The following is a 96,715-nucleotide window of genomic DNA, read 5'->3' as shown; positions in this document are numbered from 1 at the left end:
GTCCGGGTGATGACCTCCATCCGCCCCATCTCCTGACCTCCTTCTGGACTCCAGAAGGAGACCACCACAGGTCCAGACATCAACGGCTACGCCGGCTTGAACAACACGCGGCTTACCGGACGCTTACGATTCGGTTGCGAATCATCACCGCCTTCAATTAACGGGCGTTTCGCATTTGTTCTATCGGGGGCCGAGTGAAAGAGTTCAGCCTTGCCCTCGTCGGCATCAATTAACTCAACATCGACCAGAGCAACCGCCGCTTCGAGCTGGCCATGTGCGAGCCAGGCGAGCCGGTGCATCTGGTGCCCGAACCGACCAACGAGCACGATCCGGCAGCTGTCGCGGTGTTCAGCGCGCGCGGCATCCAGATCGGCTCTGTCGAGTGAATGATGCCTGTGGATTGGCACCAAAATCCGCGCTGGCCTAGAGCATCAGGCGTGTTTGAGGACTTCGGGCAGCACACCGCGACGTTTCGCGTGCGCTTCGGCGGCGGGCCGCCCACCCTGCCGGCACCGCGCCCCGAGGAAGCGGTACCGAACGAGGATGACTGGCTCAATCAGGATCCAGCCGGCGACGATTGGAACGATGAGCCAATCGAGCGGTGGGCGATGGCCTAAGGTCAGCCTGACCGCTCAGCCGCATCAACGCGGGACTGGCGTCACGACACGGACCGACCGGGTAGCTGGTGACACGAGGTACAGCGTCGTGCCTGTCGCATAGCTTGAGCAGAAAACCCTGGAAGACAGTGCGGCAAGCTCAAGTTGCTGCACGGCACTGGCCTGCGCTGACGACAGCTGCCCCTTCTTGATCCAGTTCCTGCGTGTGTTGCTGAGCAGGTTGATTGCCTCACCCGTCGGCAAGAACATCTCACCTCCAGTTATGCAAAATCCGCCTTCCACCGCAAAACCGGTCGTATTGACATCAGCGATCGACCGAAGGGTTGTCCCGTCTGTTTTATAAACCTTCCCGGCGAAGCCAAAGTAGAGCGCGTCTCCGGACCACATCATGTCAGTCGCAACGCCCCCTGTCGGGAGTGTCCAGCTTCTGATTAGCTTGTCCGGGCCATACAGGAACAGCTTGTTGTCCGAGACAACAAACAGCTCCGGATTACTCGGATGCGAGAAGATCGCGGACCCGTCCCCTGGCAAGGGAGGAGTCGCCGGAGTACTAAAACGGTCAGAAATCGAGTTCGCTTTCGTGTAAGCGCCGTCGTCCTGGTAGATGCTGTGACCGCTGTTCCCGACCGTGCTGGGCTGATACCAGAGTATCCACGGACGCGACGCTACGACCCCATTCCGTGCTCCGGATGCTACGAGTTTGATGCCGTATGATCCGAAGCTTCGCTCTTCCGCGACAGTCGAGACGCCGATCCCGTTGACAGTGTGCAACCCCCACCGCTCGACCCCATCTCCGGTGAAATCTCTGCCCGCCCAATAGAATGTTAGCTCAGAACGGCTCTCCGAATAGACGTTGACCGGTGCGTAATCGCTAACAGACCCGTTTGCGGTGTTGTTGGGTATCGTGCTGTACCACGCGTCGCTGAATGCTGGCGTCCCGCGCAACTTCAGAATGGCGTCAGGCTTCGTTTCGTCATCGTAGTTGACCGCCATATAGAGGCCGCTGTTGGTGACCTTGAAGTTGGTGACTAGGTCATTCGCCCCAACAGGGATGGAACCAAGATCGACTGATGCAACCTGTCCGGTCGCTACAGGTGTCGGAGTTGGAGTTGGCGTAGGTGACGGTGTAGGGGCCGGGGGAGGGGCGGGCACAGTGACAATACCGTCATCCGAACTCCCCTCTTCCCCGCCGCAAGCGGATAGAAGCGCTAGTACAATGCTGCTCGCAGTCAACTTGAGCCCGCGACCATAACGCGGCCCCGTGAATTGCTTGATAGCCCCCGCCATTATCCCCCCTCTAGTAAGCTCATATCAGCAGCAACCGGGCTCAACTTGTTGGGCTCGGCGAAGGGCCTACGTTACCGTCGCTCCTTGTGTTCTTCTCTGTGACTTTGCTCACACGCTTATAGCCCGTCAGGCAAAGTCTTGAGCCGCGTCTGCCGACCTACTTGTTCCGCCGATGAGTAAAGGGCAGTGTGGAAAGGCGCGGCGCTTCCTCGACCTTTCAGGTCTTCGCGCTGCGAAGGAAGGAGCGCTCCCTTGCACCACGCTGCCGGCCGGGAACGCCACGGCGTCCTTGCCGCCAGGCACCCACCAGAACGCCCCCTCCTCCACGCCGCGCCGCGTGTAGCGCGCCATCGAATGCACCAGGCGCAGCGGGTCGCCCAGCCGGTTGCGCCGCACTTCGACGAAGGCGTTCCCGAACACGAGATAATCCTGCACCAGCTTGCGCCCGGCGCGCAGTGGACCGGCGACCAGTTCCAGACCGACCGGCTGATGCAACTGCAGTGGACGTCGATCAAGATGGTCGAGGCGATCCAGGAGACCGGTTACCTCCACCAGCAACGTGTCGTCGGCTATCCCGATCTGATCGAGGCCGGCAAGATCAACCAGGCTGCGGCAGATCGCGCGCTGCGGATCAGCAACGCCATCGCGGCCGAGTGGGCAGCGATCGCCGCGATCGAGCCGGCGCCCGACTGGATCGCCGATCCCGATCGAGGCGGCGCCTTCAAGCGTGAGCGGATCGAGGCGCTCGGCGCCATGGCGATCCGCACCCGTACCGCCGCAGATGAGGATCCCGCCCACGATCGCCTGCGCGCCCTCGCCGACTGCGTCGACGCGCTGCTCTGGTGGGAGGACCGGCACCCGTCCGCCCGCTGGCTCGCGGACATGACGATCGCGCCGCCCGCTCAACTGTCAGCCTCGGAGCTGCAGCATGACCACCGATACCGCCCACATGAGGCGGCTGAAGATCGCCGCTATCATCATCCTGGCGATCCTCTGCCTCCCCGTCACCGTCGCCATGCTGCTCGCCAGCATGAGGGAAAATCGCTGACCGGCGACCGGATCAACGCCTCGGCCCGACCTTCAATTTCCTACTCGAAAGCACGAACAATGATCCTTTGCGGCTCGATTGCGGGTCCGACCCGAGATCCCGCCGAATTACGTCCTCGCCAAATCGGTGCGGTATCGCGGACGCGCGGAACATAACCGGGCTTTCCTACAGAACCCTTCAGAATCTAGCATCCCTTGGCGCGATTCCCGGCGCCTCGAAACCGTCCGGGCGATGACTGTTCGTGGTGATCGATCTCAAGCGATGGTCGACCCGCGTCAATGGGGCGAAGAAGCATCAATGCCGAAGAATATCTACGAGCGGGGCGGAATCCTCTGGGCGCGTTTCGAGGTTAACGGCGGCGAGGACCGAGAAAGCTTACGAACACGCTCTGAGAAAGTGGCGGAAAAACGCCTGAAGGCCCGACGCGAAGAGATCGAGAACCAGGCGCACTACGGCATCGCCGGCCCTATGAACTGGGTGCAGGCCTTCGTCTCCTGGACTGAGGCCATGGAAGCCGACGTGCGGGCAAAAGCGATCAGCCCCAAGACCGTCCTTCGCTATACCGTCAGCCTGAATGAATGCCGACAGTGCCTCGACCCGTTTGAGGTCCATCAGATCGACGCGGAGCTGGTGAAGGGCCGCAAGGCGCAGCACGTTACCAACGCCACCATCCGCCGCGATCTGACGGCGATCTCCAGCGTTCTCGATCACGCGATCGAAGAAGGCTGGGTGGATGAGAACGCAGCCCGCGCCTACCCACGCAAGCGTCTGCAGGAGCGTCGCGACCCGATCGAGCTCCCCACCCAGAGCGACATTGACCTGACGATCGGCCGGCAGCGCACCCGCTTTGGCGACGTGATGTTGCTCGCTCGAGAAACCGGGATGCGTGAGGAAGAAATCGCCGGCCCCGAACACACAATGCTCGATCTGGCCAACCGACACGCGACCGTCATCGGGAAGCGCAACCGCATGCGCACTGTCAACTTATCGGCCGAGGCCGTCGCGATCATTCAGCGCCACCCGCCAGCTTAAATGTCCGTATGTCTTCTACCACCTGGAGGAAGACGCCGACGGTCGTCCCGTTGCGAGCCGCTACCGCAACGTCGCCTCGAACTTCGCGGACTACACGCGCGCGCCGAAAAGCGCGCCGCCAAAGCGTGCATCCCCTACCGCCGCTTCAGCTTCCACCACCTCCGGCACCTGTTCGCAGTGGAATACCTGCGGGAGGGCAAAGGCGGATTCTACGATTTATCGCGGGAGCTGGGGCACAGCAGCGTCAAGACCACCGAGATCTATCTCGCCTACCTGACGCCCGAACAGGCCGCACGCGCCCAGACGGGGGTGGCACAAAAGAGGGCACACAGGCGACGGTTTGGCAACACAGACTAGCAAAAAACCGGCAGAAAAGCTGGGTTTTTGCCGCCTCTTCCCTGCCCCAACGCGGGGTTAGGAAACCGTCGCTCTATCCTACTGAGCTACGGGGGCAATGACCGCCCTGCTACGGCCGCCGTGGAGGCGGGTCAACTAGGCGCTATTACCGATCCCTTCACTTACCCTCGGGCCCTGATTGAACGCGAGCGACGCGGCTCAGTTCGCCTTTTCGGGTGGCACGACCGGCAGCGGCAACGGGGCGATCGGCACCCCTTCGTCGACCAGCGCCTTTGCTTCGGCCAGCGTGGTCTGGCCGTAGATCGCCTCGTCGGGCTGGTCGCCGGCATGCATCGCACGTGCTTCCGTGGCGAAGCGGTCGCCGACCCAGCGCGATCCCTCGAGCGCCTGGCGCTGCGCCTCGGCCAGTGCCTTGAGCGCGGCCTTCACCTTGTCCGGCACGTTCGCCGGGGCTGCCGCCACGGAGCGGCTGTTTCCCTTGGGCGCGACATTGGGCGCCATTACCGCCTTGTCCACACCAGTGTCGCCGCACATCGGACAGGCGATCAGCTTGCGCTCACGCTGCTCGGCATAGGCATCCGATGAATTGAACCACGCTTCGAACACATGCCCTGTGCCGCATCGCAAATCGAAAACGATCATGGCACCACCCGGACCGGCGGAATGTCGCGGCGATGCATGGTGACCGGGATACGTCCGCGCACCTCGGAAACCTTCTCCGCATCGATATCGACCAGCGCCAGGCCAGGCTGCTCGCCCATATCGCACAGCACCTCCCCCCACGGGCCGATCGCCAGCGAATGGCCATAGGTTTCGCGTCCGTCCTCATGCCGCCCGGTCTGGGCGGCGGCGATGACGAAGGCAGCGTTCTCGATAGCGCGGGCCTGCAGCAGCACCTGCCAATGCGCCGCGCCCGTGGGGCGGGTGAAGGCGGCGGGCACCGCGATCAGCGTCGCGCCCGCATCGCTCAGCCGTTGATAGAGGCTAGGGAAGCGTACGTCGTAACAGATCGAAAGACCGAGGTTACCGAGCGGCGTCGCCACCACCACGGCGGCGTCGCCGCCGACATAGGCCGCCGATTCGCGCCAGCTTTCGCCGGTGGGCAGATCCACGTCGAACAGGTGCAGCTTGTCATAGCGCGCCCGGACCGTCCCATTGCCGTCGATCACGAAGGCGCGGTTCACCAGCCGCCCGTCCTCGCGGCGCACCGCCAGACTGCCAAGATGCACCCAAAGCCCCGTGCGGACCGCTGCGTCGCGAACGCTCCCCAATACCCGATCATCGTCTTCCGCCGTAATCACACCGGCGGCACGGTCCCGGTTGCGATCGATCAGCCCCGACATCTCGGGTGTGAAGAGCATTGCCGCCCCGCCTCGGGTTGCCTCATCGATCGCGTCGGTCAGCGTACGGGCATTAGCGGCGGGATCGATCCCGCTCGTCATCTGCAGGATGGCGGCGCGCATCGTCAGGGTGCGAGAAGCGGGTCGAGCTTCCCTGCCCGATCAAGCGCGACAAGATCGTCGGAGCCGCCGATGTGGCGCCCATCGATGAAGATCTGCGGCACGGTCGTCCGGCCTCCGGCGCGATCGATCATCTCGACGCGCTGCTCGCCGCCGAGAGTGATGTCATATTCGGTCGGCTCGACGCCCTTGCTGGCAAGAAGCTGCTTCGCGCGGACACAATAAGGGCACCACGCCTTGGTGTAGATTTCAACACGGGCCATGAGAGTGACGTGTGGATGCGCTGCGCAATTGTCAATCATCGCGATCGCTGAGCACGCGGGCCCAGCATAGCACCGCGACGTGCGCCGCACCGGCGGATCGAAGCGCTGCGATACAGGCGTCGGTCGTTGCGCCGCTGGTATAGACGTCATCGATCAGCACGATCCGCTTGCCCGCCAGCCTTGCCCGCGCGCCGGGCGGTACCGCGAACGCCCCCCGCACGACGCGCCGCCGCTCGGCACCACTGGCGCCACGCAATGCCTGAGTCGCGCGATGGCGGACCAACGCCTGCGCATCGACCCGGACGCCGCTCAGCCGCGCCACGGCAGTCGCGATCAGGCCGGCCTGATTGTATCCGCGCGACCAAAGCCGCCAGCGGTGAAGAGGAACAGGCACCAGCAAGTCGACGTCCGCAGCCAAGTGGCGCGACATCAATCGCGCCGCCGTCTCGGCGAAAGCAGCCCGCCCGCCATATTTGAGGCGCAGCGCCACGCCGCGCGCGACCTCCCCATACGCGACCGCGGCGTCTATCCCGCCATGCCGCGGCGGGGTCTGGAGGCAGGGAGCACACCATGTGCCGGGCGCCGGTTCATAGCTCAGCGGCGCGTGACAGGCCGCGCACCATGGCGGGCCGAGGAAGCGCAGCGATCCCCAGCATGTTGCGCAGAAGCGATGATCGTCATCGGCAATCGCGCCGCATCCCGCGCATCGTGGGGGCAGCGCCAGCGAAATCACTGGCTGAAGCAACTTGGCGAGCATCGTCCCCGCTTGTCGCGCGCCGCCGCCGGGCGCACAAGCCGCGCCATGACGGCTCCTGAGATATTCGACCGCAAGGCCCGCCGCACGCGGCGCGACCGCATCGCCCCGGGTTTTGCCGCACACGATTTCGTCCGCGCCGCCATGCTCGACGGCATCCACGAGCGGCTCGCCAGCGTGAAGCGGTCCTTTCACGACGTCCTCGATCTCGGCAGTTTCGATGGAAGCTTCCAGCCACCCGCTGGCGCCCGGATCGCCCGGCTGGACGCCGGCCATGGCTTTGCCCGTCAGGCGGGCGGCGTGCAGGCCGATGAGGATCGCTTGCCGTTTGCCGATCATTCGTTCGATCTGGTCGTCTCGGCCGGCGTGCTCGATCAGGTCAACGACGTGCCGGGCGCGCTGTCGCTGATCCGGCGAATCCTGCGCCCGGATGGCCTGTTCCTTGGTGCGTTTCTCGGTGCTGGCTCGCTGGCGACGCTTCGTTCGGCGATGCGATCCGCAGAAGCCGAGCGACCAGTCGCCCGCTTTCATCCGCAGATCGACGTGCGGTCCGCGGGCGACCTGCTGATGCGTGCCGGCTTCGCCCTTCCGGTGGCGGATGCCGAGCCGCTGCGCGTGCGCTACGGCAATGTCGGACGGCTGTTCGACGATCTGCGCGGCATGGCGGGCACTAACCTGCTGATCGATCGTCAGCCGCTGGGAGCCGCGACGGTGGCACGCAGCGCAGCTGCCTTTGCCGATCTGGCCGATGCCGACGGACGTACGGCGGAGCGGTTCGAGATCATCTTCCTGACCGGCTGGGCTCCCTCCCCCGATCAGCCGCAGCCGGCACGGCGGGGGAGCGCAACCGCATCACTGGCAGCGACGCTTCGCCCGCCCGGCTGAGCGCCGCCCTGGCGGTCAGGCGTCGGCGCGGCGGTTCAAGTCGTGCCCCAGCGCGAGCAGCGCGACACCGACGATGGTCCAGAATGCCTCACCGGTATGGACCAGCCCGGCGTCATGCGGCAGCGACAACGCGCCGGCCATGATGCCAAGGCCAAGCGAGCCAACGCCGATCGGCCACAGGTTTCCGTGCTGCAACGCGCCGCGACCCAGACCGATGGCACCCAGCATGATCGCCACCATCAATCCGACCTCGTGAAAGATCGGGTCCACCATCATCCCGCCGACGGCAGACAGCATCGCGATCAACACCGCGCTGGCGATGCAGTGAACGACGCATAGCCCCGACACGATGATCGCCAGGCGATCCAGTCGGGCGGTGCTGGCGGGATGAGACATTGTTGCCATCGCCGACGCATGTAGCGCCGCGCCGGACAGGTTACAACATCACATCGTCAATAAACACGCCAGGTCGCGTACTTGGCACCTCCGCCAAGCGACGGGGGATGGGTGCGATGGCGGGTGTACGCCATTGCGGCAACGACGCCGCGCTTCTAGATGGCTGCATGCTCAAGCCCAGCCCTGGCTTTCGCGTTTCGCCGCGGCCACTCGCCTTGGCGCGATGGCTTTATGTCGTCGCCGCCCTCATCGTTGTCATGGTTGCCGTCGGAGGCATCACGCGTCTGACCGAATCGGGGCTGTCGATCACGCAGTGGAAGCCGATCAGCGGGACCATTCCCCCGCTGAACGAGGCGCAGTGGATGGCGGAATTCCGCCATTATCAGCGCATCCCGGAATACCAGGAGATCAACCGCGGCATGACGCTGGACGGGTTCAAGCAGATCTTCTTCTGGGAATATGTCCATCGCCTGCTCGGCCGCGTTATTGGGCTGGTCTTTGCGCTTCCCCTGCTGTGGTTCGCGATCAAGCGGCAGATCCCGCGCGGCTATGGCCCGCGCCTCCTCGCACTGCTCGCGCTGGGTGGCCTGCAGGGGGCAATCGGCTGGTGGATGGTCGCATCGGGCCTGTCGGTGCGAACTGATGTCAGCCACGTCCGCCTCGCAGTTCACCTTTCGGCCGCCCTTGTCATCCTGGGCGGCGTGGTATGGACCGCACTGGACCTGCGCGATCTCGCGCGCGATCCGCTGGCGAGGCCCGCAGGGCTGAAACCGCTCGCCGCGGTCGCGATGCTGCTCCTGGGCATCCAGATCTTCATTGGCGCCTTCACCGCGGGGCTCAACGCCGGCTATGCGTTCAGCACCTGGCCGCTGATGGGCGACAGCTTCTTCCCGGCCGGTACGCCGATGCTGGAGCCGGCGTGGCGCAACCTCGTCGACAATCCGATCGTGGTCCAGTTCGTCCATCGGTGGTTCGCCTTCGCCGCGGCCGCCGCAGTGATCTGGCTCGCCTTTGCGGCACGGCGCCGCGGCGCGGTGAATGCCTGGGGCGCGGTCATCCTGCTGACCGGCCTTCAGATCGTGCTGGGGATTGCCACGCTGCTCACCGGTGTCGACCTCACCATCGCGGTCGCGCATCAGGTGAATGCTGCGATCCTGCTGATCGCCGTGGTCGCCGCCGGGCACACGCTGGGGCGGCGTCGCGCCTGAGCGCGGCGCAGCTCAGCTATAGCGCTCCTCCACCCAGGGATCACCGCGTCGGTGATAACCGTTCACTTCCCAGAAGCCCGGGCGATCGGTACCCAATAGTTCGATCCCGCTGATCCACTTGGCGCTTTTCCAGAAATAGAGATGGGGGATCACCAGCCGCGCTGGTCCCCCATGCTCGCGCGTCAGCGGCTTTCCGTGCCATTCGCGCGCGATCAGCGCGTCCTCCGCGGCGAAATCGGCCAGCGGAACGTTGGTCGTATAGCCGTCATAACCGTGCAGCACGACGAAGGAGGCCTCGTCGCGAGGCTCGACCAGGTCGAGCAGCGTGCGGGTCGCGACGCCCGCCCAGTCATTGTCGTAGCGCGACCAGGTTGTGACGCAGTGGATGTCACTCCGCCGCTCGGTCTGTGGCAAGGCCATGAACGCGGACCAGTCGAGCGATACCGGGCGGGCGACCAGCCCCTTGATCGTCAATCGCCATCGATCGGTCGACACATCGGGCTGGCGTCCCAGGTCCAGCACCGGCCAGTCGCGCACCAGATGCTGGCCGGGCGGCAGGCGCTCATCCGCGCCGTGCGCTGCGCCGGTGATGAACTTGCCCTCGCTGGCCCAGCGCTGCTTGGTTCGGGTCAGCTTGGTGTCGTCAGGCACTGCGTCGTCCGCCACGGCTTCGATCCTCCTGCGCCCCCGCCTGCATATGCCCGCTCCCTGCATATAGTGGCCACGCCGGTGATCCAAACGGCGCCCCTCGCGTTGTCAGCCATGAACGGCTGTCGCGCGAAAGGATCCTGGGTGGCTGACGAAAAGGATACGGTTCACTATTCGGGCGCCGCCGGCGGATGGGGCTCGGTACGCGGCATGACCGAAGTGCTCGCGCGTGAACGGCCCACGCCCGCCGCCCTCGACACCCTGCGGCGGCAGAACAAGCCCGGCGGCTTCATGTGCGTGTCCTGCGCTTGGGGGAAGCCGAAGCACCCCCATCCGTTCGAATTCTGCGAGAATGGCGCGAAGGCGACCTTGTGGGAAATGACCTCCCGCCGCTGCACGCCCGAGTTCTTCGCGCAACATACCGTGACGGAGCTGCGCGACTGGAAGGACTATGATCTGGAGCATCAGGGCCGCCTCACCCATCCGATGCGCTACGATCGCGCGACCGACAAATATGTCCCCTGTTCCTGGGACGAGGCGTTTACCGCGATCGGCACGGAGCTGAAGCGGCTCGACCCGAAAAGCACCGTCTTCTACGCCTCGGGCCGCGCCAGCCTTGAGACAAGCTACCTCTACGCCCTGTTCGCGCGCATGTACGGGCACAACAACCTGCCCGACAGTTCGAACATGTGCCACGAGACCACGTCGGTGGCGCTCAAGAAGGCGATCGGATCACCCGTGGGCACCTGCGTCCTCGAGGATCTCGAGAAATGCGACGCGATCTTCTTCTTCGGCCATAACACGGGATCAAATGCGCCCCGGCTACTCCATCCCCTGCAGGAGGCGGTGAAGCGCGGGGTGCAGATCGTCACCTTCAACCCGATCCGCGAGACGGGGCTGGAACGGTTCAAGAACCCGCAAAGCCCGGTGGAAATGCTGACGGGCAAGGAGACGGAAATCTCCTCGCTCTACCTGCAGGTAAAGGCGGGCGGCGACATTGCGGCGATCATGGGCATGATCAAACACGTCCTCGCCACCGAGGAACGGCGCTGGCACGAGGACAAGCGCCATGTCCTGGACGTCGATTTCCTCGCACAGCACACGACCGGGTTCGAGACGGTGAAGGCCCATGCCGAGCAATTGTCGTGGGAGGAGATCGAACGCGAAAGCGGTCTGGCCCGGGCCGATCTCGAAAAGGCCGCCGACGTCTATATTGCGGCCGAACGCACCATCTTCATGTACGGCATGGGGCTGACGCAGCACGTGCACGGCTCCGACAATCTGACCACGCTCGTCGATCTTGCCTTGCTGAAAGGCAGCATCGGACGCGAAGGCGCCGGCATCTCGCCGATCCGCGGTCACAGCAACGTGCAGGGACAGCGCACAGTCGGCATCTCCGAAAAGCCCGAACTCGTCCCGCTCGACCGCATGGCCGAGCAATTCGCGTTCGACCCGCCCCGCGACACGGGCCTCAACACCGTCGATGCCTGCGAGAAGATCATTTCCGGCGAGGTGAAGGCCTTTATCGGCCTCGGCGGCAATTTCGTACGCGCCATCCCGGAACAGGTGAAGATGGAGCAGGCGTGGCAATCGATGCGCCTCACGGTCCAGATCGCCACCAAGCTCAACCGAAGCCACCTGATCAACGGCGAGGTCGCTTATCTCCTGCCGTGCCTCGGCCGGTCGGAACGCGACATGCAAGTGACCGGCGCGCAGGCAGTGACGATGGAGGATTCGTTGTCGTGCATCCATGGATCGCAGGGCAATGGTCACCCGGCCAGCGACCATCTGAAATCCGAAGTCGCGATCGTCTGCGGCATGGCCAAGGCGACGCTGCCGCCCAATCCGAAGGCGCGGTGGGACGACTGGACAGCCGATTACGGCCTGATCCGCGACCTGATCGAGGAAAGCTATCCGGAGATGTTCGCCGATTTCAACGCGCGCGTCTTCACGCCGGGCGGTTTCTACAAGGGCAATGCGGCGCGCGAACGGATCTGGAAGACGGAAAGCGGCAAGGCGGAATTCACCGTTCCCACCTCGCTCTCCGCGCTCGGCCTTGGCGACAAGGAAGGGCGCTGGCGGTTGATGACGCTGCGCTCGAACGATCAGTTCAACACCACCATCTACGGCTATTCCGACCGCCTTCGCGGGATCGAGGGCACGCGCGATGTCGTGCTGATGCATCCGGACGATATCGCGGCTGCCGGCCTGGCAGAGGGCCAGGTGGTCAGCCTCGCCAGCGATGCCGATGATGGGGAGCATCGTCAGGTCGATGGCCTGACCGTCACGCCCTATCTGCTGCCGCGCGGGTGCATCGGCGCTTATTACCCCGAAACCAATCCGCTGGTGCCGCTGTGGTACCATGACGAGGCATCCAAGACCCCGGCCTCGAAGGGCGTGCCCGTTCGCATCGTGACCTGAGCGGGGCGCGCCCTCTATCCGCTGTCGCGTCGGCGCGTTATGCGCTGCGCGTCCAGCACCGGTTTGTCCCGCAAGCCAACCCGCGTCCAATCGCACGGGTACAATTTGCGACGATTTTCCGGTGCCGCCGCGACATTTCCCCCACAACCCCGCCGTAGGACGTGATCATCCCACGTCGGTTCCGGAGCCTGTCCTTGTCGATCCTGCTGCTGCCCGCTTCTCTCGCCGCAATGACCGTCCCTGCCACTGCCACGCCGGTCCAGGTGGGCGAATTGCCACCGGCCGAATCCCAGACGGCCGAATCCGAGACGGCCATCCCCCTGCAGGGCGAGCCGCAGTCGGTGGAGGAAGCTGAGGCTGAACTCGAGCTTGAGGATGACATCATCGTCACCGGCAGCCGCCAGCCGCGCGGATCGGTGATCGGTGACATCAAGCCCGAAGTGGTGCTGAGCGGCCGCGACATTCGCGCTTATGGTGCCAGCAACATCGGCGAATTGCTGGAGGAGCTTGCCCCGCTCACCGGCAGCATCCAGGGCCGCGGCGCCGGCGCCCCCGTGGTCCTGCTGGGCGGCCGCCGGATCAGCGGCTTCCGCGAGATCCGCGGCCTGCCTCCAGAGGCGATCCAGCGCGTCGACATCCTGCCGGAGGAAGTCGCGCTGAAATACGGCTATCGCCCCGATCAGAAGGTGGTGAACATCGTCCTGCGGCGCCGCTTCAATGCGGTGACGGCGGAGGCGGATACCGGCTTTGCCACCGATGGCGGGCGTCAGGTACATGAGGCGACGCTCAACTACCTTCGCCTGGGCAACGGCAACCGCTTCAGCGTCGATGGCGAATATACCCACAGCAACCCGCTGTTCGAAACGCAGCGCAACGTGGCGGAGGCCGATCCGAACCGCACGTTGCTATCGGCCAGCGACGCAGCGAAGCTGAACGCGACGTACAACCAGACCATTTTCGGCAATGTATCGGCCACGATCAGCGGTGAGCTGGAAGGCGCCGATACCCGCGCCGGCCTTGGTACGTCGTCAGACGGCCAGCGGCTGCTGCGCGAGGGGCGCACCCGCACCGGCGTGCTCAATTACGCCCTGAACGGCGACCTTGATCAATGGCGCTGGTCGCTAAACGGCGGCTATACGCGCGACTGGTCGACAACCCTCACCGATCGCGACGGCGGCCCGGGCAGCGGCACCCGCCGCGACCGGGCGGAGTCGGTAGCGCAAACGATCGAGACCGAAGGGACGCTCAGCGGCAGCCTGTTCGATCTTCCCGCCGGCGCGGTGACGACCACGCTGAAGGCTGGCTTCACCCTGCGCGACATCAGCGGCGAATCGCGCCGGGCCGGCATCGTGACTGCGACCGACCTGTCGCGCGACCAGGGTTCGGCCCAGGCGAACATCGACATTCCGCTATCACGCAATGGCTCGATCGGCGCGCTGTCGGCGACGATCAACGGCGGGGTCGATCAGCTGTCGGATTTTGGCACGCTCGGATCGGTCGGCTATGGCTTCAACTGGCGACCGGTCGAGGCCGTGCGCCTGATCGGCTCGGTCGCGCATGAGCAGGGTGCGCCGACGATCCAGCAGCTCGGCAATCCGTTGATCGTCACGCCCAACGTCCGCGTATTCGACCTGGTGACCGGCCAGACGGTGGATGCGACCACCATCACCGGCGGCAATCCGAACCTTGCGGCCGACCAGCGCCGCGTGCTGAAGCTGGGCCTGACGGTGAAGCCGATCAGCGACACCAACCTGACGCTGCTTGCCAATTACACAGACAGCCGCATCGACAATCCGATCGCAAGCTTTCCGACCGCGACGCCGGAAATCGAGGCGGCCTTCCCCGGCCGGTTCGATCGTGACGCGGCCGGCACGCTGATCAGCATCGACACGCGGCCCGTGAACTTCGATCGCAGCCGCAGCCGGCAGATCCGTTGGGGCTTCAACTGGACCGAGACGCTGGAGGCGCCGCCGCCGACCGGCCCTGACGGCCAGCCGCTGACCGCCGAACAGATTGCGGAACGCCGCGCCGCCTTTCGCGAGCGGGGGCGTTCCGGGGCGGGCGCCAGTCCGGCTGGCGGCGAGGCGAGCCAGACGGGCGTGCGCTCCGCGGGCGATCGCGGACCGGGCGGCTTTGCCGGACGTGGCGGTGGTGGCTTTGGCCGCGGCGGGTTCGGCGGCGCACGCCAGGGCCGCGTGCAGCTCAGCGTGTTCCACACCTGGCGCCTCGAGGACACGATCCTGATCCGGCCCGGTCTGCCCGAACTCGACCTGTTGAGCGGTTCGGCCATCGGTGCGCGCGGCGGCCAGCCGCGGCACCAGGTGGAGTTCAACGCCGGATACAACCGGCACGGCATCGGCGTCCGGCTGAACGGCACGTGGCAGGAGGGCACGACCCTGCTCGCCAACCCCAACGGCGCCCCCTCGCCCGAGGATCTCAGCTTCGGCGCGCTCTTCACCACCAATCTGCGTGTTTTCGCGGATCTCAGCCAGCAGCGCGCGCTGGTGCAGAAGGCGCCGTTCTTCCAAGGCTCGCGCGTCACCCTGTCAGTCAACAATCTCTTCAACCAGCGGCTCGACGTACGTGATGCTGCCGGCGCCGTTCCGATCGGTTACCAGCCGGCGCTGCTCGACCCGCTGGGCCGGTCGGTGAGGCTGAGTTTCCGCAAGCTGTTCTTCTAGGATCAAGCGACAGGTATCATTTTACCCGTCAGGAAAGCCGCTAAATCGTTGACTTTCAGCAGGCCTTTGTCCAATGCGCTCACTGTCACGCCGCCCCTTGACGGGGTGGCGTATCTGTTTCTTGCAAAGGTCCAAGCCCATGAAGGCGCTGATGAAGACCACCAAGGCGGCCAAGCCCGCAGAGGTGGAAAAGAAGTGGCACATCGTCGATGCCACCGACCTGGTGGTCGGTCGTGCAGCGGTCGTGATCGCCAACGTCCTGCGCGGCAAGCACAAGCCGTCGTTCACCCCGCACGTAGATTGCGGTGACAATGTCATCGTGATCAACGCCGACAAGGTGCGCTTCACCGGCAACAAGCTGGCCGACAAGGTCTATTACAAGCACACCGGTTATGCCGGCGGCATCAAGGGCGTCACCGCCGCAAAGGTGCTGGAAGGCCGCTTCCCCGAGCGCGTGCTCGAAAAGGCTGTTGAGCGCATGATCCCGCGCGGCCCGCTGGGCCGTCAGCAGATGCGTAACCTGCGCATCTTCAAGGGCGCTGAGCACCCGCACGAAGCGCAGAACCCCGAGGTCCTCGACATCGCCGGCATGAGCCGCAAGAACAAGGTGGGCGCATAATGTCCGACAATCGCCAGTCCCTCGCCGATCTCGGCGCCGCGCTCAGCGAGCAGCGCGAAACCGCCGTCGCTGCTGCAGAAGAGAAGGCCGAGGCCTATCTCGAAGGCAAGATCGACGAGCCGTCGCAGCGCGCCCCGCTGCGTGCGCAGGAACTCGACAAGTACGGTCGCGCCTATGCCACCGGCCGTCGTAAGGACGCCGTTGCCCGCGTGTGGCTGAAGCCGGGTTCGGGCAAGATCACGATCAACGGTCGTGATCAGGAAGTGTATTTCGCACGTCCGACGCTGCGCCTCGTCATCAATCAGGTGTTCGGTATCACCGAGCGCGAAGGTCAGTATGACGTGATCTGCACCGTCAAGGGCGGCGGCCTTTCGGGTCAGGCCGGCGCAGTGAAGCACGGCATCAGCCAGGCGATCACCAAGTACGAGCCGGCGTTGCGCGCCCCGGTGAAGGCAGCGGGCTTCCTGACCCGCGACAGCCGTACCGTCGAGCGTAAGAAGTACGGCCGCGCCAAGGCACGCCGCAGCTTCCAGTTCTCGAAGCGCTAAGGCTTATTGCAGCGTCGCCGGTCTTGCCGGTCCGCTGCTGGCCACTGGCTGCACAAAGGGGCAGCTCCGCAAGGAGCTGCCCTTTTTTGTCGTGTTTCGGGCTGGGCCATCACGCCGAGGAAAATCGCGCGAGACCTGCATCGCATGCGGGCGCGGTGATCCTATATGGGTGCGATGGACGCACTTGCCGATCTGGCTCCCCATTATCCGCTGGTCCTTGGTCTTTTCGCTCTCGTCGTGATCGCAGGCTTCCTGCGACGCCTGCCGGTGATCGGCCGCCTCGTCAGTCTTGCCATGTGGGTGGCGCTGATCGGCGCGCTGGTATTCGTCCTGGGCGAGCGCGAACGCTTCGATCCCTATCTCGGCCGTGTCGCCGAGGTGCTGGACCTGTCGGGGCAGCAGGTGGAGGGCGCCGAGACGCGCATCCGGATGAGCCCGGACGGGCATTTCTGGGCCAATGTCAGCTTCGGCCGGGTGAAGCGGCGTATGCTGGTGGACAGCGGAGCGACGGTGACCGCGCTCTCGCTGGATACGGCAAATGCCGCGGGCCTCGATGTGCGTGACGCGATGTTCCCGATGCTGCTGCGAACCGCCAATGGCACGATCCGCGCGCAGACCGCGACGATCGGCGAGCTGTCCCTTGGCAACATCGTCGCGCGTGACGTGCCCGTCGTCGTGTCGCCCGCCTTCGGGGAGACGGACGTGCTGGGCATGAACTTCCTGTCGCGGCTGAAATCCTGGCGGGTCGAGGGTCGCACGCTCGTGCTGGTCCCCAACAATCCGCAGCCGGTTACATCCGGATGATGTGCTGACCGAGGCGCTCGGCCTCCTCCGGGTCATGGGTCACGATCAGCATCGGCAGGCGCAGATCATCGCGCAGCCGCTCGATCTCCTGCATCGCCTCCTCGCGCCGCGCACGATCGAGCGAGGCGAGCGGTTCGTCGAGCAGCAGGAAATCCGGGGCACTCAGCAGCGCACGCACGATCGCCACGCGCCGCGCCTCGCCGCCTGACAGGCTGCGCGGCCAGCGCTCCAGCAGCGGCTCGATCTCCAGCGTCGCGGCGATCCGGGGCAGCGCTGACGCGTCGCTCGCCCCATAGAGGAGGTTCCGGCGCACAGAGAGATGCGGAAACAGCCGCGGCTCCTGAAAAACCACGCCGGCGCGGCGGCGATGCGGCGGCACGTCGATCCGCGCGGCCGCATCGTACAAAGTGCGGCCACCGACCCTGACATGGCCGACGCTCGGCACGAGCAGCCCGGCGATCATCATCAGTACGCTGGTCTTTCCCGCGCCCGACGGACCGACGAGGACGGTGCTTCGTGCGTCGGAGCGGAACGCGGTGCCGATCACCCGCTCACCGCGCCGGACGGTCAGGTCGATGTCAAAGGACATGGAGCCGCCGTCCCTGCCGCCGCGCCACCGCCTCCGACACCACCAGCGCCGCCAGGCTGAGGCCGACCGAAATCGCCGCAAGTCGCCACACGATCGCCTCGCCGCCCGGCTGCTGAAGCGCGGCATAGATCGCCAGCGGCAGCGTCTGCGTTTCGCCCGGCACGTTGGAGACGAAGGTGATCGTCGCGCCGAACTCCCCAAGCGACCGCGCAAAGCCGAGCACCACGCCCGCGAGGATCCCGGGCAGCGCGAGCGGCAGCGTGATGGTGGCAAAGGCGCGCCACCGCCCTGCCCCCAGCGTCCGCGCCGCTTGCTCGAGCCGCTGGTCCACTGCCTCTATCGACAGCCGCATCGCGCGCACCATCAGCGGCAGCGCCATAATACCCGCAGCGATCGCCGCCCCGGTCCAGCGGAACATCACGCTGACCCCGAACCATCGCTCCAGCGGCCCGCCGATCGGCCCGCCCGGAGCAAAAACCAGCAGCAGAACCCAGCCAGTGACCACCGGCGGCACCACGAGCGGCAGATGAATGATCCCATCGAGGAGCACCTTGCCCGGAAAGTCGGTGCGGGCGAGAAGCCAGGCGAGCGCAAAGGCGATCGGCAGCATGCCAAGCGTCGCCACCCCGCCAACCAGCAGCGACAGGCGCACGACGGTGGCGATCTCCTCCGTCATGGGCGGGTGAAGCCGTGCCGCACCAGGATCGACTGACCGGCGGGTGACAGCAGGAACCGGCGGAAGCCCTCGGCGTCCGGGTGCCTCGCGCTGACAAGCCGCGCGACCGGGTAATGGACCGGCGGATGACTGCCGGGGGGAAAGCGGCCGACGATGCGCAGCCGCGGCGCGATCCGGGCGTCGGTGGCATAGACGATGCCATAGGGCGCAGCGCCACGCTCCACCAGCGACAGTGCGGCGCGCACGCTTTCCCCGCGAACGACGCGGCGCGCGACCATCGGCCACGCGCCCAGCCGCTCGAGGGCCGTCTTGCCGTAGCGGCCGGCGGGCACTGCGGCTGGATCGCCCATGGCGAATGGGCCCGCCGCCAGCAAGGTGCCGAGAGCGCGCCCCCGCATGCCGCCAAGTTCCTGCCCGCGTCCGGGCGCGGCAACGACGACCAGCCGGTTGCCGGCAAGGACCGCGCGGGTGCCGGGCACCAGCCGCCCCTTTTCGGCGAGCCACTCCATCCAGCGGTCATCCGCGGATACGAACAGATCGGCTGGGGCGCCGGCGCCGATCTGCCGTGCGAGCGCAGAGGATGCAGCGAAGGACAGCACCGGGCGCGGGTGGCCACTGGCAGCCCATCGGTCCGCCGCCTCGCCCAGCGCCTCCTGCATGCTGGCCGCCGCGAGGACCAGCGGCCCACGCGCCTGCGCCGCCGCGGGTCGCCCCAGCAACGCGAACAGCATGAAAAACAATGACCACAGGCGCATCGCATTCCCCCCGGCCGCGCGCTCTTACCACGGAGTTTGCCGCCGACCAGCAGGACTGTCAGGTGGACAAGCGCTGGCCGCTTGTCCTAGCGACATCAGGATAACGGAGAGGAGCGGCCATGCATATGCAGGACCGGCACAGGCGACACGCATGAGCGAGATCGGAACGATGCTCGCCGACACCGCCGAGCGGCTGTTTACCACCCATGCCGAGGCGATCGAGCAAGCGGCAACGAGCGGCGAGTGGCCCGCCGCCGCGTGGGAGACGATCGAGGAAAGCGGCCTGCCGCTCGCCCTCGTGCCCGAGGACCATGGCGGCTTCGGCGTCCCCACGGCGGAAGCACTGGCGCTGGTGCGACTGACCGGCACGCACGCCCTTGCGCTGCCGCTGGCCGAAACGATGATCGCCAATGCCGCGCTCGCCGCGGCGGGCTTGCCGCTCGGCGACGGGGCGATCGGCCTCGCGGCCGATCCGCAAACCCCCGTTCCCTGGGGCCGTTTCGTCCAGACCGTCGTGGCGACCGAAGCGGGCCAGCTTCACCGCGCCTCCTCGCCACGCGTGACACGAGAGGGCAAGAATATCGCTGGCGCACCGCGCGACCTGCTCGATCTGGCCGAGGGACCGTCAGCGCCTTTCCCCGCCGGGACGCTGCTTGCCTGGGCCGCACTCGCACGCGCGCTGCAGATGGCGGGCGCGCTTGATCGCGTCCTCGAGCTGACCGTTGATCACGTGACCACGCGCGTCCAGTTCGGCCGCCCGCTCGCCAAGTTCCAGGCGATCCAGCAGGAACTGGCGAAACTGGCGGGCGAGGTCGCCGCGGCATCTGCCGCCGCCGATCAGGCCGCCGATGCGTATGTGGCTGGCGGCGACATCACCTTCGCGGTCGCGGTAGCCCGCGCGCGCATCGGCGAGGCAGCGAGCAAGGCCAGCGCGATCGCGCATCAGCTGCACGGGGCGATCGGCTTCACCCGCGAACACGTGCTGCACCGCTACACCACCGCGCTTTGGGCGTGGCGGGATGAATATGGGACGCAGCGACAATGGACGCTGGTGCTGGGCAAGCGCGCGCTCGGCGCGGGACGTGACGGATATTGGCCGATGGTGGTGGCGGCATGACGACCCTGCACTTTCCCTCACCCGCCCGCCACGAGGCAGCCGAGGCGCTTCGAGAAGAGGTACGCGCGTTCCTCGCTGACGAGCTCGCCACCCGTACGCCGCTCGCCCGTGCGGACAGCTGGAACGGCTTCGATCGCGATTTCAGCCGCAAGCTGGGCCAGCGCGGCTGGCTCGGCATGACCTGGCCAAAGCAATATGGCGGTCACGAGCGCAGCGCCTTTGAACGCTATGTCGTCGTCGAGGAGACGCTGGCTGCCGGGGCGCCGGTCGCGGCGCACTGGATCGCCGACCGCCAGAGCGGCCCCAGCCTCCTCAAATATGGGACGGAGGAGCAGAAGCAGACCATCCTACCGGGCATCGCGGCGGGCGAGACGGTGTTCTGCATCGGCATGAGCGAGCCCGATTCCGGGTCAGACCTGGCCGCGACCCGTACGCGCGCCGTGCCCGCCGATGGTGGGTGGCGCGTCACCGGCACGAAGCTGTGGACGACCGGGGCGCACGACGCCGATTACATGATCCTGTTCTGCCGGACGAGCGGCACTCCGGCCGATCGTCAGGCTGGCACCAGCCAGCTCCTTGTCGATCTGCGCACCACCGAAGGGATCACGATCCGTCCGATCATCGACCTTGCCGGGCAGCATCATTTCAACGAGGTGCATTTCGAGGATGCCTTCCTTCCCGCCACCGCGCTGATCGGTACCGAAGGCGCCGGCTGGGAACAGGTGATGAGCGAGCTCGCGTTCGAACGCAGCGGGCCCGAGCGGTTCCTGTCTTCGATGCAATTGCTGATCGAACTGGTGGGCGTGCTTCAGGATGCGCCCGGCGAGGCTGCGCAGCTCGCCCTCGGGCGCCTCACCGCGCATCTCATCACCCTGCGCCGCCTGTCGCGCGGCGTCGCCGTGATGCTGGAGGCAGGCGAGAACCCGGGCGCCCATGCAGCGATCGTCAAGGATCTGGGGGCGACGTTCGAACAGGAGCTGCCGGATATCGCGCGCAGCCTCGTCGATGCCGAACCGGACGCTGCATCGACATCAGACTTCGTCGCCGTTCTGGCACATATCACGATGAATTCACCCAGCTTTTCCCTGCGCGGCGGAACACGCGAGATCCTGCGCGGCATCATCGCGCGCGGGCTCGGGCTGCGCTGAGACCAATTCGGAGAACACCATGACCGTCGTTACCACCGAGATCCGCGGCCCGATCGCGATCCTCCGCCTCAACCGGCCAGACGCGATGAACGCGCTTGGCGCCGATGGCGATGGCGAGGCGGTTCGCGCCGCCTGCGACGCGCTGAACGCTGACCTCTCGATCCGTTGCGTGATCCTGACCGGCGAGGGCCGCGCCTTCTCGGCTGGCGGCGATATCAAGAAAATGGCCGATCCGGAGGGCCCCTTCTCCGGCGGCGGACTGCCGATCCGCAGCCATTATCAGCGTAACATCCATCGCATCGCCCGCGCGCTCTTCTCGCTCGACATGCCGGTGATCGCCGCGGTGAATGGCGCCGCGATCGGGCTTGGCTGCGACGTGGCGTGCATGGCGGACATCCGCATCGCGTCGGACAGGGCAAAATTCGGCGTCACCTTCCTGAAGCTCGGACTGGTGCCGGGCGACGGCGGATCATGGCTGCTGCCGCGCGCGATCGGGATGAGCCGGGCGGCCGAGCTGTTCTTCACCGGCGACGTTATCGATGCGTCCACGGCAGCCGACTGGGGCCTCGTCAGCCGGGTCGTGCCCCATGACAGCCTGATGGATGAGGCGCTGGCGCTGGCGGGCCGTATCGCTGCGCTCCCGCCCCATTCGCTGCGCCTGACGAAGTCGCTGCTGCGGCAGGGGCAGACGAGCAGCTACGATCAGGCACTCGACTCGGCATCGACCGCGCAAGCCGTCAGCCATGCGACCGACGACCATCGCGAGGGCGTGGCCGCGCTTCTGGAGAAACGTGACCCGGTGTTCTCGGGCCGCTGACGCCCGGCGGCTGCGCCTTCAGCCTTTTGGTGGCCCGGTGCCGTCGTCGGGCGCCGCGAGATACTCGCGCTCCTCGGCCGTGCTGTCACGGCCGAGCGCAGCGTTGCGCGTCGGAAAGCGGCCAAAACGCTCCACCACCTCGCGATGGCCGATCGCGAATGACACGTTCGGCCCGCCCAGCGCGGTGAATTTCTCCACTGACAGGCGCTGCAGCAGCAGATCCTCGGCATGCATCAGCGGCATGTAGAGAAAGGCGCGCTCTTCCTCGACATAGCGGGCTTCCCAGCCATTAGAGATGGCCAGCAGCGTCAGTTCCACCGCCAGATCATCAGCCTCATAGGCACGCGGCGAATCGCGGTAGATGTTGCGGGAAAACTGGTCGAGAAGGATGATCGCGGCGAGCAACTCATCCGGCCCGTCGCGCCACCCGGCGGCGCCGCTGGCATAGACCTGGTCACGCAGCGCGCCGAACCGCGTTCTGATCTCCTCATCGAGTTCCGGGTCGCGCTTGAACTGGCGTTCCATCGGCAGCGCGAACCAGAAGTCGAGCACCGCGCGCGCCTCATCGTGGACTAACCGCGAATGTATCCCTAGATCGCCAGCCATGCTCGCCTCCCGTTCGCCCGACGTGATTACCCTGGGCTGTCGATTGAACCTTGCCGAGAGCGAAACGATCCGCGCGCTCGCCGGCTCGCGAGATATGGTGGTGATTAATGGCTGCGGCGTGACAAACGAGGCCGTTCGCCAGACCCGCGTCGCGGTGCGCCGCGCGCGTCGCGATCGCCCGGCGGCGGAGATTGTGGTGACGGGCTGTGCATCCGACATGGATACGGCCGCCTTCGCCGCGATGCCGGAGGTGGACCGCGTCGTACCGAACGCGGCCAAGCTCCTCCCCGCGACGTGGGGCGGCTTTCCCAACCACCGACCCACCCGCCGCCATGCCCGCGCCTTTGTCGGGGTGCAGAACGGCTGTGATCATTCCTGCACCTTCTGCGCCATCCCGCTCGGTCGCGGCCCGAGCCGGTCGGAGCCCGTGGGCCAGGTGGTCGCGCGCGTCGCCGCCCTGGTCGAGGATGGCGCGCGCGAGGTGGTGCTGACCGGGGTCGACCTTACCAGCTACGCCGACGGCCTCGGCACGCTGGTGGAGGCGATCCTGACGGGTGTGCCGCGGTTGCCCCGCCTTCGCCTTTCCTCGCTCGACACGATCGAGATCGACGATCACCTCTTCGATCTGGTGACCAGCGAGGAGCGCGTGATGCCGCACCTCCATCTCTCGCTTCAGGCCGGTGACGATCTCGTCCTGAAGCGGATGAAGCGCCGTCATTCACGAGCGCAAGCCGTCGCGATGGTGGCCCGGCTGAAAGCGAAGCGCGCAATCGCGATCGGCGCGGACCTGATCGCCGGTTTCCCGACCGAGAGCGAGGAAGCCGCGGCCAATACGCTGCGCCTGTTGGCCGATTGCGACATCGTTCACGCGCATATCTTCCCTTTCTCACCCCGCGATCGCACCCCGGCAGCCCGCATGCCCCAGGTGGCGCCGGGCGTCGCCCGCGAGCGTGCCGCCCGCCTGCGTGAGGCTGCCGCGACCCGCCGCGCCGGGTGGCTCGCCACGCTGGTCGGCAGCGACCAGCAGATTGTTATCGAGAAACCCGGCGATCGCGGCCACACGCCCGCCTTCGCCGAGGTACGCTTGCCCCACCCGATGGCGACCATCGGTGATATCGCGACCGTGCGGATCACTGCTGCCGCCGACGATCATCTCATCGGAATTCCTGCATGACCGACAACCGATCCTGGCACGACAAGCTCCTGGGCGGATTTCGCCGTACGTCAGACCGGCTGGTCGGCAACCTTGCCGGACTGGGAACGGCCCGGCTGGACGATGCGACGCTGGACGAGATCGAAGAGGCGCTGATCGCCTCGGATCTCGGGCCGGAAACCGCCGCCCGCATCCGCGCTCGGCTGGCCGAAGGCAGCTATGAGCGGAACATGGAGGAACTGGGCATCCGCCTCGTCGTCGCGGAGGAGGTCGAAAAGGTTTTAGAAAAGGTCGCCAAACCACTGGAGATCGACGCTTTTCCGCGGCCGCAGGTGGTGCTGGTGATCGGCGTCAACGGATCGGGAAAGACCACCACCATCGCAAAGCTCGCGCACCTGTTCATGGAGCAGGATTATGGCGTGATGCTCGCGGCGGGCGACACGTTCCGCGCCGCGGCGATCGGCCAGCTCGCGACCTGGGCGGAGCGGATCGGCGTGCCGATCGTGACCGGTCCGGAGGGCGGCGACGCGGCCGGCGTGGTGTGGGACGCAGTGAAGAAGGCCACAGAGACGGGCATCGACGTGCTGATCGTCGACACCGCGGGACGGCTGCAGAACAAGCGCGAGCTGATGGACGAACTGGCCAAAATCCGCCGCGTCCTTGGCCGCATCAACCCGGCCTCTCCGCACGACGTGGTGCTGGTGCTCGACGCCACCACCGGCCAAAATGCGCTGAGCCAGATCGAGGTGTTCAAGGAAGTCGCGGGCGTCACCGGGCTGGTGATGACCAAATTGGACGGCACCGCGCGCGGCGGCGTTCTGGTGGCAGCAGCAGAACGTTATGGCCTGCCGATCCACGCGATTGGCGTCGGCGAGTCGATGAACGACCTGCGACCGTTCGACGCGCATGAAGTAAGCCGGATCATCGCGGGCGTGGATCAAGCACGCTGATCGACCGTTCGCGTCAGACCAATTGTTGAGCCGCGGCCGCTCGTTCACGGGCGGCCCGACCAGCGGAGTAACTGGTGAGTACCGAAACCAAAAACACCTCGGGCCTGCGGCTTGCGCTCGATTACGGGCCGTTGATCGTCTTTTTCGCGGTCAATTTCCTTGCACCCGGGCCCGCGATTGCCCGCATTCTCGCGGCGACCGCCGCGTTCATGATCGCCATGGCGGTGGCGCTCGGCATTTCGTGGTGGAAGACGCGCCACATTCCGCCGATGCTGCTGATCTCCGGCGCGCTGGTGATCGTGTTCGGCGGCCTGACGATCTGGTTCCAGGACGAACGCTTCATCAAGATGAAGCCGACGTTCGTCTATGCGATCTTCGCCGCCGTGCTCGGCTTCGGGCTCGCCACCGGCCGCCCGCTGCTGCAGCTTCTGCTGGAAAGCGCCTATCCGGGGCTGACGGCGGACGGATGGCGCAAGCTGACCCGCAACTGGGTGATCTTCTTCCTGTTCATGGCCGTGCTGAACGAGGCGGTCTGGCGGTCGACCAGCACGGATTTCTGGGTCGGCTTCAAGCTGTGGGGCGCGATCCCGCTGACCATGATCTTTGCCATCGCCAACGTGCCGATGCTGATGCGTCACGGGCTGCAGGCGGGCAACATTCCCGACACGATCCCGCCGCAGGAATGAGGGACGCGGGTGGTGACCAGGCCAGGGCTTGTTGCGGCAGGGTAGGAAGTCGCTGCAGCGCGCCTATCTTGCGCTGATGCCCGCATCTTACCGGCCGGTTGACGGCCCTCCCCCGCACAGCCTGAACGCCGCCGCAGTGTCTTTGCGCGGGACGGCCCGCCAGTGACCGACTCGCTGTTTCAGACGACGGTCCGCAAGCCCCTGGCAGAGGAGCTTCGTCCTGCGCGGCTGTCCGACGTCATCGGCCAGGATCATCTGCTGGCGCCGACCGCGCCGCTCGGGCGCATGGTGCAGGCGAAGCGGTTGTCCTCTTTCGTCCTGTGGGGGCCGCCCGGTGTCGGCAAGACCACCATCGCCCGCCTGATCGCGCGTGAGACGGGCTATGAGTTCATCCAGCTGTCTGCGGTGTCGACAGGGATCGTTGACCTCCGAAAGGCGATCGCGGCCGCCGCTGATCTGCGTGCGATCAGCGGACGGTCGACGGCGGTTTTCATCGATGAGCTTCACCGCTTTTCGCGCCCGGTGCAGGACGCGATGCTGCCGGCGATCGAGGACGGCACCTTCGTCCTGATCGGCGCGACGACCGAGAACCCGAGCTTCAGCCTCGTCTCCGCGCTTCTTTCCCGTGCCAAGGTGCTGACGCTCAATCGCCTCGACACGCCAGCGCTGTCGCAGGTGCTGGCGCGTGCGGAGCGGCTGATCGGACGCGCCCTGCCGCTCGATGCCGCGGCACGCGACGTGCTGGTCGACATGGCCGACGGAGATGCGCGCTACATGCTGGGCATTTGCGAGGATCTTCTCACATTGGATGAGAAGGAGCAGCTGGATCCGGCCGCCCTCGCCGCCTTCGCGCTTCGCCGCGCACCGCTCTACGACAAGGGGCAGGAAGAACATTACAATCTGCTCAGCTGCTTCCACAAAAGCCTGCGCGGCAGCGACGCGGATGCTGCACTCTACTGGGCGGCGCGGATGACCAACGGCGGCGAGGATCCGGCGGTGCTGTTCCGCCGCCTTGCCTGCGCCGCCTCCGAGGATGTCGGCATGGCGGATCCCCAGGCGCTGGTGCAGGTGCTGACGGCGTGGCAGGCGTTTGAAAGGATTGGCTGGCCCGAGGGGCGGCTGTTCCTGGCGCAAGCCATCAATTACGTCGCGACCGCGCCGAAATCGAACGCTTCCTACCTCGCCTTTGGCCGCGCCACCGATCTTGCGCGCCGTACTGGTTCGCTCCCCCCGCCCAAGCACATCCTGAACGCGCCGACCGCGCTGATGAAGGAGCATGGCTATGGCGCGGGCTACCGCTACGATCACGATCAGCCCGATGCCTTTTCGGGCCAAGAGTTCTTCCCGGACGAGATTGCCGCCGGGCCGCGCGAGCCGCTCTATCGCCCCAATGAACGCGGGTTTGAGCGCGACGTACGCAAGCGGCTGGCATTCTGGCAGGCACGTCGCGCCCGGGGCGAGACAGACGATCGTTGATGCGCCTAATAGCGATGCTGAAACAGGTGGAGGAAGTCGCACGTGGGCATCAGGGGTGACGTCGGGAACAGGTTCAGGTCGACTGCGCAAGCACGGCGGCTCACCGCCGGCGCAGCCCGCGGCAAGCGGGCGCGCGCCCACGGCATGGTCGCCGCGCTGATCGGGGCGGCGACGATCGCATCCGCTGCGCCAACTACCGCGGGCGCTCAGGTCATCGGTGCGCAAACCTCTACCGCCTATCAGGAGGCGATTGCGGCGGGCTACAAGGCGCTTGCACTGTGCGAAGGGGTGATCGCCGCCGGCCGGACCGAGGCGCAGGTCGAGGCGCTGGAACTCCGCGGGATCTACCCGGAATATCAGCCGCTGCTCCCGCGCCTGCGCGCCACGATCGACCGTCCCAACCGCAGTGTTCAGGTTGCCTTCGCCACCGATCTGCCCCCGCGCCGCGCGGATTGGTCGCCGCGCACCGGCTGCGTCCTCCAGCCGATCGGCCGCGTCGTTGCGCCGTGGCCGGCAACACCGCCCGCAGCATCGCTGCCACTGCCGGGGGACTCACGGCCGTGGCCGCTCGGCGACTCGGGCATCGCGCCGCGCCCACGCCCCGCACTGGCACAGACCGTCGCGCGTGCCTTCGACCGCAGCACCTACAAGGGCGAGACGGTCGGCGTCGTCGTGCTGCACGACGGGCGGATCGTGGCGGAGCGTTACGCGGACGGCTTTGGCCCGTTCACTTCCAACCGCACCTGGTCGGTGGCGAAGAGCATCGCGGGCACATTGGCCGGCATGGCGGTGCGCGACCTGAAGATCGACCCGCGCAAGCCCGCGCCCATTCCCGAATGGAGCCACCCCGCCGATCCTCGCCGCGCGATCACGCTGGACCAGCTCCTTCGCATGTCGTCAGGTCTCCATTCCGATCATTACGGCAATCGCACCGATGCGATCTATTTCGGCGGCACCACCGTCACCGAGCAGGCGACCGGCTGGCCGCTTGAGGTGAGGCCGGGCACACGCTTCCGCTACGCCAACAACGACATCATGCTGGCGGCGCGCGCCATCCGCGCCGCGATGAACAATGATACGCGCTACGCCGCCTGGCCATCGCAGCTGTTCACCCCGCTCGCTATGAAACACACGACGGCGGGCACCGATTGGCAAGGCAATCTGATCCTCTCCAGCCAGGTTTATACCACCGCTCGCGACCTTGCGCGGTTGGGGCAGTTCTGGCTGCAGGACGGCGTCTGGCAGGGCAAGCGCCTGCTGCCGGACGGCTGGATGCGCTACATGACGACAGCCAGCGGCCCGCAGCCCGCCGATGGCCCCGGCTATGGCGCCACCATGTGGCTGTTCGGACCGGCGCAGGGAATCCCCGCAGGCAGCTATTCGGCGCAGGGCAATCGCGGGCAATATGTGATGGTGGTCCCGTCGGAGAAGCTGGTGATTGTCCGCCGCGGTGAGGACCCCACCAATGCCCGTTTCGACATCGCCCGCTTTACCGCTGACGTGATCCGGAACCTGAAATGATGGGCGTCTGTACCGCTCGGAGGCGGCGGCACTGACCCATTTTCGTCAGTTCGCGGCGATCGACTGGTCTGGGGCGAAGGGGTCTCGCCACAAGGGGATCGCCGTTGCCCTCTGCCACGCCGGCGAGGAGGCGCCGCGTCTCGTCCCCCCGCCTGGCCGCTGGTGGTCGCGGACGGATGTCTGCGCCTGGCTGCGCGATCATGCGCACCAACCGCTGCTGGTCGGGATCGATTGCAGCTTCTCCGCGCCCTTCCTCGCGCGGGGCGCGCATCTGCCGGGCGAAACCCGGACCGAAACCGCGCGCGCGCTATGGGCCTATGTCGACGAACAAAGCAGCGATGAGGATCTGGGCGCGGCCTCCTTCCTGGAGGCCAGGCGGGGCCGACACTTTTATCTCGGCGCGGCGGACGGCCCCAAGGCGCAGTTCCTCCACTGGCGCACGTGCGAGATGGCCGGCGACCGTTCGACCAAGCCGACCACGGTCTATGATGCGATCGGTGCGGCGCAGGTCGCCAAGGCGAGCTTTGCGGGGATGCGGATGCTCCACCATCTGGACGGAGCGCTGGCGATCTGGCCGTTCGACTCGAAACCTGATGAGGGGGCGGTACTGGTGGAGATCTACACCGCCATCGCGGCGCGCGCGGCCGGCCTGCCACGCGGCCGAAGCAAGCTACGCAATGCAGTCTCATTGGACGATGCACTCGGGCACCTTGGCAGCCGCCCGCATGAACCGCTGACGCAGTATGACGATCACTCGACCGACGCGATCCTGGCCGCCGCCTGGCTGCGCACCAATGCCGACCGAGCCGACTTGTGGGCCCCGCCCGGGCTCGACGCGCAGGTTCGACAAACCGAAGGCTGGACCTTCGGCGTCACCTGACGCATGGAGCGCCGACACGCCGGTTTAGCTCAGCTGGTAGAGCAGCGGTTTTGTAAACCGAAGGTCGCGGGTTCGATCCCTGCAACCGGCACCATTTCCCGACGCAACCTCGCTGGTGGAGGGGCGTTCCACAAACGCAATGATCCGCATCGCAAGCTATAACATGCGCAAGGCGATCGGCACCGACCGGCGCCGCAACCCGGAACGCGTGCTGGAGGTCCTGCACGAACTGGATGCGGACGTCATTGCCCTGCAAGAGGCGGACCGGCGGTTTGGCGCGCGGGCAGCGGTGATCACCCCGCATCTTCTGGACGAGCATAGCGACTGGAAGGCGGTCGATTTCGGAGTTCGGGCCGGATCGATGGGCTGGCACGGCAACGCCTTCCTCGTTCGCAAGTCATCGCAGGTGGTCGATTGCGAGGTCATCCACCTCCCCGCACTCGAACCGCGCGGCGCGATCGTGACCGAGGTGCGGCTGGCCAAGGGCGGGGTGTGGCGCTGCGTCGGCATGCACCTCGACCTGTCGGGGCTCTGGCGGCGCAAGCAGGCCGCGGCAATCCTCAGCCATGTGGCAGCCAGCAGCGAGCAATTGCCCACCGTGATGATGGGTGACCTGAACGAATGGACCCGCGCCGGCGGGTGCCTCCGCGATTTCGGGCGCGATTTCGTATTTGCCGAAACCGGCCCCAGCTACCATGCCACGCGTCCGATCGGGCGGCTGGACAGGATCATGGTATCAAGCGACGTGAAGGTGATGGATTGCGGGGTGCACAGCAGCGCCGCCGCCCGCAAGGCCAGCGATCATCTGCCGATCTGGGCTGACGTCGAAGCCGCATGATTCGTGATTCGGAATTACGGCTGGCGCTCGTCTGCTACGGCGGGATCAGCCTTGCCGTGTACATGCACGGCATCACCAAGGAGATCTGGCACGTCGCGCGCGCGAGCCGGGCGAGCCAGTCGGGGGAATCGCTGGATCGTTCCGCCGGCGTCTACCAGGGGCTGCTGGTGGAGATCGCCGGCTCCACCGGCATCCGTCTGCGGATCCTGCCGGATATCATCGCAGGCGCCAGCGCCGGCGGGATCAACGGCATTTTCCTCGCGCAGGCACTCAGCGCCGGGCAATCGCTCGACCCGCTGACGGACCTGTGGCTCGACAATGCCGATGTGGAGGCACTGATCGCGCCGGCCGCTGCGCCGGTCTCGCGCTTCTCCAAGGCTTGGGCGCTGCCGATCGCCTGGATGGCGGCCGGGCGCGGTGTCGACGGACTGGACGATCTCGACGAACAAACACGCGAGGAGGTGCGGGCAAAGCTGTCGCACTTCGTCCGCTCGCGCTGGTTCGAGCCGCCGTTTGATGGCCCCGGCTTCACCGGCATGCTGCTGGATGCCTTTGCGGCGATGGAAACCGGCCCGCGCGGCCCCCGCCTGCTGCCCGAGGGCCAGCCGCTCGACCTGTTCGTGACCGTCACCGACTTCAACGGCCATCCCGAACGGCTGCAGCTCCACTCCCCGCCGGAGGTAGTGGAGACCGAGCATCGCGTGGTGCTGTCGTTCAGCGATCACGGCCATGCGATCGAGACCTTGGCCGCCGCACCCGAGCTTGCCTTCGCCGCGCGGGCCACCTCAAGCTTTCCCGGCGCTTTTCCCGCCTTCACCGTGGCCGAGCTTGATCAGGTGCTCGCCAATCGCAAGGATCGCTGGCCCGGGCGCCGGGCGTTTCTCACGCGGGTGCTGCCGCGTCAGGCCGCCGCCAACGCGCTGGATACCGCGGTGCTGATCGACGGCTCGGTCCTCGCGAATGCCCCGTTCCGTCCGGCGATCGACGCACTCGATGCCCGCCCCGCGCGGCGCGAGGTGGACCGCCGGTTCGTGTATATTGATCCGTCGCCCGGCATGAAGTTCAGGCTCACCGGCCCGGCGGAAGGCCCACCCGGCTTCTTCCAGACGATCCTCGGCGCGATCAGCGAGCTGCCCCGAAAGCAGCCGATCCGGGACAATCTGGAGGCGCTCGCCGCCCGCTCGCGGCGCATCGCCCGGATGCGCACCATCACCGATGCCGTGCGGCCGGAAATCGAGGCAGCGGTCGAGGCCTTGTTCGGGCGCACGTTCTTCCTGGATCGGCCAACCGCAGCGCGTCTCGTCGTATGGCGCCGGCGTGCGCAGATCGCAGCGGCGGAGCGGGCCGGTTTCAGCTATGCCGGCTATGCGCACCTCAAGATCGCCGGCGTGATCGAGACGATGACGGCCTTGCTCTACGCCGCGGGTGACGAGCCTGGGCCACACCGCTGGCAGCGGATCCGCAGCCGGATCGAGGCCGCGCTGCATGCGCGCGGCTATGATGAGGCGGCCCCTTCCGATGCCTCCAGCGCTGCGTCGATCGATTTCCTGCGCACCTTCGACATCGGCTTTCGCATCCGCCGTCTGCGCTTGCTGGCGCGGCGGTTGGTCGAGCTGGAGGCGGAGCATGATGAGGCAGTCCTGGCGCCCGTGCGCACCGCCATTTACGATTCGCTCGGCGCCTATCTCCACCGCAAGGCGCCCGAGGCGCATGGTGCCCTGCGGGGCGCGGTGCGCAGCCTGCGCGGGGACGCATCCCCGCTGCTCGACGATCTCGCCGCCTCTCTCGACCTGACCCGGCTCGATCATGAAACGGACGAACGGGTCGCCGAGGCGCTGGCGCAGCTTCCCCGTCAGCTGCGCCGCACCCTGCTTCTCCACTATCTCGGCTTTCCTTATGTCGACCTCGCCACCCTCCCGCTGCTTCAGGGTGAGGGGCTGGACGAGTTCGATCCGGTCAAGGTCGATCGCATCTCACCCGATGATTGCACCGCGATTCGCCAGGGCGGTGCGGAGGCCACGCTGAAGGGGATTCAGTTCAGCAATTTCGGCGCCTTCTTCAGCCGCAGCTACCGCGAGAATGATTACCTCTGGGGCCGGCTGCACGGCGCGGAGCGGATGATCGACATCATCGTGTCCGCGCTGCCCGCCACCGCCCGCCTCCGCCCGGGCACGGTCGCCGCCGCAAAGCGATCGGCCTTTCTGGCGATCCTTGATGAAGAGGAACCGCGCCTCCTCACGGCCGGCGGCCTCATCGCCGATCTGCGCCGCGAAATAGGCTGAGGCTGGCCAAAACGGCGCCGGCGTAATAGCGTCGCGCCATGCCGGAGCCTTGTACATGCAGTTCCTGAAAATCCTGTTCTGGGCCTTGGTCGCCTTCGCCGCTGCGGTATTCACCTTCGGCAATTGGAAATGGGTGTCGGTGTCGCTGTTCGGTAACCTGATGGCGGAGGTGAACCTTCCCATCCTGTTGCTGGTCACGTTCCTCGCCGGGTTCCTGCCGACCTTCCTGTACCAGCGAGCGCTGCGCTGGCGCCTGCGTCAGCGGCTGTCCGCCGCGGAGCGGACCATTGCCGACCTTCGGGCGCTGCCGCTTGCCGATCCCAGGCCTGCCGCGGCCGCGCCTGCGCCGGCCATGGCTGCGCCCGCCCCATCCTCTTCCACAGATTTCCCGCCGGAGGCCATCTGAACCATGTCCAACCCCATCTTCGTGGCACTGGACACGCCCGATCTTGACCGCGCCAAGGCGCTTGCCGCCAGCGTTCGCCACCATGTCGGCGGGATCAAGCTCGGGCTGGAATTCTTCGCGGGCAACGGCCGACACGGCGTGAAGGAGATGGCGGAACTCGGGCTGCCGATCTTCCTTGATCTCAAGTTTCACGACATCCCCAACACCGTCGCCAAGGCGATCCAGGCGCTGCGCGCCCTCGAACCGGCGATCATCACGGTGCACGCGGCTGGCGGGCAGGCGATGCTGGAGGATGCCAAGGCGGCCGCGCCCGCGGGTACGAAGGTCGTTGCCGTTACCATGCTCACCAGTCTCGACCAGCGCGATCTCGCCGCTACCGGGATCCACGGTTCGGCGCACGATCAGGTCCTGCGCCTGACGGAGCTTGCCCAGCGGTCCGGCGTCGATGGCATCGTATGCTCCGGCGAGGAGGTGAAAGCCGCGCATCAGTCATGGCCGGACGGCTTCTTCGTCGTGCCCGGCGTGCGCCCCGCCGATGCGGTCGTCGGCGATCAGAAGCGCGTAGTGACGCCGCGACAGGCGCTCGACAACGGCGCATCGATTTTGGTGATCGGGCGCCCGATCACCCAGGCTGAGGATCCGGATTCCGCCGCGCGTGCGATCGGCGCGACGCTGTAGGAGGCAATGTCATGGCTTTCGAAGGCAGCTGTCACTGCGGGGCGGTGACGTTCCACGTTGATGCCGATCGGCCGGTCGGTGCGATGAGCTGCAACTGCTCGCATTGCCGGCGAAAGGGCTTCCTTCTCGCGTTCCTGCCCGCTGAGACCTTCACGGTCACGGCCGGCGCTGATCGCCTGACCTCATACTTCTTCAACAAACATGTGATTCGGCACCAATTCTGCGCGGTTTGTGGCTGCGAAACGCATGCCGAGGGGACGGGGCCGGGCGGCGTTCGCACGACGGCGGTCAACCTGCGATGCGTACCGTCAATCGACCTCGATAGCCTCGCCATCGAAGAGATCGACGGCGCACGCTTCTGATCCCTAAGCTTTTCCGTGGCTTGCGGGATGTCATTCCCGCGCCATCTTCCCTTCATCGCGTTCCTGCCGGAGATGCAATGACCACCGCCAAGATATGCGGGCTATCCACGATCCAGGCGCTCGATGCGTCCGTCGCACGGGGCGCAAGCCACCTCGGCTTCGTATTCTATCCCCCGTCGCCGCGTCATCTCGCCTTTGAGCACGCCGGGGCGCTCGCCGCCCGCGTGCCGTCTCACGTGGCGCGTGTCGGCGTGTTCGTCGATCCCGACGATGATCTCGTCGCGGGCGCGGTGACGGCGGCGCGACTAACGATCATCCAGCTTCACAAGACCTCGCCGCAACGCATTGCGCAGCTTCGCACGGCAACCGGGCTGGAGACATGGGCCGCCCTCCCCGTGAAGACCCGGGGCGATCTCGAATCGGCGCGATCGCTGGCGGGTGCTGCCGACCGGATCCTCTACGACGCCAAGACGCCCGAGGGCGCACTGCCCGGCGGCATGGGTGTCCGGTTCGACTGGGCGTTGCTCGACGGCTTTCGTCATCCGACCGCATGGGCGCTTTCGGGCGGGCTCGATGCCAGCAACGTCGCGGAGGCGGCACGCCGCACCGGCGCGGCGCTGGTCGACGCTTCCTCCGGCCTCGAAACCGCCCCGGGCGTGAAGAACGTGGACAAGATAGCCGCGTTCCTGCAAGCGGTCGCCGCATCATGAATGCACCAAACACCTTCCGTGCTCAGCCCGACGATCGCGGTCACTTCGGCGACTATGGCGGCCGTTATGTTGCCGAGACGCTGATGCCGCTGATCCTTGAGCTGGAGCGGGAATATCGCGCCGCAAAGGGAGATCCGGCGTTCCAGGCGCAGTTCGACGACCTGCTGGAGCATTATGTCGGACGCCCCTCCCCGCTTTATTATGCGGAACGCCTGACGGACGCGCTGCGCGAGAATGCGGACCCTGGCATGGGCGCGCAGATCTGGTTCAAGCGCGACGAGCTGAACCATACCGGCGCGCACAAGATTAACAATTGTATTGGTCAGATCCTGCTCGCCATCCGGATGGGCAAGACGCGCATCATTGCGGAGACCGGTGCCGGCCAGCACGGCGTTGCGACCGCCACGGTCTGCGCCCGCTTCGGCCTGCCCTGCGTCATCTACATGGGCGCCAAGGACGTCGAGCGGCAGCAGCCGAACGTGTTCCGGATGAAGCTGCTGGGGGCTGAGGTCCGCGCCGTCACGTCGGGGGCGAACACGCTCAAGGATGCGATGAACGAAGCGATGCGCGACTGGGTCGCGAACATCCACGACACCTTCTACATCATCGGCACCGCGGCCGGCCCGCATCCCTATCCCGAGCTCGTCCGCGACTTCCAGAGCGTCATTGGGCGTGAGGCGCGGGCGCAGATGCTGGCACGCACCAGCCGCCTGCCCGACCTGCTGGTCGCCGCGATCGGCGGAGGGTCCAATGCCATTGGCCTGTTCCACCCGTTCCTCGATGATGCCGAGGTCGGCATGCTCGGGGTCGAGGCAGCTGGCGAGGGGCTGGAAAAGAAGCACGCCGCCAGCCTTGCGGGTGGTTTTCCGGGCATCCTCCACGGCAACAAGACCTATTTGCTCCAGGACGAGGACGGCCAAATTGCCGAGGCCCATTCGATCTCGGCCGGGCTCGACTATCCCGGCATCGGGCCCGAGCACGCCTGGCTGAAGGACATCGGCCGCGTCGACTATACCGCCGTCACCGATGAGGAGGCGCTCGACGCCTTCCAGCTTCTATGCCGGACGGAGGGAATCATCCCCGCGCTGGAGCCATCCCATGCGATTGCAGCAGTAGCGCGCAAGGCACGGGAAATGCGCGACGATCAGATCATCCTCGCCAATCTCTGCGGGCGCGGCGACAAGGACATCTTCACCGTCGCCCATGCATTGGGGGTGGCAATATGAGCGCGCGTCTGACGGCGGCTTTCCCGAACGACCGTGCCGCGCTGGTCACCTTCATCACCGCCGGCGACGGCGATACGCCGGCCGTGCTCGACGCGCTGGTGGCCGGCGGTGCCGACGTCATCGAACTTGGCATGCCCTTCACCGATCCGATGGCGGACGGCCCTGCGATCCAGGCGGCCAACATCCGCAGCCTTGGGAGCGGCACAACAACCGCTTCCATCCTGCAGATTGCAAAGGATTTTCGTGACCGGCACCCGGACGTACCGCTGGTGCTGATGGGTTACGCCAATCCGATGCTCCGCCGCGGCGCTGACTGGTTCGCCGCCGCAGCGCGCGACGCCGGGGTCGACGGCGTGATCTGCGTCGACGTTCCGCCGGAAGAGGACGACGCGCTCGGACCGGCGCTGCGCAGCGCCGGGATCGACCTCGTGCGGCTGGCGACGCCCACCACCGACGATGCGCGGCTCCCCTCCGTTCTGGAAGGCGCCTCGGGCTTCGTCTATTATGTGTCGGTGGCAGGGATCACCGGATTGCAGCAGGCCGCTCAGGCGTCGATCGAGGAATCCGTCGCGCGGCTGAAGCGCGCGACTGATCTGCCGATCGCGGTCGGCTTCGGCGTGCGCACGCCGGATCAGGCGAAGGCCATCGCCCGCGTTGCTGATGGCGTCGTCGTGGGCTCCGCGATCGTGGAACTGGTCGAACGCTTCGACGCTGATGCACCGGCGGCGATCCGCACCTATGTTGAGACTTTGGCGGTGGCGATCCGCGCCGCACGGAAGGAATTTGCATGAGCTGGTTGTCCAGCGTTCGTAACGCTTTGTCCTTCGTTGTTCCGGCAACGAAAGAGACGCCCGACAATCTCTGGCACAAGTGCAAGGGATGCGGGACGATGGTGTTCACCAAGGAGTTCGAGGAGAACCTGTCGGTCTGCCCGAGCTGCGATCACCACGGCCGCATTGGCCCATCGGCACGGTTCAAGCAGCTGCTGGACGAGGGCAGCGCCGACGTGCTCGCCCCGCCGCCGGCGCCGGAGGATCCGCTGAAGTTCCGCGATTCCAAGCGATACGTCGATCGTCTCAAGACGGCGCGGGCCGACACGGGCGAGCAGGACGCCTTCCTCAACGCGCGCGGTACCATCCATGGTCGCCGCGTCGTGATCGGCGTGCAGGATTTCGCCTTCATGGGCGGCTCGATGGGCCAGGCCGTGGGTGAGGCGTTCATCCAGGGCGTCGAGACGGCGATCGCCGACAAGGCGCCCTATGTCGTCTTCACTGCCAGCGGCGGCGCGCGCATGCAGGAAGGCATTCTCAGCCTCATGCAGATGCCGCGCAGCACGGTGGCGATCCAGATGCTCCACGATGCGGGGCTGCCCTATATCGTCGTGCTCACCGATCCGACGTCGGGCGGCGTGATGGCCGCCTATGCGATGCTGGGCGACGTGCACATCGCCGAGCCGCGTGCGACGCTCGCGTTCACCGGCCGCCGCGTGATCGAGAATACCATTCGTGAAAAGCTGCCGGACGATTTCCAGACCAGCGAATATTACCTCGAACATGGGCTGATCGACATGGTCGTGCATCGCAAGGAACTGCGCGATCGCCTCGCCACGATCATCGGCTACCTCTGCGCGGAGCGGCAGGCCGCCTGATCGTTCCGCCATTGCCGCTCGCGCCACTGGCGCGGCGGCCATGCCGGCCCGGCGTCATCGGCCGCTCGGCCCGTGTCGCGCGGTTCATTCAGCGACGCCGAAGGCGGAACGACGATGCCCGATCACGCACATTCCCGCGACTCGGCCGTACAAAAGCAGCTGGATCGGCTGTGGTCGCTGTCGCCCGGGGCGGATGTCCTCGGCCTGTCGCGGATCACGGAGCTTTTGGCGCGGCTCGGCAACCCGCACCTCCGCCTGCCGCCCACGTTCCATGTCGCTGGGACCAACGGCAAGGGGTCGGCCTGCGCCTTTCTTCGCGCCGCGCTGGAGGCCGCGGGAAAGTGCGTCAACGTCTATTCCAGCCCCCATCTGGTCCGCTTCAACGAGCGGATCCGGGTCGCCGGGCGGCTGATCGACGACGCGACATTGGCGCCGCTGCTGGCCGAAGTGCTCGATCGTGCCGGCGATGTCGGCGCCAGCTTCTTCGAGGTGACGACCGCGGCGGCCTTCCTGCAATTCTCCCGTTCGGCGGCCGATGCCTGTATCATCGAGGTGGGCCTCGGCGGCCGGCTCGACGCAACCAACGTCATCCACCCGCTTGTCTGCGGCATCGCCGGCCTCGGGATTGATCACGAGGCGTTCCTGCTCGCCGAAGAAGCGGGCACACCGCCCGAGCCGATGGCCCGCATTGCGTTCGAGAAGGCCGGCATCGCCAAACCCGGCGTGCCTTTGGTGACGCAGCATTACCCACCAATCGCCGCTGAGGCGATCGCAAGTGTTGCTGCCAGCCGCGGCGCACCGTTGGCGGCGCGAGACAACAAATGGCAGGCAACCCACGACGGCTCCGCCATCCTCTATCGGGACGCACAAGGCGTGCTGCAGCTGCCATTGCCGACGCTGGCCGGCCACCATCAGTGTGACAATGCCGCGCTCGCCGTCGCCATGCTGCGCCGCCAATCATTGATCGACATTCCGCAAGCCGCGCTCGCCGCCGGGATCCGCGCAGCGCGCTGGCCGGCGCGGATGCAGCGACTGGAACATGGCCCGTTGCTCGACCTTCTTCCTCGTCAGCCCACCGATGGCGTGTGGCTGGACGGCGCGCACAACGAATCGGCGGCCGCTGCCATCGCTACGGACTGGCCCCATAAAGAGGCGACCACCATCATCCTGGGTGTTCTGGCGAACAAGGATGCTGGCGCGATCCTTCGGCACATGATCGGCATGGCGCGGTCGGTCAGCATCATTGCGCTGCCGGTCCCGGGGCACGCCTGCCACGACCCCGTCGCCCTGGCCGGGCAGGCAACGGCACTGGGGGCCACAAGCGCCCTTGTGGCTAACGATATCCGGCATGCCTTCCGCGTCGCTGCAGATCTGCCCATTGCGGACCGCATGCTGATCGCCGGCTCGCTTTATCTCGCTGGCACCGTCCTGGAGGCAAACGACGAAGCGCCGCAATGACGCCTTGAGTTGCGATTGACTTGCAATAGCGGATTAGAGACAAGTGAGACAGAGGAGTCGCCAGCATGTCCATGTCCGTACCGCCGTCATCAGTCACAGAGCGCCTGTCGGTCCTGCCGCACACGCTGCCCGCATGTGAGAACGCCCGGTTGGTGCTGTTCGCGATCCGCCGCATGGGGGCGAACGGCCTCGCGGATGCCCGCGCCGCGCACGCCATGTTCACCGCCTTCGGCGAACGCTTTCGCCGTCCGCTGATGCTGGTGCGCGCGCTGATGGCGGATTTGGCCACCTCCGCCGCTGGGCCGATCTCCATCACGCATTGCTGCTGCTCGCGCATGACCCATGCCGAGAGCGCGCTGATGCACGTCCTCGCGCGCGTCGAGCTTTACCCGGACAATGCCCGCCTCCTGCTGGCTGACCTGCTCGGCATCCGCCGCGTCGACGGCATCCTCGCCAGCGCAGCGGTGGTCGCCGCTGCCTTCGCTGACGAAGGGCGACCGATCACCTGTTGATGAGCAATGGTCAGCCCGGCTGCGATGCCCCGGCTGCGGCGACCTCCGGCTCTTCGGAAACCTCCTGCCGTGCCGTATCGACCACGAAGCCGCGCTTCCACAGAACCCACAACAGCACCAGTCCCGGCAGCGCGACGATCATCGTCACGATCCAGAACCCGACCCAGCCAAACGCCTCCGCGACATAGCCCGATGGCGTCGACAGCCACGTACGCCCGACCACCGCGAAGGAGGTCAGCAGCGCGAACTGGGTCGCGGTGTAGGCGACGTTGGCCAGACCCGACAGATAGGTAGCAAACACCGTCAGGCCGATGCCGCTCGTCACCTGTTCCGTCGCCACCGCGATGAACAGCCACGTCGGCGAATGTCCCTTGGCGGCAAGGATCGCAAAGGTCGCGTTGGACAGCATCATCAGCACGCCCGATACGAACAGCGCCCGCCCCATGCCCAGCCACGCCAGAAACGGTGCGCCAATCGCCGTGCCGATCAGCAATCCCCACAGCCCGACGACCTTGTTGATCGCCAGGAACTCCTTGTCTGAAAAGCCAAGTTCGACGATCATCGGGTTGAGCATGCCCTGCCCCATCGCATCGCCCAGCTTGTAGACCAGCACGAACATCAGGATTAGCAGCGCACCGCGCCGGCGGAAGAATTCGCGGAAGGGGCTGACCACCGTGTCGTTGAACCAGCCGCGCCCGCCGCGCTGTACCACCTGGTCATGCAACCCGCGGCCGATCCACAGCGCGGCCAGCGCGCCGGGCAGCACGCACAGCGACGTCAGTCCATAGCCGAGCGCCCAGCCAAGCCCCAGGCCCTCGCTGGAGGCGACGGCGATCGTCCCCACGCCGGCGATGAAATTGCCGGTGCGATAACCGAACTGGTTCGCCGCGGTGCCGTGCGCCAGTTCGTCGTCCGGCAGGATCTCGATGCGATAGGCGTCGATGACGATATCCTGCGTCGCCGACAGGAACGCGGTGACGATGGCCCAGAAGGCGAAAGTGCCGATGTGCAGTTCGGGCTGGCTCGCGCCCAGCATCCAGACCGACGCGAAGAGCAATGCCTGAACCACGAACAGCCATGCCCGGCGCTGGCCGAACCATCCGGTCAGGATCGGCAGGCGGACGCGATCGATCAGCGGGGCCCAGAGGAATTTCAGCGTATAGGGGGTGGTCAGCCCGACGGCGAAACCAATCGTCTTCTTGTCGATCCCGACCTTCGCCAGCCAGAACGTCATCGTGCCCAGCAGCAGCGTCAGCGGAAAGCCGCTGGATATGCCCAGCAGGAAGGCAGCGGCCGGACGTGGTCGCAAATAGGGCTTCATTGCCGCGACAAAGCCGCGTCGCGCCACCGTCTCGGTCATCTACGCCTTACCTCCCGCCCCGCATTGCCAGGCGGACTAGCCGATCAGCGCGCGCTCGTCATCCTGCCGGATCGGTGCGCGCGCCAGACGGTGCGTCAGGCGCGAAACGACGTGTCTGGCGGCTCGCGAGAGCTCCATGATCGGTGTTTCAGGAAGATCGAAAACAAAATGCCACCCCGGGATGGGGTGGCGCGAGTGACGGGGCTCGAACCCGCGACCTCCGGCGTGACAGGCCGGCGCTCTAACCAACTGAGCTACACCCGCTCTTATCTGCCCCGATCATCGCCCGATGAGCGATCCCGAGGCACTTACCCCATGGTGCCGAAAAACCGGCACACGAACGACAACGTCGTCGGAGTTCCCACTGATCTGCACCAACTCCGCGAGGGAGTGGCGCGAGTGACGGGGCTCGAACCCGCGACCTCCGGCGTGACAGGCCGGCGCTCTAACCAACTGAGCTACACCCGCTTGGATCAGCGTGGAGGCGCGCCACTATGCCACGGGCGCGGGACTGTCAACGACTGCGGCGTCACTTTTTTCGCTCGTCCGCACTCCGTTCTGCGGCTGGCGCACCAATGTACCATGTTCAAAGAGGAAGCCTGCGATGTCTGGCTTGCCCGCACCCTTGAGTATCGTCTGGATGATGATCAGCAGCGGCACGGCCAGCAGCGCGCCGACGGTGCCCCACACCCATCCCCAGAAGCTCAGCGAGACGAGGATCAGCACCGGGTTGATCGTCAGGCGATGACCGACGACCAGCGGCGTGACGACGTTCGCCTCGATCAGGTGCAGGCCATACATGATCGCCGGCGCCGCCATCGCGGTGCCCACGTCGCGAAAGGTCATCAGGCCGCCAATGGCGACCAACAGGGCCGCGATCACTGGTCCGAAATAAGGGATGTAGTTGAACAGCGCGACGATGCCCCCCCACATCAACGGGAAGGGCATGCCGAGCAGATGAAGCGCGCCTGCCGTGATGAGGCCCAGCACGATGTTGATCGCGGTGATCGTGCCCAGATAGCTCGACACGTCGTCCACCACCTGCTGGATGACGCGCGCGGTCGCCATCGCGCCGCCAAAGCTTTCGCGGTTGGTGATCAGCCGCTGGCGGATTCGCGTCCAGCCCGACAGGAAAAAGAACGTCACCAGGACGGCATACAGCACCTGGATGATGACCGCTGGCGCCGAGGTCGCGGCCAGTTCCAGGATCGAGCTGGGCGGCGCCACCGCTGCCGTGGGCGATTGCCGCACATTGCTCGTCGCCAGCCGCTGCAGCGTCCGGTTCGCATAGCGCTCCAGGTTCGAATACAGGTCCAGCAGCGGCTCCAGATTCTTCTGGATGCGATCGATGCGCGTGGGCAGCAGCTGGAAGAAGTCGATCGCCGGCACCACGATCGCCGCCAGCGCGATGTTCGCCGCCACCAAAAACAGCAGGACGCAGAACAGCGCCGCAATCGGTGGTGGCACGCGCCGCGCCTCGATCCACTCCAGCAGCGGGATGAGCGCGACGGAGACGACCAGCGCCACCGCGGTCGGCATGAAGAACTCGGCCCCCGCCTTCAGCGCAAAGGGCAACCCCACCACCAGCCCGAAACCTGCGGTCAGCGTCAACGCCGCCAGCAAGCGATCGCGCCTGAGGGCGACGCGCGGGTCCTCCGGCGCCGGCGCCGCGGCCGGCGCTGGCTGGTCCTGCACGATCGAGGGCGCCGGGAAACCGGAAACGGGATCAGCCATGACGATCGACTCTGGTAGGAAGCGAGACAATGCGCCGCGCTTGCCGGTGCCTCGCCATAACGGTCACCTGCGGCAATGACCATTGAGCACGATGGGGGTGAGCGCGTCGCCGCAAATTGTCCCGCGACACCCCACTAGTTCACCCAAGGGCCGTCCTCGAGGTAGAGATAATCCGGCTCGAACTCGCCCAGCCGCGCCAGCCGCGTCATGTCGAGTATCTGCACCCGCCCCCGCGCGACGACGGCCAAGCCCTCCTCGCGCAACCGTCGCACCACGCGATTGACGTGGACGCTGGTCAGCCCGACCGCCTCGCCCAGGTCCTGCTGCGTCAATGGAAGGTCGAAGCTCTGGTCCTGGACCCGTCCGACCGCGGCAAGGCGGCAATAGGCCTCGCAGATGAAGTGCGCGAGCCGCCCGGCGGCGTCGAGGCGCCCGATGCGGAAGATCCACTCACGATGCGCCGCGGCGTCCAGCATCGTGCTGAACCACAAGAGGAAGCCGAGATGCGGCCGCTCCGCCATGATCGCGTCGATCCGCTCGTGGGGAACCAGCGCGACGGTCGCCTCGGTGATCGTCGCCACGTCATGGTCGATGCAGCGTGTCGGGTAGCCGTGCAGATCGACGAAATCGCCCGGCACCTGATAGGACAGCAGCTGGCGATACCCGTCGCGTGCATCCATGAAGCGGCACATGTGCCCCTCGATCAGGAGCGTGCTGTACCGCATGCGCTCCCCGCGCCGCGAAACCACCTTGCGCGCCGGATACCGCTCCACGCGCTCCACCGCACTTTCCAGGGCAGCGAGTTCGTCGGCGCTCAATTCGTTGCGGCGCCGGCCACGCAGAAAATCCTTGGTGTGCACTGCATACCCCTTTGTTGCGAGGTCGCAACGCTTCAGGCGGCGACACGATCCTCAAAGTAGCTTTTCAGGTCGCGCTTCAGAATTTTGCCATTGGCGTTTCGCGGCAGCATCTCGTCACAGAAATGGATCGCCACCGGCACCTTGAACGCCGCCAGCCGCTCGCGCACCCATTGCTGCAGCTCCGCCTCGCTCGCCTGCATGCCGGGGGCGAGGTGAACGACGGCGGCCGGCTCTTCTCCGAGCGTACGATGCGGGATACCGATCAGCGCGCAATCGGTGACCGCCGGATGATCGTAAAGGACGTTCTCGACCTCGCTGGAATAGATATTCTCGCCGCCGCGGATCACCATGTCCTTGGCGCGATCGACGATGAAGCAGAACCCTTCCTCGTCCAGCCGCGCCAGGTCGCCGGTCCGGACCCAGCCATCGACGAAGGTCGCCGCCGTCGCTTCCGGCTTGTTCCAATATCCCTTCACGATCATCGGCCCCCGCGCCCACAATTCGCCGACTTCCCCCGGCGGCAGTTCACGCCCGTCCGCATCGGTTACCTTCAGGTCGGCGACCGCCACGGCAGGGCCGCAGCTTTCGGGGCGCTGCAAATAATCCTCACCCGAATGGGTCGTCACCGTCGCGGTCGTTTCGGTCATGCCCCAGCCGTTGCCGGGCGCCGACTTCAGCTCGCCGGCGATCTTGCGCACCAGCTCGGGCGCGGACGGCGCGCCGCCATAGCCGATCGTCTCCAGGCTGGAGAGGTCGTAGCGGTGCCGCTCGGGATGCTCGAGCAACTGCCAGGCGATCGTCGGGACGCCGCCGGTCGAATTCACCTTTTCGCGCTCGATGATCTCCATCGCGCGGATCGGCTCGAACTTGCGCATGTAAATGATCGTATGGCCGGCGGCCACGGCTCCCATCAGTCCGGATGACAGCGCCGTCGCGTGGAACAGCGGGATTACCGTCAACGCCACCTTGGGGGTCGGTTCTGGCAGCGGATCGCCGCGGCGCAGGACCGTGCGCGCCATCGCATAGCCGGTCGACAGGATGTTGGTCATGAAGTTGCGGTGCGTGCCCAAGGCGCCCTTGGGCTTCCCCGTCGTGCCGCTGGTGTAGAGGATGGTCGCCTCATCCTCGGGTACCAAGCCGGCATCGGGTAGATCACCCGCCGGCAGCGCCGCCCAGTCATGCGGCGTACCGATGATGTCTTCCAGCCGCTCGGCCCCCTCCAGCGGCTGGGCCGCTCGGCTGATCAGGATGCGCGTCACGCCAGGATAATCTGCGCGCAGGTCCGCCACACGGTCCCAGCGCTCGTCGTCGGCGATCAGCACCTTGGCGCCCGAGTCCGTCAGGCCATAGACCAGCTCCTCGCCCGTCCACCACGCGTTCAGCGGCACCGCGATGGCACCCAAAACCGTGGTTGCGAAAAAGGCCACGATCCATTCGGGCAGGTTGCGCATTGCGATCGCCACCCGGTCGCCCTTGCGCATCCCGCCCGCCGCCAGATCGGCGGCCAGCGCCGCGATGGCGCGGTGCTGCGCGTCGTAGCTGACGCGCTCATCCTCGTAGATCGTCGCCAGCCGCTCGCCATGCCCGCGCGATACCGCCACCAGCGCGGCCATGTGGGGCGGCGCATTCTTCCACACCCGCGTCGGAATGCCGTGGATCGTGACGGTTTCCATCTCGAACTTCGCGCCCGGCGCGGTCAGCAACGCCTCTGCCTCTTTGATCGAGACGGCGGGCCAGGATGCGGCCAGAGGTTGCGTTGCCACGACAAATTTCTCCCACGGTAAAATTCGCTTCGGTATTGCGCGACGTTAGGATTGATTCCCGCCCTGCTCAAGCGATAGGGAGAGGAGAATTAGAAACAGGGGTATGGAGGGGCCATGAAGATCGCGTCACCCGAGAAGCACGGCTTCGACAGCCAGCGGCTGGGCATGATCGATACCTTCCTGAAGGAACGGTACCTCGATTCGGGTGAGTTCCCGAACACCCAGCTGCTCGTGTCGCGCGATGGCGAAATCGTGCATTTCTCGTCGCAGGGGGCAGCGCGAGAGGGTGGCGCGAAGCAGATCGACGAAGGCAGCCTGTTCCGTATTGCCTCGATGACGAAACCGATCACCTCGGTCGCGTTCATGATGCTGGTGGAGGAGTGCAAGGTCGCACTCGACACGCCGGTCCATCACGTCCTGCCCGAATTCAAGAAGCTGGGCGTCTATGCCGGTGGTGGCGCCGGTGTCCCCTTTATGACCCGCCCCACCGAAGAACCGATGCGGATGGTCGATCTGCTCCGGCACACCTCCGGTCTCACCTACGGCTTCCAGAACCGCTCCAACATCGATGCCGCGCATCGCGAGCTGAAGCTGGAGAATTGGCACGGCAATTACGATCTCGACGGCTTTGTTGCTGAACTCGGCAAGCTGCCGCTCGAATTCTCGCCCGGCACCAGCTGGAACTATTCCGTCTCCACCGACGTGCTCGGCGCGGTGGTGCAGCGCGTGTCGGGCATGTCGCTGCCGCAATTCTTCGAACAGCGCATCTTCAAGCCGCTGGGCATGAACGACACGGGCTTCACCGTTCCTTCGGAGAAACTCGACCGGCTGGTCGATTGCTACACGCTGGCGCCCGGCAAGGGCCGCGTCATGTTCGACCGTGCCGAGGAAAGCATGTGGTCGAAACCGTTCACGCTGGTGTCCGGCGGTGGCGGTCTGGTCTCGACCGCGCTCGATTACCAACGCTTCTGCCAGATGTGCCTCAACGGCGGCACGCTCGACGGGGTGCGCATCCTGGGTCGCAAGACGATCGACCTGATGACGCAGAACCATCTGCCCAATGGCGCGGACCTGTCGTCCATGTCGCGCTCGCTGTTCAGCGAGACGCAGAACGCCGGCACCGGCTTTGGCCTCGGCTTCGCAGTCACGATCGACACCGCGCGCTCGATGATGCCGGGCAGCGTCGGCGAATATTATTGGGGTGGCATGTTCTCCACCGCCTTCTTCATCGATCCGGTAGAGCGGCTGACCATGGTCTTCATGACCCAGCTGTCGCCCAGCATGATCTATCCCATCCGGCGCGAGCTCAAGACGATGATCTACTCGGCGCTCAAGTAACAAACCCTTCCGGCCGGTCCGCCGGCCGAACGACCATCCTGTTTTGGAGACCAACGCACAATGACCTCCCCCGTCCGCTTCGAACGCCACGACGACGTTCTTGTCATCATCTCCGATTCGCCGCCGGTGAACGCGCTAGGCGCGGCCGTGCGCGACGGGCTGAAGGAAGGCGTCAGCCAGGGGATCAACGATCCCGCGGTCAAGGCGATGGTGATCCGCTGCGACGGCAAGACCTTCTTCGCCGGCGCTGACATCACCGAATTCGGCAAGCCGCCCAAGGGCGCGTCGCTTCACGAAGTCATCGACATGATGGATTCGAGCGAGAAGCCGATCGTCGCCGCGATCCACGGCACTGCGCTCGGCGGCGGCTGCGAAGTCGCGCTCGCCTGCCACTATCGCGTGGCCGTCCGCTCGGCGGTGATGGGCCTTCCTGAGGTGAAGCTCGGGCTGCTCCCCGGCGCGGGCGGCACGCAGCGCCTGCCGCGCATCGTCGGCGTGAAGGCCGCGCTTGAAATGGTCGCGATCGGCGATCCGATCCCCGCCAAGAAGGCGGCTGAAGTCGGCCTGGTCGACCGCGTCGTCGGTGAGGACTCGCTGGAAGCGGACGCGATCGCCTTCGCCCGCGAGATCGCCGACAAGAAGCCGATCCCGCGCGTCCGCGACAAGACGCTCGCCCCCGATCCCGAGGCAGTCGAGGAGTTCAAGAAGAAGCACGGCCGCCGCATGCGCGGCTTCGATGCGCCGGCCGCCAACATCGCCTGCGTCGTCGCCGCCAGCGAGCTTCCCTTCGATGAGGGCATGAAGTTCGAGCGCGAACAGTTCATGAAGCTGATGACCGGCACCCAGTCCGCCGCCCAGCGCCACCTGTTCTTCGCCGAGCGTCAGGCCGCCAAGATCGACGACGTCGATCCCAAGACCCCGCTTCGCCCGATCAACAAGGTCGGCGTGATCGGCGCCGGCACGATGGGCGGCGGCATTTCGATGAACTTCCTGTCGGCCGGCATCCCGGTCACGATCGTCGAGATGCAGCAGGAAGCGCTCGACCGTGGTACCGGCGTAATGCGCAAGAATTACGAGGCGTCGGCCGCCAAGGGCCGCATCAAGCCCGACGCGCCGGAGAAGGCGATGGGCCTCCTCACCCCGACGCTGAAGCTCGAGGATCTCGCCGACTGCGATCTCATTATCGAGGCGGTGTATGAGAATATGGACGTCAAGAAGGAGCTGTTCACCAAGCTTGACGCCATCGCGAAGCCGGGCGCGATCCTCGCCACCAACACCAGCTACCTCAACGTCGACGAGATCGCCGCGGTGACGAAGCGTCCGGAAGACGTCGTCGGCATGCACTTCTTCTCGCCGGCCAACGTCATGCGCCTGCTCGAAGTGGTGCGCGGCGAAAAGACGGCGAAGGACGTGCTCGCCACCGTCATGGCGCTGGCCAAGAAAATCAAGAAGGTCGCCGTCGTCGCCGGCGTCTGCCACGGCTTCATCGGCAACCGCATGCTCAGCCCGCGTCAGATCGAGGCGAACAAGCTCCTCATGGAAGGCGCGACGCCGCAGCAGATCGACAAGGTCCATGTCGAATTCGGCATGCCGATGGGCCCGTTCCAGATGGCCGATCTCGCCGGCGTCGACATCGGCTGGCATCGCGATCCGAGCCGGATCGAAAGCATCCGCGACGCGCTCGCCGCCGAGGGTCGCTGGGGCCAGAAGAAGGGCGCCGGCTATTACGATTACGACGAGAAGCGTAACGCCACGCCCAGCCCGCGCGCGCTCGAGATCATCGAGGAGTTCCGCGCCAAGTCGAACCTGCCCAAGCGCGAGATCACCGATCAGGAGATCGTCGAGCGCACGCTCTACACGATGGTCAACGAAGGCGCGCTGATCCTCGAAGAGGGCAAGGCGCAGCGCGCGAGCGACGTGGATGTGGTCTGGATCATGGGCTATGGCTGGCCGGTCTATCGCGGCGGCCCGATGTTCTGGGCGCAGAATGAAGTCGGCCTGAAGAAGATCGTCGAAGGCCTTGAAAAGCATGGCTTCAAGGTCGCCGAGAGCCTCAAGACCGCAGCCGAGACGGGCGCTGCGCTGAAGTGACCGAAACGTGCCCCGCCCTGCCCGTCGCGCCGTGGTGCCGCCGCTCCCCTTCCGGGGCCGGCGTTGCCACGCGCGGCGGGCAGGCGGGCACAGGAGCACGGGCCGATGACTGAACGCACCGCTTTGCAAACCGCCGCCGCGGTCCGCTCTCGCGCCACCACCGCGCTGGCGGAAACCGAGGCGGCGATCGCCCGGATCGAGGAGCGCGACGGCCCGCTCAACGCCGTCGTGGTGCGTGATTTCGATCGCGCCCGCGCCGCGGCGGCCGAGCTCGACGCGCGCATCGCGCAAGGGTTCGACGGCCCGATCCTCGGCGTGCCGATGACGATCAAGGAAAGCTATGACGTCGCCGGCCTGCCGACGACCTTCGGCTTTGCCGAGCATCGCGATTTCACTGCGGCGGAAGACGCCATCACCGTCCGCCGGCTGAAGGCGGCGGGCGCGATCATCCTGGGCAAGACCAACGTTCCCCCCGCCCTGTCGGATCTACAGTCCGACAATCCCGTCTATGGCCGCACCAACAATGCGGTGAACCCTGATCGGGTCGCGGGCGGCTCGTCCGGCGGGTCGGCCGTCGTGCTCGCCGCCGGCATGGTCCCGCTCGAATTCGGCTCCGACATCGGCGGCTCGATCCGCGTGCCCGCCGCCTTCAACGGCGTCTGGGGGCACAAGACCACCTGGGGTGTCATCCCCACGGAGGGCCACTACATGCCCGGCACCGACGGGGCGCGCACCGTCCTGTCGGTGCTCGGTCCGATGGCGCGCGATGCCGACGATCTCGAAACCGCGCTCGACATCGTCGCCGATCACCCGCTCGCCCCTGCCCGCCGCCACGGTGACAAATGGCGCTTCCTGCTCCTCACCAGCCATCCAATGGCAAAGGTGCAGCAATCGATCATCGCCGCACTCGAACGGGTCGCAAACGCGCTGCGGGAAACCGGCGCCACCGTCGACACCAGCAGCGATCTCCTCCCCGATCTCGAACGCCAGCACGCCGGCTATTGGCAGATGCTCAACATCGCCATGTCGCGCCGCGCCCCGCGTCCCGAGGGGCAGGCCGCGCCCGAGCTCGAACCCTGGCTTCACCTCCATGACGAGCAGGCCCGCAACCAGCGCCAGTGGCGCCGTCTGTTCGAACGCTACGATGCGGTGATCGCGCCCACGGTGGGCATGACGGCCTTCCCGCACGATCCGACACCGCTCGCCACCCGCCGCCTCTCGATCGACGGCGAGGACACGCAATTCTTCCACCAGTTCGTCTTCCCCGGCCTCGCCACCTTCCCGATGCTGCCCGCCACCAGCGTGCCGATCGGCAAGGATGCGGACGGGCTGCCGATCGGCGTCCAGGTGATCGCGGACCTCTACGCCGACCGTACCGCCATCGCCGCGGCGCGCGACATCCACGATGCGGCGGGGGCCGCATAATGACCGTCGGCCGCATCCTCTTCACCAAGTTCGTCGTGCAGGATCTGCCGCGCGCGCTCGCCTTCTACGCGCAAGCGTTCGGCTTCACGGAGCGCAATCGCATCGCGCTTCCGGGGATGGAAGAGGTGCTGATCGGCCTCCCGGACGATCCCTTCACCCTCGTCCTCTATCATCACACCGACGGCCGCGCGCTGGTGCGCGGGGACAATCACGGGCCGCTCGGCCTGTCGACCCGCGACATCCAGGCCGCCTGGGATCGCGCGATCGCCGCCGGTGCCACTGCCGTTCGCCCGCCGGAGGATCTCCCCGGCATGCGCATCGCCTTCCTCGATGATCCGGAAGGCCACACCATCGAACTCATCCAATATCTGCGCGAGAAGACCCGCGAAGGAGCAAGCGAATGACCGATCTTGATCAGTTCCGCGCCGAGACGCGCGCGTGGCTCGAGGCGAATTGCCCGCCCGAGATGCGCGAGCCGATCCGCAGCGAGAAAGACAGCGTCTGGGGTGGCCGCGACCAGAGCGCCATGACCCCGGCGCAGAAGCAGTGGATGGACGCCATGGGTGCCAAGGGCTGGACCGTGCCCGATTGGCCCAAGGAATATGGCGGCGGCGGCCTCTCGGCGGCCGAAACCAAGATCCTGCGCGAGGAAATGGCCAGCATCCGTGCGCGCAACCCGCTGTCCTCCTTCGGCATTTCGATGCTCGGGCCGGCGCTGCTGAAATACGGCACCGAGGAGCAGAAGAAGGAGCATCTGCCCAAGATCGCGCGCGGCGAGATCCGCTGGTGCCAGGGCTATTCGGAGCCGAACGCCGGGTCCGACCTCGCCAGCCTCGCCACCTCGGCGGAGGACAAGGGCGATCACTTCCTCATCAACGGCCAGAAGATCTGGACCAGCTACGCGAATTACGCGGACTGGATCTTCTGCCTCGTGCGCACCGACAAGACGAACAAGCACAAGGGCATCAGCTTCGTCCTGTTCGACATGCAGACGCCGGGCGTCTCGACCAAGCCGATCCTCTTGATCAGCGGCTATTCGCCCTTCTGCGAAACCTTCTTCGACAATGTGAAGGTGCCGAAGGAGAACCTCGTCGGAGAGCTCAACAAGGGCTGGGACGTCGCGAAATACCTGCTCGGCCATGAGCGTGAGATGATCTCGAACATGGGCCTCGGCGGCGGTGGCAGGAACCCGCTGATCGAGGGCGCGATCGCCACCATCGGCCTCGATCATGACGGTCGCCTCGCTGATCCGCTGCTGCGCGCCAAGATCGCCGAGTTCGAGGTCCGCTCCAAGGCGTTCGCCGCCCAGTCCGAACGCTTCATTGACGAGCTAAAGGCCGGTCGCGCGCACCCCGCCCAGCCGTCGATGATGAAATATTACGGCACGGAGCTCAACAAGGCGCGCCACGAACTGCTGATGGCCTCGGGCGGCTCGGACAATCTGGAATGGGAAAGCGAGCGGTCGCGCGGCGGTGCGCCGGCACGCGACTGGCTGCGCACCAAGGCGAACTCGATCGAGGGCGGCACCAGCGAGGTGCAGCTCAACATCATCTCGAAGCGCATCCTGGAGCTGCCGGGCGCGTGATCGGGTCGCCCTTCCCCTCGCGGGAAGGGCGCGCTCGCCAGACCATCTACGGGAAGCGGGTGGCGCGGCCACGGGCCTGCCGCCGCTTCCCACCTCCTCCGGCGCTCATGCGCGCCGGGGCGTAAAAGGGACGAACGATGCCTCTTTTCCTGAACGAAGATCAGACCATGCTGCGCGACACCGCGCGCGATTTCGTGGCCGATTCCGCCCCCGTCAGCCACATGCGCAAGCTGCGCGACGACAATGACCAGACCGGCTTCTCGCGCGACTTGTGGAAGCAGTTCGCCGACATGGGCTTCACCGGCATCCTCATCGACGAGGCACAGGGCGGCCTTGGCCTCGGCCATGTCGAGGCGGGCGTCGTGCTCGAAGAAATCGGTCGCAACCTGTCGCCCTCGCCCTTCCTTCAGACCGCCGTCGCCGCGGTCGAGGCGATGAAGGGCACGCCGCACGCCGATCGCTGGTTCCCCGGCATCCTCGCCGGTGAGACCGTTGCCGCACTCGCGATCGACGAAGGCGCCAAGCACCGCTCCTCGGTTGCCATGAAGGCGGAGCGCGCCGGCAACGGCTTCAAGCTCACCGGCGCCAAGCAGTTCGTCCACCACGGCCATGTTGCTGACGTGGTGATCGTCGCCGCGCGCACCGCCGGCTCGGCCGATGATCAGGACGGCGTCACGCTGTTCGCCGTGCCCAAGGATGCCGCCGGCATGACCGCCAAGGCCGAGCGTCTGACCGACGCCAGCCTCGCCGCGCGGATCGAGTTCGACGGTGTCGAGGTCGATGCCGACGCCGTGATCGGCGAGGTTGACGCCGGCCGCACGCCGCTCGATCGCCTGCTGCGCGCGGGCCGTGCGGCTGCCGCTGCCGAAATGCTCGGTGTCGGCGCTGGCGCGATGGACATGACGGTGAACTACCTCAAGGAGCGCAAGCAGTTCGGCGTGCTGATCGGCAGCTTCCAGGCGCTGCAGCACCGCGCATCGCATCTCTACAGCGAGATGGAAGTGGCCCGCGCCGCCGTGCTGAAGGCACAGCAGCTGCTCGACGCCGGTGATGAGAAGGCGGACGCTGCCGTCTCGGTCGCCAAGGCGATGACCGGCCTCGCCACGATGCTCAGCGTGCAGGAGGGCATTCAGATGCACGGCGGCATCGGCATGACCGATGAATATGACATCGGCTTCTACATGAAGCGCCAGCGCGTCCTGGCCGAACTGTTCGGCGACGCGAACTTCCACGCCGATCGCCTCGCGCGCGCGGCCGGCTATTGACGCTTTTCCCCTCCTTCCAGCAGGAGGGAGGGGAACGACATCCGGGGGGCAAGGCAATCGGCGACGCATGGTGGCACTTCCACGTGGCGCGACCGTCCTTGGCCCTGTCGTTTCAGGCCCAGGGATTGGAATAGATGAGCGACACCTCCGACAGCACGCCTCCCCCTACCGATACCCGGCCCACTCCTACGCCTGAATCGCTCGCCGCCGATCTCGTCGACCTGCTCGACGTCGAGGAGATCGATACCGATCTCTACCGTGGCCGCCGGTCCAAGGGCGGCGTGGGCCGCGTCTTCGGTGGTCAGGTAATCGCGCAGGCGCTCCAGGCCGCGCAGCGCTCGACCGATGCGCCCAAGATCGCCCATTCGCTCCACGCCTATTTCATGCGGCCGGGCGACGAAAATTTCCCCATCGTCTACCGCGTCGTGCGCGACTTCGAAGGGCGCAGCTTCGCCACCCGCCGCGTCATCGCGATGCAGCGCGGCGCTCCGATCCTCAACCTTGCCTGCTCGCTGCAGGTGCCGGAGGAAGGCTTCCATCATCAGGATGCGATGCCCGACGTGCCGCCGCCGGAATCGTTGCCGACCGAGGCGGAGCTTCGCGCCCGCGACGCCGTGCACCTCCCCGAAAAGCAGCGGCGCATGGTCACCCGCCCGCGCCCGATCGAGATGCGGCCGGTGTTTCCGCGCAAATGGTTCAATCCCACCCCCAGCGAACCGATCCAGCACAGCTGGTTCCGGGTCATCGCGCCAATCGGGGATGATCCCGCGATGCACCGAGCGGTGCTGTCCTATGCGTCGGATATGGCGCTGCTCGGCACCTGCATGCTGCCGCACGGCGTCAACTGGACGACCCCCGGGTTCCAGAGCGCCAGTCTCGATCACTCGATCTGGCTGCACGAGGATTTTCGCGCCGACGAATGGCTGCTCTACGCCACCGACAGCCCCTGGGCTGGCCACGCACGCGGCATGAACCGCGGGCAGGTCTTCACCCAGGATGGCCGCCTCGTCGCAACGGTGGCGCAGGAAGGGCTGATCCGCCAGCGCACGCCCCGCGCCGAATAGCGGCCAATGGCCGCGTCCTGCTTCTGCCCCCGCCCGCACGCTGGTTGCGCGCCACACCCTCCTGTCCTTCAGGATTCATCCATGACCATCGATCGCCGCGATTTTCTCACCGGCACCGCCGCGCTTGCCGCCAGCACCGCCCTCGTCTCGCCGACGCTCGCGCAGGCCCCGGTGGCGGGCGCTGACGCGGCCGCCCTCGCGCTGCTCGATCAGCAGGCCGACGCACTTCTCACCGCCTATCCCGACGGCGCGGCGTATCTCGGGCTCGACCAGGGCAAGCGGCTGGCGCTGAAGACCAGGCTCACTGATCGCAGCGCCGATGCGGAAGCCGCGCGCCGCAGCGCCGCTGCACAGCGGCTCGCCCGCCTGCAGCGGATCGATCGCACCGCCCTGACGCCGGCCGTCGCAACCCATGTCGAAACCGTGATCGCGGCGCATGAGATCGCGCTCGACGGCTGGCAGCGGATGCCAGTCGGCGACATGGCCTTTCTGTCGAACAACAACTATCGTTCGACTCCCTATGTGGTGACTCAGGGCAATGGCGCGTTCGTCGACACGCCGGATTTGCTCGAGAACAAGCATCAGGTCGCAAGTCGCGCGGATGCCGAGGCATACCTTGCGCGGCTGGAGGCCTATGCCGGTCAGCTCGAGGCCGAAACGCGCCGGATACAGGCCGATGCGGGCCAGAACGTTCTGCTGCCGGCCCCCTTCAACGACATTACGGCCGCGCAATTGCGCGCCGGCGCCGCGCAGCCTGCGGCCGAACAGGGGATGATCCGCACCTTCGCCGACAAGGTCGCCAAGGCGGGCCTGACCGGCGACTGGACCACCCGCGCCACCGCCATCGTCGACCGCCGGATCGCGCCCGCCCTCGTACAGCAGGCCGACACGCTGGCCTCGTTCCGCTCGCGCGCACCGGAGGATGGCGGCATGTGGCGGATGCCCGACGCGGAGAATCGCTACGCATGGCTCGCCGAGGCCGCCACTACGACGAAGCGCACGCCGGACGAGATCCATGCATCCGGCCTCGAGCAGTGCCGCGCCTACGCTGCCGAGCTGGACCCGTTGCTCCGCGCACAGGGGCTAACTCAGGGCACGCCCGGGAAGCGGCTCGCCGCGCTCGGCAAGCGCCCGGACCTCCTGTTCGCGAACAACGACGCGGGCCGTGCCGAGCTTCTCGCCTATCTCAACACTGTGGTCGACCGCCTCCGCCCGGGTCTGCCGCAGGCCTTCGGCAAGCTCGTCCGCGGCAATCTGGTCATCAAGCGGGTGCCCCCGGCGATCGAGAATGGCGCGCCCAACGGCTACGCCGGCCCCGGCGCGCTGGATGGCTCGACGCCCGGCATCTACTACATCAACCTGCGCGATACCGCGAACTGGCCGCGCTTCGAACTTGCTACGCTCACATTCCACGAAGGCATCCCGGGGCACATCTGGCAGGGCGAATATACCTTCGACCTGCCGCTGATCCGAACGCTGCTCGCCTTCAACGCCTATTCCGAAGGCTGGGGCCTGTATGCGGAGCAGATCGGGGCGGAGCTTGGCTATTATGACGACGATCCCCTCGGTCGGATCGGCTATCTGCAGTCGATGAACTTCCGTGCCGCGCGCCTGGTGGTCGACACCGGCCTGCATCACAAACGCTGGTCAGTCGATCAGGCGGTACGCTGGCTGATGGCGGCGACCGGCTATACCGAGAGCCGGGCGCGGTCAGAGATCAACCGTTATTGCGTGTGGCCGGGTCAGGCGCTGGGCTACAAGACCGGCCACAATGAAATCAACCGCCTGCGCGACGCCGCCAGGCAGAAGCTCGGCCCGCGCTTCGACGTACGTGGCTTCAATGATGCGGTGGTTCAGGCCGGCGGGATGCCGCTCGGCGTACTCGGCGAGGTGGTCGACCGCTGGTGTAAGACCGTACCGGCCTGATCGATCAGCAGTTTGCTGGTCCGCAGCGTTTCCGGAGACGTGGTTCAACCGCTTCCGGAGGCGCTGGAACCTGCTCGCTCAGGCGCTGGTGCGCCCATATTCCTGCTTGGTCACCGGATGGCTGGACGACAGCCCGCCATCCACCGCCACCGCCTGCCCGTTGACATAGCTTGCATCATCCGAGGCAAGGAACAGCGCCACCTTGGCCAGTTCCTCCGGCTGCGCGCCGCGTCGCAGCGGATTGAGGCGGCCCACGCGATCGATCTTGCCTGCCTCACGCGCATAATCGAACACCGATTGCGTCATGCCGGTCTCGGTCAGGCCGGGGCAGATCGCGTTGACGCGAACGTTGGATCCCGACAGCTGCTGTGCCGAAACCTGTGCGAGGTTGATGACGCCCGCCTTGGACGCGGAATATGCCGGCGACCCCGCGCCCGAGCGAATACCGGCCACGCTCGCCGTCAGGATAATCGCACCGCCTCCCCGCTCGGCAATGCGGGGGGCGCCATGTTTGATCGCCAGGAACGGTCCGATCAGGTTGACGCGCAGCACCTCGCTAAACAGGCTGACGTCGGTATTGAAGATGTTCGCCATCCCGCCCGAGATGCCGGCATTCGCGAACATGATATCGAGCCCGCCGAAGCTGTCGCAGGCGAGCGCGATGGTGCGCAGCACATCCTCTTCGTTACCGGCATCCATCTCGATCGCCTGGGCCGTACCACCGGCTTCCCGGATTGCGGCAGCCGTCGCCTCAGCCCCCACCTTGTCCGCAACAACGACCTGGCCGCCCTCTGCCGCAAACAGCGTCGCCGCCGCGCGGCCGATGCCCGAACCTGCGCCCGTGACAATGATCGACTTGCCCGTGAACCTCACTTCAACCTCCGCTCAAACCCTGCGCTACGCTGCTCGCGCGATCCTCAGATCGTCACGCCGCCGTCGATGACCATCGTCTGTCCCGTCATGAAGCCGCTCGCCTTGGACGCGAGGTACACAACCGCACCCGCAATCTCCTCGGGCTCCCCGATCCGGCGCAGCGGCGTGGTCCGGTTCCGTTCGGCGACCGCGGCTTCGTCTTCCCACAGCGCCTTGGCGAAGTCGGTCTTGATCAATCCCGGCGCGATGCAATTCACCCGGATGCCGTGCTTGCCATATTCATGGGCAAGGTTGCGGGCGAGCTGCATGTCCGCTGCCTTGGAGATGCAGTACGCGCCAATGACGGTCGACCCGCGTAGGCCCCCGATCGACGAAACGATCACGATCGAACCTTCTCCCCGCTCCTTCATCTCAGGCGCCACCATCGTGATCAGCCAGTGGTTGGAGAGGATGTTGTTGTCGAGGATCTTGCGGAACTGCTCGTCCGCGATCCCTTCCTGCGGACCGTAATAGGGATTGGAGGCTGCGTTGCAGACCAGGCAATCGATGCGGCCAAATGCGCGGCGACTCTCATCGACGAGGGTCTGCAGCGCCGCCTTGTCCGAGATGTTGGCGGCCACTGCGATCGCTGTGCCTTCACCGAAGCGGGCGTTGATCTCGTCCGCGACGGCTTGCGACGCATCCTGCTTGCGGCTGGAGATCACGACCTTCGCGCCCTGCTCAGCGCAGGCGATCGCGCTGGCCTTGCCGATGCCGCGCGACGACCCGGTAATCACGACGACCTTGCCGGTCAGATCGAACAAACTCATAGCTACTTCTCTTCTTGTAGAAGGCGCGGGTTACGCGCCCGCCTTGACGGCGAAGGACCAGGCCGCATCGGCCAGCATCGGCACACGCGCGCTGGTCGCCTCGGCATTGGCGCTGGACGCCGTGCCAATCAGGAAGCGCTTGCGGATGCCCTGGACGATGGAGGCGAGGCGGAACAGGTTGAACGCCAGCAGCCAGTTGAGATCGGGAACGCCATCGCGTCCGGTCTTTTCGCAATAGCGCGCGACGACTTCCTCGACCGTCGGAATCCCGGTCTCCGGCCCGGTCAGCCCCATCACGCCCGAACGGCCCTCCGGCTCGGTCACCCAGCTGATCAGGAAATAGCTGAGGTCAGCAAGCGGATCGCCCGTCGTGCAGAGCTCCCAGTCGAGCACCGCCGCGACGCGCGGTTCGAGACCCGGCGCGAACTTCATGTTGTCGCAGCGATAATCCCCATGGACGATCGTGGTGCGCGTCTGCTCCGGGATGGTGCGTGGCAGCCACTCGATCAGCCGCTCCATCGCCGGCATATGCTCGGTCTCGGCGCCGCGGTACTGCTTCGTCCAGCGGCTCACCTGGCGCTCGAAGTAATTGCCCGCTCGCCCGAAATCCTCGAGCCCCGTCGCCTTCAGGTCGACGTTGTGGAGCGCCGCCAGCGTATCGATCATCGCGTTGTAATGCGCACGCCGCGTATCGGCATCCATGCCCGGGAAGGAGCCGTCCCAGATCGTCCGGCCGTCCACCATCTCCATGACGTAGAAGGCGGAACCGATGACGTTGTCGTCCTCGCACAGGCCATATTGCCGCGGCACCGGAAAGCCCGTCGGGTGAAGCGCAGCCATCACGCGATATTCGCGATCCACCTGGTGCGCAGACGGCAACAGCTCGCCCATTGGCTTGCGGCGAAGCACGTAATTGCGCCCCGGCGTCATCAGCTTGTACGTCGGGTTCGATTGCCCGCCGGCGAACTTCGCATAGGTCAGCGGACCCGCGAAGTCCGGAACATGCGCTTCCATCCAAGTGGTGAGGCGATCGGTGTCGAGCCGATCGCGCTCGCTGATCTCCGCCTGGAGACCGGTATCTTCCGCCACCGCCGTGCTCATTGATCGAACACGATCACGCTGCGGGTCGCATCGCCCTTGCGGAGCTCATCGAACGCGTCGTTGATCCGGTTGAGCGGCAGGCGCTCTGCGATGATCGTGTCGAGGTCGAGCATGCCGCGCATGTAGAAATCGACGAGGCGCGGGATGTCCACCGGGAAGCGGTTCGACCCCATGATGCCGCCCTGCAGCTTCTTGCCCGACAGCAGCTCCATCGCGGAGAGGCCGACCTTCGAATCCAGCGGCATCATGCCCAGGATCGTCGCGGTGCCGCCGCGGCGAAGGACGTCGACGGTCGTCTGCGCTGATTCTCGCCGGCCGACCGCCTCGATCGCGTGGTGAACGCCGCCCTTGGTTAGTTCCACCACTTCGCCGACGACGCCGTCGGCCAACGGGTCGAACGTGTGGGTCGCGCCCAGCTTCTCGGCCACAGCGCGCTTCTCCGGCACCGGATCAAGCGCGATGATCTTGCCCGCACCGGCAATCTTGGCGGCGTTGACCGCGGCAAGGCCAATGCCGCCGCAGCCCACGACGCAGACCGTCTCGCCCGGCGTCACGTCCGTGGTGTTGAACACGGCGCCGGCGCCCGTCGTCACGGCGCAGCCGATCAGCGCGGCACGGTCGAGCGGCATTTCCGGGTCGATCGCGACGCAGGCATGCTCGTGCACCAGCATCTGTTCGGCATAGGCCGACAGGTTCAGCATCTGGTTGACGTTGCCGCCGTTCGCCAGGCGAAGCCGCGGCTCCGCCGTTGGCCCACGGCGCGTCTCGGCGCTGACGCACAGGAACATGCGGCCCGTGATGCAGAACTCGCAATGGCCGCAGAAGGCGCTGAGGCAGGTGACGACCGCATCGCCAACCTTCACCGTGCGCACTTCATCACCCACCGCCTCGACGATGCCGGCGGCCTCGTGCCCCGGGATCGCCGGCAGCGGATGCGGATAGGCACCGTCGACGAAATGAAGATCGGAACGGCAGACGCCGCACGCGACGGTGCGGATCAGCACCTCGTGCGGGCCGGGCTTGGATACGACGACGTCCTCGATCTGGAGCGGCGCCTTGGTTTCAAAGATGACAGCGGCTTTCACGGTCTCTCTCCATTATTCTGACGAATGCTCGTCACCCGGTCCCCAGCCCCGTTGCTGGTCTTGCCGGCAACAGGCTCTGAGGCAGGTCGGGTGACGAAAAGGCTCAGCGCGAAACGCCGATGTCACCACTCGAAATCTCGGCACTGCGCGGCGCGGCGCGGTCATTCGCGATCTCCGCCTTCCAGTCGCCGTATTTGCCGAACTCATTGCGCGCGATGGCGCGGGCGTGAACTTCGTCCGGCCCGTCGGCCAGGCGGAGCGTACGCTGCGAAGCCCAGGCATGGGCAAGGCCGAAGTCTTCGGCGACGCCGCCGCCGCCATGCGCCTGCACCGCATCGTCGAGGATGCGCAGCGCCATGTTGGGCGCAAACACCTTGATCATCGCGATTTCCTGGCTGGCAGCCTTGTTGCCCGCCGCGTCCATCGTCTGCGCCGCCTTCAGGCACAGCAGCCGCGTCATCTCAATCTCGATCCGGGCCTGCGCCACGCGCTGTTCCCATACCGAGTGATCGGAAATCCGCTTGCCGAATGCGACACGGCTGAGCAGCCGCTTCGCCATCTTCTCCAGCGCGACCTCGGCAACGCCGATCGTGCGCATGCAATGATGGATGCGGCCCGGCCCAAGCCGGCCCTGCGCGATCTCGAACCCGCGGCCCTCGCCGAGGATGACGTTCTCGACCGGAACCCGGACGTTGGTGAAGCTCACTTCGCCATGGCCGTGCGGCGCATGGTCATAGCCATAGACCGACAGCATCCGCTCGATCTTGATGCCCGGCGTATCCATCGGCACGAGAATCTGGCTCTGCTGCTGGTGGCGCGATCCTTCGAAGCTCGTTTTGCCCATCAGGATGCCGATCTTGCAGCGTGGATCACCCACGCCCGACGACCACCATTTGACGCCGTTGATCACATAATGATCGCCGTCACGCTCGATCCGCGTCTCGATGTTGGTTGCATCGGACGAGGCGACCGCAGGCTCGGTCATCAGGAAGACGGAGCGGATTTCGCCGTTCATCAGCGGACGCAGCCACTTCTCCTTCTGCTCCAGCGTGCCGTAGCGGTGCAGCACTTCCATGTTGCCCGTGTCCGGCGCGGAGCAGTTGAACACTTCGCTCGCCCAGCCGATCTTGCCCATCTCCTCGGCACACAGCGCATATTCGAGGTTGGTGAGCTGAGTCCCTTCGAACTCGAACGTCTCGTCGACGTGCGTCTGCCCCGAGTGCGGCGGCATGAAGAAGTTCCACAGCCCGGCCGCCTTGGCCTTCGCTTTCACCTCTTCGATGACGGGGATCACCTTCCAGCGATCGCCAGTGTGCGCCTGCTCGTGGTATTCGGCCTGCCGCGGCGCGATCTCGGCGTCGATGAAGGCCTTCACGCGATCCCGGAAATAGGTCTCGCGCTCGGTCAAGGTGAAGTCCATCGCATCCCTCCGCTTCGCTGTTTGATGCGGCTGTAGAGCGTACCGCATCTTCGGTAAAGCGCCTGATTTAGTCCGCGCCACCCATGCGGTCCGTGGAAACGCGAAGGTGATAAAAGGGACTATTTCTTCGAAAAATCGCTGCTACGATCATCCGATGCAAGCTCAGGTGGAACCGAGCGGCGGCGACGGGGAGGAGATCGGCACGCGGCGCTTTCGGGCGAAGCGCGAAGCCATCCTTGCCGCCGCAGCCGACGCAATCAATGAACAAAGCGCGAAGGGCATGACCTTTGCGGACGTGGCCCGGCGTGTCGGCCTCAACACCACCAGCGTCACCTACTATTTCAAACGCAAGGAAGACCTGGCGGCCGCGGCGTTCGAGCATACGCTCGATTACCTGCTGGTGATGCTGGACGCTGCGATGGAGGCCCCGACGCCACAGGCGCGGGTCGAACGCTATCTCGCGCTGAACATGGCACGCCTGTCGCGGGTGCAGCGCGGCGAGGAACGCCAGATTGCCGGCCTCTCCGACCTTCGCGCCATGGAAGATCCCGTGCGCAGCCGGTTACTCAGCGGATGGCGGGAGGTGTTTCGCCGCGCGCGCAACCTGTGGGGACCGGCGGAAACCCGCGCGCAGACCGACCTGAACGGTGCGCGCGCGCACGTTTTGATGGAAAACACCTTCTGGTTGCCGGTCTGGCTGCCGCGCTATGACATGGATCAGCTCGATCGGGTCGAGGCGCGGGTGATGGACGTGTTCCGTCATGGCCTTGCCGGCGCCGGCGCGCGCTGGGCGCCCCGCCCGGTCACCTTGCCGCACGACCCGGCAGAGGGACGCGAGGCCTTTCTCCTCGCCGCCACGCGGCTGATCAACGAACTGGGCTATCGCGGCGCCTCGGTTCAGCGGATCGCTGGCGAGCTCAACGTCACCAAGGGCAGCTTCTACCACCACCTCGACGCGAAGGACGATCTGGTGATCGCCTGCTACAAGCGCAGCTTCGATACGATCTCCGCGACGCAACGTCTGGCCGATGAACAGGGCGGCACCCATTGGGACCGGCTGTCGGCGATGTTCGCGACCCTGCTGGGCGTGCAATTCTCGGAGCCCGGCCCGCTGCTTCGCACCACCGCGCTCAGCGGCCTGCCCGGCAGTGTGCGGCAGGCGATGGTCGAACGATCGAACCGCATTGCACGGCGCTTCGCCGGCACGATCTCGGACGGTATCGCCGAAGGGACGATCCGCGCGGTGGATCCGCTTGTCGCCAGCCAGCTCGTCATGGCCTTCCTCAACGCCGCCTTCGACATGCGCAAATGGGCCTGGTCGATGCCCAGTGAGCGCGCGATCGCCCTCTACGCATCAACGCTCGCCTTCGGCATGTTCGACGACCGCGCGGTGGAGAGTTAAGACACAGGCACCGCGCCGCATTCCATTTGGGCGCCCGAGCGCCTAATCGGCGCCGCATGACATACGATATTCACGTCATCGGCGGCGGCCTCGCCGGATCCGAGGCTGCCTGGCAGCTCGCAGAGGCGGGTTTTTCCGTTCGGCTGTCCGAAATGCGCGGCAGCGGCGACAACACGCCCGCCCATCATACCGATCACCTCGCCGAACTGGTGTGCTCGAACAGCTTCCGGTCGGACGATGCGACCAGCAACGCCGTGGGGCTGATCCATGAGGAGATGCGCACGCTCGGCTCGGTGATCCTGGCTGAGGGCGATCGGCATCGCGTGCCAGCCGGATCCGCACTGGCGGTTGATCGTGACGGATTCTCGGCGGGCGTCACCGAACGGCTGGCGTCACATCCACGGATCGAGATCGTGCGCGCACGCGTCGACACCTTGCCCGACGGCCCGGCAATCATCGCCACCGGCCCGCTCACGGCAGCAAGCCTTTCGGAGTCGATCGCGAGCGAGACAGGCAAGGACGCCCTCGCCTTCTTCGATGCGATCGCCCCGATCGTGCACCGCGACAGCATCAACATGGATGTTGCCTGGTTCCAGTCGCGCTGGAACAAGGGCGATGGCACCGACTACATCAACTGCCCGCTCGACCGCGAGCAATATGACGCCTTCGTCGCCGCCCTGATCGCCGGCGAGAAGACCGAATATCGCGAGTGGGAGAACGTCCCCTATTTCGAAGGCTGCATGCCGATCGAGGTCATGGCGGAGCGCGGCCCCCAGACGCTGCGCTTCGGCCCGATGAAGGGCGTCGGTCTCGACGATCCGCGCACGGGCCGCTGGCCCTATGCCTGCGTCCAGCTCCGGCAGGACAACGCTGCGGGCACGCTGTGGAACATCGTCGGCTTCCAGACGAAGCTGAAGCACGCCGAACAGGTGCGTCTGTTTCGCACCATTCCCGGCCTCGAAAATGCGGAGTTCGCCCGGCTCGGCGGGCTTCACCGCAACACCTTCCTGCGCTCGCCCGAACTCCTCGATTCGGAACTGCGCCTGAAATCGCGTCCCAACATCCGCTTCGCCGGTCAGATCACCGGCTGCGAAGGATATGTCGAAAGCGCGGCGATCGGGCTGCTCGCCGGCCGCTTTGCTGCGGCCGAGCTTGCCGGCAAGAAGATGCTGCAACCCCCGCCTGAAACCGCGCTTGGCGCGCTTCTCGGCCACATCACCGGCGCCGCGGTGGCAGAGACATATCAGCCGATGAACGTCAACTTCGGCCTATTTCCGCCGATTGAAGGGCGGACCAAGAAGGCCGATCGCAAGCGCATGTACACCGACCGCGCGCGCGCGGCTCTTTCGACATGGCTCGCGGCTTAATCGTCCTCATCGGCATTTCGAGCGGGAGGGCAGGAACACCGCGGCTTGCCCTTCCGCTTCACCGCCGTCGTGGCAAATTCAGCCGCGTCGAGCACGCCAGATCGATCCTTGTCGGCCGCGGTGAATTTTGCCGCAGTCCTGGCGCTCCATTCCTCGAACGACAGGCGCCCGTCACCGTTCGTATCGAGTTTCGCGAAAGCCTTGCGACGTAACGCCAGATATTCGGCGTTGGTGATGCCGCCGTCACGATCCTTGTCATAGCGGCCGAAGCGCTTCTCCTCCCGCGTTCGGGGAGTGGCTTCCGGGACATCGGCCCCGCCGGCTTCAACGGCAGGTGGGGGCGCTGGCGCATTTTGCGGCATCGCCGGCAGGACCGGCTCGGTCCCCGCGCGGCTCGAAAACAGCATCCAGCCTGCCGCCACCATCAGCAGCGCCGCGACGCCCCCTGCAAGATATCGCCACATTTTCCGCCCCCCGTTAACCATGATGCTAGCGGAAGAAGCGACGCCTGCAAGCCTATCGTCCGGTCAGCCGGTGCCAGGCAAGGCGCACCACGCGCGATGGCGAACCTGGCTCTCGTTGTCGATCGAGGTCAGCCGCCGCGACATGCACCAGCGCGCCCAGGAAGCGGCCGGCCGGGCTCCATCTTTGTGTCGCAGCCTGCCTTAGCAACGGCATCGCCAACAGCGCGGCACGATCGGCAAGGTCGCGGTCGGCGGTGGTCTGCGCCAGGTCAGCAAGCGACCAGCCGGAGCCGGCGGCTTCAACGTCATCGGCCGCACCGGCCAGCCGCGCCGCCTCGGCGAAGATAACGCTCCGCTCCGCCGCGAACGCCATAAGCTCGTCCTGGTCGAGCGGGCCCAGCAACCGCTCCCATCCATCTTCCGCGACGGCCAGGCGCTCGCCGTCCGCCCTCGCCGCCGCCAGAGTCTGCAGGATCGGTTGCGATGGCACTGGCGGGTTCTCCAACGCACACAGCGCCTCGCGCCACCACGTCAGCCGCAGTTGCGCAACCATCGGGTCCCGCGTGCCAAGCGTCAGGCGTGCAAGCGTCTGATCCAGCGCGAAAACGGCCGCCACTCCAGGCGCAGTGACCGCCGGCGCGTAGCCAAGTGCGAGCGCGCGTTCGGGATGTCCGCCGGTGGGATCAATCCCGAGGTATTCTGCGGCGTTAACCATATCGTTTGAGCCGGGCTTAGCGGGTTCTCGGGCAAGGCGATTTTCCGCGACACTACTCTCTGATGGGAAGAGAATCGAGTGAGAAGCAAGGGTCTCAGAACGTTCCTGCGACGACTGGCCGACGACAGGCATGGGGCGGCCCTTCCGATCCTCGCCGCATTCACGATCCCGGCAATCGGCGCCATCGGCACGGGCATCGATACGGCCCGTATATACATGGTGCGCAGCCAAATGCAGGCCGGGGTCGACGCTGCCGCGCTGGCCGGCGCGCGCGCCTTTGCGGTGACCGATAAATCCGCAAAGGATCGGACGAAGCAGGTCGAGGCATATTTCTACGGGAACTTCCCACAGGGATATATGCACTCGCAGAGCCTGGTTCTCACACCGACGTTCTCGACGAAGAACAACATCCACGTCACGACGGTAGAGGCCGAAGCCGACTTGCCAATGACGTTCATGCGGGTGCTTGGATTCGACAAGCAACGGATACGAACGGTCGCGCGCGCCGAGCTGCAGCCTCGTCCGTTGGAGGTCATGGTTGTCCTCGACAACACCGGCTCAATGAAGGCGAACCTGCCCCGCGACGCCAATGGCGTCGTCAAGACCCGCATGACAGCAACAAAGGATGCGGCCAAAAGCTTTGTCGACATTCTCTACCAGGGCGCTGGCACCCGTCAGGAACTGGCACTCGGTTTCGTCATGTACGACATCACCGTGAACGTCGGGCATTTGCTCACGAAGTGGCGGTCCTCGTCTGTCAGACAGCTGGCTGGGTTCAACGACTCCGCCACGCAGGCGGGCGGTTCTTGGCCAGGCAATCGGCTTGCATGGAAGGGCTGCGTCCTGGCCGACGACACCGTGCGCAACATGAATGCAACCTATTCACAGCCCGAGCCCGGCGCTTGGGATGTCGTGCGGTCATTGCCCGGTGAAGGGGGGCACCCACCAATCACGCCCTATTTCATTCCGCCATTCTGGGTTCCCCAGACATCCGGCAACTCCGCTTCGTCCGCTGTCATGGCAAACCCAAATAGTGGATTTTACAAAATCTCGAACGTCGAGCCAGGCTACAATTTGTACCAGCTGGATCAAACCTTGGCGAACGGCGGCCTGAACCAGGCAAGCATGGCGAGCTCGCCGTACCGCGAAGCTTTTTATCGCTACTATATCGGGCTGAACGACAGCGCATCGAGCGTCTCCAACGATGTCATCACTCGGGTCGATGGAGGTTTCTACAACCCTCAAACCGACAGCTGGAACTTTGCGACGTCGCGCGGAACGCCGTTCAGGATCAATTATGATCGCATTCCCAACTTTGCGGCATGGAAGGCTGCGACCACATATTCGGTAAACCCGAAGGGTGGCAGTACGAGCAGCGGCTCGCAGAACATGACGGACCCGCCCAGTCCCAACTGGCAATGCCCGGAGGAAGCTGAGCCGATCGCCTACGGCAAGCCAAAGTCATATTGGATCGACAACGTCATTGAGCGGAAGAATGGCGCGATCTACCCGGCCAACGGGACGCTGCACCATGCCGGACTTCTCTGGGGCTATCGCCTGCTTGTCAGAGATGACGTGTTTCCACGTAGCAACCCGACGTCGGAAGAAGCGAAGCGCGCCCTAGTATTCATGACCGACGGCGAAACTGCGCTCGGGGAGAGCCAAAATGGCTACACTGATCGCACATTCACATTTTACGGGAATTACGCCGACAATCCGCTGACGACCACCCAGAATGGTGGCGCTTTCAGAACCCAGTCCGAGCGGCGCTTCTCAAAGACGTGCGCCTCGCTACAGGCTGAGAAAAACCCGCCAAAAGTATATATCATCGCACTGACGACCACGGACACCAATACCTTGGCAATGTTCGAGCGCTGCGCGCCGGGCCGGGTCTATCGGACGTCTGACACCGCATCGCTGAAATCGGCGTTTGACGACGTCGCCACCGAACTCGTTGACTTGCATCTCACGAAATGAAGTCCTTTTCTCACCTGATCAGAGACGTCACCGGCGTCACCGTGGTTGAGTTCGCCCTGATATCGCCGGTGATGTTGGCGATGATCTGCGGAACGATTGAAATCGGCCATACGATGTTCGCTCGCGCGGCCCTTGAAGGAGCAGTCGTCGAAGCAGCGCGAGCGGCGACCGCGTCGATGGAAAGTAGCCAGGACCTGAGAGAAGCCGCCATTCGGGCAAGCATCTCTAACGCAATGAGCGACTTCCCGACCGCTCCTGGCAAGAACATCACCATCGTGACGACGGTGTACAAGGACTTCTCAACATCTACGCCAGAAAACTTCACCGATCAAAATGGAAACGGGGTCTACGACAAGGGCGAAGACTTCATCGACCGGAACGGTAACGGTAAATGGGACCCGGCAATCCCGATCCCGGGTAAGCTCGGCGGTCCCGGCGACGTTGTTTCCTATACGGCCGCATTTCCGAAGTTGCGACTGTTTGGAACGATGACCTCATGGTTCGGCGTCTCACCCGAAGCCACGCTCGTCGCCACCACGATTGTGCGCAACGAGGCTGTTGTAAGGAAAACGCTGTGAAACGCCGATCCCGTGCATCGCTGCCCCAGGATGTTCGCGGTGTGGCGCTGCTCGAGTTTGCGCTTTTCGCCCCATTGCTCCTTGCCATGATCCTCAGCGGCTTCGAGCTTGGCAATTACGCCCTCGCCAATAATCGTGTGCAACGTCTCGCATCGATGACGGCGGACCTGGTGGCCCAGAGCGGAACGGGCGTGGTTGGCGCGACCGAAGCGCAGATCTACGACCTCTTCAGCGCGATTGATCTGACCGCGCAGCCATTCAACCTTCGTCGCCACGGCCGGGTCGTCATCACCGCCGTAAAAGGCACAGACTACGACAACAATGGCATCATCGAAAATCGGATCCTGTGGCAACGATTTGATGGAGATTTCACCAGCGCGTCACCGGTTCTCGGCTGCAACTTGGTCAGCAGCCTCGCAACCTTGCCAAACAGCCGCATGCTTCCGCTCGACGAGATCCTGTTCCATGTTCAAGTTACGTACGAGTATCAGCCGATTTTCAGCATTTACCCGATGAACCTCATGAAGCTCGAACCAAGCTTCACGCGCATGGCCATGTTCCGCGCCCGAAACAAGGACTTCCAGACGCCGACCCCTGATCAGCGCTTTCCCGCAAAGAAAAACTGCAACACCCCCACAGGGTTGTAGCAGCTCCCGTCTCGATCAACGCGAGACGGGAGCTTAGCCGTTACTTGCGATACGTGACCTTCTTCACGCCCTCGACGATCTTGTCGGACGAGATCAGCGCCAGCTTCTCGAGGTTCGCCGCATAAGGCAGCGGCACGTCCTCGTCGCAGACGCGGACGATGGGGGCGTCGAGGTCGTCGAAGCCTTCCTCCATGCAGATCGCGATGATCTCGCTGGCGATCGAGCACGTCGGCCAGCCCTCCTCGGCCACGACCATGCGGTTGGTCTTGGCGAGGCTCTTGAGCACCGTTTCCTTGTCGAGCGGGCGCAGCGTACGAAGATCGATCACTTCCGCATCGATCCCCTCACCGGCCAGCTTCTCCGCCGCTTCGAGCGCGAGGCCGACGCCGATCGAATAGCTGACGATCGTCACGTCCTTGCCCTCGCGCATCACGCGGGCCTTGCCGATCGGCAGCACCCAATCGTCGAGCTTCGGCACCTCGAACGTGCGGCCATAAAGCAGCTCGTTCTCGAGGAACACGACCGGATCCTGGCTACGGATCGCCGCCTTCAGCAGGCCCTTCGCATCCGCCGCATCGTATGGCGCAATCACGATCAGGCCCGGCACGCTGGCATACCATGGCCCATAGTTCTGCGAGTGCTGGGCGCCCACACGGCTCGCCGCGCCGTTTGGCCCGCGGAACACGATCGGGCAGCGCATCTGGCCGCCGGACATGTAGTTCGTCTTCGCGGCAGAGTTCACAATATGGTCGATTGCCTGCATCGCAAAGTTGAACGTCATAAACTCGACGATCGGGCGCAGGCCGCCCATCGCCGCGCCCGTGCCGACGCCGGCAAAGCCATATTCGGTGATCGGCGTGTCAATCACCCGGCGGTCGCCGAACTCGTCGAGCAGCCCCTGCGTCACCTTGTAGGCGCCCTGATATTGCGCGACTTCCTCGCCCATCACGAACACACGCTCGTCGGCGCGCATTTCCTCGGCCATCGCATCGCGCAGCGCCTCGCGAACGGTCACCTTCACCATTTCCGTGCCTTCGGGGATCGCCGGATCGATAACGTCGGCCTTGTGCTTCGCCGCCTCGAACATCTGGCGCGTGCCGGTGTCGACCTTCTCCTGTGCCGGATGCGCCGAATCCTCGACCTTGTCGGCCTTCGTCTCGTCCGCCTTCGCTTCGGGCGCGGCCGTGTCTTCCTTGGTCGCAGCGGGGTCGCTGGTGCCCGCGGGGGCTGCCTCGGCGCCCTCGCCTTCCAGCTGCATGATCACCGTGCCGACCTTCACATTGTCGGTGCCCTCGGCGACCAGGATCTTGGCCACGACGCCTTCATCGACCGCCTCGAACTCCATCGTCGCCTTGTCGGTCTCGATCTCGGCCATGATGTCGCCGGATTTCACCGTGTCGCCTTCCTTGACGAGCCACCTGGCGAGCGTGCCCTCCTCCATGGTGGGGGAGAGTGCCGGCATCTTGATGTCGATCGCCATCTCAATACTTCTCCACCAGCACGTCGGTATACAATTCCTTGGGATCGGGTTCGGGGGTGCTCTCGGCAAAATCGGCGGATTCGTTCACCGTCTTGCGGATCTCGCTCTCGATCGCCTTCAGCTCGTCTTCCTTGACGCCCTGCGCCTCGAGCAGCTTCTTCACATGCTCGATCGGATCGGACTTGTCGCGCACCGCCTGCACTTCCTCGCGGCTGCGATACTTGGCCGGGTCCGACATCGAGTGGCCGCGATAGCGATAGGTCTTCATCTCGAGGATGATCGGCCCCTTGCCGGCGCGCACCCAGGCCAGCGCCTCCTCGGCTGCGCCGCGCGCCGCCAGCACGTCCATGCCGTCGACCTGGATGCCCGGGATGCGGAAGCTCTCGCCGCGGCGATACAGCTGGTCCTCGGCCGACGCGCGGTTGACGCTCGTGCCCATGGCGTATTGATTGTTCTCGATGACGAAGATGACGGGCAGCTTCCACAGCTCCGCCATGTTGAAGCTTTCGTACACCTGCCCCTGGTTCGCCGCGCCGTCGCCGAAATAGGCGAGGCACACGCCCCCGTCATTGTTGTACTTGTGCGCAAAGCCGAGGCCGGTGCCCAGCGACACCTGCGCGCCCACGATGCCGTGCCCGCCGTAGAACTTATGGTCGACGCTGAACATGTGCATCGACCCGCCCTTCCCCTTGGAGATGCCGGCATGACGCCCGGTCAGCTCCGCCATCACGTCCTTGGGGGGGATACCGCACAGCAGCATGTGGCCGTGGTCGCGGTAGCCAGTGATGACGCTGTCTTTCTCCGACAGCGCGGATTGCAGGCCGACCGCAACGGCTTCCTGGCCGATGTACAGGTGGCAGAAACCGCCGATCAGGCCCAGGCCATAGAGCTGGCCGGCCTTTTCTTCGAAGCGGCGGATGAGCAGCATGTCCTTGTAGAATTGCAGCAGCTCGTCCTTGGACGCCTCATAGGGCTGCGGCTCGTCGGGACGCTCGCGGTTGGATACGGGGGGTTCGGCGCTCTTCGCGCGGGCTGTTTTTGCCACGGGGCTGGACCTCGAGGTTCCTAGGGGAAAGGGAGAACGGGGCCTATAAGCCTCAACGGGGCGCAGGCGCAACGTCGTGAAATCCCGTTGTGCCGATCGGAGGGCCGACTTAAGTCCATCGCCACATGTCAGCTGCCGCTCACCCGCTCCGCATTCCGAACTATCGCAGCTACTGGCTGGCTCGTTTGGCCAGTACCATCGCACAATCGGCGCTCGCGATCGTTCTCGGCTGGCAGGTATACAGTATTGCCCGCGAAACGATGGATATCCGGGAGGCCGCATTTCTTCTCGGGATGATCGGCCTAGCGCAGTTTGTTCCCCTGTTCCTGCTGACCCCTGTGGTGGGGCTGATCGCGGACAGCATCGATCGGCGCTGGATCGTGCGCGGGACGACAACGTTGCTGGCGGGCAACGTTCTGCTTCTTGGTTTTGCCACATGGGAAGGCTGGATCAGCCTCCCCGTTCTCTTCGGCGCCGCCGTGTTGGTCGGGGTTGCGCGTGCCTTTGCCGGCCCCGCCTATGGCGCGCTGGCGCCCAACCTCGTTCCGCGCGAATCCCTGCCGAGCGCGATCGCGCTGGGATCGATCGCGATGCAGGTCGGCTTCATCGCCGGGCCCAGCGTCGGCGGCTTCCTGTTCGCGATCGGGCCGTTGACCGCTTATGCCGGCATGGCGGCGATGTTCCTCCTGGCGCTCGTCATGCTGCTGACGATCCGCCCCGTGCCGCAGCCGCCGGCGCAGAAGGATCGCCGGCCGTTCGCTAGGATCGTCGACGGCTTCGCCTATGTGAAGCGCAACCGGCTGGTGCAGGCGGCGATCACGCTTGATCTGTTCGCCGTGCTGCTCGCCGGCGCAACTGCGCTGCTGCCCATCTATGCCCACGATATCCTTCATGTCGGGCCGACCGGCCTTGGGCTGCTCGCGGCTGGCATGGGGATCGGCGCGTCGGCGACCGGCATCTTCCTGTCGTTCCGACCGATGAAGAACGATGTCGGACGCAAGATGCTGATCGCGGTCATGATATTCGGTGTCGCGATCGTCACCTTCGGCATCTCGACCAACTTCCTGCTCAGCCTCAGCGCCCTGATCGTCGCCGGCAGCGCGGACATGGTGTCGATGTACGTGCGCGGATCGCTGATCCAGTTGCACACGCCTGACGAGATGCGCGGCCGGGTCAGCGCGGTCAGCCAGCTGACCATTTCGGCCTCCAATGAACTGGGGGAGGCAGAAAGCGGCCTCATGGCGGCGCTGCTCGGCCCCGTTGGGGCAGTGGTCGTCGGCGGGGTTGGCGCGATGGCCGTCACGCTGCTGTGGTCGCGATTGTTTCCGGAACTGAAGCAGGCCAAGACCTTTGATCCGCCCGAGACACCACTTTCGGTAATACCGCCCGAAACACAGCACGGAGTAGCTCAGCCATGAAGGCGAACACGATCCTCGAGACGATCGGCAACACGCCGCACATCCGCGTGCAGCGCCTGTTCCCCGGATCAGAAGTCTGGATCAAGTCGGAACGGTCGAACCCGGGCGGCTCGATCAAGGACCGCATCGCGCTGGCCATGATCGAAGCGGCGGAGGCCAGCGGCGATCTGCAGCCCGGCGGCACGATCATCGAGCCGACCAGCGGCAACACCGGCATTGGCCTTGCCATGGTGGCCGCGGTGAAGGGCTACAAGCTGGTGCTGGTCATGCCGGAGAGCATGTCGCTCGAACGCCGCCGCCTGATGCTTGCCTATGGCGCGACCTTTGACCTGACCCCACGTGAAAAGGGCATGAAGGGCGCCATCGAGCGCGCACTGGAACTGGTGGAAACGACGCCCGGCGCCTGGATGCCGCAGCAGTTCGAAAATCCGGCCAATATCGACATCCACGTTCGCACCACGGCGCAGGAGATCATCAACGATTTTCGTGACACGCCGCTCGATGCGGTCATCACCGGTGTCGGCACCGGTGGCCATATCACCGGCGTCGCCGAAACGCTGAAGAAGGAATGGCCCAACCTGAAGGTGTTCGCGGTCGAGCCGGCCGCCTCCCCGGTCATCGGCGGCGGCCAGCCCGGCCCGCACCCGATCCAGGGTATCGGCGCCGGCTTCATCCCGGCGAACCTGCATACCCAGGCCCTCGACGGCGTGATCGAGGTGGACGCCAATGTCGCCAAGGACATGGCCCGCCGCGCGGCCCGCGAAGAAGGGATGCTGGTCGGTATCTCGTCCGGCGCGACGCTGGCCGCGATCCTGCAGAAGCTGCCCGACCTGCCCGACAATGCGCGGGTTTTGGGCTTCAACTATGACACGGGTGAGCGCTATCTCTCCGTGCCCGACTTCCTGCCGGAAGCCTGATGAGGGGGGCCGTGCCGGGCGTTTCGTCTTGGCACGGCCACCATCGTCCTGATCGCGCGACTGTCCTCGCCCCAATCCGTCGTGACGGCTAGCGATCGACCTGTGTCAGCATTACGCCCCCTGCACCTCATTCTCGCGGTCATCGCGATCGCCGCAATCGCTTTGCCGATCATCGTCGTGCGCCTGGCGCCCCCGATACCCGAACGAGCGTTCGAGGCTCCGCCGACGGCGCGACGGATCGTGACCACGCCCAAGGTGCCGCCACCGCCGGTCGAGCCGGTCGAATATGCCTCGATCGATCCCGATGACGCGCGCGCGGTGAATGCCGCCATCCCCTTTGTGAAGGGCCCGGTCCCGGCCGCCCGCCCGTTCCGCTTCGTCGGCGGCACGGAGGATTTCGCCCGCGCGACCGACTGTCTTGCGGCGGCGGCCTATTACGAGGCCGGCGATGACCCGCCCGGGCAGAAGGCGGTGGCGCAGGTCGTGCTCAACCGGCTGCGCCACCCGGCTTTCCCCAAGACGGTGTGCGGCGTCGTCTTTCAGGGCGCCGAGCGCGCGACCGGCTGCCAGTTCACCTTTACCTGCGACGGCGCCCTCGGCCGGACACCCTCACCCGCCGCGTGGCAGCGCGCGCGCGACGTCGCCACCCGCGCGCTGCGCGGCAGCGTGTACAAGCCGGTTGGCTGGGCAACGCATTACCATACCGACTGGGTGGTACCCTATTGGAGCTCCAGCCTGGACAAGATCGCCGAGCTTCACACGCATCTGTTCTTCCGCTGGACGGGCTGGTGGGGCACCGGCCCCGCCTTCAACCGCGGGCAGCAGCCCGGCGAGGCGCCGATCGCGAAGCTCGCCGCGGTATCGGACATCCACCGCATCGGTGCCAACGGGCCGGCAAGCGCCGCCGCACTCGCCGCGGCTCCCTACAAGGGCACGACACCCGCGCCGCTCGGCAGCGATAACGAGGTGTTCCTGACACGGCTCAATCCCGCGCAGGCAGCCAGCTATCCCGCGATGGCGATGGAGGCGTGCGGCGCGCGCGCGCGGTGCCGCTTCATGGGCTGGACCACCGCCGCTGCCGCCGCGACGAGCCTGCCGCTGACCAACGATCAGATGCATGCCATGTCGTTCAGCTACATCCGCGATCGCGACAGCAATCTCGAACGCTTTCTGTGGAATTGCGACGAATTCAGGAACCGCGGATCCTGCATGAAGCGCATGATGCTCCGCGCCGTGCCGGTTCCGAAAATCGATGTCCCCGCAAAGGGACCGGAGCCGCTCGAGGGCGTCCGCCGGAAATCAAGCGCGGAGCCGGCAGCGCCGACGCTCGGCAACGCGGCCGGCGTGGAATAAGAAACGGCCCCGCCGCGACCTGCGCGACGGGGCCGATCGTCACTTACGCCGCGCGGAACATCTCGGGCGGCAGCGCCATCAGCGCCTCGGCGCCGCCCTCGATCTGGCGACGGTAGGAGCCCGCCTCCGGCAGCACGCGCTCGGCGAAGAAGCGTGCCGTCACCAGCTTCGCGTCGAGGAAGGCGGCGTCGCCCTGGCCGGCTTCCTTCAGCGCCGCAGCAGCCACCGCCATGCGCAGCCACATCAGGCCGACCGACACGACACCCAGCAGGTGCATGTAGGGCACCGCGCCCGCGCCGATGTTGTTCGGGTTGGAGATGTTCCCCATGAACCACATGGTCGCGGCCTGAAGCTCACCAAGCGCCTTTTCGAGCCGGGTGGCGAAATCGGCCGCCGGCCCACCCTTCGCCGCGGCACATTCCTCGGCCACGATCTTGAAGAACAACTGGATCGCACGGCCACCGTTCATCGCCAGCTTGCGACCGACGAGGTCCATCGCCTGAACGCCGTTGGTGCCTTCGTAGATCATCGCGATCCGCGCATCACGGACGTACTGCTCCATCCCCCATTCCTGGATGTAGCCGTGGCCGCCATAGACTTGCTGCGCGTCAGTCGCGATGGCATAGCCCTTGTCGGTGCCGACGCCCTTGATCACCGGGGTCAGCAGCCCGATGAGGTCAGCCGCCTCCTGCCGCGCGGCCTCATCCTCGGCGCTGTGCTCCAGATCGACCTGAAGCGCGCCCCACAGGCACAATGCCCGCAGGCCTTCGAGCCACGCCTTGCCGTTCATCAGCATCCGGCGAACGTCCGGGTGGACGAACAACGTGTCCGCCTTCTCATCAGGCTCGGCCGCGCCGGTCAGCGCGCGACCCTGGCGACGATCCTCGGCATATTGCACCGCATTCTGGTAGGCCGTCTCGCCGACCGCCAGGCCCTGAAGGCCAACGCCCAGCCGCGCTGCGTTCATCATGATGAACATCGCGGCAAGGCCCTTCATCTCCTCGCCGACCAGCCAGCCGGTCGCACCGTCATAGTTCAGCACGCAGGTCGCGTTGCCGTGGATGCCCATCTTGTGCTCGATCGAGCCGCAGGAGACCGCATTGCGCTCACCCAGCGAGCCGTCGTCGTTCACCAGCACCTTGGGCACCACGAACAGGCTGATGCCCTTCGAGCTGTCGGGCGCACCCGGCGTCTTGGCGAGAACGAGGTGGATGATGTTCTCGGTCAGGTCATGCTCGCCGGCCGAGATGAAGATCTTGGTGCCGGTGATCTTGTACGAACCGTCAGCCTGCGGCTCGGCGCGGGTGCGGATGAGGCCGAGATCAGTGCCGCACTGCGGCTCCGTCAGGTTCATGGTGCCTCCCCATTCGCCGGACACCATCTTGGGCAGGTACTTCTCCTGCTGCTCGGGCGAGCCCTTTGCCACCAGCGCCGCAATCGCGCCATGCGCCAGGCCCGGGTACATGGCGAACGCCATGTTGGAGGAGATCATATATTCCTGAAACGCGGTCGAGATGACGTGCGGCATCCCCTGTCCGCCGAACGCCTCTGGCGCGGACAGCGTGCCCCAGCCGGATTCGACGAACTGCTTGTACGCTTCCTTGAAGCCGGCCGGCGTCGTGACCGAACCGTCCTCATGCCGGGTGCAGCCTTCCTGATCGCCCGACTGGTTCAGGGGGAACAGCACTTCCGCGACGAAGCGGCCGCCCTCCTCCAGCACGGCATCCACCGTGTCGGGCGTGGCATTGGCAAAGCCCGGCACATTGGCGTGGCGCGACAGACCCACGACGTGTTCGAGAACGAAGCGGGTGTCGCGCACCGGCGGAGTATATTGCGGCATGAGGATCAGTCCTTCTGATCGGGTGTTTCAAGGAGGGAGACGAACTCGTCGAGCTCGGCAATGGCATCGTCGATGTCGCGCTTCTGCGCCGTCAGCGCCTCGATCCGGGCACGACAACGCTCGATGGTGACGTTGCGCTGCGTGTTGCGGCCGTCGCCGATGTCGTAAAGGTCGATCATCTCGCGGATCTCGGCCAGGCTGAAGCCCACCCGCTTGCCGCGCAGGATCCAGGCGAGCCGCGCCCGGTCACGATGCGAATAAATCCGCGCCGTGCCCCGGCGTTCGGGCGCGATCAGGCCCTCATCCTCGTAGAAGCGCAACGCGCGCGGCGTCACGCCGAACTCGGAGGCGAGATCCGTGATGCTGAGGTGCGTCCGATCCCCGCGGGGCGGGAGCGAACCGAAAAGGCCAGCGACCGACATGCCGCCGATCTATCTTCCGCTTACGTGAACGTCAATCGCATAGAGGGTTTCCGTCCGCGCCACGCATCGCGCGCGCTTCTGCCTCTGCAACGCTCAGCCGCGCAGTGTTGACCGCTGACAGGCTCGCCCGCCCGGTACATGATTGATTGCAGGCCGCCGGCGCCTCTGCTGGAAAGACGATCCGCTCCCCGTCGAACCGCGCATCGAGGCGGCAGCCGCCCCCGAAGTCGACCCGCAGCACCCCGTTCTCGCGGGCCACACCGCGTGCGACGCAATGCTGCCGATCGCCATAATCGACGCTGACGCCAATGCTATATTCACCGTCCCTGGGCACGACGCAGACGCGATCCGTGGCCGAGGCGAATGCCCCGACGGGGTTGAGCGCGGCAGGATCGGACACGATCCCGCGTGCGATCGCCGTCGCCTCCAGCGCGGTTCCGGCGTCGTCAGACCGTTCGCGCGTTCCCGCTTGCTGCCCGCAGCCGGCGACCAGCGCCGCGCCTGCCAGTGCCGCCGCCGCGCGTCGGATCACTCGACCCGTTCCAGCCCGTCCGGCCCGATCCGGCGATAGAAGCACGACCGCGCGCCGGTGTGGCACGCCGGGCCAACCGGCTCGGCGATTATCCAGATCGCATCCTGGTCGCAGTCGATGCGCATCTCGCGAACGTTGAGGAAATTCCCCGACGTCTCGCCCTTCACCCACAAGGCCTGGCGGCTGCGCGACCAGAAGGTGGCCCTGCCGGTCGCGCGCGTGGCGGCGAGCGCATCGGCGTTCATGTGCGCGACCATCAACACCTCTCCCCTGCCCGCGGCAGTCACCACTGCCGTCACCAGCCCGGCGGCGTCATATCGGGGATCAAGCGTCAGGCCATTTTCGCGCGGATCAGTCATGACCGCGGCTGTAGCGCAGCCCGGCCGCCTTCTTCCAGCCCGCCCTTATCCGCCGCGATCCGGGCTATTTGTGGTTCCGCACCGCGTTGACCAGCTCGCTCTTGTTCATCTTGGATCGCCCCTCGATCCCGATCTTCTGCGCTTCGGCGTACAAATCCTCCTTGGAACGATCCTCCAGCCGGTCGCTGCGATGATCGAGCGAGCCGTTGGCGCGCGCATTGGCGATCCGCGCCGCCTTTTCCTTCGATTCGCCTTGCCGACGCAGATCCTCGTACAATTTGTCGTCCTTGATCTGCGATCCGTGGTTCTTGGCCATGGTGATTTCTCCTTGCGTCCGCTCACCGGCAGAAACCGGCGGACGCAATGATCGCTCCACCCCCATGACAAATCCGAGACACTCGCTATATGGACGGCGCACGACGCGAGCCCCCACGCCATGCTGACGACTAATCCTTTCGACGACGACCATCTGCACGAGGAGTGCGGCATCTTCGGAGTGTCCGGCTCCGATGGCGCCGCGGCGCTTGTCGCCCTCGGCCTTCATGCGCTCCAGCACCGTGGACAGGAGGCCGCCGGCATCACGTCCTTCGATGGCGCGCATTTCCACACCAAGAAGGCGATGGGTCACGTCGCCGGCAATTTCGACAGCGAGGCCGTGATCGGCTCGCTGCCCGGCAGCGTCGCGTGCGGCCACGTACGCTACTCGACCACGGGCGAGACCGCGCTACGCAATGTTCAGCCCCTGTATGCCGAGCTGGCGAGCGGTGGCTTCGCCGTCGCGCACAACGGCAACATTTCCAACGCGATGAAGCTGCGCCGCGAGCTGATTCGCCGCGGATCGATCTTCCAGTCGACCAGCGATACCGAAACGATCATTCACCTGGTCGCTACGTCCAACTACCGCACGCTGATGGATCGCTTCATCGACGCGCTGAAGCAGGTCGAGGGTGCCTATGCCCTGATCGTGATGACGCCGGAGGGCATGATCGCCTGCCGCGATCCGCTGGGCATCCGCCCGCTGGTGATGGGCAAGCTCAACGATTCGATCATCTTCGCCAGCGAAACCGTCGCGCTCGACGTGGTCGGCGCCGAATTCGTCCGCTCGGTGGAGCCGGGCGAGCTGGTGATCGTACAGGGTTCGGAAATGCGGTCGATCCGGCCGTTCGGCCCCGTCGCGCCGCGCCCCTGCATCTTCGAATGGGTCTATTTCTCGCGACCGGATTCGATCGTCGACGACCATTCGGTCTATTCGGTGCGCAAGGGCATCGGCCAACAGCTCGCGCTCGAAGCACCGGTCGAGGCTGATCTGGTGATTCCAGTGCCGGATTCGGGCGTGCCCGCGGCGATCGGCTATGCGCAGGAAAGCGGCATCCCGTTCGAACTCGGGATCATCCGTTCGCACTATGTCGGCCGCACCTTCATCCAGCCGGGTGACAAGGTCCGCCATCTTGGCGTGAAGCTGAAGCACAATGCCAACCGCGCGCTGATCCAGGGCAAGCGGGTCGTCCTGATCGACGATTCGATCGTGCGCGGCACGACCAGCCTGAAGATCGTGCAGATGATGCGCGAGGCTGGCGCGGCGGAGGTGCATATGCGCATCGCCAGCCCGCCGACCAAGCACAGCTGCTTCTACGGCGTCGACACGCCCGAGCGCGCCAAGCTGCTCGCCGCGACGCATGACCTGAAGGCGATGACCGACTTCATCCACGCCGACAGTCTGGCGTTCGTGTCGATCGATGGCCTGTACAAGGCACTCGGTCGCAGCGAGCGCGCGCAATTCCGGCCGGGCTATTGCGACGCGTGCTTCACGGGCGACTATCCCACCACGCTGACCGATCACGACGATACGGGCGCGGTGGATCAGTTCGCCATGCTGGAAGAGCGGGTGGCGTAAGGCGCCACCCCGCCGACCTTCGGCTTCACCTGCCGTCAACACGGCACCTATGGAGTTGCGGGAGCGCCAATCCCGGGACTAATCCGGGATGATGAACGTGACCAAGCCTCTCGAGAACAAGCTCGCCCTCGTCACCGGCGCCAGCCGGGGTATCGGAGCCGCCACTGCCATCGCGCTTGCCGAAAAGGGCGCGCATGTCATCCTGACCGCACGGTCCGCCCCGGCGCTGGAAGAGGTCGAGCAGAAGATCTTCGACGCTGGCGGCTCGGCAACGATCGCGCCGCTCGATCTGGCGGCGAACGACGCCATTGCGCGGCTGGCGGTCGCGATCGGCGAACGCTGGTCGGCGCTCGATATCATGGTGCTGAACGCTGGCACGCTGGGAACGCTGGCGGCCGTGCCGTCGATCGATCCCAAGGAATTCGCCAACGTCCTGACGCTCAACGTCTCGGCGCAGGTCGCACTGATCCAGGCGTTCGATCCGATGCTGCGCCGCTCGTCGGGCGCACGCGTGATCGGCATCACCTCCTCAGTGGGTCGCAAGCCGCGCGCTTATTGGGGCGCTTATGGTGCGTCCAAGGCTGCGTTCGAGACACTGTTGGCCGCTTATGGCGACGAACTGGCCGAGATCAGCCGCGTGCGCACCGCCATCATCGATCCCGGCGCCACCCGCACGAAGATGCGCGCCCGCGCGTATCCCGGTGAGGATCCCGCATCGGTGAAGCCGCCCGAAGTGGTGGCCGCGCGTATCGCCGAATTGGCCGTGGATGGCTTTGAGACCGGCCACTGGGAACGCGTCGAAGGCTGATCCCGACCCGTTCCGGCCCCGCACTTCGGGCCGGATCCCCTCGCCTCAGAACGCCATCGCCAGCCGTTGGAACATCTGCCGCGCGGGGCTTTCCTCCGGCACCGTCATCCCCTGCGCCGCATCCAGCCGCGCCACCCGTCGATAAAGATCGATGCTGGTGTCGACCAACCGCTGCGCCTTCTCAGGCAGCGACGTGGCCACCATGGCGGATTCCTCTGCCGGTCCGATCAAGCGGCGTGCCGGATCGAGCGCCGCGCTGGGGCTCAGCTCGCCCGATAGCACCGCACGCTGCGTCAACAGCCAGGCGATGACATGCATCAGCCGCGTCGTGACCTTCAGCGATTCACAGCTGAAGGTCACGCGCGTGATCGGGTCCAGCGCCTCTCGATCGCCGCGCCCGCCATCATCGAAATAGCTGCGTGCATCGTCGGCCAGCACCATGGCTTCTACATACAAGGCGTCGATCAGGCGTCGGTAAACCGCGGAATCGTGGTGGGCTGCGTGCATGGCGGAAACGTTACATCGGAGACGGGAACCGCGCGACAGCGTGATCATACGCGGCGCTGCGACCAGCGTCCCATTGCGACACTCAGGCGATGATGTCCGGGATCAGCTGGTCCTCGATCAACGCGATCTCGTCGCGCAGTCGCAGCTTCCGCTTCTTCAACCGCGCAAGCTGCAACTGGTCGGCCGCGCCGTCCCTGCCCAGCGCGCCAATCGCCGCGTCCAGATCGCGATGTTCGGTGCGCAGCGCGCCGAGTCGCGCAATCAGCTGGCCATCATCCGTCACGTCGCCCTCCCTCCGGCGATGCCGCTGTAGCAGAGCCCGTGCGGGGGTTGGTGGGAAAACTCGTTGCAAAAGCGTGACATCGCACAGGGGGTTCGATCGACCGCAGATCGGGCAATTTCCGATGAGACAATCGCCCGTTCGCGTGTTTTACTTTCTGCCCCCGCAACCAAAGCAAGGAGATTCCTGTATGCAGACCGCGCATCGTTCGGCTCTTGAGGCCAAGCATGCCACGCTGGATCAGCGCATCAGTGAAGAAACCCATCGGCCCATGCCCGATGCAATGCTCATCGCGGATTTGAAGAAAAAGAAGCTGCGCCTGAAGGAGGAAATCGTGCAGGCGCATTGACGCAAATCCATGGTGTGGCGCGCGGGGATGGCCCCGCACGCCGCGCCCTCACCCGCCCATCTGCCGCGCCACCGCCTTGCGCGTGGCATCACCATAAGGCGGCTTCAGACCGGCAATCTTCGCCACATCCAGCTTGGACTGCTGATACACCGCCTTCGCATGGCTGAAGGTGCGGAACCCATCCAGGCCGTGATACGACCCCATCCCTGACGGACCGACCCCGTCGAACGGCAGGTCCTCCATCGACACATGGAAGATGACATCGTCGATCGTCACCCCGCCGGAGATGGTGCGATCCAGCACGCGGCGGCGCTCCGCCTCGTCTTTGCCGAAATAATAGAGGCCCAGTGGTCGATCGCGCCGGTTCACCTCCCCAATCGCCGCGTCAATCCCGTCATAGCGGCGCACGGGCAGGATCGGGCCGAAGATCTCCTCCTGCATCAACGTCATGTCGTCGGTCACGTCGCGCACGATATGGAGCGGCATCTTGCGGCTGTTAGTGCTGCCGAAATCCTCGCCGGCGGGATTCACCACGTCGACCGTCGCGCCCTTCGCCCGTGCGTCCTCAACCCATTGGTTGAGCCGCTCGTAATGGCGATCGTTCACCACGCTGGTGTAATCCGGATTGGACAGGAGCGTCGGGTACATGGCGCTGGCCGCGGTCCGGATCCCGTCGACCACCGCGCTTTCCTGCGCCGACGGCACCAGCAGATAATCCGGCGCGAGGCAGATCTGCCCGGCGTTCAGCATCTTGCCCACGGCGACACGCTCGCTGACCTGCTTCAGATCGGCGCCCTTGCCGACGATCACCGGGGACTTGCCGCCAAGCTCCAGCGTGACCGGCGTCAGATTGTCCGCGGCCGCGTGCAGGATGTGCCGCCCGATGCCGGTCGCGCCGGTGAAGATCAGGTGATCGAACGGAAGCTCGGCAAAGGCCTGGCCCACGTCCGGCCCGCCGGAAACGAAGGCCAGTTCGGTCGGGTCGAAATACCGGCCGACGATCTCCTCGAACAGGGCGGCGGTGACGGGCGTATATTCGCTCGTCTTGACCATCGCACGATTGCCCGCGGCGAACACCCCGGCCAGCGGCGACATCACCAGGTTCACCGGGAAATTCCACGGCGCGATCACGCCGACCACGCCCTTTGGCTGATATTCCACCCAGGCCTTCGCCCCCAGCAGGCCGAGCGGGAACTGAACCGGCCGCTTCTCGGGTCGGGCCCATTTCTCCAGGTTCTTCAGCGCGTGATTGATCGGGCTGATCGATCCGCCGATGTCGGTGATCATCGATTGTTCGCGGCTGCGGTGGCCGAAATCCTCGCTCAGCGCGTCGCAGAAGCGGTCCGCATGGTCGCGGATCATCGCAGCGGCGCGCTTCAACCGGTCCTTCCGGACGGAGATCGGCTCCGGCAGCGCGGCCATGAAGCTGTCGCGTTGGGCGCTGAGTATGTCCTTCATCTATCCTCTCCCCGTTTCTTTTGTCGTGGTCGGTCAGGTGGCGGCGCATCCTATCAGGCCCGCCACCGGAAGGATCACGGTATCGTGACCGGTCCGGTCGATACGCAAGGTACCGCCGTCCACCACTGCTCCTTGTGACAGGTCGCGGCGTGTCTGCACGGCAAGGTCGAGCGTCGCGGTCACGTCCGCGCTCTGATACGTCGTCGTCGTCGCAAAACCGAAGCCGGCGCTCCCGGTCTGGTTCTGCCGCGCATAATCGGCAACGCGGCCGTCCAGCGCCAGCCGCAAGGTGCCAGGCGCCGCACTGGCCATGCCGACCAACGCACGGCCCTGCCCGGCCGTGAAGAGATAGGCAGCACACCCCTGCGTCGGCAGCGACTGGGGCGGCAGCGCCGCCAGCGGCAGCCCGGCGATCGGCACCGGCGTCCTGGGCGGATCGGCCGCGGCGAGGGCAAGAAGCAACGCGATCATGGCCCGAGGTGTACCATGAGCAACAGCGCCGGGTAAGCCGCGAGCGCAAGATACGCGCCGAACGGCAGCGCGTCGTCGCGCGCCACCGCCCGCCCCGTCGTCATCCGCCAGGCGACGACTCCAAGCCCGATCAGTGCGGCGAGCAGCAGCACGGGCGGAAGCATCCGCCAACCGAGCCACAGCCCGATCGCGCCGAACAATTTGGGGTCAGCGCCGCCCAGCCCCTCCACCCCGCGAACCCGATGATACAGGAACCCGGTCAGCCACAGCGACGTGAAGCCGAGGCCCCCCCCGATGATCCGCTCCACCAGCGGCGGCGGCAGGAAAAACGACGCGATCAGCCCCGAAGCGGCGATGACGATCGGCAGCGGATCGGGAATCCAGAATTCGGTCGCATCCAGCGCGACGACGAGCACCAGCAGCCACCCGAACCCCGCGATCAGCAGCGCCGGCGCACCGCTTGCGACCAGTCCGGCGAGGAAGCCTGCCACGGCGCATCCCGCCTCCACCTGCCAATGCAGCGCCGGGATCGTCGCGCCACAGCAACGCGCCCGCCCCCGCAAACGGAGGAAGCTGAGCAGTGGCACCAAATCCACGGCGGAGAGCGACCGGCCGCAGCCATCGCACATCGATCGTCCGGACAAGGCGGATTGCCCCGCGGGCCAGCGCAGGGCGACGGTCGCCAGAAAGCTGCCGAGGATCGCGCCAAGGGTGGCGAGCGCTACCGGCCAGAGAAGATCAGACACCCTTCTTGCGTATCAGATATCGATAGACCCCGAACAGATTGATGCCGAACAGCACGATGTTCTGCGTTCCCAGCGCCCAATCCTCGGTCAGCAGCGCGCCAGTGACCCAGCAGACCGACGATCCGACGAACAGGACAAAGCCCCAGCCAGTCACGCGGCGCCCCAGATCCAGCGAAACCATGAAGGCGGCAATCATTCCGCTGATTGCGGCGGCCCATTTCAATACGTCGATCCAGCTCTCCATCGCCGCCCAACGCGCTGGCTTGCCCTTTGTATTCGCCTGCAACTGACACTAGATCGAACCCAATACGATTTTGTCCCGGAGCTTCATTTCCATGACCACCGATCCCGTCGTCATCCTCTCCTACGCCCGCACGCCGATGGGCGGCATGCAGGGGGCATTGGCCGACGTCTCCGCCACCGATCTGGGCGCGACGGCCGTGAAGGCGGCGGTGGAACGTGCCGGTGTCGATGGCGCGGCGGTGGACCGCATCTACATGGGCTGCGTCCTCCCGGCCGGTCTCGGTCAGGCACCGGCGCGTCAGGCGGCGATCAAGGCGGGCCTGCCCAAATCGGTGCAGGCGACCACCGTCAACAAGGTGTGCGGTTCGGGCATGCAGACGGTGATCATGGGCGCGGAGGCGATCGCAGCCGGATCGGCGGACGTGATCGTCGCCGGCGGCATGGAGAGCATGACCAACGCCCCCTACATCCTTCAGAAGCACCGCTCGGGCTCCCGGATCGGTCACGACACGGCCTACGACCATATGTTCCTGGATGGTCTGGAGGACGCCTATGAGGCCGGCCGCGCGATGGGCACCTTCGCGCAGGATACCGCCAACGAATATCAGCTCACCCGTCAGGCACAGGACGATTATTCGATCGAATCGCTGCGCCGCGCACAGGCCGCCATCCAGTCGGGGGCGTTTGCTGACGAAATCGTGCCGGTGACGGTCTCTACCCGGAAGGGCGACGTCGTGGTGGACACCGACGAGCAGCCCGGCCGCGGCATGCCCGACAAGATCCCGACGCTGCGCCCCGCGTTTGCCAAGGATGGGACGATCACGGCAGCTACCAGCTCCTCGATCTCCGATGGCGCCGCCGCCGTGGTCCTCACCCGCGAAAGCGTCGCCAAGGCCAATGGCCAGACGCCCATCGCGCGCATCGTCGCCCATGCCGCCCACGCGCAGGAGCCTGCAGCCTTCACCACCGCTCCCGTGGGCGCCATCGAGAAGCTGCTGAAGAAGGCTGGCTGGACGATCGATGAGGTCGATCTGTTCGAAATCAACGAGGCATTCGCCTGCGTCGCGATGTTCGCGATGAAGGACCTCGGCATCCCGCATGACAAGATCAACGTGAACGGCGGTGCCACCGCGCTCGGCCACCCGATCGGCGCGTCCGGCGCGCGGATCATCACCACCTTGGTCGCGGCGCTGAAGAACCAGGGCAAGAAGCGCGGCGTGGCCAGCCTGTGCATCGGTGGCGGTGAAGCCACCGCCCTCGCCGTCGAGCTGGTCTGAGGCGATGGGAGCGGACCACGATCAGGAGGATCACGACCTCCAGGTGGCGCTGGTCCGCTACCAGCAATGGACGGCACAATCCGGCGAGCGCGCGCTCGTCATCCTGGAGGGGCGCGACACCGCCGGAAAGGATGGGGCGATCCGCCGGATCACCCGCCATCTGGCGGTGCGCCACACCCGCGTCGTCGCCTTGCCAAAGCCGACGGCGCAGGAACGCTCGCAATGGTATTTCCAGCGCTATGTCGAACATCTGCCCGCCGCCGGCGAGCTCGTGATCTTCAATCGCAGCTGGTACAATCGCGCGGGCGTCGAGGTGGTCAACCATTTCTCCACGCCGGAGGAGCAGGCGCGCTTCTTGGAGGATGTCCCCGCCTTTGAGGCCATGCTGATCGGGTCGGGCATCCGGATGGTGAAGCTCTGGCTCGACATCTCGCGTGATGAGCAGGCCAAGCGCCTGAATTCACGCCGCAGCGATCCGCTGAAGGCGCTCAAGATCTCCGATCTCGACAAAATCGCGGTCAAGGAATGGGACGGCTACACCACCGCCCGCGATACGATGCTGACGCGTACCAGCACCCCGCTCGCCCCCTGGGTGTGCGTGCGCGCCGATCACAAGAAGCCCGCCCGCCGCGCGATCATCCAGCATCTGCTGCACGAACTGGCGCCGCCCTCGATCACCAAGGATGTGAACAAGCCCGATCCCGACACGCTCTTCCCGTTTGAAGCCAGCGCGATCGGCGACGGGCGGCTCGAACGCTGATCGGCTCACAGTCGCAACTTTAGTTTGCTTGCACTCTACACCTCTGCCTCGCACTAAGTCATAATGCGTTCCAAGAAAATGGGACGAGGAGAGGCAGATGACACTCGAGTCGCAGGCGATCCACGCCGCGCCCGATGCCGGGTTTGATTTCGATCCGGCGGCGCTGAAGGCGAAATATTTGGCCGAGCGCGACAAGCGCCTGCGCGCCGACGCGAACGAACAATATGTCGAGATGACCGGCGCCTTCGCCCGCTACCTCGAGGATCCCTATATCGATCAGCCAATCGCGCGCCCGGCGCTTGCCGACGAGAAGGACGTGGTCGTGATCGGCGGCGGCTTCGGTGGCCTGCTGGCCGGCGCGAAGCTGCGCGACGCGGGGATCGAGGATGTGCGCATCATCGAAAAGGGCGGTGAGTTCGGCGGCACCTGGTACTGGAACCGCTACCCCGGCGCGGCCTGCGACATCGAAAGCTACGTCTACCTTCCGCTGCTCGAGGAAACCGGCTTCATCCCTGAGCGCAAATACAGCCAGGGACCGGAAATCCGCGCGTATTCACGCCGCATCGCCGAGCGGTTCGACCTGTATCGCGACGTCCTGTTCCAGACCGAGGTAACCGACCTCAGTTGGAATGAGGAAGCCCGCCGCTGGATCATTTCCACCAATCGCGGCGACGCGATCCGCGCCCGCTTCGTCATCATGGCGAACGGCCCGCTGCACCGCCCCAAGCTGCCCGGCATCCCGGGCATCGAGAAATTTGAGGGGCACACCTTCCACACCAGTCGCTGGGATTATGATTATACCGGCGGCGACCAGAATGGCGGGCTCGACAAGCTGGGCGACAAGGTCGTCGGGATCATCGGCACTGGCGCCACCGCGGTGCAATGCGTCCCGCATCTCGGCGCGACCGCCAAGCAATTGTTCGTGTTCCAGCGCACGCCCTCCTCGATCGACGTCCGCGGCGACCGGCCGACCGACCCACAATGGGCGCAGTCACTGACGACCGGCTGGCACCAGCAGCGCATGGAGAATTTCAACACGCTCGTCTCGGGCGGCTGGGCGGAGGAGGATCTGGTCAACGACGGCTGGACCGACATCATCCGCAATCTAGGCGTCATCGCGCGGATGAAGGCGGCCAGGTCGGGCGCGCAAAACCCGGATGAGCTGGTGCAGCTTGCCGATTTCCAGAAGATGGAATCCATCCGCGCGCGCGTGGACGAGGTCGTTCAGGACGAGGCGACGGCCGAGGCGCTGAAGCCCTGGTACAATCAGTTCTGCAAGCGCCCTTGCTTCCACGACGATTATCTGGCGACCTTCAACCGCCCCAACGTCTCGTTGATCGACACCCAGGGCAAGGGGGTGGAGCGGATTACGAAGAACGGCGTCGTCGTCGCCGGGACGGAATACAAGCTCGACTGCCTGATCTTCGGCACCGGCTTTGAAGTCGGCACCAGCTATGCACGCCGCGCCGGCTATGACGTGCACGGCACCGGCGGGCAGTCGCTCGAACAGAAATGGGCCGACGGCGGCCGCACGCTTCACGGCATGACCGTCAACGGCTTCCCCAACATGTTCATCTTCTCGGTGATCCAGTCGGGCTTCACCGCCAATTACCCGCATGCCCTGCTGGAGCAGGCGGGCCACGCAGCGCACATCATCGGCGAGGCGATGCGCGCACAGAAGTCGCGGGTCGAGGCGACCGCGGAGGCAGAGGAGGCGTGGACCAACGAAATCCTCGCCTCCGTGCTCGACCGACGCAAGTTCCTCGAGGAATGCACACCAGGCTATTACAACGGCGAGGGTCAGCTCAGCCCCAAGGCCGCCAGCTTCTCCAGCTATGGCAAGGGCCCGGTCGCCTTCTTCAACACGATCAAGGCGTGGCGGGACGAGGGCAGCATGAAGGGCCTGACGCTGGCCTGACGGGCAACCCAGCCGCGCGGCACTACCTAACAACTAGCCGGGGAGCGCGGCCGCGCTCTCCCGGCCAGCCCTTCCTTTTCCCGACAACCCTCGACACGCACAGCTTAGTTGCGCACAGCTGTTCGGCAAACGAGAGGAAGTTGGATGACTGATCTGCCTGACACGTATCGCCGGCTGGTTTCGACCGTCACGCCCGAGGGCCAGGTTCGCCTGTCGCTGCAAAGCGTCCCGATGCCGACGCCTGGTGACGATGAAGTGGTCATCCGCGTCGAAGCATCTCCGATCAACCCGTCCGATCTCGGCGTGTTGCTCGCCCTGACCGAGGGCGATGCGTTCAGCCGCGATGGCGACGCGGCGGTCGCCCCGCTCTCCCCGCCGGTGCAGCGTGCGTTGTCGGCCCGCAAGGGCATTGACCTGCCCGTCGGTAACGAGGGCGCCGGCGTCGTCGTCGCGGCCGGCAGCTCGGCCGACGCGCAGGCATTGATCGGCAAGACCGTCGCGCTCGCCGGCGGCGGCTTCTATGCCGAGTACCGCAAGGTGCGCGCTGCCGACTGCATGACCGTGCCGGAAGGGACCACCGCCGAGGAGGCCGCCTCCTCCTACGTCAACCCGCTCACCGCGCTCGGCATGGTCGGCACGATGAAGCGCGAAGGCTATCAGGGCCTCGTCCACACCGCCGCCGCGTCGAACCTAGGTCAGATGCTGGTCAAATTGTGCAAGGCGGATGGCGTTCCGCTGGTGAACATCGTGCGCAGCGAGACGCAGGCCAAGCTGCTGCGCGATCTTGGCGCGGAGCATGTCGTCGACATGACGGCCGACGATTTCATGCCCAAGCTGATCGACGCCATCGCCGCGACCAACGCGTTCCTCGCGTTCGACGCCGTTGGCGGCGGGAAGCTCGCCGGCCAGATCCTCGCCGCGATGGAGCAGGCTGCGCTCCGCACCCAGCGCGCCGACGGCCCTTATGGCTCGCGCCAGATGAAGCAGGTGTACCTCTATGGCGGCCTGTCGTCGGCGCCGACCGAGTTCAACCGCGGCTTCGGCATGCGCTGGCGCATGGGCGGCTGGTTGCTCACCTATTTCCTCGAGGATGTGGGCGCGACCGAGGCAAAGGCACTTCGCGAACGCGTCTCACGCGAGCTGAAGACCACCTTCGCCAGCAAATATACGCAGCGTATCCCGCTTGCCGGTGTGCTCGACCCGGCGAACATCGCTGCCTACGGCAAGCGCGCGACGGGCGAGAAGTATCTCGTCACGCCGCAGGCCTGATCAGGCCCGCCGGCGCTTAGCCGGTGTAATGAACGGCGCGGGCATCACGGTCGATCCGGATGCCCGCCCCTTCCGGCAGCGTCATCACGAACCCTGCCGCATCGTCCCAGTCCGCCGGCGCCATCGCCCCGCCATCCAGTCGCTGCCAGCGCAGATCATGCCGGATTGCGGGATCGGCCAGTTCGGGGTGCGCGGCACGCCATTCGGCTAGCTGCGCGACATAGTCCTCCAGCTCGCCGTCTCGCGCCGACCAGTCGAGCCAGACGATGTGATTATCCTGCGCATAGGCGTTGTTGTTACCGCCCTGCGTCCGCCCGAATTCGTCGCCCGCGGTCAGCATGATCGTCCCGCGCGCCGCAAACAGCGTGGCGAGCAGCGCCTTCGCATCCCGCCGCCGGCCCTCGTCGCTTCCCGCATCCCAGCTCACCTCATCGCGGTGACCGTCCTGATTATCCTCGCCATTGGCGTGATTGTCCCGCTGGACGAAACTCACGGCGTCTCGCAGCGTGAAGCCGTCATGCGCGGCGACAAAATTGACGCTGCGCGTGGCATGGTGGCCAAAGATATCGGTTGATCCCGCAAGCCGCGTGGCGAGCGCGCCGGCACCACCATCGCCGCGCCAGAACCGCCGCACATCGTCGCGAAAGCGGTCGTTCCACTCCAGCCACCGCTCGGGAAACCGGCCCAGCTGATATCCGCCAGGCCCGACATCCCAGGGCTCGGCGATCATGATCCGATCGGCCAGCAGCGGATCGTCGGCGATCGCGGCAAATATCGGCGCGTGGGGGTCAAATTCCGGCGACCTGGCCATCACCGGCGCCAGATCGAAGCGAAATCCGTCGATACCGGCGCCGGCCACGAAATGGCGCAGCGTGTCGAGCGTCAGGTCGCGCACCGGCGGGTATCCAAAATCGAGCGTGTTGCCGGTACCGGCATCGTTGATCAGCGTGCCGTCGGGCGCACGCGCGTAACAACGATCGTCCAGCCCGCGCAGCGACAGGGTCGCTCCCTCAACGTCGCTCTCCCCGGTGTGATTGAACACAAGGTCCAGGATCGTCCCGATCCCATTGGCGCGCAGAACCGCGACCGTGCGGCGCAGCTCCGCCATCCCGCCGGGGCATAGCCGCGGGTCAAGCGCCATCGGCACGACCGGATTATACCCCCAGGCGTTGCTCAGCGCGAGCGGCGGCAGATGCCGTTCGTCAATCCACGCGACGATCGGCATCAGCTCGACTGCCCCGACGCGCAGCTTGCGCAGATGCGCCAGCACCGCCGGATGCGTCAGCGCCCCCACCGTGCCGCGCTGCCCCGCCGGCACGTCCGGATGACGCATGGTGAAGGCGCGGACGTTGATCTCGTAGATCAGCTGCCCGGGACGGAAGACCGGCGGCGCGGGCGCCAGCGGCGGCAGCACCGCCGCGACGATCGCCTTGGGCACGAGCGCCGCCGTATCGACGCCCCGCTCGCCAAGCCGGGGATCATGGACGAACGGTCGGTCAAGCTCGGTCGCGCGCGGGTCGACCAGCAGCTTGGCCGCATCGAACGGCGGCGCCCCGTCGGCACGATAGCCGTAGCGGGTGCCAACCGGCACGGGCAGGTCGAGCACCCATGTCTCCCCGTCCCGCTCCATCGGGTAGCGGGTTTCCGCACCCGCCGCGTCGAACAGGCACAGCCACACGGCCCCGGCGGCCGGCGATCGCACGCGGAAACAGTGCGGCGTCTTCTCCGGCATGGCTTGGCTCACCCGCGCCGCCGGGTCAGGTAATCACATCGGGCAGCGCGCGGCCGGTGTGCCGGGTAATGCCGGCAATCTCATCCGCCGCACGCGCGATATCGGCCAGCATCTCGCCGGTATCCTGATCCAGCCGCCCGCCGACCGGCTCATAGCGTTCCAGATACACGCGGAGCGTGGCGCCGCTGGTTCCGGTCCCCGACAGGCGGAAGACAACGCGGCTGCCGCCCTCGAACAGGACGCGCAGCCCCTGCTGGCGGCTGATCGATCCATCGGTCGGGTCCTCATAGGCGAACTCGTCCGCCGCTTCGATCCGCAGGCCGGCGATCTCCTGCCCCGGCAGGTCCGAGAGGCGGGCACGCAGTCCGTCCACCAGTGCCTCGGCTGCCGCGCTGTCGACGCCTTCATAATCATGCCGCGCGTAATAAGTCCGGCCGAACCGCGCCCAATGCTCCTCGGCGATCTGCTTCACCGACTTGCCGGTGCCCGCCAGGATATTCAGCCACAGCAAAACCGCCCACAGCCCATCCTTCTCGCGCACGTGATCGGACCCGGTGCCGGCGCTTTCCTCACCGCAGATCGTCACCATGCCGGCATCCAGCAGGTTGCCGAAGAACTTCCACCCCGTTGGGGTTTCAAAGAGCGGGATGTTCAGCGCGGCGGCAACGCGATCGGCGGCCGCACTGGTCGGCATGGATCGCGCGATCCCCCTCAGCCCATCCGCATACGCCGGCGCAAGGTGCGCATTGGCCGCCAGCATGGCGAGGCTGTCCGACGGCGTGATGAAGATGCCGCGGCCAAAGATGAGATTGCGATCACCATCGCCATCGGAAGCCGCGCCGAAATCGGGCGCATCCGCACTCATCATCAGATCATATAATGTGCGCGCATGAACCAGATTGGGGTCCGGATGATGGCCGCCGAAATCCTCGAGCGGCGTGCCGTTGCGCACGGTGCCCCGTTCGAACCCCAGTCGGCGCTCTAGGATCTCGGTCGCATAAGGCCCAGTCACCGCGCTCATTGCGTCAAAGGCCATGGTCAGGCCAGCACCGCGGATTGCGGTGAAATCGAACAATGACTGCATCAGGTCGGCATAGGCGGCGACGGGATCGACCACCTCGACCGTCATGCCGGCAATCTCGGTCTCTCCGATCGCGTCGATGTCGACCGCCTCCGCGTCGGCAATGCGGTAGCTGTCGATCGCCCGGGTGCGTTCCAGGATCGCGTCGGTCACCTTCTCGGGCGCAGGACCGCCATTGGCGACATTGTACTTGATCCCGAAATCCTCGTTCGGCCCGCCCGGATTGTGGCTCGCCGACAGGATCAGCCCTCCGATCGCCTCACGGCTGCGGATCAGGTGAGACGCGGCCGGCGTCGACAGGATACCGCCCCGCCCCACGATGACGCGGCCAAAACCGTTCGCCGCCGCCATGCGGATCGCCTTGTCGATCACCTCGCGGTTCAGGTAGCGGCCGTCGCCCCCGATGATCAGCGTCGCGCCCTCGCGCCCCTCGACCACGTCGAACACCGACTGGATGAAATTCTCGGCATAATGCGGCTGCTGGAATACCTTCACCTTCTTGCGCAGCCCGGATGTGCCCGGCTTCTGGTCGCCATAGGGGGTGGTGGACACCGTCTCGATCATGCGCTCACTAGGCTCCGGTAAAGCGCCGCATAGGCCGCGCCGCTGGTCTTCCACGAAAAGTCCGCGGCCATGCCGCGCTGCTGCATCCGCCGCCACCGCGCCGGCTGGCCGTAGAGGCTGACCGCCTTGCGCAAGGCGTAGGTCAGCCCTTCATGCGTGACGTCGTCGAACTGGATGCCGGTCGCCACCCCGGCGCCGAGCGCGGCCGGATTGGCATCGATCACCGTATCGGCCAGCCCGCCGACCCGCGCCACTATCGGAACGCAGCCATAGGCGAGGCCATATAATTGCGTCAGCCCGCAAGGCTCGAAGCGCGACGGGATGATGATCGCGTCGGCGCCGCCCTGCAGCAGGTGCGACAGAGCTTCGTCATAGCCAATCCGAACGCCGATCCGCCCCGGGTGGCGTGCCGCGGCGCGAAGGAACGCCTGCTCCAGCCCCTCGTCCCCAGACCCGAGCAAGGCCAGCCGCCCGCCCATATCGACCAGCGAGTCGAGCGCACCGGCCAGCACGTCCATGCCCTTCTGCCACGTCAGCCGGGTGACGACTGTGAACAGCGGCCCCTCCGCCTCGTCCAGCCCGAACTGCTGCTCGATCGCCCGCTTGTTCTGCACGCGCCGCGCGAGATCAGCCTCGTCGTAACGCGCGCACAGCGCCGCATCGCTGCGCGGGTTCCACACCGCGGGATCGATACCGTTGACGATCCCGGTCAGCTCGGCGGACCGGCCGGCGATCAGCCCCTCCAGCCCCATGCCGAATTCAGGCCGCAGGATCTCGCGGGCATAAGTCGGGCTGACGGTCGTGATCGCCGTCGCCGCCGTCAGTCCGCCCTTCAGGAAGCCGACCCCGCCATAATATTCGACCCCGTCGATCGACCACGCCTCGGGCGGCAGCCCCAGGCGCGGGAACACCTCCGCCCCGAACTGCCCCTGAAACGCGATGTTGTGGACGGTCAGCACCGATTTCACCGCCGCCTGGGCATATCGAAGATACACCGGCGCCATCCCGCCCTGCCAGTCATGCGCATGGAGGAGATCGAAGCGCAGCCCCCGAACCCCGCCGGCGGCGACCTGCGCCGCCGCTTGCCCGAACGCAGCAAAGCGCTGCCAATTGTCCGGCCAGTCCCCGCCAGCGGCAGCGGCATACAGCCCGCCCTCCCGCGCAAACAGGCCGGGCGCCTCCAGGACCAGCAGGGGATGGCCCGCAATCTCCCCGCGCAGCAACCGCGCCTCGCCGCCGCCCATCAGGTCGCGCCAGCGGTGCACCGCTCGTCCCCCCGCCGCCTTCATCACGGCGGGATAGCCCGGCAGCAACGTGGTGACCTGCACGCCATGTTCGCTCAGCGCCGCCGGCAGCGCACCGACGACGTCGGCGAGCCCCCCGGTCTTGACCAGCGGATACGCCTCCGAAGCAACCGACAATATCTTCACGCAGCGTCGCTCACAGTCGGTCGATCATCGGCTTCGTGATCAGGCAGACGCCATTGTCGGTTCGGCGAAACCGCTTGGCGTCCAGCACCGGATCATCGCCGACCACCAGCCCGTCGGGGATTTCCACGCCGCGATCGATCACCACCTTCCGCAGCCGCGCGCCCCGGCCGATCTTCACGAACGGCAGCACCACCGCCTCATCAAGCATCGCAAAACTGTGCGTCCGCACTCCCGTCGACAGGAGCGAACGGTAGATCGAGGAACCCGAAACGATGCAATCTCCCGACACGAGGCTCGCGACCGCCGAACCGCGCCGGCCATCGACGTCATGCACGAACTTGGCCGGCGGCGTCAGTTCCGAATAGGTCGAAATCGGCCAGGTCCGGTCATAAAGGTCGAGCGCGGGCACCACATCGGTAAGGTCGATGTTCGCTTCCCAGTACGCGTCCACCGTCCCCACATCGCGCCAATAGGCCGATGCCTCGTTGGATGACCGGACGCAGGAATCGGTGAACTGATGCGCCACCGCCTTGCCGTTCTTGACCAGCCAGGGGACGATGTCGCGCCCGAAATCGCGCTTCGAATCCGGCGTCGCGGCATCCCGGCGTAGCTGGTCGATCAGCAGCGCGGTCCGAAAGACATAAATGCCCATCGACGCCAGCGCGACGTCCGGCTTGCCCGGCATCGCCGGCGGATCGGCGGGCTTCTCAATGAAGTCGAGGATCCGGCCGCTCTCGTCGACATGCATCACGCCAAAGCCGACCGCCTCCATCCGCGGCACTTCGAGACAGGCGACCGTCACGTCCGCGCCGCTGTCGCAATGCTGCTGCAGCATCAGCTCGTAATCCATCTTGTAGATGTGATCACCCGCCAGGATCACCATATATTCGGGATCGTAGCTCTCGATGATGTCGATGTTCTGGAACACGGCATCGGCCGTGCCTTCATACCATTGGAACTCGCTGATGCGCTGCGAGGCGGGCAGGATGTCGAAGCTCTCGTTGCGCTCGGGCCGCAGGAAGTTCCAGCCCCGCTGCAGGTGACGGATCAGCGAATGCGCCTTGTACTGGGTCGCGACGCCGATCCGGCGGATGCCCGAATTGATCGCGTTCGACAGCGCGAAATCGATGATCCGGCTCTTGCCCCCGAAATAGACCGCCGGCTTGGCCCGCGTATCGGTCATTTCGTGAAGGCGGCTGCCGCGCCCCCCGGCAAGCACATAGGCCATCGCGTCTCGGGCCAGCGGCTGTCCTCTTCTGTGGTCCATCGTGCCTTCCTTGCCCCACGCGGCGGGGTACGTTTCGGGAGGGCCTGTCTCCCTCAGTCATGATGCCAGGGGAACAGGCCCTCCCCTGGTCTCTCGAAGGCCGGGGATAGACGCCCCCGCACTGCCTCCACCCGAGAGCAAAACGCTATCCTTCAAACTCGAGCATGATCGTCGCCAGCGGCGGCAGCGTGACCATTGCCGCGCCGTCGCGCACCTCTACTCCGCCCATGTTGCCGAGGCCCGATCCCCAGTAGAAACTGGAATCGGAGTTCAGGATCTCGCGCCAGCGGCCATCATGCGGCAATGGAATACGATAGGGCGCGCGCGCGACCGGCGTCATGTTGCAGATCACCGCAATTGGCGCCGCGCCCGGTGCCTTGCGCAGCCAGACGAATACCGAATTGGCCGCGTCATCGGCAACCAGCCACTCGAACCCTTCCGGCTCGCAGTCCCGCGCATGAAGCGCCGGCTTTTCGCGATAGACCCGGTTCAGATCGCGGATCAGCTTGCGCACGCCCTCATGCGCAGTCGAGTGCAGCAGGTCCCAGTCCAGCGCCCGCGCCTCGCTCCACTCGCGCCGCTGGGCGAACTCCTGCCCCATGAACAGCAGCTTCTTGCCCGGATATCCCCACATCAGCGCATACATGGCGCGCAGGTTGGCAAATTGCTGCCAATCATCGCCGCTCATCTTCGCCAGCAGCGAACCCTTGCCGTGCACCACCTCGTCATGGCTGAGCGCCAGGACGTAATTCTCGCTGAACGCGTAAACCAGGCCAAAGGTGATGTCGTGATGATGGTGCTGCCGGTGGATCGGCTCGCGCGCCATGTACTTCAGCGTGTCGTGCATGAAGCCCATGTTCCACTTGAATCCGAACCCCAGCCCGCCGTCATGCGCGGGGTGAGTCACGCCCGGCCAGGCGGTCG

General features: G+C 65.9%; 95 protein-coding genes and 3 tRNA genes (1 of these 98 running past the window's edge). 54 read left to right on the top strand and 44 right to left on the bottom strand.

Annotated elements, in window-relative coordinates; all coding sequences use genetic code 11:
- Positions 1-86: 86 nt before the first annotated feature.
- Positions 87-407, bottom strand: coding sequence for a hypothetical protein (locus CA236_RS19060; RefSeq protein ID WP_241212505.1), 321 nt, complete (start codon positions 405-407; stop codon positions 87-89).
- A 30-nt stretch (positions 408-437) separates the two neighbouring features.
- Here CA236_RS19060 and CA236_RS03805 point away from each other — a divergent pair, with 30 nt between their 5' ends.
- Positions 438-617 (top strand): hypothetical protein, encoded by a 180-nt coding sequence (locus tag CA236_RS03805; protein WP_125944577.1) that lies wholly within the window; start codon positions 438-440, stop codon positions 615-617.
- A 24-nt stretch (positions 618-641) separates the two neighbouring features.
- Here CA236_RS03805 and CA236_RS03800 read toward each other — a convergent pair whose 3' ends face one another.
- Positions 642-1,610 (bottom strand): hypothetical protein, encoded by a 969-nt coding sequence (locus CA236_RS03800; RefSeq protein WP_164518837.1) that lies wholly within the window; start codon positions 1,608-1,610, stop codon positions 642-644.
- 420 nt (positions 1,611-2,030) lie between these two features.
- Positions 2,031-2,399, bottom strand: a complete 369-nt coding sequence (locus CA236_RS18930) for a hypothetical protein (RefSeq protein ID WP_206430501.1) — start codon at positions 2,397-2,399, stop codon at positions 2,031-2,033.
- 21 nt (positions 2,400-2,420) lie between these two features.
- Between CA236_RS18930 and CA236_RS18685 the strand changes: the two genes are divergently transcribed.
- On the top strand, positions 2,421-3,107 hold the full coding sequence (locus tag CA236_RS18685) for a hypothetical protein (RefSeq protein ID WP_164518829.1): 687 nt from the start codon (positions 2,421-2,423) through the stop codon (positions 3,105-3,107).
- Positions 3,108-3,249: 142 nt separating this feature from the next.
- Entirely contained in the window at positions 3,250-3,984 is a 735-nt protein-coding gene (locus CA236_RS03790) for a hypothetical protein (protein ID WP_125944575.1), read from the top strand.
- Positions 3,985-4,539: 555 nt separating this feature from the next.
- Here the strand turns inward: CA236_RS03790 and CA236_RS03780 are convergent.
- The 4 genes from CA236_RS03780 to CA236_RS03765 are packed head-to-tail and all read right to left on the bottom strand — an operon-like array spanning position 4,540 to position 6,821.
- Positions 4,540-4,983, bottom strand: a complete 444-nt coding sequence (locus CA236_RS03780; RefSeq protein WP_125944573.1) for a DUF1178 family protein — start codon at positions 4,981-4,983, stop codon at positions 4,540-4,542.
- Positions 4,980-5,804 (bottom strand): carbon-nitrogen hydrolase family protein, encoded by an 825-nt coding sequence (locus CA236_RS03775; RefSeq protein WP_125944572.1) that lies wholly within the window; start codon positions 5,802-5,804, stop codon positions 4,980-4,982. The genes CA236_RS03780 and CA236_RS03775 overlap by 4 nt, the downstream gene beginning before the upstream one ends.
- Positions 5,805-5,806: 2 nt before the next feature.
- Complete coding sequence (gene grxC / locus CA236_RS03770; protein WP_125944571.1) at positions 5,807-6,064, bottom strand: glutaredoxin 3; 258 nt, start codon at positions 6,062-6,064, stop codon at positions 5,807-5,809.
- Between the two features lie 31 nt (positions 6,065-6,095).
- The gene (locus tag CA236_RS03765; protein WP_125944570.1) at positions 6,096-6,821 is read right to left on the bottom strand and encodes a ComF family protein; all 726 of its coding nucleotides are present in this window, start codon (positions 6,819-6,821) and stop codon (positions 6,096-6,098) included.
- 45 nt (positions 6,822-6,866) lie between these two features.
- On the opposite strand from CA236_RS03765, the gene CA236_RS03760 reads away from it, so the two are divergent.
- On the top strand, positions 6,867-7,703 hold the full coding sequence (locus CA236_RS03760; protein ID WP_125944569.1) for a class I SAM-dependent methyltransferase: 837 nt from the start codon (positions 6,867-6,869) through the stop codon (positions 7,701-7,703).
- 15 nt (positions 7,704-7,718) lie between these two features.
- Here the strand turns inward: CA236_RS03760 and CA236_RS03755 are convergent, their stop codons facing one another.
- A complete protein-coding gene (locus CA236_RS03755) occupies positions 7,719-8,108 on the bottom strand; it encodes a MerC domain-containing protein (RefSeq protein ID WP_125944568.1) in 390 nt (129 codons plus the stop codon).
- A 158-nt stretch (positions 8,109-8,266) separates the two neighbouring features.
- Between CA236_RS03755 and CA236_RS03750 the strand changes: the two genes are divergently transcribed.
- Positions 8,267-9,307 (top strand): COX15/CtaA family protein, encoded by a 1,041-nt coding sequence (locus CA236_RS03750; protein ID WP_206430500.1) that lies wholly within the window; start codon positions 8,267-8,269, stop codon positions 9,305-9,307.
- Positions 9,308-9,319: 12 nt separating this feature from the next.
- Here CA236_RS03750 and CA236_RS03745 read toward each other — a convergent pair whose 3' ends face one another.
- Positions 9,320-9,973 carry a sulfite oxidase-like oxidoreductase gene (locus tag CA236_RS03745; protein WP_125944566.1) on the bottom strand — a complete coding sequence of 218 codons (654 nt, stop codon included), beginning with the start codon at positions 9,971-9,973 and terminating at the stop codon, positions 9,320-9,322.
- A gap of 126 nt (positions 9,974-10,099) precedes the next feature.
- On the opposite strand from CA236_RS03745, the gene CA236_RS03740 reads away from it, so the two are divergent.
- The 5 genes from CA236_RS03740 to CA236_RS03720 all read left to right on the top strand — a co-directional run bounded on the left by CA236_RS03740 (position 10,100) and on the right by CA236_RS03720 (position 17,028).
- Positions 10,100-12,376 (top strand): FdhF/YdeP family oxidoreductase, encoded by a 2,277-nt coding sequence (locus CA236_RS03740; RefSeq protein WP_206430499.1) that lies wholly within the window; start codon positions 10,100-10,102, stop codon positions 12,374-12,376.
- A gap of 194 nt (positions 12,377-12,570) precedes the next feature.
- Complete coding sequence (locus tag CA236_RS03735; protein WP_125944564.1) at positions 12,571-15,057, top strand: TonB-dependent receptor; 2,487 nt, start codon at positions 12,571-12,573, stop codon at positions 15,055-15,057.
- Between the two features lie 139 nt (positions 15,058-15,196).
- Positions 15,197-15,676: a 50S ribosomal protein L13 gene (gene rplM / locus CA236_RS03730; RefSeq protein WP_046410361.1), complete on the top strand. Its 480-nt coding sequence runs from the start codon at positions 15,197-15,199 to the stop codon at positions 15,674-15,676.
- Complete coding sequence (rpsI, locus tag CA236_RS03725; RefSeq protein ID WP_082103079.1) at positions 15,676-16,224, top strand: 30S ribosomal protein S9; 549 nt, start codon at positions 15,676-15,678, stop codon at positions 16,222-16,224. The genes rplM and rpsI overlap by 1 nt, the downstream gene beginning before the upstream one ends.
- Positions 16,225-16,389: 165 nt before the next feature.
- Positions 16,390-17,028 carry a TIGR02281 family clan AA aspartic protease gene (locus CA236_RS03720; RefSeq protein ID WP_346962761.1) on the top strand — a complete coding sequence of 213 codons (639 nt, stop codon included), beginning with the start codon at positions 16,390-16,392 and terminating at the stop codon, positions 17,026-17,028.
- Here CA236_RS03720 and CA236_RS03715 read toward each other — a convergent pair.
- The 3 genes from CA236_RS03715 to modA are packed head-to-tail and all read right to left on the bottom strand — an operon-like array spanning position 17,015 to position 19,024.
- On the bottom strand, positions 17,015-17,617 hold the full coding sequence (locus CA236_RS03715; protein ID WP_125944563.1) for an ATP-binding cassette domain-containing protein: 603 nt from the start codon (positions 17,615-17,617) through the stop codon (positions 17,015-17,017). The two genes, CA236_RS03720 and CA236_RS03715, sit on opposite strands and share 14 nt — an antisense overlap.
- On the bottom strand, positions 17,607-18,293 hold the full coding sequence (gene modB / locus CA236_RS03710; RefSeq protein ID WP_046410358.1) for a molybdate ABC transporter permease subunit: 687 nt from the start codon (positions 18,291-18,293) through the stop codon (positions 17,607-17,609). Before modB ends, CA236_RS03715 begins: the two co-directional genes overlap by 11 nt.
- Positions 18,290-19,024 carry a molybdate ABC transporter substrate-binding protein gene (modA, locus tag CA236_RS03705; protein WP_231622029.1) on the bottom strand — a complete coding sequence of 245 codons (735 nt, stop codon included), beginning with the start codon at positions 19,022-19,024 and terminating at the stop codon, positions 18,290-18,292. Before modA ends, modB begins: the two co-directional genes overlap by 4 nt.
- A 175-nt stretch (positions 19,025-19,199) precedes the next feature.
- On the opposite strand from modA, the gene CA236_RS03700 reads away from it, so the two are divergent.
- The 3 genes from CA236_RS03700 to CA236_RS03690 are packed head-to-tail and all read left to right on the top strand — an operon-like array spanning position 19,200 to position 22,130.
- Positions 19,200-20,165 carry an acyl-CoA dehydrogenase family protein gene (locus tag CA236_RS03700; RefSeq protein ID WP_125944562.1) on the top strand — a complete coding sequence of 322 codons (966 nt, stop codon included), beginning with the start codon at positions 19,200-19,202 and terminating at the stop codon, positions 20,163-20,165.
- Positions 20,162-21,313, top strand: a complete 1,152-nt coding sequence (locus CA236_RS03695; protein ID WP_125944561.1) for an acyl-CoA dehydrogenase family protein — start codon at positions 20,162-20,164, stop codon at positions 21,311-21,313. The genes CA236_RS03700 and CA236_RS03695 overlap by 4 nt, the downstream gene beginning before the upstream one ends.
- Before the next feature lie 19 nt (positions 21,314-21,332).
- Positions 21,333-22,130 carry a crotonase/enoyl-CoA hydratase family protein gene (locus CA236_RS03690; protein ID WP_125944560.1) on the top strand — a complete coding sequence of 266 codons (798 nt, stop codon included), beginning with the start codon at positions 21,333-21,335 and terminating at the stop codon, positions 22,128-22,130.
- Between the two features lie 18 nt (positions 22,131-22,148).
- Here CA236_RS03690 and CA236_RS03685 read toward each other — a convergent pair whose 3' ends face one another.
- Positions 22,149-22,736, bottom strand: a complete 588-nt coding sequence (locus CA236_RS03685; RefSeq protein WP_125944559.1) for a DUF924 family protein — start codon at positions 22,734-22,736, stop codon at positions 22,149-22,151.
- Between CA236_RS03685 and CA236_RS03680 the strand changes: the two genes are divergently transcribed.
- The 18 genes from CA236_RS03680 to CA236_RS03595 all read left to right on the top strand — a co-directional run bounded on the left by CA236_RS03680 (position 22,735) and on the right by CA236_RS03595 (position 39,522).
- Entirely contained in the window at positions 22,735-23,910 is a 1,176-nt protein-coding gene (locus CA236_RS03680) for a MiaB/RimO family radical SAM methylthiotransferase (protein ID WP_125944558.1), read from the top strand. The two genes, CA236_RS03685 and CA236_RS03680, sit on opposite strands and share 2 nt — an antisense overlap.
- A complete protein-coding gene (gene ftsY, locus CA236_RS03675; RefSeq protein ID WP_046410349.1) occupies positions 23,907-24,839 on the top strand; it encodes a signal recognition particle-docking protein FtsY in 933 nt (310 codons plus the stop codon). Before CA236_RS03680 ends, ftsY begins: the two co-directional genes overlap by 4 nt.
- Before the next feature lie 74 nt (positions 24,840-24,913).
- Positions 24,914-25,525, top strand: coding sequence for a septation protein A (locus tag CA236_RS03670; RefSeq protein WP_125944557.1), 612 nt, complete (start codon positions 24,914-24,916; stop codon positions 25,523-25,525).
- A 162-nt stretch (positions 25,526-25,687) separates the two neighbouring features.
- On the top strand, positions 25,688-27,001 hold the full coding sequence (locus CA236_RS03665; RefSeq protein WP_125944556.1) for a replication-associated recombination protein A: 1,314 nt from the start codon (positions 25,688-25,690) through the stop codon (positions 26,999-27,001).
- 42 nt (positions 27,002-27,043) lie between these two features.
- Positions 27,044-28,522 carry a serine hydrolase gene (locus CA236_RS03660; RefSeq protein WP_241212504.1) on the top strand — a complete coding sequence of 493 codons (1,479 nt, stop codon included), beginning with the start codon at positions 27,044-27,046 and terminating at the stop codon, positions 28,520-28,522.
- A 31-nt stretch (positions 28,523-28,553) separates the two neighbouring features.
- Positions 28,554-29,402: a hypothetical protein gene (locus tag CA236_RS03655; RefSeq protein ID WP_125944555.1), complete on the top strand. Its 849-nt coding sequence runs from the start codon at positions 28,554-28,556 to the stop codon at positions 29,400-29,402.
- Between the two features lie 18 nt (positions 29,403-29,420).
- Positions 29,421-29,496 (top strand) — tRNA-Thr (locus CA236_RS03650).
- Between the two features lie 45 nt (positions 29,497-29,541).
- The gene (locus CA236_RS03645) at positions 29,542-30,240 is read left to right on the top strand and encodes an endonuclease/exonuclease/phosphatase family protein (RefSeq protein WP_046411687.1); all 699 of its coding nucleotides are present in this window, start codon (positions 29,542-29,544) and stop codon (positions 30,238-30,240) included.
- Entirely contained in the window at positions 30,237-32,522 is a 2,286-nt protein-coding gene (locus tag CA236_RS03640; RefSeq protein ID WP_125944554.1) for a patatin-like protein, read from the top strand. The genes CA236_RS03645 and CA236_RS03640 overlap by 4 nt, the downstream gene beginning before the upstream one ends.
- Positions 32,523-32,577: 55 nt before the next feature.
- Positions 32,578-32,928 (top strand): lipopolysaccharide assembly protein LapA domain-containing protein, encoded by a 351-nt coding sequence (locus CA236_RS03635; RefSeq protein ID WP_046410340.1) that lies wholly within the window; start codon positions 32,578-32,580, stop codon positions 32,926-32,928.
- A 3-nt stretch (positions 32,929-32,931) separates the two neighbouring features.
- The gene (pyrF, locus tag CA236_RS03630; protein ID WP_046410339.1) at positions 32,932-33,606 is read left to right on the top strand and encodes an orotidine-5'-phosphate decarboxylase; all 675 of its coding nucleotides are present in this window, start codon (positions 32,932-32,934) and stop codon (positions 33,604-33,606) included.
- An 11-nt stretch (positions 33,607-33,617) separates the two neighbouring features.
- The gene (locus CA236_RS03625; RefSeq protein WP_125944553.1) at positions 33,618-33,968 is read left to right on the top strand and encodes a GFA family protein; all 351 of its coding nucleotides are present in this window, start codon (positions 33,618-33,620) and stop codon (positions 33,966-33,968) included.
- Positions 33,969-34,045: 77 nt separating this feature from the next.
- Complete coding sequence (locus CA236_RS03620) at positions 34,046-34,678, top strand: phosphoribosylanthranilate isomerase (protein ID WP_125944552.1); 633 nt, start codon at positions 34,046-34,048, stop codon at positions 34,676-34,678.
- Complete coding sequence (trpB, locus tag CA236_RS03615; protein ID WP_125944551.1) at positions 34,675-35,904, top strand: tryptophan synthase subunit beta; 1,230 nt, start codon at positions 34,675-34,677, stop codon at positions 35,902-35,904. Before CA236_RS03620 ends, trpB begins: the two co-directional genes overlap by 4 nt.
- Positions 35,901-36,695 carry a tryptophan synthase subunit alpha gene (trpA, locus tag CA236_RS03610; protein ID WP_125944550.1) on the top strand — a complete coding sequence of 265 codons (795 nt, stop codon included), beginning with the start codon at positions 35,901-35,903 and terminating at the stop codon, positions 36,693-36,695. Before trpB ends, trpA begins: the two co-directional genes overlap by 4 nt.
- Positions 36,692-37,552 (top strand): acetyl-CoA carboxylase, carboxyltransferase subunit beta, encoded by an 861-nt coding sequence (gene accD, locus CA236_RS03605; protein WP_046410332.1) that lies wholly within the window; start codon positions 36,692-36,694, stop codon positions 37,550-37,552. Before trpA ends, accD begins: the two co-directional genes overlap by 4 nt.
- Positions 37,553-37,666: 114 nt before the next feature.
- A complete protein-coding gene (locus CA236_RS03600) occupies positions 37,667-39,010 on the top strand; it encodes a folylpolyglutamate synthase/dihydrofolate synthase family protein (RefSeq protein ID WP_125944549.1) in 1,344 nt (447 codons plus the stop codon).
- A gap of 65 nt (positions 39,011-39,075) precedes the next feature.
- On the top strand, positions 39,076-39,522 hold the full coding sequence (locus CA236_RS03595; protein ID WP_241212503.1) for a DUF6628 family protein: 447 nt from the start codon (positions 39,076-39,078) through the stop codon (positions 39,520-39,522).
- A gap of 10 nt (positions 39,523-39,532) precedes the next feature.
- Here the strand turns inward: CA236_RS03595 and CA236_RS03590 are convergent, their stop codons facing one another.
- The 6 genes from CA236_RS03590 to CA236_RS03565 form a co-directional block, all read right to left on the bottom strand.
- Positions 39,533-40,882: an MFS transporter gene (locus CA236_RS03590; RefSeq protein WP_125944548.1), complete on the bottom strand. Its 1,350-nt coding sequence runs from the start codon at positions 40,880-40,882 to the stop codon at positions 39,533-39,535.
- Between the two features lie 187 nt (positions 40,883-41,069).
- Positions 41,070-41,146 (bottom strand) — tRNA-Asp (locus CA236_RS03585).
- 127 nt (positions 41,147-41,273) lie between these two features.
- Positions 41,274-41,350, bottom strand: a tRNA-Asp gene (locus tag CA236_RS03580).
- Positions 41,351-41,374: 24 nt separating this feature from the next.
- Complete coding sequence (locus CA236_RS03575) at positions 41,375-42,616, bottom strand: AI-2E family transporter (RefSeq protein ID WP_125944547.1); 1,242 nt, start codon at positions 42,614-42,616, stop codon at positions 41,375-41,377.
- Positions 42,617-42,750: 134 nt separating this feature from the next.
- Positions 42,751-43,476 carry a Crp/Fnr family transcriptional regulator gene (locus CA236_RS03570; RefSeq protein WP_046410329.1) on the bottom strand — a complete coding sequence of 242 codons (726 nt, stop codon included), beginning with the start codon at positions 43,474-43,476 and terminating at the stop codon, positions 42,751-42,753.
- 32 nt (positions 43,477-43,508) lie between these two features.
- Positions 43,509-45,239, bottom strand: a complete 1,731-nt coding sequence (locus CA236_RS03565) for an AMP-binding protein (protein WP_241212502.1) — start codon at positions 45,237-45,239, stop codon at positions 43,509-43,511.
- A gap of 114 nt (positions 45,240-45,353) precedes the next feature.
- Between CA236_RS03565 and CA236_RS03560 the strand changes: the two genes are divergently transcribed.
- The 8 genes from CA236_RS03560 to CA236_RS03525 all read left to right on the top strand — a co-directional run bounded on the left by CA236_RS03560 (position 45,354) and on the right by CA236_RS03525 (position 55,933).
- The gene (locus tag CA236_RS03560) at positions 45,354-46,577 is read left to right on the top strand and encodes a serine hydrolase domain-containing protein (protein ID WP_046410326.1); all 1,224 of its coding nucleotides are present in this window, start codon (positions 45,354-45,356) and stop codon (positions 46,575-46,577) included.
- A gap of 60 nt (positions 46,578-46,637) precedes the next feature.
- Entirely contained in the window at positions 46,638-48,668 is a 2,031-nt protein-coding gene (locus tag CA236_RS03555; protein WP_125944546.1) for a 3-hydroxyacyl-CoA dehydrogenase NAD-binding domain-containing protein, read from the top strand.
- A 105-nt stretch (positions 48,669-48,773) separates the two neighbouring features.
- Positions 48,774-50,093 carry an amidase family protein gene (locus tag CA236_RS03550; RefSeq protein WP_125944545.1) on the top strand — a complete coding sequence of 440 codons (1,320 nt, stop codon included), beginning with the start codon at positions 48,774-48,776 and terminating at the stop codon, positions 50,091-50,093.
- Positions 50,093-50,497, top strand: a complete 405-nt coding sequence (locus CA236_RS03545; protein WP_052742579.1) for a VOC family protein — start codon at positions 50,093-50,095, stop codon at positions 50,495-50,497. The genes CA236_RS03550 and CA236_RS03545 overlap by 1 nt, the downstream gene beginning before the upstream one ends.
- Entirely contained in the window at positions 50,494-51,678 is a 1,185-nt protein-coding gene (locus tag CA236_RS03540) for an acyl-CoA dehydrogenase family protein (protein WP_125944544.1), read from the top strand. The genes CA236_RS03545 and CA236_RS03540 overlap by 4 nt, the downstream gene beginning before the upstream one ends.
- 137 nt (positions 51,679-51,815) lie before the next feature.
- Complete coding sequence (locus tag CA236_RS03535; RefSeq protein WP_046410323.1) at positions 51,816-52,943, top strand: acyl-CoA dehydrogenase family protein; 1,128 nt, start codon at positions 51,816-51,818, stop codon at positions 52,941-52,943.
- Between the two features lie 134 nt (positions 52,944-53,077).
- Positions 53,078-54,007, top strand: a complete 930-nt coding sequence (locus tag CA236_RS03530) for an acyl-CoA thioesterase II (protein ID WP_046410322.1) — start codon at positions 53,078-53,080, stop codon at positions 54,005-54,007.
- Between the two features lie 81 nt (positions 54,008-54,088).
- On the top strand, positions 54,089-55,933 hold the full coding sequence (locus CA236_RS03525; RefSeq protein WP_125944543.1) for a DUF885 family protein: 1,845 nt from the start codon (positions 54,089-54,091) through the stop codon (positions 55,931-55,933).
- Positions 55,934-56,011: 78 nt separating this feature from the next.
- Here the strand turns inward: CA236_RS03525 and CA236_RS03520 are convergent, their stop codons facing one another.
- The 5 genes from CA236_RS03520 to CA236_RS03500 all read right to left on the bottom strand — a co-directional run bounded on the left by CA236_RS03520 (position 56,012) and on the right by CA236_RS03500 (position 61,221).
- The gene (locus CA236_RS03520) at positions 56,012-56,806 is read right to left on the bottom strand and encodes an SDR family NAD(P)-dependent oxidoreductase (RefSeq protein ID WP_125944542.1); all 795 of its coding nucleotides are present in this window, start codon (positions 56,804-56,806) and stop codon (positions 56,012-56,014) included.
- Between the two features lie 44 nt (positions 56,807-56,850).
- Positions 56,851-57,615: an SDR family oxidoreductase gene (locus CA236_RS03515; RefSeq protein WP_125944541.1), complete on the bottom strand. Its 765-nt coding sequence runs from the start codon at positions 57,613-57,615 to the stop codon at positions 56,851-56,853.
- Positions 57,616-57,645: 30 nt separating this feature from the next.
- The gene (locus CA236_RS03510) at positions 57,646-58,716 is read right to left on the bottom strand and encodes a phosphotransferase family protein (RefSeq protein ID WP_125944540.1); all 1,071 of its coding nucleotides are present in this window, start codon (positions 58,714-58,716) and stop codon (positions 57,646-57,648) included.
- A complete protein-coding gene (locus CA236_RS03505) occupies positions 58,713-59,801 on the bottom strand; it encodes a Zn-dependent alcohol dehydrogenase (protein WP_125944539.1) in 1,089 nt (362 codons plus the stop codon). The genes CA236_RS03510 and CA236_RS03505 overlap by 4 nt, the downstream gene beginning before the upstream one ends.
- Positions 59,802-59,904: 103 nt before the next feature.
- The gene (locus CA236_RS03500) at positions 59,905-61,221 is read right to left on the bottom strand and encodes an acyl-CoA dehydrogenase family protein (protein ID WP_125944538.1); all 1,317 of its coding nucleotides are present in this window, start codon (positions 61,219-61,221) and stop codon (positions 59,905-59,907) included.
- 154 nt (positions 61,222-61,375) lie between these two features.
- On the opposite strand from CA236_RS03500, the gene CA236_RS03495 reads away from it, so the two are divergent.
- Together CA236_RS03495 and trmFO are read left to right on the top strand one after the other, a co-directional pair.
- Entirely contained in the window at positions 61,376-62,623 is a 1,248-nt protein-coding gene (locus CA236_RS03495) for a TetR/AcrR family transcriptional regulator (protein WP_125944537.1), read from the top strand.
- Between the two features lie 56 nt (positions 62,624-62,679).
- Positions 62,680-63,990, top strand: coding sequence for a methylenetetrahydrofolate--tRNA-(uracil(54)-C(5))-methyltransferase (FADH(2)-oxidizing) TrmFO (trmFO, locus tag CA236_RS03490; RefSeq protein WP_046410310.1), 1,311 nt, complete (start codon positions 62,680-62,682; stop codon positions 63,988-63,990).
- On the opposite strand, the gene CA236_RS03485 is transcribed toward trmFO, so the two are convergent.
- A complete protein-coding gene (locus CA236_RS03485; protein WP_346962760.1) occupies positions 63,987-64,415 on the bottom strand; it encodes an EF-hand domain-containing protein in 429 nt (142 codons plus the stop codon). The two genes, trmFO and CA236_RS03485, sit on opposite strands and share 4 nt — an antisense overlap.
- 91 nt (positions 64,416-64,506) lie before the next feature.
- Positions 64,507-65,169 carry a hypothetical protein gene (locus CA236_RS03480; RefSeq protein WP_125944535.1) on the bottom strand — a complete coding sequence of 221 codons (663 nt, stop codon included), beginning with the start codon at positions 65,167-65,169 and terminating at the stop codon, positions 64,507-64,509.
- A 78-nt stretch (positions 65,170-65,247) separates the two neighbouring features.
- Between CA236_RS03480 and CA236_RS03475 the strand changes: the two genes are divergently transcribed.
- Genes CA236_RS03475 through CA236_RS03465 form a run of 3 tightly spaced genes read left to right on the top strand, consistent with a single transcriptional unit; the run spans position 65,248 to position 68,371 of the window.
- Positions 65,248-67,146, top strand: a complete 1,899-nt coding sequence (locus tag CA236_RS03475; protein ID WP_046410305.1) for a pilus assembly protein TadG-related protein — start codon at positions 65,248-65,250, stop codon at positions 67,144-67,146.
- Positions 67,143-67,724: a TadE family protein gene (locus CA236_RS03470; RefSeq protein WP_046410303.1), complete on the top strand. Its 582-nt coding sequence runs from the start codon at positions 67,143-67,145 to the stop codon at positions 67,722-67,724. The genes CA236_RS03475 and CA236_RS03470 overlap by 4 nt, the downstream gene beginning before the upstream one ends.
- A gap of 41 nt (positions 67,725-67,765) precedes the next feature.
- Positions 67,766-68,371, top strand: a complete 606-nt coding sequence (locus CA236_RS03465) for a TadE family protein (protein WP_241212501.1) — start codon at positions 67,766-67,768, stop codon at positions 68,369-68,371.
- A gap of 40 nt (positions 68,372-68,411) precedes the next feature.
- Here CA236_RS03465 and CA236_RS03460 read toward each other — a convergent pair whose 3' ends face one another.
- Both CA236_RS03460 and pdhA read right to left on the bottom strand, forming a co-directional pair.
- On the bottom strand, positions 68,412-69,851 hold the full coding sequence (locus CA236_RS03460; RefSeq protein WP_046410300.1) for a pyruvate dehydrogenase complex E1 component subunit beta: 1,440 nt from the start codon (positions 69,849-69,851) through the stop codon (positions 68,412-68,414).
- A 1-nt stretch (position 69,852) separates the two neighbouring features.
- Entirely contained in the window at positions 69,853-70,896 is a 1,044-nt protein-coding gene (pdhA, locus tag CA236_RS03455) for a pyruvate dehydrogenase (acetyl-transferring) E1 component subunit alpha (RefSeq protein WP_046410299.1), read from the bottom strand.
- A 125-nt stretch (positions 70,897-71,021) separates the two neighbouring features.
- Here pdhA and CA236_RS03450 point away from each other — a divergent pair, with 125 nt between their 5' ends.
- The 3 genes from CA236_RS03450 to CA236_RS03440 all read left to right on the top strand — a co-directional run bounded on the left by CA236_RS03450 (position 71,022) and on the right by CA236_RS03440 (position 74,584).
- Complete coding sequence (locus tag CA236_RS03450) at positions 71,022-72,314, top strand: MFS transporter (protein ID WP_046410297.1); 1,293 nt, start codon at positions 71,022-71,024, stop codon at positions 72,312-72,314.
- Positions 72,311-73,231: a cysteine synthase A gene (cysK, locus tag CA236_RS03445; protein WP_046410294.1), complete on the top strand. Its 921-nt coding sequence runs from the start codon at positions 72,311-72,313 to the stop codon at positions 73,229-73,231. Before CA236_RS03450 ends, cysK begins: the two co-directional genes overlap by 4 nt.
- Positions 73,232-73,333: 102 nt before the next feature.
- Positions 73,334-74,584, top strand: a complete 1,251-nt coding sequence (locus CA236_RS03440) for a cell wall hydrolase (RefSeq protein WP_125944533.1) — start codon at positions 73,334-73,336, stop codon at positions 74,582-74,584.
- A gap of 43 nt (positions 74,585-74,627) precedes the next feature.
- Here the strand turns inward: CA236_RS03440 and CA236_RS03435 are convergent, their stop codons facing one another.
- The 5 genes from CA236_RS03435 to CA236_RS03415 all read right to left on the bottom strand — a co-directional run bounded on the left by CA236_RS03435 (position 74,628) and on the right by CA236_RS03415 (position 78,053).
- On the bottom strand, positions 74,628-76,424 hold the full coding sequence (locus CA236_RS03435; RefSeq protein ID WP_046410292.1) for an acyl-CoA dehydrogenase C-terminal domain-containing protein: 1,797 nt from the start codon (positions 76,422-76,424) through the stop codon (positions 74,628-74,630).
- 5 nt (positions 76,425-76,429) lie between these two features.
- Positions 76,430-76,846, bottom strand: coding sequence for a MerR family DNA-binding transcriptional regulator (locus tag CA236_RS03430; protein ID WP_125944532.1), 417 nt, complete (start codon positions 76,844-76,846; stop codon positions 76,430-76,432).
- A gap of 31 nt (positions 76,847-76,877) precedes the next feature.
- Positions 76,878-77,378 carry a hypothetical protein gene (locus CA236_RS03425; protein WP_052742577.1) on the bottom strand — a complete coding sequence of 167 codons (501 nt, stop codon included), beginning with the start codon at positions 77,376-77,378 and terminating at the stop codon, positions 76,878-76,880.
- A complete protein-coding gene (gene hisI / locus CA236_RS03420) occupies positions 77,375-77,737 on the bottom strand; it encodes a phosphoribosyl-AMP cyclohydrolase (RefSeq protein WP_046410289.1) in 363 nt (120 codons plus the stop codon). Before hisI ends, CA236_RS03425 begins: the two co-directional genes overlap by 4 nt.
- Positions 77,738-77,801: 64 nt before the next feature.
- Positions 77,802-78,053 carry a Rho termination factor N-terminal domain-containing protein gene (locus CA236_RS03415; protein ID WP_125944531.1) on the bottom strand — a complete coding sequence of 84 codons (252 nt, stop codon included), beginning with the start codon at positions 78,051-78,053 and terminating at the stop codon, positions 77,802-77,804.
- A 120-nt stretch (positions 78,054-78,173) separates the two neighbouring features.
- On the opposite strand from CA236_RS03415, the gene purF reads away from it, so the two are divergent.
- Both purF and CA236_RS03405 read left to right on the top strand, forming a co-directional pair.
- Positions 78,174-79,631 (top strand): amidophosphoribosyltransferase, encoded by a 1,458-nt coding sequence (gene purF, locus CA236_RS03410; protein ID WP_046410285.1) that lies wholly within the window; start codon positions 78,174-78,176, stop codon positions 79,629-79,631.
- Positions 79,632-79,719: 88 nt separating this feature from the next.
- Positions 79,720-80,439: an SDR family NAD(P)-dependent oxidoreductase gene (locus CA236_RS03405; protein ID WP_206430498.1), complete on the top strand. Its 720-nt coding sequence runs from the start codon at positions 79,720-79,722 to the stop codon at positions 80,437-80,439.
- Positions 80,440-80,484: 45 nt separating this feature from the next.
- Here the strand turns inward: CA236_RS03405 and CA236_RS03400 are convergent, their stop codons facing one another.
- Entirely contained in the window at positions 80,485-80,946 is a 462-nt protein-coding gene (locus CA236_RS03400; RefSeq protein ID WP_125944600.1) for a DUF1465 family protein, read from the bottom strand.
- 82 nt (positions 80,947-81,028) lie between these two features.
- Positions 81,029-81,229, bottom strand: coding sequence for a DUF465 domain-containing protein (locus tag CA236_RS03395; protein WP_046410281.1), 201 nt, complete (start codon positions 81,227-81,229; stop codon positions 81,029-81,031).
- 187 nt (positions 81,230-81,416) lie between these two features.
- Here CA236_RS03395 and CA236_RS03390 point away from each other — a divergent pair, with 187 nt between their 5' ends.
- Entirely contained in the window at positions 81,417-81,575 is a 159-nt protein-coding gene (locus CA236_RS03390) for a DUF465 domain-containing protein (RefSeq protein WP_082103074.1), read from the top strand.
- Between the two features lie 48 nt (positions 81,576-81,623).
- On the opposite strand, the gene CA236_RS03385 is transcribed toward CA236_RS03390, so the two are convergent.
- The 4 genes from CA236_RS03385 to CA236_RS03370 are packed head-to-tail and all read right to left on the bottom strand — an operon-like array spanning position 81,624 to position 84,431.
- The gene (locus tag CA236_RS03385; RefSeq protein ID WP_125944529.1) at positions 81,624-83,033 is read right to left on the bottom strand and encodes a coniferyl aldehyde dehydrogenase; all 1,410 of its coding nucleotides are present in this window, start codon (positions 83,031-83,033) and stop codon (positions 81,624-81,626) included.
- Positions 83,034-83,066: 33 nt separating this feature from the next.
- Positions 83,067-83,504, bottom strand: coding sequence for a hypothetical protein (locus CA236_RS03380; protein ID WP_046410277.1), 438 nt, complete (start codon positions 83,502-83,504; stop codon positions 83,067-83,069).
- The gene (locus tag CA236_RS03375; RefSeq protein ID WP_125944528.1) at positions 83,501-84,250 is read right to left on the bottom strand and encodes an A24 family peptidase; all 750 of its coding nucleotides are present in this window, start codon (positions 84,248-84,250) and stop codon (positions 83,501-83,503) included. Before CA236_RS03375 ends, CA236_RS03380 begins: the two co-directional genes overlap by 4 nt.
- Positions 84,243-84,431, bottom strand: a complete 189-nt coding sequence (locus tag CA236_RS03370; protein WP_241212500.1) for a hypothetical protein — start codon at positions 84,429-84,431, stop codon at positions 84,243-84,245. The genes CA236_RS03375 and CA236_RS03370 overlap by 8 nt, the downstream gene beginning before the upstream one ends.
- A 154-nt stretch (positions 84,432-84,585) precedes the next feature.
- Between CA236_RS03370 and CA236_RS03365 the strand changes: the two genes are divergently transcribed.
- The 4 genes from CA236_RS03365 (at position 84,586) to CA236_RS03350 (ending at position 89,717) form a co-directional block, all read left to right on the top strand.
- The gene (locus CA236_RS03365; protein ID WP_125944526.1) at positions 84,586-85,770 is read left to right on the top strand and encodes an acetyl-CoA C-acyltransferase; all 1,185 of its coding nucleotides are present in this window, start codon (positions 84,586-84,588) and stop codon (positions 85,768-85,770) included.
- Entirely contained in the window at positions 85,736-86,530 is a 795-nt protein-coding gene (locus tag CA236_RS03360) for a polyphosphate kinase 2 (RefSeq protein WP_231621982.1), read from the top strand. Before CA236_RS03365 ends, CA236_RS03360 begins: the two co-directional genes overlap by 35 nt.
- 97 nt (positions 86,531-86,627) lie before the next feature.
- Entirely contained in the window at positions 86,628-88,448 is a 1,821-nt protein-coding gene (locus CA236_RS03355; protein ID WP_125944525.1) for an NAD(P)/FAD-dependent oxidoreductase, read from the top strand.
- 144 nt (positions 88,449-88,592) lie between these two features.
- The gene (locus tag CA236_RS03350) at positions 88,593-89,717 is read left to right on the top strand and encodes a zinc-binding dehydrogenase (protein ID WP_125944524.1); all 1,125 of its coding nucleotides are present in this window, start codon (positions 88,593-88,595) and stop codon (positions 89,715-89,717) included.
- 16 nt (positions 89,718-89,733) lie between these two features.
- On the opposite strand, the gene CA236_RS03345 is transcribed toward CA236_RS03350, so the two are convergent.
- From CA236_RS03345 to glgB, 5 genes are all read right to left on the bottom strand, one after another.
- A complete protein-coding gene (locus CA236_RS03345) occupies positions 89,734-91,449 on the bottom strand; it encodes a glycogen debranching enzyme (protein ID WP_125944523.1) in 1,716 nt (571 codons plus the stop codon).
- A 25-nt stretch (positions 91,450-91,474) separates the two neighbouring features.
- On the bottom strand, positions 91,475-93,094 hold the full coding sequence (locus tag CA236_RS03340) for an alpha-D-glucose phosphate-specific phosphoglucomutase (protein ID WP_125944522.1): 1,620 nt from the start codon (positions 93,092-93,094) through the stop codon (positions 91,475-91,477).
- Positions 93,091-94,524, bottom strand: a complete 1,434-nt coding sequence (gene glgA / locus CA236_RS03335; RefSeq protein WP_125944521.1) for a glycogen synthase GlgA — start codon at positions 94,522-94,524, stop codon at positions 93,091-93,093. Before glgA ends, CA236_RS03340 begins: the two co-directional genes overlap by 4 nt.
- A gap of 10 nt (positions 94,525-94,534) precedes the next feature.
- The gene (gene glgC, locus CA236_RS03330; protein WP_125944520.1) at positions 94,535-95,791 is read right to left on the bottom strand and encodes a glucose-1-phosphate adenylyltransferase; all 1,257 of its coding nucleotides are present in this window, start codon (positions 95,789-95,791) and stop codon (positions 94,535-94,537) included.
- A 145-nt stretch (positions 95,792-95,936) separates the two neighbouring features.
- On the bottom strand, positions 95,937-96,715 hold the 3' end of the coding sequence (gene glgB / locus CA236_RS03325; RefSeq protein WP_125944519.1) for a 1,4-alpha-glucan branching protein GlgB. Its footprint extends 1,375 nt past the window's final position; only the last 779 of its 2,154 coding nucleotides appear in the window; its start codon lies off the right edge, out of view; its stop codon occupies positions 95,937-95,939.

Origin of the sequence: Sphingomonas sp. ABOLG (genome assembly GCF_003950435.1) — a bacterium.
GTDB lineage: Bacteria > Pseudomonadota > Alphaproteobacteria > Sphingomonadales > Sphingomonadaceae > Sphingomonas > Sphingomonas panaciterrae.
The sequence above is the reverse complement of the archived record's forward strand: the minus strand, read 5'-3'. Positions and strand labels throughout refer to the sequence as shown.

What these genes read in the sequence shown, in the direction of transcription:
- CA236_RS03800 (WP_164518837.1), bottom strand. Translation starts at nt 1,610, where the DNA reads ATGGCGGTCAACTACGATGACGAAACGAAGCCTGACGCCATTCTGAAG.
- CA236_RS18685 (WP_164518829.1), top strand. Translation starts at nt 2,421, where the DNA reads ATGGTCGAGGCGATCCAGGAGACCGGTTACCTCCACCAGCAACGTGTC.
- CA236_RS03790 (WP_125944575.1), top strand. Translation starts at nt 3,250, where the DNA reads ATGCCGAAGAATATCTACGAGCGGGGCGGAATCCTCTGGGCGCGTTTC.
- CA236_RS03780 (WP_125944573.1), bottom strand. Translation starts at nt 4,983, where the DNA reads ATGATCGTTTTCGATTTGCGATGCGGCACAGGGCATGTGTTCGAAGCG.
- CA236_RS03775 (WP_125944572.1), bottom strand. Translation starts at nt 5,804, where the DNA reads ATGCGCGCCGCCATCCTGCAGATGACGAGCGGGATCGATCCCGCCGCT.
- grxC (WP_125944571.1), bottom strand. Translation starts at nt 6,064, where the DNA reads ATGGCCCGTGTTGAAATCTACACCAAGGCGTGGTGCCCTTATTGTGTC.
- CA236_RS03765 (WP_125944570.1), bottom strand. Translation starts at nt 6,821, where the DNA reads ATGCTCGCCAAGTTGCTTCAGCCAGTGATTTCGCTGGCGCTGCCCCCA.
- CA236_RS03760 (WP_125944569.1), top strand. Translation starts at nt 6,867, where the DNA reads ATGACGGCTCCTGAGATATTCGACCGCAAGGCCCGCCGCACGCGGCGC.
- CA236_RS03755 (WP_125944568.1), bottom strand. Translation starts at nt 8,108, where the DNA reads ATGGCAACAATGTCTCATCCCGCCAGCACCGCCCGACTGGATCGCCTG.
- CA236_RS03750 (WP_206430500.1), top strand. Translation starts at nt 8,267, where the DNA reads ATGCTCAAGCCCAGCCCTGGCTTTCGCGTTTCGCCGCGGCCACTCGCC.
- rplM (WP_046410361.1), top strand. Translation starts at nt 15,197, where the DNA reads ATGAAGGCGCTGATGAAGACCACCAAGGCGGCCAAGCCCGCAGAGGTG.
- rpsI (WP_082103079.1), top strand. Translation starts at nt 15,676, where the DNA reads ATGTCCGACAATCGCCAGTCCCTCGCCGATCTCGGCGCCGCGCTCAGC.
- CA236_RS03720 (WP_346962761.1), top strand. Translation starts at nt 16,390, where the DNA reads ATGGGTGCGATGGACGCACTTGCCGATCTGGCTCCCCATTATCCGCTG.
- CA236_RS03715 (WP_125944563.1), bottom strand. Translation starts at nt 17,617, where the DNA reads ATGTCCTTTGACATCGACCTGACCGTCCGGCGCGGTGAGCGGGTGATC.
- modB (WP_046410358.1), bottom strand. Translation starts at nt 18,293, where the DNA reads ATGACGGAGGAGATCGCCACCGTCGTGCGCCTGTCGCTGCTGGTTGGC.
- modA (WP_231622029.1), bottom strand. Translation starts at nt 19,024, where the DNA reads ATGCTGTTCGCGTTGCTGGGGCGACCCGCGGCGGCGCAGGCGCGTGGG.
- CA236_RS03700 (WP_125944562.1), top strand. Translation starts at nt 19,200, where the DNA reads ATGAGCGAGATCGGAACGATGCTCGCCGACACCGCCGAGCGGCTGTTT.
- CA236_RS03695 (WP_125944561.1), top strand. Translation starts at nt 20,162, where the DNA reads ATGACGACCCTGCACTTTCCCTCACCCGCCCGCCACGAGGCAGCCGAG.
- CA236_RS03690 (WP_125944560.1), top strand. Translation starts at nt 21,333, where the DNA reads ATGACCGTCGTTACCACCGAGATCCGCGGCCCGATCGCGATCCTCCGC.
- CA236_RS03680 (WP_125944558.1), top strand. Translation starts at nt 22,735, where the DNA reads ATGCTCGCCTCCCGTTCGCCCGACGTGATTACCCTGGGCTGTCGATTG.
- CA236_RS03685 (WP_125944559.1), bottom strand. Translation starts at nt 22,736, where the DNA reads ATGGCTGGCGATCTAGGGATACATTCGCGGTTAGTCCACGATGAGGCG.
- ftsY (WP_046410349.1), top strand. Translation starts at nt 23,907, where the DNA reads ATGACCGACAACCGATCCTGGCACGACAAGCTCCTGGGCGGATTTCGC.
- CA236_RS03645 (WP_046411687.1), top strand. Translation starts at nt 29,542, where the DNA reads ATGATCCGCATCGCAAGCTATAACATGCGCAAGGCGATCGGCACCGAC.
- CA236_RS03640 (WP_125944554.1), top strand. Translation starts at nt 30,237, where the DNA reads ATGATTCGTGATTCGGAATTACGGCTGGCGCTCGTCTGCTACGGCGGG.
- CA236_RS03635 (WP_046410340.1), top strand. Translation starts at nt 32,578, where the DNA reads ATGCAGTTCCTGAAAATCCTGTTCTGGGCCTTGGTCGCCTTCGCCGCT.
- pyrF (WP_046410339.1), top strand. Translation starts at nt 32,932, where the DNA reads ATGTCCAACCCCATCTTCGTGGCACTGGACACGCCCGATCTTGACCGC.
- CA236_RS03625 (WP_125944553.1), top strand. Translation starts at nt 33,618, where the DNA reads ATGGCTTTCGAAGGCAGCTGTCACTGCGGGGCGGTGACGTTCCACGTT.
- CA236_RS03620 (WP_125944552.1), top strand. Translation starts at nt 34,046, where the DNA reads ATGACCACCGCCAAGATATGCGGGCTATCCACGATCCAGGCGCTCGAT.
- trpB (WP_125944551.1), top strand. Translation starts at nt 34,675, where the DNA reads ATGAATGCACCAAACACCTTCCGTGCTCAGCCCGACGATCGCGGTCAC.
- trpA (WP_125944550.1), top strand. Translation starts at nt 35,901, where the DNA reads ATGAGCGCGCGTCTGACGGCGGCTTTCCCGAACGACCGTGCCGCGCTG.
- accD (WP_046410332.1), top strand. Translation starts at nt 36,692, where the DNA reads ATGAGCTGGTTGTCCAGCGTTCGTAACGCTTTGTCCTTCGTTGTTCCG.
- CA236_RS03600 (WP_125944549.1), top strand. Translation starts at nt 37,667, where the DNA reads ATGCCCGATCACGCACATTCCCGCGACTCGGCCGTACAAAAGCAGCTG.
- CA236_RS03595 (WP_241212503.1), top strand. Translation starts at nt 39,076, where the DNA reads ATGTCCATGTCCGTACCGCCGTCATCAGTCACAGAGCGCCTGTCGGTC.
- CA236_RS03590 (WP_125944548.1), bottom strand. Translation starts at nt 40,882, where the DNA reads ATGACCGAGACGGTGGCGCGACGCGGCTTTGTCGCGGCAATGAAGCCC.
- CA236_RS03575 (WP_125944547.1), bottom strand. Translation starts at nt 42,616, where the DNA reads ATGGCTGATCCCGTTTCCGGTTTCCCGGCGCCCTCGATCGTGCAGGAC.
- CA236_RS03560 (WP_046410326.1), top strand. Translation starts at nt 45,354, where the DNA reads ATGAAGATCGCGTCACCCGAGAAGCACGGCTTCGACAGCCAGCGGCTG.
- CA236_RS03555 (WP_125944546.1), top strand. Translation starts at nt 46,638, where the DNA reads ATGACCTCCCCCGTCCGCTTCGAACGCCACGACGACGTTCTTGTCATC.
- CA236_RS03550 (WP_125944545.1), top strand. Translation starts at nt 48,774, where the DNA reads ATGACTGAACGCACCGCTTTGCAAACCGCCGCCGCGGTCCGCTCTCGC.
- CA236_RS03545 (WP_052742579.1), top strand. Translation starts at nt 50,093, where the DNA reads ATGACCGTCGGCCGCATCCTCTTCACCAAGTTCGTCGTGCAGGATCTG.
- CA236_RS03540 (WP_125944544.1), top strand. Translation starts at nt 50,494, where the DNA reads ATGACCGATCTTGATCAGTTCCGCGCCGAGACGCGCGCGTGGCTCGAG.
- CA236_RS03535 (WP_046410323.1), top strand. Translation starts at nt 51,816, where the DNA reads ATGCCTCTTTTCCTGAACGAAGATCAGACCATGCTGCGCGACACCGCG.
- CA236_RS03530 (WP_046410322.1), top strand. Translation starts at nt 53,078, where the DNA reads ATGAGCGACACCTCCGACAGCACGCCTCCCCCTACCGATACCCGGCCC.
- CA236_RS03525 (WP_125944543.1), top strand. Translation starts at nt 54,089, where the DNA reads ATGACCATCGATCGCCGCGATTTTCTCACCGGCACCGCCGCGCTTGCC.
- CA236_RS03515 (WP_125944541.1), bottom strand. Translation starts at nt 57,615, where the DNA reads ATGAGTTTGTTCGATCTGACCGGCAAGGTCGTCGTGATTACCGGGTCG.
- CA236_RS03510 (WP_125944540.1), bottom strand. Translation starts at nt 58,716, where the DNA reads ATGAGCACGGCGGTGGCGGAAGATACCGGTCTCCAGGCGGAGATCAGC.
- CA236_RS03500 (WP_125944538.1), bottom strand. Translation starts at nt 61,221, where the DNA reads ATGGACTTCACCTTGACCGAGCGCGAGACCTATTTCCGGGATCGCGTG.
- CA236_RS03495 (WP_125944537.1), top strand. Translation starts at nt 61,376, where the DNA reads ATGCAAGCTCAGGTGGAACCGAGCGGCGGCGACGGGGAGGAGATCGGC.
- trmFO (WP_046410310.1), top strand. Translation starts at nt 62,680, where the DNA reads ATGACATACGATATTCACGTCATCGGCGGCGGCCTCGCCGGATCCGAG.
- CA236_RS03485 (WP_346962760.1), bottom strand. Translation starts at nt 64,415, where the DNA reads ATGGTGGCGGCAGGCTGGATGCTGTTTTCGAGCCGCGCGGGGACCGAG.
- CA236_RS03480 (WP_125944535.1), bottom strand. Translation starts at nt 65,169, where the DNA reads ATGGTTAACGCCGCAGAATACCTCGGGATTGATCCCACCGGCGGACAT.
- CA236_RS03470 (WP_046410303.1), top strand. Translation starts at nt 67,143, where the DNA reads ATGAAGTCCTTTTCTCACCTGATCAGAGACGTCACCGGCGTCACCGTG.
- CA236_RS03460 (WP_046410300.1), bottom strand. Translation starts at nt 69,851, where the DNA reads ATGGCGATCGACATCAAGATGCCGGCACTCTCCCCCACCATGGAGGAG.
- CA236_RS03450 (WP_046410297.1), top strand. Translation starts at nt 71,022, where the DNA reads ATGTCAGCTGCCGCTCACCCGCTCCGCATTCCGAACTATCGCAGCTAC.
- cysK (WP_046410294.1), top strand. Translation starts at nt 72,311, where the DNA reads ATGAAGGCGAACACGATCCTCGAGACGATCGGCAACACGCCGCACATC.
- CA236_RS03435 (WP_046410292.1), bottom strand. Translation starts at nt 76,424, where the DNA reads ATGCCGCAATATACTCCGCCGGTGCGCGACACCCGCTTCGTTCTCGAA.
- CA236_RS03430 (WP_125944532.1), bottom strand. Translation starts at nt 76,846, where the DNA reads ATGTCGGTCGCTGGCCTTTTCGGTTCGCTCCCGCCCCGCGGGGATCGG.
- hisI (WP_046410289.1), bottom strand. Translation starts at nt 77,737, where the DNA reads ATGACTGATCCGCGCGAAAATGGCCTGACGCTTGATCCCCGATATGAC.
- CA236_RS03415 (WP_125944531.1), bottom strand. Translation starts at nt 78,053, where the DNA reads ATGGCCAAGAACCACGGATCGCAGATCAAGGACGACAAATTGTACGAG.
- purF (WP_046410285.1), top strand. Translation starts at nt 78,174, where the DNA reads ATGCTGACGACTAATCCTTTCGACGACGACCATCTGCACGAGGAGTGC.
- CA236_RS03405 (WP_206430498.1), top strand. Translation starts at nt 79,720, where the DNA reads ATGATGAACGTGACCAAGCCTCTCGAGAACAAGCTCGCCCTCGTCACC.
- CA236_RS03400 (WP_125944600.1), bottom strand. Translation starts at nt 80,946, where the DNA reads ATGCACGCAGCCCACCACGATTCCGCGGTTTACCGACGCCTGATCGAC.
- CA236_RS03390 (WP_082103074.1), top strand. Translation starts at nt 81,417, where the DNA reads ATGCAGACCGCGCATCGTTCGGCTCTTGAGGCCAAGCATGCCACGCTG.
- CA236_RS03385 (WP_125944529.1), bottom strand. Translation starts at nt 83,033, where the DNA reads ATGAAGGACATACTCAGCGCCCAACGCGACAGCTTCATGGCCGCGCTG.
- CA236_RS03380 (WP_046410277.1), bottom strand. Translation starts at nt 83,504, where the DNA reads ATGATCGCGTTGCTTCTTGCCCTCGCCGCGGCCGATCCGCCCAGGACG.
- CA236_RS03370 (WP_241212500.1), bottom strand. Translation starts at nt 84,431, where the DNA reads ATGGTTTCGCTGGATCTGGGGCGCCGCGTGACTGGCTGGGGCTTTGTC.
- CA236_RS03365 (WP_125944526.1), top strand. Translation starts at nt 84,586, where the DNA reads ATGACCACCGATCCCGTCGTCATCCTCTCCTACGCCCGCACGCCGATG.
- CA236_RS03355 (WP_125944525.1), top strand. Translation starts at nt 86,628, where the DNA reads ATGACACTCGAGTCGCAGGCGATCCACGCCGCGCCCGATGCCGGGTTT.
- CA236_RS03350 (WP_125944524.1), top strand. Translation starts at nt 88,593, where the DNA reads ATGACTGATCTGCCTGACACGTATCGCCGGCTGGTTTCGACCGTCACG.
- CA236_RS03345 (WP_125944523.1), bottom strand. Translation starts at nt 91,449, where the DNA reads ATGCCGGAGAAGACGCCGCACTGTTTCCGCGTGCGATCGCCGGCCGCC.
- CA236_RS03340 (WP_125944522.1), bottom strand. Translation starts at nt 93,094, where the DNA reads ATGATCGAGACGGTGTCCACCACCCCCTATGGCGACCAGAAGCCGGGC.
- glgC (WP_125944520.1), bottom strand. Translation starts at nt 95,791, where the DNA reads ATGGACCACAGAAGAGGACAGCCGCTGGCCCGAGACGCGATGGCCTAT.